Here is a 115343-nt window from a genome sequence, read left to right as displayed (position 1 = left end):
CGTTCAAGGCGAGGCTGTCTTCTTCCATCAACGCCATCACATAACCTGAGGTGGTCGTGACACGAGGAACAGCAATCAGCCCGTCGACCACGGAGAAGCCGGCACTAACAGCGCTGAGTGAACACGTGGGGCGGCGGGCTGATCGCCTGTTCAAGTTGATCGCCGCCGCCGCCGGCTCGACGATCGTGGTCGCCATCCTGTTGATCGCGGTATTCCTGTTGCTGCGCGCCGTCCCGTCGTTGCGGGTCAACCACGCGAACTTCTTTACCAGCGCCAAGTTCAGCACCAGCGACCCGAACAAGCTAGCGTTCGGTATCCGCGACCTGCTCATGGTCACGGTGCTCAGCTCGCTCAGCGCGCTGGTGCTGGCCGTCCCGATCGCGGTCGGTATCGCCGTGTTCCTCACCCAGTACGCGCCGAAGCGGCTGGCGCGCCCCTTCGGCGCGGTGGTGGATCTGCTGGCCGCGGTGCCGTCGATCATCTTCGGGCTGTGGGGAATCTTCGTGCTCGCACCCCAGCTCGAGCCGGTGGCCACGTTCCTCAACCGCCACCTGGGCTGGCTGTTCCTGTTCAAGCAGGGCAACGTCTCGCTGGCCGGCGGTGGCACCATCTTCACCGCCGCCGTCGTGCTCTCGGTGATGATCCTGCCCATCGTCACGTCCGTGTCGCGGGAAGTGTTTCGGCAGACCCCGCACATCCAGATGGAGGCGGCGCAGGCGCTGGGCGCCACCAAATGGGAGGTGGTGCGGATGACCGTGCTGCCGTTCGGCCGCAGCGGCGTCATCGCGGCCTCGATGCTGGGATTGGGCCGGGCGCTGGGCGAGACCGTGGCAGTGCTGATCATCTTGCGCTCGGCCGCCCGCCCGGGTAACTGGTCGCTGTTCGACGGCGGCTACACGTTCGCCTCGAAGATCGCGTCGGCCGCCGCGGAGTTCAGCTCGCCGCTGCCGACGGGGGCGTACATCTCGGCGGGATTCGCGCTGTTCGTCCTGACGTTCATCGTCAACGCGCTCGCCCGCGCGATCGCCGGCGGGAAGGTCAACGGATGACCGTTGAAGCACTGGACCGGCCGGTCAAGGTCGAGGTGTTCCGGCCGCTGAGCTTCCGGCGCCGGATCACCAACAACGCCGCGACGGTTTTCTTCCTCAGCTCGTTCTGCGTCGCGCTGGTGCCGCTGATCTGGGTGTTGTGGATCGTCGTCGAACGCGGCTGGTACGCCGTCACGCGGTCGGGCTGGTGGACCCACTCGCTGCACGGCGTGCTGCCGGAACAGTTCGCCGGCGGCGTCTACCATGCGCTCTACGGCACGCTGGTGCAGGCCGGGGTGGCCGCCGTCCTGGCCGTGCCGCTGGGCTTGATGACCGCGGTCTTCCTGGTGGAATACGGATCCGGGCGCCTGGTGCGGCTGACGACGTTCATGGTCGACGTGCTCGCGGGCGTGCCCTCGATCGTGGCGGCGCTGTTCATCTTCAGCCTCTGGATCGCCACCCTGGGTTTCCAGCAGAGTTCGTTCGCGGTGTCGCTGGCCCTGGTCCTGCTGATGCTGCCGGTGGTGGTGCGCTCCGCCGAGGAGATGCTGCGCCTGGTGCCCGACGACCTGCGCGAGGCCAGCTACGCGCTAGGCGTGTCCAAATGGAAGACCATCGTGCGGATCGTCTTCCCGATCGCGATGCCCGGCATCGTGTCCGGAATCCTGTTGGCCATCGCGCGCGTCATCGGCGAAACCGCGCCGGTGCTGGTGCTGGTCGGCTACAGCCGCTCGATCAACGTCGACATCTTCCACGGCAACATGGCGTCGCTGCCGTTGCTGATCTACACCGAGCTCACCAACCCCGAACACGCCGGCTTCCTGCGGATCTGGGGTGCGGCGCTGACCCTGATCATCATGGTCGCCGTGATCAACATCGTCGCGGCGCTGACCCGCTTCCTGGCCACCCGCAAACGCTGAGCCGACGGCGGATCAGGACTTCGACGACGCCTTCGAGGCCGCCTTCTTGGCCGGAGCCTTCTTGGCGGCCGTCTTCTTCGCGGGGGCCTTCTTCGCCGCGGCCTTCTTCGCCGGTGCCTTGCCGTTACCGGAACGCGCCTTCACACTGGCCTCCAGCTTGGCGAGCAGATCCGAGACGTCCTCGGTCTCGTCCAGCTCCTTAGGCTGCTCCTCGGTGGTAAACGCTTCTCCGCCTTCGAGTTTGGCCTGGACCAGTTCGTGCAGCTGCTCCTGATAATCGTCGTGATAGCGGTCGGGGTTGAACTCCTCGGCCATCGAGTCCACCACCTGACCGGCCATCTTGAGTTCGGCCGGCTTGACCTCGACCTTCTTGTCCAGGATTGGGAAATCCGGATCGCGGATCTCATCGGGCCACAACAAGGTGTGGATCACCATCACGTCGCGCTTGCCGAAGTCCTTGACGCGCAAGGCCGCCAGGCGGGTCTTGTTGCGCAGCGTGAAGTGGACGATCGCCATCCGATCCGTCTCGGCGAGCGTCTTGGCAAGCAGCACATAGGATTTCGATGACTTAGAGTCGGGTTCCAGGAAGTAGCTGCGGTCGAACAGCATCGGGTCCACCTCGCTGGCGGGCACGAACTCCAGCACTTCGATCTCGCGGCTGCGTTCCTCAGGCAGCGTGGCGATGTCGTCGTCGGTGATGATGACCATCTGACCGTCGTCGGATTCGTAGGCCCGGGCGATGTCACGGTACTCGACGGCCTCGCCGTCCACCTCGCAAACGCGTTGGTAACGGATGCGGCCGTTGTCCTTAGCGTGCACCTGGTGAAACTTGATGTCGTGGTCCTGGGTGGCGCTGTACACCTTGACCGGGACGTTCACCAGCCCGAACGCAATGGAACCCTTCCAGATGGAGCGCATGCAAGTCAGTATGCCCGTAGGGCCGGTGGCAAAACAGCACGGCAGGGCTACGACCTGGGATGGTCCGCCCGACTGCGGATTATCGGGGCATGCGCCTACTGACGCGAAGCCGCGTCCAGCGCGGCCCGATCCGGCAGGTCAGCTCCGGCGCGCGCGACGGTCAGCGCCGCCGACAGGCTCGCCTCCTCCAGCGCCGCCGTCAGCGTGTCAACGTCGATGCCGCGCAACTCGGCGCGATTGTCGCCTCCCAGCGATCCCGATTCCCACAGCGCGTCCAGCAGACCGGCCATGAACGAGTCACCGGCGCCGACGGTGTCGACCACGTGCACCGCGCGCGTCGGCACCCGGGCGGCGCCCGCCGCGCAGAAGGCCACCGCGCCCCGGTCGGCCATCGTCACCGCCACGATGGCCGGACCCAGCCGCAGCCACGTTTGCGCGATCTGCTCGGGCGGGTGATCGGGGTCGATCCAGCGCAGGTCTTCCTCGCTGACCTTCACGATGTCGCTGCGCTCGATGAGGTGCTCGATGCGTTCGACGGCCAGGTCCCGGTCGGCGATCAGCGACGGCCGAACGTTGGGATCGAAGGTGACGGTGGCCGAGACTCGATACGTGTCGATCAGCGCCGCGACCGCCAGACAGCCCGGATCCTGCACGGCGGCAATCGATCCGGTGTGGACGAAAAGCGGCGGGGCGACGGGCGGCGTTCCGGAGAGCCGCCAGTCCAGATCGAACACGTATTCGGCCGACCCGTCTTGCGCGATGGTTGACCGCGCGGTCGGCGTGCGCTGCGCGGTGCGGCTTTCCGAAACCAGTTGCACCCCTGCGGCTTCGACGTATTCGGCGATGCGCCGCCCACACGCGTCGTCGGCGATCGAGGTCAGGAAGTCGACCTGGCGGCCCAGCCGGCCGAGTCCGACGGCGACGTTGAGCGGACTGCCGCCGACATGCTCATCGCTGCCGACGATATCGATCAGCGACTCGCCGATCACCAGCCCGCGAGTCATCGCACCAAGGCATCCAGCGTCGCGCGAGCTCCCTTGCTGTGCAAGGAATCCAGCGCCCAGAGGTACGCCTCGACGAAGCGTGGCTGATGGGCCAGATCGCAGAACACCGCGGTGATCTCGATGAACACGGTGGGATTCTCGTGCTGCGACCTGGCGATCGGGACGAGCGAGTCCGCCAGCTGGTCCAACACCTCGTACGGGTTGCCCCACTCGTCGACACCCTCGGCGTATCGGGCCCAGCTCGCCACCACCGCTGCCGCCAGCCGGACCGGCCCACCGTGGGCCAGGTTGTCGCAAATGACGGGATACAGCCATTTCGGGATGCGATCCGACGAGTAGGCGCACAGCCGCGCGACGGTGTCGCGCACGGCCGGGTTGGCAAATCGCTCGACCAGCGTGCGGCCGTACTCATGCAGGTCGATTCCCGGCACCTGCGGGAGCGTCGGAATGGCCTCGGATTCGAAGTAGGCAAGCAGGAATTCGGCGAACAACGGATCGCTTGCGGCCTCGTGGACGAACTTGAAGCCGCAGAGGTGAGCGAAGTAGGCCAGGCACTGGTGTCCCGCGTTGAGCAGTCGCAGCTTCATCAGCTCGTACGGGCGCACATCGTCGACCAGCAGCACGCCCGCTTGCTCCAGCGGCGGCCGGCCGTCGGCGAAGTCGTCCTCGATCACCCAGGCGGTGAACGGCTCGGCCACCACCGGCCACCGGTCGTTGACGCCGAAGTCGCGTCGCACTTCCGCGGCCATCTCCAAAGTCGTTGCCGGGGTGATCCGGTCGACCATCGAACTCGGGAACCGGGCATGCTCCGCCACCCACTCGGCCAACTCGGGATCCACGTGTTCGGCGCTCGCGAGCACGGTGCGCCTGGCGACCTCACCATTGTTCTCGATGTTGTCGCAGGAGACGATCGTCGGCGCGGCGATCCCGCGTTGGCGCCGGCGGGCGAGCGCCTCGGTGATCAACGCGAACGCCGGCCCATCGGGGTCGCGGTACCCACCTTCGGTGATGGTCAGTGAAATGATCCGGGTGGACGGGGCGGCCAGCACCTCCAATGCCGAATCCGGATCGTCCGGGGCGTAGCGGTAGTCGATGATCGAGCCGATCACCTGGGCATCCCGGCTACCGTTGGGGTTTTCCAGGATCAACGTGTACAGCCCGTCCTGGCCATTGAGGACGTCGCGCATGGTCCAGTCGGCGGGCATCACACCCACCCCGCAAATGCCCCACTCGTGCGCCAACCCTTGCTGCAGCAGCAGATTGATGTACGCGGCCTGATGCGCCCGGTGGAAGTGACCGGCGCCGATGTGCGCTATCCCGACGTTGACAGTGCCGCGGTCGTACTTCGGCGCGTCGATCGGCAGCTCGGAGAGCGACGCATTGTTCAGATCGATCGCACTGTTCAGATTGGTCGCGCTGGCCATCGTTGGCCACCTCCTCCCCGGGTCGCAGCCCGGATCGCTACGGCGAGGTCGACGTCCTATGTGAGCGGGGACCGTCCGGCCGGCACGGCCGACGACAACAGGGCATCAGCAAGAGCACGCCACGAATCGGTTATCGCGACTGCGCCGGCATCGATCAACTCTGCACGGCGGGATTCCCGTTCGTCGGGCAACACGAACATCAGGTTGCCGACGGTGGCATAACCGGCCGCAACCGCCGACTTCACGCCGGCCACCGAATCTTCAATAGCCAGCCCCTGTTCGGGTGCGACGCCCAGTACCTGGCCGCAATGCAGATATACCGCAGGATCGGGCTTGCTCGTCGGCACCGGAAGAGAATCCTCCGCGCTGAAGGTCACCCGCTCCGAGATCAGCGAGTCGAGGCCGGTGGCGGCGAAGCAGGCAAGCAGACGCTTGGTGGCGCTGGAGCTCACGGCCGCGAGGGCGTAGCGCGCCGCGAGGTCGCGCAACGGTTCGAGCACCTGCGGATCCGGGGTCAGGGTGACGGCCAGGTGAGCGGTTACCCGTTCACGCTCGTCGCGCACCCACTGCTCGAGTTCGTCGGCGCACAACGCGTTGCCGCTCGCCACATCGCCGGCTGACGCGATCACCGCGGCGGGGCGGCCCTGGGCCAACGTCTTATCGAGCGGCACCTCGCACTGCACCGCCAGGTCGAGAGCCGTGGTACGGAAGTTCTTCCCGACCGCGCGCTTACGCAACTCCTCGGAGCTGAGCGGGGCGGTCACACCGAACCTGGCCAGGAAACGATTCGTCACCTCGCACGAGGCGTCGAACGCCGGCCTCTCCGACCCGAACAGGTTGTCATCGGCGTCGCAGAGCAACGTGGTGATCGGCGCCGGATCGAATTCGCGCACGAAGGTCAGGCCCGCGGTCATCGTGCCACCAACTCCCACTGCTCGTGGCGCAACGCGTCGCGCAGCGTGGGCAACACACCGCGCGCGTCGATGTCGGCGATCATGTCGCCCAGGCGCTCCGCAAAACCGGGGACCGCGCGCACCTCGGCGAACATTTCGTGCCCCAGCAGCGGATCGGGATTGCTGCTTGCCATATTGGCCAACCTAGCCACCGGTATCGCCTGCGAGTCTTCGAGGCGGAGCCTTCGCCCCTGGAGGTCGTGGCCGCGCATGTAACGGGCCCATCCGGCGACCGCCAACATCAACAGGGTGTGCGGCCTGCCCTGCGCGATTGCCTCCTGCAGGGAGGGCAGCACGAACGTCGCGATCTTGCTGGTCCCCCGGCGGGCCAGCCGAGACAGCTGGTCGCTCATTCGGGGATTGCCGAGCCGATCGAGCAAGGTGCGCCGGTACTCGGGTGTGTTCATCCCGGGGACCGGGGGCAGGAGCGGCTGAATCTCGTCGCGCAGCAGCTTCTCGACGAAATCGAAGATGATGCCGTCGCGCATCGCTTCGTCGGTGCGCTGGTAACCGGCCAGGATGGCCAGGCACGCGAGCGCGATATGGGTTCCGTTGAGGAGCCGGGTCTTGATCAGCTTGTGGTCGCTGACGTCGGCAACGAACTCGGCACCGACCTCGTGCAGCGGCGGCCGCCCGTTGCTGAAGGAATCCTCGATCACCCACTGGCAATACGGCTCGGTCACGACGGGCCATTTGTCGGCGACGCCGAACGTCTCCTCGACGAATTTGCGCTCCGACTTCGAGGTTTGCGGGGTGATGCGATCGACCATGGTCGATGGGAACGCGACGTGCGTGTCGATCCAGCGGGCAAGCCCGGGATCCTTCAGAGCGGCGAACGACACCAGCGCGGTCCTCGCCGGCTGGCTGTCGCCGGGGATGTTGTCGCAGCAGAGCACGGTGAACGGCGCGATGCCGGCGTGGCGACGCCGGTCCAGGGCTTCGGCCAGGTACCCCCACGCGGTGGCATAGGTGCCGGAAGCGACGAGGTCGGCGCGCACGTCGGGGTCGTCGGCGTCGAACTCGTCGGTGACGGGATTCAGGAAGTATCCGTTGCCGGTGATGGTCAGGCTGACGATGCGGGTTTCAGGATCTGCGAGGGCGGCGCGCACGGCCGCCCCATCGTTCGGGGCGTAGTGCACGGAGCCGATGGAGCCGACGACGCGGGCGATTTGGCGATCGTGTCCTTGCTGTACCACGGTGTACAGCCCGTCTTGTGCCGACAGCAAGTCCTTGACGTCCGGGGAGTGCAGGCTGACGCCGGTAACCCCCCAACGGTCTGAGATGCCCGCACGGGCGAGATCGTCGAAGTAGACGGCCTGGTGGGCCCGGTGGAAGTTGCCCGCACCGATGTGGACGACTCCGCGGCCAAGAGATGACCGGTCGTAGGTTGGAACGTCGATTCTCCGGGAATGCAGTCGTAGGGTCGCGTCGCTGAGTGGGACGCCGCTGTTTCGACGCCACGGGGAGGGGATTACGTCAAACATTCAGTGTCTGTGCCCGGGCTCAGTCGCCAATCAACACTTTCGTGGGTCATGTCACAAAATAAGTTGGGGTTTGGACGATTAACGGTGGTCAAAGCGGTTAACACGCGCGAAACGCGTAGTTTGACAACATGGCACCGCGGCTGAAACTGACCAATGCCGAGAAGGTGCTGTACCCCGCCACCGGCACCACCAAGAGCGACATCTTCGACTACTACACGCGCATCGCCGAGGTGATGATCCCGCACATCGCCGGGCGGGCGGCCACGCGCAAGCGCTGGCCCAACGGCGTCGAGCAGGATTCGTTTTTCGAGAAGCAACTGGCCTCGTCGGCCCCCGACTGGTTGCCGCGCGCCAGCGTGACGCATCGATCCGGAACGACGACATATCCGATCATCGACAGCGTCGACGGGCTGGCCTGGATCGCCCAACAGGCCGCGCTGGAGGTCCACGTACCGCAGTGGCGCTTCGTCGCGGAGTGGACCCGTAGCCGGGCCGAGGAACTGAAACCCGGGCCGGCGACCCGTCTCGTGTTCGACCTCGACCCGGGTGAAGGCGTCACGATGGCCCAACTGGCCGAGGTGGCGCGCGCCGTGCGCGAACTGATCACCGCAATCGGGCTGACCACCTACCCGCTCACCAGCGGCAGCAAGGGCCTGCACCTTTACACGCCGCTGCAGGAGCCGGTGAGCAGTAAGGGCGCGACGGTGTTGGCCAAACGCGTTGCGCAACAACTGGAAAAGGCGATGCCCACACTGGTGACGTCGACCATGACCAAGAGCCTGCGGGCCGGAAAGATCTTTCTGGACTGGAGTCAGAACAACGGCGCCAAGACGACCATCGCGCCGTACTCGCTGCGCGGACGTGAACACCCCACCGTTGCGGCGCCGCGCAGCTGGGAGGAACTTGACGACCCGTCGCTGCGCCAGCTGCGTTATGACGAAGTTCTGGACCGGGTGGCCCGCGACGGCGATCTGCTGGCACCGCTGGACGAGGATGCACCGGTCCCCGATCGTCTGAGTAAATACCGCAGCATGCGCGACGCGTCGAAAACCCCAGAGCCGGTCCCTGTTACGAAACCAGCTCTGGGACAAGGCAATAGCTTTGTCATCCAAGAACACCACGCGCGCCGGCTGCACTACGACTTCCGGCTGGAACGGGACGGCGTGCTGGTGTCCTGGGCGGTGCCGAAAAACCTGCCCGAAACGACCTCGGTGAACCACCTGGCGGTCCACACCGAGGACCATCCGCTGGAATACGGCGGGTTCGAGGGCATCATTCCCAAGGGCGAGTATGGCGCCGGGAAGGTGATCATCTGGGACGCCGGAACTTATGAGGCCGAAAAGTTCAATGACTCCGCCGAAAAAGGGGAGGTCATCGTCAATCTGCACGGCAGCAAGATTTCCGGACGCTATGCGCTGATTCAGACCAACGGTGACCAGTGGCTGGCGCACCGGATGAAGGATCAGAAGGTCTTCGACTTCGACACCATCGTCCCCATGCTGGCCACCCATGGTTCGGTGACGGCGCTGAAGGCGGGCCAGTGGGCGTTCGAAGGCAAATGGGATGGCTACCGGCTGCTGATCGAGGCCGACCACGGCGCCATCCGGATACGGTCCCGGCGCGGCCGCGAAGTCACCGGCGAATATCCCGAACTGCGTTCGCTTGCAGAAGATCTCGCGGAACACCACGTGATCCTCGACGGTGAGGCCGTCGTCCTGGACTCCTCGGGTGTGCCCAACTTCCATGAGATGCAGAACCGCGGCCGGGGCTCGCGCGTGGAATTCTGGGCGTTCGACGTGCTGTACCTCGACGGCCGCTCGCTGCTGCGGGCCAGGTACTCCGACCGGCGTAAGGTGCTGGAAATGCTCGGCGCCGGCAGCGATCTCATTGTTCCCGAGTTGCTGCCCGGCGACGGCGCGCAGGCGCTGGAGCACTCCGGCAAGCGCGGCTGGGAAGGGGTGATCGCCAAGCGGCGCGACTCCACCTACCAGCCCGGCCGGCGCTCGTCGTCCTGGATCAAGGACAAGCATTGGAACACCCAGGAAGTCGTCATCGGCGGCTGGAAGGCCGGGGAAGGCGGGCGCAGCAGCGGCATCGGCTCGCTGCTGATGGGCATCCCGACCGTGGATGGCCTGCACTTCGCTGGCCGCGTCGGCACCGGGTTCACCGAACGCGACCTGACCAACCTGAAGAAGACGCTGGCGCCACTGCACACCGACGAATCCCCCTTCCACCCACCGCTGCCCCGCAGCGAAGCCCGCGGCGTGACGTACGTCGAGCCGGTTCTGGTCGGGGAGGTGCGCTACAGCGAGTGGACCCCGGATGACCGGCTACGCCAATCGAGTTGGCGGGGGCTACGGCCGGACAAGGAAGCGAGTGAGGTGGTACGCGAGTGAAATGGGTTACCTACCAAGGTGATGACGGTGAGCGCGTCGGGGTCCTCTCCGGCGACACCATCCATGCGCTGCCGGCGGGAGTGACGCTGCTCGACCTGATCGCGCGAGGCCCTGACGGACTGCGGCAGGCGGGGGAAGAGGCGCAGCGCTCCCCGACGGGGACGGTAGCGCTCGCCGACGTACGCCTGCTCGCGCCCATCCCGCGCCCGCCGTCCATCCGGGATTCCCTGTGCTTCCTCGACCACATGCGCAACTGCCAAGCCGCGCTGGGTGCCGGGCGGCTGCTCGCCGACAGCTGGTACCGCATCCCCGCGTTCTACTTCGCCTGTCCGGCAACCGTTTTAGGGCCCTACGACGACGCGCCGACGGCGCCCGGAAGTGCTTGGCAGGACTTCGAATTGGAGATCGCCGCGGTGATCGGCACCGGCGGAAAGGATCTCACCGTCGAACAGGCCGAGCAGGCGATCATCGGCTACACCATCTTCAACGACTGGTCCGCTCGCGATCTGCAGCAGATGGAGGGCCAATTGGGTATCGGACAGGGCAAGGGCAAGGACAGCGGCGTCACGCTGGGTCCCTACCTGGTGACCCCCGACGAACTCGAGCCGTACCGCCATCCCTCTCATCCGGGCAAGCTGGACCTGCGGGTCACCGCCCTGGTCAACGATGCCGTTATCGGTACGGGGTCGACGGCCCAGATGGACTGGACCTTTGGCGAAGTCATCTCCTACGCCTCGCGCGGCGTGACCCTCAACCCCGGCGATGTCATCGGCTCCGGGACGGTGCCCACCTGCACATTGGTCGAGCACCTCAATCCCGGTGCGCTGGAATCGTTTCCCGGTTGGCTACACGACGGCGACATCGTCACGCTGCAAGTCCAGGGCTTGGGGGAGACCCGGCAGACCGTCCGCGCGAGCAGCGCGCCACACGCGTTGGCCGCACGGCACAACCCGGACGCTGCGCCCGCAGCGCCGCGGGTCAACCGGGCACCGACCCGGGTGCCCTACACCCGCGGGCTGCATCAGGTGGCCGACCGGGTGTGGGCATGGACGCTGCCGGACGGGGGCTATGGGTGGAGCAACGCCGGGCTGATCGCCGGCGAGGGCGCGTCCCTGTTGGTGGACACCCTGTTCGACCTGGCGCTGACCCGCGAGATGCTCACCGCGATGCGGCCCATCACCGGGTCCGCACCCATCACCGACGCGTTGATCACCCACTCCAACGGCGACCACACCCACGGCAACCAACTGCTCGACAATTCGGTTCGCATCATCGCCGCGCGCGGCACCGCCGAGGAGATCGAGCACGGGATGGCGCCCGAGATGCTGGCCATGGCGCAAACCGCCAACCTCGGGCCGGTGGCGACCCCGTACACGCGAGAACGCTTCGGGCACTTCGACTTCAGCAACATCACGCTGCGCAACGCCGACCAGACCTTCGAGCGCAACCTGTCCGTCGAGGTCGGCGGGCGGCGGATCGACATGCTGAATCTGGGTCCCGCGCACACCGCCGCCGACTCGGTGGTGCACGTGCCCGACGCGGGGGTACTGTTCGGCGGCGACCTGCTGTTCATCGGCTGCACGCCCATCGTGTGGGCCGGCCCGATCGCCAACTGGGTCGCGGCGTGCGACACGATGATCGCGCTGGACGCGCCGACGGTGGTGCCCGGCCACGGCCCCATCACCGATCCGGACGGAATCCGCGCGGTGCGTGGCTATCTCGTGCACGTCGCCGAACAGGCCGAGGCCGCCTACCGCCGGGGCTTGTCGTGGGCCGAGGCCGCCGACACCATCGACCTCGGCGAGTACGCCACCTGGTTGGACGCCGAGCGCGTCGTCGTCAACGTCTATCAGCGCTACCGCGAACTCGACCCGCAGACACCGCAATTGGAGGTCATGGCCCTGCTGGTGATGCAGGCCGAGTGGCTGGCCAAGCGGTCCGCGTGACCACTTGCGCCGGCTAGGGCCGCACCGCCCTGACGAAGCTGATCGTGGCGGCGGGAACCTGATGCTCGACGGGCCCCAATTGTGGTAGGCCCGCGGCGGTAAACAGGTCGGCGAGCCGAAATGTGGTGGTATCCCACCCGTTTGCCGCCAGGTACGCGGCGACGTCGGTGTGCTCACCCGGGTAGGCCAAACCGGCGATGTCCAGATCGAGCCCGTGTCGTCGCCACCCCTCGGTCGAGAGCCGGGACTGTTCCCGCCCCTCCGGCGTCGCCGGGGCGACGGTCCCGAAGTCGGCGGCGAACCGGCTGCCCTCGCTGGACAACGGAATGATGGCGTCCAGCAACCGAACTTCGGCCTCGGGCGGAAGGAACCCGATCAGCACTCCCTCGGCGAGCCATGCCGTCGCCTGCGCCGGGTCGAAGCCCGCCGCCTGCAAAGCCGCCGGCCAGTCCTCGCGCAAATCGATACCGACCGTGCGGAGTTCGGCGGTCGGGGCCGCGCCGATCTCGGCCAGGGTCGCGCTCTTGAACGCGATCACCTCCGGCTGGTCGATCTCGTACACCGTTGTGCCGGCCGGCCAATGAAGCCGGTAAGCCCGCGAATCCAGACCCGATGCCACGATCACCACCTGGCGCAGGCCGGCCTGGCCGGCCGCGGCGAAATAGTCGTCGTAAAACCGGGCCCGGGCGGCGAATGTGTCCACCATCCGCGAAAATTTGACGCCGTTCTCGAGTTCATCTGAATCGAGTTCGCCGGTCGCCAGCTTGATGAACACGTCCAGCCCGACGGCGCGCACCAGCGGCTCGGCGAACTCGTCCGTGATCACCGGTTGTGGGCGTCTGGTGGCGGCCGCCCGGGCCGCTGCCACCATGGTGGCGGTGGCGCCGACGCTGTTGGCCAGGTCCCAGGTGTCACCTTCGGTTCGTGCCATGGCTGCTCCTTCGATGTGGTGGCAAAACCACCGTATGCCTCCTCGGCGAAGAGCGACGTCGCCTACGGTTCCCCTATGCCTGCAGTGACACTGGAACGTCTCGAAGACAACATCGCCTGCATCACCCTGAACCGGCCGGAACGCCTCAACGCCATCGATGGGTCGTTGATCGACGGCGTCCACGAGGCGCTGGACGCGCTGGACAACGGTGAGTACCGGGTGGCGATCCTGACCGGTGCCGGACGCGGATTCTGCGCCGGCGCCGACCTGAGCGGCACCGGTCAGCCTTGGACGCAGAACAAGCCGACCACCCCGGCGTTCAAGGTCAACTACGACGCCCAGGTCCGGCTGGCCAACCTGTACATCCGGATCTACGAGATGGACATTCCGGTGATCGGCGCGGTGAACGGGGTCGCGGTCGGGGGTGGGTTGGCGTTCTCGTTGGTCTGCGATATCCGCGTCGCCTCCGAGCAGGCCCGGTTCGGTTCGGTGTTCATCAAGGCGGGGTTCTCGTCGATGGACATGGGCACCAGCTACCTGCTGCCCAAGATCGTCGGAGCCGGGGTGGCGCGCGAACTCATGCTCACCGGTCGCATCATCGACGCGGCCGAGGCCTACCGCATCAAGCTGGTGCACGAGGTCGTCGCTCCCGATGAGCTGATGCCGGCCGCGCTCAAGCTGGCCCGTTCGATCGCCGAGAACAACGCATACGGCGTGTGGCAGACCAAGATTGGCCTCAACGCCGCACTGGACGCGCCCAGCCTGCGCCATGCCATCGAGATCGAGAACCGCACCCAGATCCTCAGCGGCTTCACGAACAACCCGGTCGAGGCCGCGATGGCGCACCGGGAAAAGCGCGCCCCGAAATGGGATGTGCTGTAACGCTTTACCGCTTGCCTGATGGGCGGCCCGCTGCGCCCGGCTTGGACTATGCGGCGACCCGCTGCGCCCGGCTGCGCGCTTGCGATCGCCGCGGCCGCGCTTGCGACCGCCGCTAGAGCTTCGCGATCACGTTCTCGGCGAACATCTCCAGGTTGCGGATCTTGCTGTCCAGCGGCTCGGTGTCCTTGCCCTTGATGTAGGGAATGCGGAAGCCGACGATGACGTCGGTGACACCCTTGTCCTCGAGCCGTTTGATGCCGTCGGCGGTGTAGGCGTCGGCCGAGATCACGTGGATCTCGAACGGCCCGGTCTTGCCGGCTTCTTCACGGAACTTCTTGAGCTTGGCCAGCAGGTGGTCGAGTTCCTCGGGGTCGCCGCCGCCGTGCATCCAGCCGTCCAGGCGCGCCGCGCGCCGCAGCGCCGCGTCGGCGTGACCGCCGATCAGGATCGGGACGGGCTTGGTGGGCGCCGGGGTCATCTTGGTCTTGGGGATGTCGTAGAACTCGCCGTGGAATTCGAAGTAGTCCCCGGTGGTGAGGCCCTGGATGATCTCGATACATTCGTCCATCCGCTTGCCGCGCCTGGCGAACGGGACACCCAACAACTCGTAGTCTTCGGGCCACGGGCTGGTGCCGACGCCGAAGCCCACCCGGTTATCCGTCATCGCGGCCAGCGACCCGATCTGCTTGGCCACCAACGCCGGTGGCCGGATCGGCAGCTTGAGCACGAAGAAGTTGAACCGCAGCTTCGTGGTCACCGCGCCCAATGCCGAAGTGAGCACGAAGGTTTCGATGAACTCCTTGCCGTCCAGGAATTCGCGGTTGCCGTCCGGGGTGTAGGGGTATTTCGAGTCGGACTCGAAGGGGTAGGCGATGCTGTCGGCGATCGTCATGGCGTCGTAGCCGGCCGCCTCGGCTGCCTTGGCCAGCGGGATGTAGTACCTAAAGTCCGTCATCGCCTCTGCGTAGGTAAACCGCACGTCATCTGCCTTCCTGAAGGGGTCGTCAGTCGACATTAGAACGTGTTCTAGTTTCAGCACAACCGGCAGATCGGCGCGGCCACACCCGGGCCGCCGACCGGGGGAGGTTCTGGGCTACAGCTGGTTCTCGGGACCGATGACCGCCCACACGGTCTTCCCGGACGAGGTGGGCGTGCTGCCCCACGCTCGGGACAACGCGTCGACGATCGCCAGCCCGGACACGTCGATGCCCTTCTTCGGCGACGGCAGTCGCACCGCGGGCGTGTTGCTCGCATCCGACACCGCGATGGTCGCCGTGGTGCCCTGCGCCTCGATGCGCACCGCCGGAACGCTGGCGGTGTGTTCCAGCACGTTCTCCACGAACACGTTGACCACCACCAGCGCCACCGGAATCAGCTTGGACTGCGACCAGGTGGTGAGCCATTCGCGGACCAGGCGCCGTGACTCGCGCAGGCTGGTCAGGTCCGCGGGCAGCTGCACATCGGCCCGCCGCACAGGGCGGCGGCTGCTCTGGCCGAGCGCCTTCAGCGCGGCTTTCTCGCTCGCATAGACCGGCATGAAGTGGGTGACATCGCTATTGGTGATCGCGTCGCGGGTCGCCCGGTTGGTGCAGACCAGCACGATCGGAATGGGAGGGGCGCTGCCGACCTGCCAGTACGCGCCCATGAAGGCAGCCCATGCCGATTCGGTGTGCACCTTGAGGCCGGAGACGTCGACGATCACGGCGGCGGCATCGTCCAGCGCGGCCTTGAGGATGCGTTCGCGAAGTGCGGTCGAGTTGGCGGCATCAAGCTCGCCGTCGACGGTCAGAACGGCGACCGAGTCATCGGTCCGCATCGCAACGGCCACCGGGCTCATCCCAGCTCGGTCCTGGCGTCCGGTTCCATTTCCCGCTCCTCGCATCATGCCGGGCCGACTGCTTGAGTATCCGCTCTCAGCGGCAAAAGTGTACTTCGGGAACCAGCGGCCTCGATACAGCAGGAAACTGCAGGCTGCGATTGGGATCCCGGTAAATCCATTCCGCAAGCCCGCAACGAAAGCACCATGCGCCCCCCTCCCAAACCCGTCGGAGAGTTGACGAACCCACGCCGACGCGCCATGGAGTCAAATGCCCAGCACGCGCTTCCCTCGTGGTTACCACGCGGTGACCGCCGCCAAACTTTTCGGTATGTCCCGAAAAACAGGGGGTTAACCAGCGCAAAAGCCTCAGCCTGTGCGCCGCGCGTCAGCCGACGCGGCGGTGCACATATCGGCTCAGTGATTGCTCAACGCGTAGGGGGGAGCGCCCACTCCGGCGACCGAGTGCGTTCCCCACGGTGTCTGTTCGACGATGCGTGCCGGCGCGCTGCGCTCCCCGACCGTCAGCGTGCCCGTCCGTGACTGCTTGAGGACGTGGTCGGCCAAGGGTCCCGACGGAGAACCAAACACCGTTCCCTGCCAGTGGTAGCGGCCGTCGATCGGGTCCAGATGACCGGTCAGCCGGACCCGCACCGCGTGGTGCGCGCCCGCGATTTCCAGCGTGGCGGCGCCGTCGTACGTGTCTTCACCGGCGGGCACGCTGGCCGAGAGATCGAAGGCGGACGCCACCGAGGGCGGCTCGGCCGGCCGCAGCTGGGCGCGCTCGTTGAACACCCGCTGGCTGCTGGCGCGCACCTCGATGCGGCCACTGGCCGTGCGCCCCATGACTTTCAGGCACTCGGCGACGTAGCGCGCCTGCGCGTCCGGATCGGGACCGGTGACGAAAAAGTAATTGGGGAACCCGCGAATCGCCACCCCGCAGAACGGCTCCATGCCGTCGTGCCAGGCCTGCCGGATGGTCAGCCCGGCCGAGCCGACCAGGGTCTGGTCGGCGACGTTTTCGGGGATGAAGTAGCCGGTGCCGTAGATGATGGCGTCGACGCGGTGCACGGTGCCGTCGACGGTGTGCACGCCCGATGCGCTCACCGCCTCCATCGCGGACCCGGCGATGGCGACCCGGAGCCGCGAGGCCGGCGTGCGGCGCCGCAGCCAGCGTGTGGCGCGGGTGGACCACGAAGGGATGTCGGCCACGACGCGACGCGGTGCGTGGGCGAACACGGTGACCGATGCCGCCATCTGGGCCAGCCGCCCGAGGTGGTGGGCTGCCGCGGCGTCGGTGCCTATTACCGCGATCTGCTTGCCGGACGGATCGAATCCGGGGTCCCACGCCGCGGCGTGAAACGCCGCTCCGCCGAACTCGTCGCGTCCGGGGATGCCGGGCAGCCAGGGCCGCTGGAGCGGATGGTCGGCGGCGACGACGACATCGGCCCGGATTTGGTCGCCCTCCGCCCCGGTCAAGAGCCAGGTATCGGAGTCGTCGTCAAAGCGCGCGTCCCGGGTGGGCCCGTCCAGCATCACCAGGTCGGTGAAACCGGCTGCCAGCAAGGCGGTTTGGGCGCTCTTGGCGCGGACGCCCGCCCCGACGACGACGATGTGGCAGCGGCGCTCGGGGTGGTCCGGCGGCTGCGTCACAGAAATCTGCTGCGCTTCCAGCCGCGGCGCGCGATCGAGCCCATCAGGCCGACCTCGGTCAAAAACGCCGCCAGTGGGGCGAATCCGGCAACCTGTACGTCGCGGCGATGCGGGCTGGTGCGCGCGACCTTGCGGGCCCGCTTGGGGTCGAGACCCGCTCGTGCATACGGGACGGGGTTGCTGAACAGGTAGTTGAAGAAGTAACCGCCCAGCCCGTTGATGTTGGCCATGAACCAGCGGTTGAACCGGGGCATCTCGACCACGCGCTTGCGGGCACCGTCGCGCGCGAACTGGATGTGGCGCGCCTCTTCGGTGACGTGAATCCGCATGAGCCGCTGGATGATTGGTTGCAGTTCCGGATCGTCCATCATCTGTCGCTGCAACGAGTCGAAGATCTCCTCACCGATCAGGGCGGCCACCCAGAGCATCGAGCCGCGCTGAAACGCCAGCGGCAGGCAGTTGATGATCATCCGATGAAACAGCTTGGGGCGCACCGGTTTGGCACCGACACGTTCGATCGCCTTGCCGAACATCACCATGTGGCGGGTCTCGTCGCCCAGTTCGGTCAGCTTGTAATGCGTCGACCGGCTGGTCGGGTCCTCGTGCAGGATCGTGCGCAGCAGCGCCTGGTTGAGCATGTTCTCGAACCAGATCCCGGCCGAGAGCGTGTTGACCAATTCCTGCCGGGACAACTCGATCTGTTGCTCGCGGGTCATCTCGTCCCACATCGGCGTGCCGTAGAGCGACACCAGCCGGGCCGGCAGATAGAACTTGTCCGGGTCCAGCGGGGCGTCCCAGTCGATGTCGACGACGGGTTCGTAGGATTTTTTGACCGAGCCCTTCAGCAATCGGTCCGAGAAGTCTTCCCGACTCGGCCCACCTGGCTTCACCGGAGTGGTCATCGTGGCGTCCCTCCATTGGGTGCTTCAGACGGTACCCATGGTACTGGGTACTTGCGGTCCCGGCTAGATGCTGGAGGTTGCGATTCGGCAATCTGACGGGCAACGAGCATCAGGAGGCGGCGTAGTGGGCCGGCACATTCACGTCATCGGCATCGGTGCCGGCGACCCCGATTACGTGACGGTGCAGGCGATCGAGGCGCTCAACGACACCCAGGTGTTCTTCGCGATGGACAAGGGCGAGCAGAAGAGCGACCTGGTGGCGCTGCGGCGCGAGATCTGCGGCCGGTTCATCCGTGAGCCGGGCTACCGCTTCGTCGAGCTGCCCGACCCCAAGCGGGCCGATGACGCCGAATACCGGGACGCGGTTGCGGATTGGCACGCCGCCCGCGCGCAGATCTGGGCCGACGCCATCACCGCCGAGCTGGGCCCGCACGGCGTCGGCGGGTTTCTCGCCTGGGGCGACCCGTCGCTCTACGACAGCACGCTGCGCATCCTCGACGCGGTGGCCGAACGGGTCGACTTCACGTTCGACGTCATCCCGGGCATCACCGCCGTGCAGGCGCTGACCGCCCGGCACCGCATCCCCCTCAACGAGGTCGGCGAACCCGTTCTGATCACCACCGGGCGCCAGCTGCGCACCCACGGGCCGAGCCCGGGATCCGCCGTCGTGATGCTCGACGCCGACTGCTCGTTTCAGGTCTGCCCGCCCGACGCGCGAATCTGGTGGGGCGCCTACCTGGGTACCGACGACGAACTGCTCATCGCGGGCACCGTCGGCGAGGTCGGCCCCCGCATCGTTTCGCTACGAGCCGAAGCCCGCGCCCGGCACGGGTGGATAATGGACACCTATTTGCTGCGACCGGCACACTGAAACCGTGCCCGAACTACCCGAGATCGAAGCGCTGGTCGACCATCTGCGGCGCCACGCCGTCGGCCTGACGATCGGGCGGGTCGACATCGCCGCCCTGTCCGTGCTGAAGACCTTCGACCCGCCGGTCAGCGCGCTGCACGGCCAGGCCGTGACCGGGGCCGAGCGGTGGGGCAAGTACCTGGGGCTGCGCACCGACAACCTTTTCCTGATCGCTCACCTGTCGCGTGCGGGCTGGTTGCGCTGGTCGGACAAGCTGGCCGCGGCGCCGCTTCGGCCGGGCAAGGGCCCGATCGCGCTGCGGGTGCACCTGGGCACCCCCGGTGAGGCGCCGGGCTTCGATCTCACCGAGGCGGGCACGCAGAAGCGGCTGGCGGTCTGGCTGGTCGACGATCCGGCCCAGGTGCCCGGGATCGCCGCGCTCGGCCCGGACGCGCTGGACCTGGACCTCGACGCGCTGGCCAACGTGTTGGCAGGCAACACCGGCCGGATCAAGACGGTCATCACCGACCAGAAGGTGATCGCCGGGATCGGCAACGCCTACAGCGACGAGATCCTGCACGTCGCGCGCATCTCGCCGTTCGCCACCGCCGGCAAGCTGTCCGACGCGCAGCTCGCTACGCTGCACGACGCGATGGTCTCGGTGCTCACCGACGCGGTGAGCCGGTCCGTCGGGCAGGGGGCGGCCACGCTCAAGGGGGAGAAGCGCTCCGGATTGCGGGTGCACGCCCGCACCGGGCTGCCCTGCCCGGTATGCGGGGACACCGTGCGCGAAGTGTCGTTCGCGGACAAGTCTTTCCAGTACTGCCCCACGTGTCAGACCGGCGGGAAGATCCTGGCCGACCGGCGCATGTCGCGTTTGCTGAAGTAGTCACCCGACCCGGACTTGACACCTGTCGATATGCTGCCCCGATGACTCGCCAGAAGATCCTGATCACCGGTGCCAGCTCGGGCCTGGGCGCCGGCATGGCGCGCGCCTTCGCCGCCAAGGGCCGCGACCTTGCGCTGTGTGCGCGCCGCACCGACCGGCTCGATGAGCTGAAAGTCGAGCTCTCGCAGAAGTATCCGGGCATTCGGATCGCGGTCGCCGCGCTGGACGTCAACGACCACGAGGCCGTCCCCAAGGTGTTCGCCGAACTCAGCGACGAGCTGGGCGGCATCGACCGCATCGTCGTCAACGCCGGCATCGGCAAGGGCGCGAAACTGGGCTCCGGCAAGCTGTGGGCCAACAAGGCCACCATCGAGACCAACCTTGTCTCGGCGCTGGTGCAGATCGAGACCGCGCTGGAGATGTTCAACAAGAACGGTTCGGGCCACCTGGTGCTGATCTCGTCGGTGCTCGGCAACAAGGGCGTGCCCGGCGTCAAGGCGGCCTATGCGGCGAGCAAGGCCGGTGTGAGCTCACTGGGTGAATCGCTGCGCGCCGAATACGCCAAGGGACCCGTCAAGGTTTCCGTCATCGAGCCCGGCTACATCGAGTCGGAGATGACGGCCAAGTCCAACAGCACAATGTTGATGGTGGACAACGAAACTGGCGTGAACGCCCTCGTCGCCGCCATGGAGCGGGAGCCCGGCCGCGCCGCGGTGCCGTGGTGGCCGTGGGCCCCGCTGGTGCAGTTGATGCGGGTGCTGCCGCCCCAGCTGACCAAGATGTTCGCCTGAGTCAGCTGGTTCGTCCGCGTTCGCTGCGATAGCGGCGCACCAGGGCGTCGGTGGAGCTGTCCGACTGCGGCGCCGGTGAACCGTCCGCGGTGATCACCGGAAGCAGCGCCTTGGCCTGGGTTTTGCCCAGCTCCACACCCCATTGGTCGAACGAGTCGATTCCCCAGATCACGCCCTCGGTGAAGACCTGATGCTCGTACAGCGCGATCAGCTGTCCCATGACCGACGGGGTGAGCCGGTTGGCCAGGATCGAGGTCGACGGCCGGTTACCGGGCATCACCTTGTGCGGCACGATGTCCGCGGGCGTGCCTTCGGCGGCGATCTCTTCGGCGGTCTTGCCGAAGGCCAGCACCTGGGTCTGGGCGAAGAAGTTGCTCATCAACAAGTCGTGCATGCTGCCGTCGCCCTCGGCGGTGGGCAGATCGTCGATGGGCTGGCTGAAGCCGATGAAGTCGGCGGGCACCAACCGGGTGCCCTGATGCAGCAACTGGTAGAACGCGTGCTGCCCGTTGGTTCCCGGTTCGCCCCAAAAGATTTCACCGGTGTCCGTGGTGACCGGGCTGCCGTCTGCGCGGGTGGACTTGCCGTTGGACTCCATGGTCAGCTGTTGCAGGTAGGCGGCAAAGCGCGCCAGGTCGTTGGAGTACGGCAGCACCGCGCGCGACTGTGCACCCATGAAGTTGGAGTACCACAGACCGATAAGCCCAAGCAGGACAGGCGCATTGGATTCCAGCGGCGCGGTCTTGAAATGCCGGTCGACGATGTGGAAGCCGGAAAGGAAGTCCGCGAAGGCTTCTCGGCCGATCGCGGCCATCACCGACAGGCCGATCGCCGAGTCCACCGAGTAGCGGCCGCCGACCCAATCCCAGAAACCGAACATGTTGTCGGTGTTGATGCCGAAGTCGTCGACCAGACGTTTGTTGGTGGAGACGGCGACGAAGTGCTGCGACACCGCGGCGTCACCAAGGGCATCGGTGATCCAGCGGCGCGCCGCCGTGGCATTGGTCAGGGTTTCCAGCGTCGAGAACGTCTTCGACGCGACGATGAAAAGTGTTGTGGCCGGGTCCAAGTCGGCCAGGGTGGCGATCAAATCCGCCGGGTCGACGTTGGAGACGAACCGCGCCGAGATACCCGCGTCGGCGTAGTGGCGCAGCGCCTGATAGACCATCACCGGGCCGAGGTCCGATCCGCCGATGCCGATGTTGACCACCGTGCTGATGCGTTTCCCGCTGGCCCCCGTCCATTCACCGCTGCGCAGCCGATCGGTGAATTCGCCCATGGCGTCGAGCACCTCGTGCACGTCTTGGACAACGTTTTCGCCGTCGACCACCAGCTCGGCGTCCCGGGGCAGTCGCAGCGCGGTGTGCAGCACCGCGCGATCCTCCGAGGTGTTGATGTGCACGCCGGCGAACATCTGGTCGCGACGCTCTTCGAGGTTGGCCGTGCGCGCCAGATCGACCAAGAGCCGCAGCGTTTCTCGCGTGACGCGGTGCTTGCTGTAATCGATGTAGAGGTCGCCGACGGAGACGGTCAGCTCGCGGCCGCGATCGGGATCGTCGTCGAAGAACTGCCGCAGATGGGTGCCGCCGATTTGTTCATGATGCCTGCGCAGGGCGTCCCACGCCGGAGTGGCGGTGATGTCGGGGAGGGTGTGCACGGAGGTCATGCTTCGACCCTATGGGCTGTGACGTGACGGAGCCAGGTGTAGCGGGGAGCTCTGCGCCCGACGAAGGAACCGCCGAGGTCAGTGGCCGAGTCGGCCCCTGCCCAACCGCAGCAGCAGTATCGCCAGGTCTTTGCCTTCGGGGCCGAGCTCGCTGTAGCGCTCGATGACCTTCATTTCGCGGCTATGGACAAGTCGCGTGCCGCCGGACGCCATCCGGGCCTTGCCGATCGCCTGTGACACCTCGGTACGCCGCTGCACCGCTGCGAGAATCGCGGCATCGAGCCGGTCGATTTCCTGGCGCAACTCGTCTATGTCGGTGACCTCTTGGGTCGCCACCGTGTCGATGTCCATCTCTGCTGACTCCGCGTCGTCGTCGTTATGTGGGGTTTCTGGTCTCATGCAGTTTCGGGCCTCACAAAAGACGAGCCCCGAGTGCCGGAAGCGGACCACGGGGCTCTGCGGAAGCAGTTACGCCACGGGCACCGCGAACCGGTACCCGTAGGGAAATCGGCGGCGCCACTCCTGAGTCGAGGAGCGCCGCCGGCACTGCACGTTGAGCACGAATCGAGTGTGCCACTAGAAACGGCAACCGCGCAAAGAAAACGCGTTTAAGCTGCGCTTTTTGACTCGGGTGCAATTATTCCGCCGGACGGAATCTTGGTTCGGAACCGCATTCCGACACGCCGGATTCTCGGTAGCCCGCTTGCCGCAGTCCCGGCCGCCCGGGCCACTAGCCTGGTCTGATGCCAGGACGCTATGCGTCAGTGGGCGGCGGTAAGTTTGGACTGACATGAGTGTGCACGCAACAGATGCCAAGCCGGCCTCCGAAGCAGATCAACTGCTCGAGGGCCTCAATCCGCAACAGCGCCAAGCGGTGGTCCATGAGGGTTCCCCACTGCTGATCGTCGCTGGCGCGGGTTCGGGCAAGACCGCGGTGTTGACCCGCCGCATCGCCTACCTCATCGCGGAACGCGGGGTCGGGGTCGGCCAGGTGCTGGCCATCACCTTCACCAACAAGGCCGCCGCCGAGATGCGCGAACGGGTGGTGCGGCTGGTGGGCAACCGGGCCCGCGCCATGTGGGTCTCCACCTTCCACTCGACCTGCGTGCGCATCCTGCGCAACCAGGCGTCCCTGATCGAGGGCCTCAACTCCAACTTCTCCATCTACGACGCCGACGACTCACGGCGCCTGTTGCAGATGATCGGCCGCGACATGGGGCTCGACATCAAGCGCTACTCGCCCCGACTGCTGGCCAACGCCATCTCCAACCTGAAGAACGAGCTGATCGACCCCGCGCAGGCGGTGGGCAACCTGACCGACGATTCCGACGAGTTGTCCCGCACGGTTGCCAGTGTCTACGGCGAATACCAGCGGCGGCTGCGGGCGGCCAACGCGCTGGACTTCGACGACCTGATCGGTGAGACCGTCGCGGTGCTGCGGGCCTTCCCGCAGATCGCCCAGCACTACCGGCGGCGGTTCCGGCACGTCCTCGTCGACGAGTACCAGGACACCAACCACGCGCAGTACGTGCTGGTGCGCGAACTGGCCGGCCGCGGCAGTGACGAGGTATCCGACGAGGTGCCGCCCGCGGAACTGTGCGTCGTCGGCGACGCCGACCAGTCGATCTATGCGTTCCGGGGCGCCACGATCCGCAACATCGAGGACTTCGAGCGCGACTACCCCGACGCGACAACCATTCTGCTGGAACAGAATTACCGCTCGACGCAGAACATCCTGTCCGCGGCCAACTCGGTGATCGCCCGCAACTCCGGTCGCCGGGACAAGCGGCTGTGGACGGCCGAGGGTGCCGGCGAGCTGATCGTCGGGTACGTCGCCGACAACGAGCACGACGAGGCCCGTTTCGTCGCCGAGGAGATCGACGCGCTCGCCGAGAAGGGCGAGATCACCTATAACGACGTCGCCGTCTTCTACCGCACCAACAACTCGTCGCGGTCGTTCGAAGAGGTGTTCATCCGCGCCGGAATACCCTACAAAGTCGTTGGGGGAGTGCGCTTTTACGAGCGCAAGGAGATTCGCGACATCGTCGCCTATCTTCGGGTGCTGGACAACCCCGGCGACGCGGTGAGCATGCGGCGCATCCTCAACACCCCGCGCCGGGGCATCGGCGATCGCGCCGAGGCGTGCGTGGCGGTGTACGCCGAGAACACCGGCGCCAGTTTCGCCGACGCGCTCGTGGCCGCGGCCGAAGGCAAAGTGCCGATGCTGAATTCGCGTGCCGAGAAGGCGATCGCCGGTTTCGTCGAGTTGCTCGACGAACTGCGCGGCCGCTTGGACGACGATCTCGGAGATCTGGTCGAGTCGGTGCTCGAACGCACCGGATATCGCCGGGAACTCGAATCCTCCACCGATCCCCAGGAACTCGCGCGCCTGGACAACCTCAACGAACTCGTCAGCGTGGCACACGAATTCAGCACCGACCGGGCCAACGCCGCGGCGCTGGGCGAGTCGCTGCAGACCCCCGAGGACGAAGACGTGCCGGACACCGGTGTGCTGGCCGAGTTCTTGGAGCGGGTCTCGCTGGTCTCCGACAGCGACGAGATCCCCGAGGACGGCGCCGGCATGGTCACCCTGATGACGCTGCACACCGCCAAGGGCCTGGAGTTTCCGGTGGTGTTCGTGACCGGGTGGGAGGACGGAATGTTCCCCCACATGCGCTCGCTGGACGATCCGGTCGAACTCTCCGAGGAGCGGCGGCTGGCCTACGTCGGGATCACTCGGGCGCGGCAACGGCTCTACGTGAGCAGGGCCATCGTCCGGTCGTCCTGGGGGCAGCCCATGCTCAACCCGGAATCGCGCTTCCTGCAAGAGATTCCGCAGGAGCTCATCGACTGGCGGCGCACGGCGCCGGCCCCGTCGTTCAGCGCGCCGGTGAGCGGCGCCGGCCGGTTCGGCGCGCCGCGGGCGGCCCCGACCCGCTCGGGGATGAGCAAGCGGCCGCTACTGGTGCTCGCGGCCGGCGACCGGGTGACGCACGACAAGTACGGGCTGGGCCGGGTCGAGGAGGTCTCCGGCGTCGGCGAATCGGCGATGTCGCTGATCGACTTCGGCAGCTCCGGGCGGGTGAAGCTGATGCACAACCACGCCCCGATCAGCAAGCTCTAGCCGGCCGCGGCGATCGACCGCGTCGAGCGTGCACTCAGGGCGAGAAATCGGCGAAATCATCACCGTGAGTGCACGTTCGGCGAAGGTCAGGCGTCCAGCCAGCGTTTGGTCTGCGGCAGCAGCACCAGCACGACCGTGGCGATCGGCAATATCGGCAGCAGGTGGACGACCCACGCGACGCGGGCGCCGGCGATGAAGACGCCGATGTAGGTGAGGAAGGCGACCAGCGCGCCGGCCATCAGGAGGTAGCGGCTGATCGATCGGCGCTGCAGCAACAGGATCACGCCCGACACCGTGGTACCAGCGAAAACCAGGGCCAGAAAGGCCACCGCGATGCAGAACAGGCGATCGGTTCGCCACCAACCGGCGATCAGGTCGGTGGCCACCACCGAGGTGGCCCAGCCGCTGACGATGCTCACCGCGCACGCGGCGACGGCCGTCCTATCGCTGGGCTCAAGGGCCGGCACTCCGGCATAGCCGGTGCGACCCGCACGAGAACCTGCCCTGTAGGCCGCCGATTGCGTCGCCAAGTGGGTGGTCGGGGTGTCAGGCGTGGTCGGGATGGGCCCGGTCGGCGCACGCCGGATGATCCGGGTCCGTGACTCGGAGGGCGAATCGTGCTCGGGCGTGGGCTCGGCTGGACGCGGACCGGAAGTTTCGTCGTTCGGCGCGGTCACCTCAACCAGCGTAGTTGCCGACCATAAGACCACGCTTAGCGAGCCACGGCACGGGGTCGATCCGTTCGCTGCCGCCTTGCAGCACCTCGAAATGCAGGTGCGGGCCGGTGGAATTGCCCCGGTTGCCCATGGTGGCGATCTGGTCGCCGGCCATCACGCGCTCACCGACGCTGACCAGCGTGGTATTGACATGGCCGTAGAGCGTGACCGTGCCGTCGGCGTGACGCAGCTTGACCAGCATGCCGTAGCCGCCGGCCGGGCCGGAGTCGATGACGACGCCGTCGGACACCGCGTAGATCGGCGTCCCGATCGAGTTGGCCAGGTCGATGCCGGCGTGCAGCACGCCCCAGCGGTAGCCGAAGTTGGAGGTGAAGATGCCCTTGGTCGGCATCACGTAGAGCGGCTGCGACAACCGCGCCTCGCGCTGAGCGCGATCGTTGGCGAAGGCGACGCCCTTGGCGAGCTCCTGGTTGTGCAGAGCGGCGGTGGCCGCCGGCGCCGCGGCGATCACCTGGGGGCCGCGGACGGTGCTGCTGCCTGCACCGCCGGTGAGCGCGGACGCGTTGGCGGTCAGCACGGCGTCGTCGGTTTTGGGGGTGTCGGCATGGCTGGTGGCCGTGTGGGCGGCCGCCGCGGCGGCACCGGCGGCCATCGCCGAGATCAACAGCCGGCCGCGTGCCGCGCTGGTCGGTTCCTTGCGGTGCTGCCCGCCGCGGCGTGCGACGCCGACGACGTCGGTGGTGTGCGAGCGCTCGAGACGCCGCTCGGAGCGCGGCTCGACGATCACCCGCGGCAGCACCTCGGTGACGGGCGCGGCCAGCCATACCGGGCGGACGTCGTCGGCCTCGTTCAGGTCGTCGAGCTCGGGCGCCAGCAGCACCTGCGCTTCGTTGTCGAACGGTGAGTCGTTGCTGAAGTCCAAGTCGCCGAGATCACCGGCGTCGTCGCTGAACTCGAAGTCGTCGAAATCAAACCCGTCGAGCGGAAGGATCTCGGTGACTTCGGTGCGATGCGGTGCGTCGGCCCACCGGGCGCCTGCGGCGCGACCTACCCTCACGACGCCTTCAGTTACGGCAGAAGACCGGGCAAAAAGGTGCTGGGACAACCTGAAATGTCCTCGTATCGTGACCATAACGTTATCTGGACCCTAGGAAGGTATCCGCTAACGCGCGGGGCTGGCAACCTCGTTGGAAAATCCGGGCGGAATTGTGATTTGGATCACGCGGGCGGTTAACCCCTAGCCGGTGAGCTGTGCCACATCGTCGGACGCGGCGGTAAATGGCGTTTGAAGGGTGGATACAGTTCGTCCGTGCGAGTTGCCGAGTGCGGCACCGCCCACCAAGAGGCCTAGTAGTTGAGTCGAGCGAAGACAGAGAGTCCATGGACCTTTTCGAGTATCAAGCAAAAGAATTGTTCGCCAAGCACAACGTACCGACTACGCCGGGACGCGTGACCGACACCGCCGAGGGCGCTCGCGAGATCGCCACCGAGATCGGTCGTCCGGTGATGGTCAAAGCGCAGGTGAAGGTCGGCGGACGTGGCAAGGCTGGTGGCGTCAAGTACGCGGCGACGCCCGACGATGCCTACGAGCACGCCAAGAACATCCTCGGTCTCGACATCAAGGGACACGTCGTGAAGAAGCTGCTGGTCGCGGAGGCCAGCGACATCGCCGAGGAGTACTACATCTCCTTCCTGCTCGACCGCGCCAACCGCACCTACCTGGCCATGTGCTCGGTTGAGGGCGGCATGGAGATCGAAGAGGTGGCCGCCACCAAGCCGGAGCGGCTGGCCAAGGTTCCGGTGGACGCCGTCAAGGGTGTCGACCTGGCGACCGCGCGTTCCATCGCCGAGCAGGGCCACCTGCCCGCCGAGGTGCTCGACGCCGCCGCGATCACCATCAACAAACTGTGGGAGGTCTTCGTCGCCGAGGACGCCACCCTGGTTGAGGTCAACCCTTTGGTGCGCGACCCGAAGGACCAGATCCTGGCGCTGGACGGCAAGGTCACGCTAGACGCCAACGCCGACTTCCGTCAGCCCGGCCACGCCGAATTCGAGGACCGCGACGCCACCGACCCCCTGGAGCTCAAGGCCAAGGAGCACGACCTCAACTACGTCAAGCTGGACGGGGCGGTCGGCATCATCGGTAACGGTGCGGGCCTGGTGATGTCGACGCTCGACGTCGTCGCCTACGCCGGCGAGAAGCACGGCGGGGTCAAGCCGGCCAACTTCCTCGACATCGGCGGCGGCGCGTCCGCCGAGGTGATGGCCGCGGGTCTTGACGTCATCCTGAACGACAAGCAGGTCAAGAGCGTGTTCGTGAACGTGTTCGGCGGCATCACCTCCTGCGACGCGGTCGCCAACGGCATCGTGACCGCGCTGAACATGCTCGGCGACGAGGCCAACAAGCCGCTCGTGGTCCGGCTCGACGGCAACAACGTCGACGAGGGCCGCAAGATCCTGGCCGACGCCAACCACCCGCTGGTGATCCAGGCCGAGACCATGGACGCCGGTGCCGACAAAGCCGCCGAGCTGGCGAACAAGTAAGGGACACAAGAGATGTCGATCTTCCTGAACAAAGACTCCAAGGTAATCGTCCAGGGCATCACCGGTGGTGAGGGCACCAAGCACACCGCGCTCATGCTGAAGGCCGGCACCCAGGTGGTGGGTGGCGTGAACGCCCGCAAGGCCGGCACGACCGTGTCGCACGTGGACCCCGTCGGTAAGGACGTCGAGCTCCCGGTCTTCGGCAGCGTCGCGGAGGCGATGAAGGAGACCGGCGCCAACGTGTCGGTCGTCTTCGTGCCGCCGAAGTTCGCCAAGGACGCGATCATCGAGGCCATCGACGCCGAGATCCCGCTGCTGGTCGTCATCACCGAGGGAATTCCGGTGCAGGACAGCGCCTATGCGTGGGCCTACAACGTCGACAAGGGCCAGAAGACGCGCATCATCGGGCCGAACTGCCCCGGCATCATCACCCCGGGCGAGGCGCTGGCCGGCATCACCCCGGCGAACATCAGCGGCCCCGGCCCGGTCGGCTTGGTCTCCAAGTCGGGCACCCTGACCTACCAGATGATGTACGAGCTGCGCGATTTCGGCTTCTCCACCTCGATCGGCATCGGCGGCGACCCGGTGATCGGCACCACCCACATTGACGCCATTGAGGCCTTCGAGAAGGACCCCGACACCAAGGTCATCGTGATGATCGGTGAGATCGGCGGTGATGCCGAGGAGCGTGCGGCCGACTACATCAAGGCCAACGTGTCCAAGCCGGTCGTCGGCTACGTCGCGGGATTCACCGCGCCGGAGGGCAAGACGATGGGTCACGCGGGTGCCATCGTGTCCGGCTCGTCGGGCACCGCGGCCGCCAAGAAGGAAGCGCTGGAGGCGGCCGGCGTCAAGGTGGGCAAGACCCCGTCGGAGACCGCCGCGCTGGCCCGGGAGATTCTGCAGAGCCTGTAGCGCGGAAGGCTGCGCGGGCCCCGGATTTGGCCGGGGCCCGGCCCTCAGTAGATAGTGGGTCTATGAATCTCGACCCGAACACCCCCGTCATCGTCGGGGTAGGGCAGTTCACCGAGCGCATCGAGGACTCCGGCTACCGCGGAATGTCGTCGGTGGAACTCGCGACGGCCGCGGCGCAGGCCGCTCTGCATGACGCTGGGGCCGACGCCAGCGCGGTCGCCGCGGCCATCGACACCGTCGCCGCGATCCGGCAGTTCGAGCTCTCCGGGCGCACGCCCGCGCCGATGGGCAAGTCCAACAACTACCCGCGGTCGGTGGCCAAGCGCATCGGCGCCGCACCGGCCCGCGCGATTCTCGAGCCGATCGGCGGCCAGGGCCCCCAGCATCTGGTCACCGAGTTCGCCGGCGTCATCGCCTCGGGTGAGGCCGAGGTCGTGATGATCTTCGGCTCCGAAAACACCTCCAGCATCCGGTATTTCGCCGACCGGGATAAGCCGGACCACTCCGACACGGTCGAGGGTTCCCTCGAGGACCGGGGCTTCGGCTACGACGGACTGTTCGACGACTACACCGTCGCGCACGGCCTGATCGGAGCGCCCGCCCAGTACGGGCTGCTGGAGAACGCGCGCCGCGCCCGGCTGGGCTTGAGCGTCGCCGACTACCGCCGCCAGATGGGCGAGCTGTTCGCCCCGTTCACCAAGGTTGCGGCGAAGAACCCGTTCGCGTCCTCCCCGGTGGAGCGCAGCGTCGACGAGCTGATCACCGTCACCGCGTCCAACCGGATGATCTGCGATCCGTACCCGAGGCTGCTGGTGGCCCGCGACCAGGTCAACCAGGGAGCGGCCGCGCTGCTGATGTCGGTGGGCGCCGCCCGCCGGCTCGGGGTGCCCGAGGAACGCTGGGTGTTCCTGCACGGCCACGCCGACATGGTGGACCAGCCGCTGCTCGACCGCCTTGACCTGACGCACAACTCGGCTTCGGTGCTGGCGGTCCGGGAAGCATTGGCCGGGGCCGGCATCGGCATCGACGACGTCTCGACCTTCGACCTCTACAGCTGCTTCCCGGTGCCGGTGTTCAACTTCTGCGACGGGATGGGTCTGGCCACCGACGATTCTCGCGGGCTGACGCTCACCGGCGGCCTGCCGTACTTCGGCGGACCAGGCAACAACTACTCACTGCACGGCATCGCCGAGACGGTCAGCGAAATGCGCGATCTCCCAGGGCAATTCGGCCTGGTCGCCGCCAACGGCGGGATCATGAGCAAGTACTCCGTCGGCGTGTACTCCACCACGCCGGTGAACTGGAAGCCCGACAACAGCGCCACGCTGCGCGCCGAGGTCGCCGCCCGTCCCAAGATGCCGGTGAGCATCAAGGCCGACGGCCCGGCCACGATCGAGACCTACACCGTGCGCTACGACTGGCCGGTGCGCACCGGCCTCATTGTCGGGCGGCTCGACGGCGACGGCAGTCGCTTCCTGGCCCTGAGCGAGGAGCCCGATCTGGTCGGCCTGCTCAGCGACGGCGAGCCGCTCGGGGCTTCGATCGTGGTCCGGCCGACGGAGAAGGACAACCGGGCCACGCTGGCCTGAAGCCGCGGTCCTTGCGCGACACATAAACCACGCAGACGACACGCCGCCGGCGGTCGCCGTGGTTTATGTCTCGCGACTATGAATCGTTGTCAGACCAGCGCGGCGAGCTTGCCGGCCAGCCGCTCCACGTAGGCGGCGACCTCGTCCTCGGACTTGTCCGGCAGCCCGAACAGCACCTCGGTCACCCCGAGGTCGGCCCACTTGGCGAGCTTCTCGGGCACCGGCTTGAAGTCCAGCGCCACGATCTGCGGGGCGCCGTCGCGGCCCGCCGCCGCCCAGGTGTCCTGCAGCAGCTTCACCGGCTCGTCGATGTTGAAGTCGCGCGGAGTGGTGATCCAGCCGTCGGCGCTGCGGGCGATCCACTTGAAGTTCTTCTCGGTGCCCGCGGCGCCCACCAGCACCGGGATGTGCGACTGCACCGGCTTGGGCCAGGCCCAGCTGGGACCGAACTTCACGAACTCGCCGTCGTACTGGGCTTCCTCTTCGGTCCACAGCGCCCGCATCGCCTCGAGGTATTCGCGCAGCATGGTGCGGCGCCGACCCGGTGGCACGTTGTGGTCGGCGAGTTCGTCGGTGTTCCAGCCGAATCCGACGCCCAGGCTGACCCGTCCGCCCGACAGGTGGTCAAGGGTGGCAATACTTTTCGCCAGGGTGATCGGGTCGTGCTCGACCGGCAGGGCCACCGCGGTGGACAGCCGCACCCGCGAGGTGACCGCGCACGCAGCACCGAGACTTACCCATGGGTCTAGTGTCCGCATGTAGCGATCGTCGGGCAGCGATTCGTCCCCCGTCGTGGGGTGAGCCGCCTCGCGCTTCACCGGAATGTGCGTGTGTTCTGGCACGTAGAAGGTCTGAAAGCCGTGGTCGTCGGCGAGCTTCGCGGCCTTCGCCGGGGAGATGCCACGATCGCTGGTAAAAAGCACTAGGCCGTAATCCATGCAGAGAATTAGAACGTGTTCTACCTCTGCTGGGCAAGCCGTTGTGACACGGACCGTCTCGCGAGGGGCTCGCGGCGCCGCCGGCGTGGGTCGCACCGTCCAAGCCAGTGGCGGCGGCACAGGTTGCCGCACGTGCGCTAGCGTGGGTGATCGACCGCGTCGCTAACACAGCGAGGCGCCTGGAAGCACAGCGTTGCACTGCAACCGTGGCGACCGCTAGGCAGTTCAAGGCACTGGAAGCAACAGGAGGAGCCATGACCTACTCTCCCGGAAGCCCGGGCTACCCGCCGGCGCAACCCGGCGGCGGCTATGCGGGCGCCACACCGTCCTTCGCCAAGGACGACGACGGAACGAGCAAGCTGCCGTTCTTCCTGAACATCGCGGTGGTCGTGCTGGGTCTGGCGGCCTACCTCCTGAACTTCGGTCCAACCTTCACCATCGGCGCCGACCTCGGCCCGGGCATCGGTGGGCGCGCGGGCGACGCCGGCACCGCGGTGGTGGTCGCCGTACTGGCCGCGCTGCTGGCCGGGCTCGGCCTGCTGCCGAAGACCAAGAACTACCCGGGAATCGTCGCCGTGATCGCGGTCCTGGCTGCATTGCTGGCCATCACCGAGACGATCAACCTGCCCGCCGGATTCGCGATCGGCTGGGCGATGTGGCCACTGGTGGCGGCCGTCGTGCTGCAGGCGATCGCCGCGGTCGTCGTGGTCCTGCTGGAGTCCGGCGTGATCACCGCACCGGCGCCGCGGCCCAAGTACGACCCCTACGCGCAGTACAACCAGTACGGGCAATACGGCCAGTACGGCCAGCAGCCCTACTACGGACAGCAGGCGGGCGGCCAGCACGGGGGCCAACAGCAGTCGCCGCAGGGATACGGGTCGCAGTACGGCGGCTATTCGCCCAGCGCGGCTCCCACCCAGAGCGGCGTTCCGACCGGCGGTTTCGGCGCTCAGCCGTCGCCGCAGTCCGGTCCCCAACACTCCGCGCAGCAGCACGGCCCGTCCACGCCGCCCACCGGCTTCCCCAGCTTCAGCCCGCCGCCGAACACCGGCGGATCGGATGCCGGTTCGGCGACGACGAACTTCTCCGAGCAGGGTGGGGGCCAGCAGTTCGGCCAGGAGCAGCAGTCGGGATCGTCACCGTCTGGGCCAGCGCCCTCCTAACCGTGCGCTGTCGCGCCTAGTCGGGGACGTGCCCCAGAGTGACACGGGTGGAGGACAACCGGGCAGCGGGCGCTCGCCAGGCGCGTGACCTAGTCAGGGTCGCGTTCGCGCCGGCAGTGGTGGCGTTGGTCATCATCGCCGCGGTCACGCTGATCCAGTTGTTGATCGCCAACAGCGACATGACCGGCGCGCTGGGCGCCATCGCCAGCATGTGGCTGGGCGTGCACCAGGTCCCGGTCTCGATCGGTGGCCGCGAACTCGGTGTGATGCCGCTGCTGCCGGTCCTGCTGATGATCTGGGCGACCGCGCGCAGCACGGCGCGCGCGACCACGCCCCACTCGTCGTGGCTGGTCGTTCGCTGGGTCGTCGCCTCGGCGCTGGGCGGTCCGCTGCTGATGGCGGCGATCGCCCTGGCGATCATCCACGACGCGTCCTCGGTAATCACCGAGCTGCAAACACCTAGCGCGCTGCGCGCGTTCCTCAGCGTGCTCGTGGTTCATGCCGCCGGCGCCGGGATCGGCGTGTGGTCCCGGGTGGGGCCCCGCGCGCTGGCGGCGGCGTCGCTGCCGTTCTGGCTCGGCGACTCCGTGCGCGCCGCATCCGCCGGTCTGCTGGCGTTGCTGGGGCTCTCCGGCCTGGTGGCGGCCGGGTCGCTGGTCGTGCACTGGTCGACCATGCAGGACCTCTACGGCATCACCGATTCGATCTTCGGCGAATTCAGCCTCACGCTGCTGTCAATGCTGTACGCGCCCAACGTGATTGTGGGCACCGCGGCGATGGCCGTCGGGTCCAGCGCGCATATCGGGTTCGCGACCTTCAGTTCGTTCACCGTGTTCGGTGGCGATATCCCGGCCCTGCCGGTGCTGGCCGCGGTCCCCAGGCCACCGTTGGGGCCGGTCTGGGTGGCGCTGCTGATCATCGGCGCGTCCTCCGGCGTGGCGGTCGGCCAGCAATGCGCCCGGCGTGCGCTGCCGCTGCTGCCGGCGGCGGCCAAGCTGTTGGTCGCCGCGGTCGGCGGGATGCTGGTGATGTCGTTGCTCGCGTACGCCGGCAGCGGCCAGCTGGGCAACTTCGGCCACGTCGGCGTGGACCAGGGTGCGTTGCTCATCGGCGTCTTCTTCTGGTTCGCGGTCGTCGGCGGCATCACCGTGGTGATGAGCGGCGGGATCATGCGTCGGCCCCGAAGGATCAAGCCCAGGCCCGGACCCGTCCCGGCTGTCGAGGAACCCGCGGACTTCGCGGGCGTTTTCGACGACGATCGGCTGCCCGAGGACGCCGAGGGGGAGGGCGCGATCCCAGCGGATCCGGCCGATGTGCCTCCGGACGACGCGCCTCCGGAGGATGTGGCCGCCCCTCGCGATGCCGCCGCTGCCGATGCCACCGAACCCGACGCGCCGGCCGGTGACGACGAGCCACCCCCCGCCGAACCCGGCCGGGCCGAGCCCGAGCGAGATTCCGGGGATTAGGGCTTTTGCCAGCCTCGTAGCGACAACCGCGGTAAGCGCGGTGCGCCCCGGGTGATTGTCGCTCAGAGGCGGGCAATTTCCCTGCGGCCAGCCTGATCGTCGCGGCGATGACGTCGCCAGTAGGCTCGCCGATGTGGTCGAACCGCTCCATGTGCCCCCGAACGCACCGGCACGGGTAGTGGTGCTGGCGTCGGGCACCGGGTCGCTGCTGAATGCACTGCTGACGTCTGCCGTCGCGGACTATCCGGCCCGAGTCGTCGCCGTCGGCGCCGACCGCGACTGCCTGGCCACCGACATCGCCGCGGCCGCGTCCGTACCCGCGTTCACCGTCCGGCTCGGCGATCACCCGGATCGCGATGCCTGGGACGCGGCCATCACCGAGGCCACCGCCGCGCACTCGCCCGACCTGGTGGTCTCCGCCGGATTCATGAAAATCCTTGGGCCGCAGTTTCTTTCGCGGTTCTACGGCCGCGTCATCAACACCCATCCCGCGCTGCTGCCGGCGTTCGCGGGCGCGCACGGAGTGGCCGACGCGTTGGCCTACGGTGTGAAGGTCACAGGCTGTACGGTGCACCTGGTAGACGCCGGGACGGACACCGGGCCGATTCTGGCGCAGGAATCCGTTCCGGTGCTCGACGGCGACACCGAAGAGACTCTGCATGAACGCATCAAAGTCACCGAACGCAAGCTCCTGGTGGACGTGGTGGCCGCGATCGCGACCGGCGGCCTGACCCTGGTCGGGAGAACAGCGACGATCGGACGAAAGGCTACGAACCGATGAGCACCGACGACTGGCGCGAAGACGCCAAACGGCCGATCCGGCGCGCCTTGATCAGCGTGTACGACAAGACCGGGCTGGTCGACCTCGCCCAGGGCCTTGCGGGTGCGGGCGTGGAGATCGTCTCGACCGGGTCCACCGCGAAGGTCATTGCCGACAAAGGCATTCCGGTGACCCGGGTCGAGGAGCTGACCGGTTTTCCCGAAGTCCTCGACGGCCGCGTCAAGACCCTGCACCCGCGCGTGCACGCGGGTCTGCTGGCCGACCTGCGCAAGCCCGAGCACGCCGCCGCACTCGAGGAACTCGGGATTGCGGGCTTCGAGCTCGTCGTCGTCAACCTGTATCCCTTCACCGAGACCGTCGACTCCGGGGCGAGCATCGACGAATGCGTCGAACAGATCGACATCGGCGGCCCGTCGATGGTGCGGGCCGCCGCGAAAAACCACCCCAGCGTGGCGGTGATCACCGATCCGCAGGGTTACGACGGAGTGCTCGCCGCGGTGCGCGAGGGCGGCTTTACCCTCGCCGAGCGCAAAAAGCTGGCCTCGCTGGCGTTTCAGCACACCGCCGAGTACGACATCGCGGTCGCGAGCTGGATGGAGTCGACGCTGGCTCCCGAACACCCGCCGACGACCTTCCCGAAGTGGCTGGGCCGCAGCTGGCGCCGCTCGGCGATGCTGCGCTACGGCGAGAACCCGCACCAGCAGGCGGCGCTGTACGGCGACCCGGGCGCGTGGCCCGGGCTGGCGCAGGCCGAGCAGCTGCACGGAAAAGAGATGTCCTACAACAACTTCACCGATGCGGACGCGGCGTGGCGGGCCGCCTTCGACCATGAGCAGACCTGCGTGGCAATCATCAAGCACGCCAACCCATGTGGCATCGCCATCTCGTCGGCCTCGGTCGCCGACGCACACCGCAAGGCGCACGAGTGCGATCCGCTGAGCGCCTTCGGTGGGGTCATCGCAGCCAACACCGAAGTCAGCCTAGAGATGGCCGAGTACGTCAGCACCATCTTCACCGAGGTCATCGTCGCGCCCGCCTACGAGCCGGCCGCCCTGGAGGTGCTGACCCGCAAGAAGAACATCCGGGTGCTGGTGGGTTCGGAGCCGCTGACCGGTGGCACCGAGCTGCGGCCGATCAGCGGCGGCCTGCTGGTGCAGCAGCGCGACGAACTCGACGCGCACGGCGACAACCCGGCCAACTGGACGCTGGCCACCGGCTCACCCGCCGATCCGGCGACGCTGGCCGACCTGGTGTTCGCCTGGCGCGTCTGTCGCGCCGTGAAATCGAACGCGATCGTGATCGCCGGCGGCGGCGCCACCATCGGCGTCGGCATGGGTCAGGTGAACCGGGTCGATGCCGCGCGGCTGGCCGTCGAACGCGGCGGCGACCGGGTGCGCGGCGCGGTCGCGGCCTCGGACGCATTCTTCCCGTTCCCCGACGGACTCGAGACGCTGACCGGCGCCGGGGTTAAGGCGATCGTGCACCCCGGCGGATCGGTGCGCGACGACGAGGTGACCGCGGCGGCCGCCAACGCCGGCATTTCGCTCTATCTCACCGGGGCGCGTCACTTCGCGCACTAGCCACGGTGTGCGACGCGGGTGTCAATAAGCGTGTATTGAACGCCCTTGGCATGACTCGTCTGAGCGCGCGTCGTAGCGTGGAGTGGTGACGTCACCGAGCAACCTGCCCCGCACAGTCGGCGAACTGCGTGCCGCCGGTCATCGTGAACGGGGAGTCAAGCAGGAAATACGCGAAAATCTGCTCACCGCACTGGCCGAGGGCGATGACATCTGGCCGGGCATTCTGGGATTCGACGACACCGTCTTGCCCCAGCTGGAGCGCGCGCTGATCGCGGGCCACGACTTCGTTCTGCTCGGTGAACGCGGCCAGGGCAAGACCAGGCTGCTGCGCGCGCTGACCGGATTGCTCGACGAGTGGACGCCGGTGATCGCCGGGGCCGAACTGGGTGAGCACCCCTTCTCGCCGATCACGCCGGAGTCCATCCGCAAGGCCGCCACCCTGGGCGACGACCTGCCGATCGAATGGAAGCACCGCAGCGAGCGCTACACCGAGAAGCTCGCCACCCCGGACACCAGCGTCGCCGACCTGGTCGGCGACATCGACCCGATCAAGGTCGCCGAGGGCCGAAGCCTGGGAGACCCGGAGACCATCGCCTACGGCCTGATCCCGCGCGCGCACCGCGGCATCGTCGCGGTCAACGAACTGCCCGACCTTGCCGAGCGCATCCAGGTGTCGATGCTCAACGTGATGGAGGAACGCGATATTCAGGTCCGCGGTTACACGCTGCGCCTGCCGCTGGACGTGTTGGTGGTCGCCAGCGCCAACCCCGAGGACTACACCAACAGGGGCCGCATCATCACCCCGATCAAAGACCGTTTCGGCGCGGAGATCCGGACCCACTACCCGCTGGAGCTCGACGCGGAAGTCGGCGTGATCGCGCAGGAAGCGCACCTGTCGGCCCAGGTTCCCGATTACCTGATGCAGGTCATCGCGCGGTTCGCCCGCTACCTGCGGGAGTCCAACTCCGTCGATCAACGCTCCGGGGTGTCGGCACGGTTCGCGATCGCAGCCGCCGAGACCGTCGCCGCCGCCGCGCGGCATCGCGGTGCGGTGCTGGGGGAGACCGATCCGGTGGCCCGGGTGGTCGACCTGGGCACGGTGATCGACGTCCTGCGCGGCAAGCTGGAATTCGAGTCCGGCGAGGAGGGCCGCGAGCAGGCCGTGCTCGAACACCTGCTGCGCCGCGCGACCGCCGACACCGCGTCGCGGGTGCTGGGCGGCATCGACGTCGGTTCGCTGGTGAGCGCGGTCGAGGGCGGTTCGGCCGTGACGACGGGGGAGCGGGTGTCGGCCAAGGACGTGCTGGCCGCGGTCCCGAACCTGCCCGTGGTGGACAAGATCGCGGCCAAGGTCGGGGCGCAGTCGGAAGGCGAACGCGCCGCGGCCCTGGAACTGGCGCTCGAGGCTCTGTATCTGGCCAAGCGCATCGACAAGGTATCCGGGGAGGGTCAAACCGTCTATGGCTAAAGGGCATTCCTCGCGCTACTCGGCGTACACCGGCGGGCCCGACCCGCTGGCCCCGCCGGTGGATCTGCGCGAGGCGCTCGAACAGATCGGCCAGGATGTCATGGCCGGCACGTCGCCGCGCCGTGCGCTGTCCGAGCTGCTGCGCCGCGGCACCAAGAACATGCCCGGTGCCGACCGGCTGGCCGCCGAAGCCAATCGGCGGCGACGGGATTTGTTGCGGCGCAACAACTTAGACGGAACCCTGCAGGAGATCAAGAAACTCCTGGACGAGGCCGTGCTCGCCGAACGCAAGGAGCTGGCGCGCGCGCTCGACGACGACGCCCGGTTCGGCGAACTGCAACTGGACGCGTTGCCGTCGTCACCGGCCAAGGCCGTCCAGGAGCTCTCCGACTACAACTGGCGCAGCGGCGAGGCGCGCCAAAAGTACGACCAGATCAAGGATCTGCTCGGCCGCGAGATGCTCGACCAACGCTTCGCCGGCATGAAGCAGGCGCTGGAAGGCGCGACCGACGAGGATCGCCAGCGGGTCAACGACATGGTCAACGACCTCAACGACCTGCTGGACAAGCACGCTCGCGGCGAGGACACCCAGCAAGACTTCGAAGACTTCATGGACAAGCACGGCGAGTTCTTCCCGGAGAACCCGCAAAACGTCGATGAGTTGCTGGACTCCCTGGCCAAGCGCGCCGCCGCCGCGCAGCGTTTCCGCAACAGCCTGAGCGCCGAGCAGCGCGCGGAGCTGGATGCCTTGGCGCAGCAGGCTTTTGGCTCGCCGTCGCTGATGCAGGCGCTGAACCGCCTCGACGCGCACCTGCAGGCGGCGCGGCCGGGGGAGGACTGGAGCGGCTCCGAGCAGTTCTCCGGTGACAACCCGTTCGGGATGGGGGAGGGCACCCAGGCGCTGTCCGACATCGCCGAGCTGGAGCAACTGGCCGAGCAGCTCTCGCAGAGCTATCCGGGCGCCACGATGGACGACGTCGACCTGGACGCGCTGGCGCGCCAGCTCGGTGACGAGGCCGCCGTCGACGCCCGCACGCTCGCCGAATTGGAACGCGCGCTGGTCAATCAGGGGTTCTTGGATCGCGGCTCCGACGGCCAGTGGCGGCTGTCGCCGAAGGCCATGCGCCGACTCGGCGAGACGGCGCTACGCGATGTGGCACAACAACTTTCCGGTCGCCGCGGTGAGCGCGACCATCGGCGTGCGGGGGCGGCCGGCGAACTCACCGGTGCCACCCGGCCCTGGCAGTTCGGCGACACCGAGCCGTGGAACATCTCCCGCACGTTGACCAATGCCGTTCTGCGGCAATCGGGAACCGCCACCCTGGACGGCCCCGACGGGCGGTTGAAGATCACCGTCGACGACGTCGAGGTCTCCGAGACCGAGACGCGTACGCAGGCCGCGGTCGCGCTGCTGGTCGATACCTCGTTCTCCATGGTGATGGAGAATCGTTGGCTGCCGATGAAGCAGACGGCGCTGGCGCTGAACCACCTGGTGTGCACGCGCTTTCGTTCGGATGCCTTGCAGATCATCGCCTTTGGCCGGTACGCCCGGACGGTGACCGCCGCCGAGCTCACCGGCCTCGAGGGCGTCTACGAGCAGGGCACCAACCTGCATCACGCGCTCGCACTGGCCGGTCGCCATCTGCGCCGGCATCCCAACGCACAGCCTGTGGTGCTGGTGGTGACCGACGGTGAGCCGACCGCGCACCTGGAGGACTTCGACGGCGACGGCACGACCGTGTTCTTCGACTATCCGCCGCATCCGCGGACCGTCGCCCACACCGTGCGCGGCTTCGACGAGATGGCGCGGCTGGGTGCCCAGATCACGATTTTCCGGCTGGGCAGCGACCCGGGCCTGGCCCGGTTCATCGACCAGGTCGCCCGGCGGGTCGAGGGACGGGTCGTGGTGCCCGATCTCGACGGATTGGGAGCGGCCGTGGTGGGCGACTACCTGCGGTCTCGCCGTCGCTGACCGCCGGCTTGGCAGACCCCGGTCTCGGGATAGGTGTGCCTTGGACTGGGTACAGGCACTTGGAGAAGGAGGAGACGTATGAGCCAGGTTCCAACGATCAAACTCAATGACGGGGTCAGCATTCCGCAGCTGGGTTTCGGGGTGTTCCAGATCAAGCCCGACGAGACCGCGGCGGCGGTGAAGACGGCGCTCGAGATCGGATACCGCCACATCGACACGGCCGAAATGTATGGCAATGAAAAGGAAGTCGCGCAAGGCATTCGCGACGCGGGTCTGGACCGCGGCGATGTCTTCGTCACCAGCAAGCTCAACAACGGATTTCACAAGCCTGACGATGCGCGTCGCGCCTTCGACGAGACGCTGAAGAAGCTGGATTCCGACTACGTCGATTTGTTCCTCATCCACTGGCCGCTGCCCACCCTCTACAACGGCGACTTCGTCTCGACGTGGAAAGTGTTCGAGGAGTTCGCGCGCGACGGACGCGCCCGCAGCATTGGTGTGTCGAATTTCCAAGTCGCACATCTGGATCGGCTCGCCAACGAGACCGACACCGTCCCGTCGGTCAACCAGATCGAGGTGCATCCCTATTTTGGCAACGACGAAGTCCGGGCCTATGGGCGCGAGCACGGCATCGCCACCGAGGCGTGGGCGCCCATCGCGCAGGGCAAGGTGCTCGACGACCCGGTGATCAACCGCGTCGCCGAGGGCCGCGGTAAAACCGCCGCGCAGGCGGTGTTGCGGTGGCACATTCAGCGCGGCGACATCGTCTTCCCGAAATCAGTGACGCCGGAACGGGTCAAAGAAAATTTCGAGCTGTTCGACTTCGAGTTGGACGACTCCGACATGGACACGATCTCCGGGCTGAACAAGGGTGAGTCGGGACGCAACGGCCCCAACCCCGACACGTTCGATTACGTGCCTGACTAAAACGTTCTGCTAGCCGCGTGGCCGACGGGCCTTGCGGATGATGCCGACCCCGCCCCACAGTGAGAAGCCGCGAATGTGGACGGTCGGCGCCCCGGGCGTGCCCTTCCCGAGGACTGCGCGGTCGAAGTTGCCCATCACGCCGCGGCCGTGCACCTCGACGTTGACCTCGGGCGGCAGCAAAATATTTTGCACACCCATAATCGACATCGCATGAATGTCGACCTCGGTCGAGGTGAAGTCGGCGTAGCGCAGATCGACCACGCCGCTGCCCCACAGGGTGAAGGTGGTGAGCTTCTTCGGGACGTTCCATCGGCCGCGGCGCTCGAAGCCGCTCATCAATGCCAGCAGTAGCGTCGACGGCGCCGGATTGGGCTTGCCGCCACGGCGCGGACTGATCGGCGTCCCCGGCAGATCGGCCCGCAGCTGATCCAGTTCCTCGTACGTCGTCGCCGCATAAGCCTTGGTCAGGCGGTCCTCGTAATCGTTGAGCTGCAGGCGGCCCTGCTCGGCCGCATAGGCGAGCAACTGCGCAATCTGGATGCGATCAGTGTCAGCCGCGCGCGACGGCTCGCCGCGCTTATCCTCCGCATCCCGTTGCGTTGAATTGCTCATCACCCACGAGCCTACGACGTCCAGGTTTTGCTGCAAGAGGATTGGCTAAACTGCAACCTTGCGCCGGCCCGCGCCGCGCCGCCGGACATCCGGCCGGGCCCTTTGTTTGACATCTGGCTAACTTCTCGGCTGGCTAACTCATCCAGTTGGGCGGCCGCTTCTCCAGGAACGCCAGCATGCCTTCGCGCGCTTCGTCGGACACGAACAGCCGGGCCGACTCCTCGGCGAGCCGCTCGGCGTCGCGGTCGAACCCGTCCAGCACCGCGGCCGTGGTCAGTGCCTTGGAGGCCGCGAGGCCCTGCGGCGAACCACGGCCGATGTCGGAGACCTGTTTGTCGACCGTGGCGTCGACGTCCTCGGCGGCCTCGGTGATCAATCCGATCTCGGCCGCCCGGGCCGCGTCGAACGTCTCGCCGGACAGGTAGTAACGCGCCGCCGCCCGCGCCGACAGTTTCGGCAGCAGCGTCAACGAGATGATCGCCGGGGCGACGCCGATCCGTGCCTCGGTCAGCGCGAAGGTGCTGCGCGGGCCGGCGATCGCGATATCGCAGGCACCCACCAGACCGAATCCTCCGGCACGGACGTGTCCATTGATCGCGGCGATCACCGGCAGCGGCGAGGAGACGATGGCCCGCATCAAGGCGGCCATCTCGCGGGCCCGCTCGAGGGCCATGTCGTATGCGGACGGTGGCGACCCGCTTCGGCCGCCCCCGCCTGACTCGCTCAAATCCGCACCGGCGCAGAAGGTGCCGCCGGTGTGGCCGAGCACCACCACCCGCACGGCCGGGTCCGCCGAGGCGTCGCGCAGGCCCTGGTGCAACTGGTTGACCAGCGTGGTGGACAGGGCGTTGCGGTTGTGCGGTGAGTTCAGTGTCAGCCGCGCGTACGGGCCGCCCGTGTCGGCGGGTCCGGCGTATTCGACGAGCCTTGTCATGAGAAAGACCCAGTCATCAGTAGCTTCGGGGCAGGCCCAGCGATGTCTGCGCGACGAAGTTCAGCACCATCTCGCGGCTGACCGGGGCGATGCGGCCCAGCCGGGCCGAGGTGAGCATCGCGGCCACGCCGTACTCCTTGGTCAGCCCGTTGCCGCCCATCGACTGCACCGCCTGGTCCACCGACCGCGTGGCCGCCTCGGCCGCAGCGTATTTCGCCATGTTCGCGGCCTCGGCCGCGCCCATGTCGTTGCCCGAGTCGTACAGGGTGGCGGCCTTCTGCAGCATCAGCTTGGCCAGCTCGACCTCGATGTGGCACTGCGCCAACGGATGTGACAGGCCCTGGTGCGCGCCGATCGGCGTGCCCCACACCTGGCGGGTCTTGACGTAGTCGGCGGCCTTGTTGAGGGCGAACCGTCCCATCCCAACGGAGCTCGCCGCGCCCATGATGCGTTCGGGGTTGAGCCCGGCGAAAAGCTGTGCGATGGCGGCGTCTTCGGCGCCGACCAGCGCGTCGCTGGGCAGCCGAACGTCGTCGAGGAAGACCTGGAACTGGCGTTCGGGGCTGATCAGTTCCATTTCGATTGGCGTGTAGGTGAATCCGGGCGCGTCGGTGGGCACCACGAACAGGGCGGGGCGCAGCTTGCCGGTCTTGGCCTCTTCGGTGCGGGCCACCACGAGCACCGCCTGCGCCTGGTCGATGCCGGAGATGTAGACCTTCTGGCCCTTGAGGATCCAGTCGCTGCCGTCGCGGCGGGCGGTGGTGGTGATCTTGTGCGAGTTGGAGCCGGCGTCGGGCTCGGTGATGGCGAACGCCATCGTCAGCGTGCCGTCGGCGATGCCCGGGATCCAGCGCTTCTTCTGCTCCTCGGTGCCGAACTTGCTGATGATGGTGCCGTTGATGGCGGGCGAGACCACCATCAGTAGTAGCGCGCTACCCGCGGCCGCCATCTCCTCCATGACCAGCGAGAGCTCGTACATTCCGGCGCCGCCACCGCCGTACTCCTCGGGCAGGTTGACCCCGAGGAAGCCGAGTTTGCCTGCCTCGGACCACAGTTCGTCGGTGTGCTCGTGGGCACGGGCCTTGCGCAGGTAGTACTCGCTGCCGTAGTTGGCTGCCCACGCTGCCACCGATTTGCGTAGGGCCTGACGCTCCTCGCTCTCGATGAAGCTGGTGTCGGTCATGCTTGATCCCCTTCTGATTGCGGCGCTTCCACTCTTGCCAGCACGGCGCCGACTTCGACTTGCTGACCGGTCTTGACGTTGAGTTCGGCGAGTACCCCGTCAACCGGGGCGGCGATGGTGTGTTCCATCTTCATGGCTTCCAACCAGATCAGTGGCTGGCCGGCGGTGACGGTGTCGCCGATCGCGGCACCGAGCCGGATGACGCTGCCGGGCATGGGTGCCACCAGCGAGCCCTTTTCGACGGTCGAGCCGGGCTCGGGAAAACGCGGCAGCGCAATCAGGTGCACGGGTCCGCGTGCGGAATCGACGTAGACGTCGGAATCGCCCGTACGGTAGCGCCGCACCGAGAAGCTGTGGTCGACGCCGTGGGCCCGCAGCACGACGTCATCGGCGGTGGCCGACACCAGGTGCACCGAGGGGTCATCCGGGAGTGCCAATCCGGTTCTGCTGAACCGGTATTGAACCCGATGCTCGTCACCCTGGTCGTCGCGATAGTCCTTGACCTGGTGACCCGACGCCAGATTGCGCCAGCCGCTGGGAACGGCACCCAACACCGGGGCGACGGCGCGGTTGTGTGCGGCGTCGGCGAGCGCGGCCGCGATGGCGGACAGGCGCACCACCGCGGCGTCGCCGAGCGGCGCCGCCAGCCGCGCCAGGTCGTGGGAATCGAAAAACGCGGTGTCGGTGGCACCGTCGAGGAACGCCGGATGCCGCAGCACGTTCACCAGCAGATCGCGGTTGGTGCGCACCCCGTGCACGCGGGCGCGGGCCAGCGCGTCGGCGAGGACCAGCGCCGCCTGCCGGCGCGTCGGGGCGTAGGAGATGACCTTGGCCAGCATCGGGTCGTAGTGGATCGACACGGCAAACCCGTCGACGATGCCGGAATCCAGCCGGATCCCGGTCCGGTGCCCCAGCGAGCTGAACTCGGTCCGGACCGACGGCACACCGAACGCGTGCACCAGGCCGGCCTGCGGCTGCCAGTTCTTGGCCGGGTCCTCGGCGTACAGCCGCGCCTCGATCGAATGTCCTTGGGCGGCGGGCGGTTGCCCGTCGAGACGCTCGCCGTCGGCGACGGCGAGCTGCAGTTCGACGAGGTCGAGCCCAGTGGTCTCCTCGGTAACGGGGTGTTCGACCTGCAGCCGGGTGTTCATCTCCAGGAAGTAGAACTCGCCGTCGTCGTCGGCCAGGAACTCCACCGTCCCGGCTCCGGTGTACCCGATGGCTTCCGCGGCCAGCCTTGCCGCGTCGAACAGCTTGGCGCGCATGCCGGGTGTGCGCTCCACCAGCGGCGAGGGGGCCTCCTCGATGATCTTCTGGTGGCGGCGCTGAATCGAGCATTCGCGTTCACCGACCGCCCACACGGTGCCGTGGGTGTCGGCCATGACCTGAACCTCGATGTGGTGCCCGGTGGGCAGATAGCGTTCGCAGAACACGGTCGGGTCACCGAAGGCGGACTGCGCCTCGCGGCTCGCCGCGGCGACTTCGTCTGCTAGAGCTGACAATTCGCGGACCACCCGCATGCCGCGGCCACCGCCGCCGGCGGAGGCCTTGACCAGCACCGGCAGCTGCGCCTCGGTGACGGTATCGGGGTCGAGCTCATCGAGCACGGGCACGCCGGCCGCGGCCATCATCTTCTTGGACTCGATCTTGGAGCCCATCGCGCGCACCGCATCCACCGGCGGGCCAACCCACGTCAGCCCCGCGTCCTGGACGGCGGCGGCGAATTCGGCGTTCTCCGAGAGGAATCCGTAGCCCGGGTGTATCGCGTCGGCGCCCGCGGCGCGGGCGGCCGCGATGATGGCCGCGGCGTTGAGGTAGTCGTTGGTCTTGTCCAGCCGCACCCGGGCATCAGCCTCGGCGACGTGCGGCGCGCCGGAGTCGGGATCGGTGTAGACGGCGACGGTGCCCAGGCCGAGCCGGCGGCAGGTGGCGAACACCCGCCGGGCGATCTCGCCCCGGTTGGCGACCAGAACTCGAGTAATCATGGGGCTCACATCCGGAAGACGCCGAAGTTCGACGTCCCCTTGATCGGGCCATTCGCGATGGCGGACAGACACATTCCCAATACCGTGCGGGTATCGCGTGGGTCGATCACCCCGTCGTCGTAGAGCATCCCGGACAACACCAGCGGCAGCGACTCGGCTTCGATCTGGCCCTCGACCGCGGCCCGCATCGCCGCGTCGGCCTCCTCGTCGACCTGCTGGCCGCGCGCCTCGGCGGCCGCGCGGGCGACGATCGACAACACGCCCGACAGCTGGGCGCCACCCATTACCGCGGACTTCGAGGTCGGCCACGCGAAGAGGAACCGCGGATCGTAGGCGCGGCCGCACATGCCGTAGTGGCCCGCGCCGTAGGACGCGCCGATCAGCAGGGAGATGTGCGGGACGGTCGAATTGGACACGGCATTGATCATCATCGAGCCGTGCTTGATCATCCCGCCCTCTTCGTAATCCTTGCCCACCATGTAGCCGGTGGTGTTGTGCAAGAACAACAGTGGCGTGTTGGAGCGGTTGGCCAGCTGGATGAACTGGGTGGCCTTCTGGGACTCCTCGCTGAACAGCACGCCGCGCGCGTTGGCCAGGATGCCGATCGGATAGCCGTGTAACTGGGCCCAGCCCGTCACCAACGAGGACCCGTACAGCGGCTTGAATTCGTCGAATTCGGAGCCGTCGACGATCCGGGCGATCACTTCCCGCGGATCGAACGGGATGCGCAGATCCGCGGGCACGATGCCGATGAGTTCCTCGGTGTCGAACAGCGGCGCGGTGACCGGTTTGGGCTTCGGCCCCTGCTTGACCCAGTTCAGCCGGGCGACGACGCGGCGGCCGATCCGGATCGCGTCGAGTTCGTCGACGGCGAAGTAGTCGGCCAAACCCGAGACCCGGGCGTGCATTTCGGCGCCGCCGAGCGATTCGTCGTCGGATTCCTCACCGGTGGCCATCTTCACCAGTGGGGGACCCGCGAGGAAGACCTTGGAACGTTCCTTGATCATCACCACGTGGTCGGACATGCCCGGGACGTAGGCACCGCCCGCGGTGGAGTTGCCGAATACCAGTGCGATGGTGGGGATCCCGGCCGCCGACAGCCGGGTCAGGTCGCGGAACATCCGCCCGCCCGGAATGAAGATCTCCTTCTGCGTGGGCAGGTCGGCGCCGCCGGATTCCACCAGGGAGATGACCGGTAGCCGGTTCTCGAACGCGATCTGGTTGGCCCGCAGGATCTTCTTCAGGGTCCACGGGTTGCTGGTGCCGCCTTTGACCGTCGGGTCGTTGGCGACGATCATGCATTCCACGCCTTCGACCACGCCGATGCCGGTGACCGTGCTGGCGCCGACCTTGAAGGCGCTGCCCCAGGCGGCCAACGGACTGAGCTCCAGGAACGGCGAGTCCTGGTCGACGAGCAGTTCGATGCGTTCGCGCGCCGTCAGCTTGCCGCGGTCATGATGGCGCTCAACGTATTTGGCCCCGCCGCCGGCCAGCGCATTGGCCAGCTCGGTGTCGATCTCCTCGAGTTTCGTGATCGCCGCCGCCGCCGCGTCGGTGAAGACGGGGGCCTCAGAGTCGAGGGTGGACTGCAGCACGGTCATGATTGGAATCCCAGCAGTTTGGCGGACAGCGCGGTGAGGATCTCGGTGGTTCCCCCGCCGATGCCCAGGATCCTCATGTCCCGGTATTGGCGTTCCACCTCGGATTCGGCCATATAGCCCATGCCGCCGAACAGCTGGACGGCTTGGTTGGCCACCCATTCGCCGGCCTCGACGGCGGTGTTCTTGGCGAAACACACCTGCGGAATCAGGTTGGTCTCGCCGGCGAGCTGGCGCTCCACCACGCTGCGCGAGTAGACCCGGGCGACGTCGATGCGACGGGCCATCTCGGCCAACGTGTTCTGCACCGACTGCCGCGATATCAATGGGCGGCCAAACGTTTCGCGGTCGCGACACCACTGCACCGTCAGGTCCAGGCACCGCTGGGCGCTCGAATACGCCTGTGCGGCAAGGCCGATGCGTTCGGAGACGAAGGCCTGCGCGATCTGGGCGAAGCCACTGTTTTCGGCGCCGACCAGGTTGGTCACCGGCACGCGGACGTCGGTATAGGACAACTCGGCGGTATCCGAGGACCGCCAGCCCATCTTGTCCAGCTTGCGGGTCACCTCGAAGCCCGGCGTGCCCTTCTCGACCACCAGCAGCGAAACCCCGCCCGCGCCGGCACCCCCGGTGCGCACCGCGGTGACCACGTAGTCGGCGCGGACCCCGGAGGTGATGTACGTCTTGGCGCCGTTGACGACGTAGTGGTCACCGTCGCGCTCAGCCGAGGTCCTCAGATGCCCGACGTCGGAACCGCCGCCGGGTTCGGTGATGGCCAGCGAGCCGATCATCTCGCCGGCCAGTGTCGGGCGGACGAACTCCTCGATCAGCCGCTGATCGCCCGAAGCGATCATGTGCGGCACCGCGATGCCGCAGGTGAACAGCGACGCGAACACGCCGCCCGGCGCTCCGGCCTGATGCATCTCCTCGCAGATGATCACCGCGTCGGCGCCGTCGCCGCCACCGCCGCCGACCGATTCGGGGAAGCCCGCTCCCAGCAGCCCGGCGGCCCCGGCGCTGCGGTGCAATTCGCGCGGCAGGTCACCGGTGCGCTCCCACTCGTCGACGTGGGGCAGGATCTCGCGTTCTGCGAACGAGCGCACCGTCTTTCGCAGCTGTTCGCGTTCGGGCGTGTTCCAGATACTCATAACAGACTCTCCGGGATGTCGAGGTAGCGGCCGCGAAGCCATTCGCCAAGCCCCTTGGCCTGGGGATCGAATCGAGCCTGGTAGGCGACGCCCTGGCCGAGGATGCCGTCGATGACGAAGTTGACCGCCCGCAGATTCGGCAGCAGGTGGCGGGTGACGTCGAAGTCCGCCGCCTCGGGCAGCAGCTCCTCGAGCAGCTCGACGGTCAAAGTGTTGGCCAGCCATCGCCATTGCTCGTCGGTGCGCACCCACACCCCGACGTTCGCCGAGCCGCCCTTGTCGCCGCTGCGCGCCCCGGCGATGCTGCCCAGCGGCACCCGCCGGGTCGGGCCGGCCGGCAGCGGCTCCGGCAGCGGCGGCGTGGCGGCCGGGGATAGCTCCAAAGTCTCTGTGGCGCAGGGAATGTCGACGCGGGATCCGTCGGCGTGTACCGCGACGTGCGGCACCTGATCGGCCGCGACATATCCCGGGGTGAACACCCCGTACACCTGGCCGTCGCCCGGCGGCGCCGTCACGTGAAATCCCGGATAGCTGGCCAACGCCAATTCGACGGCGGCGGAGGAAAATTGGCGCCCGACATTGGCAGGATCGGGGTCGCGCACGACGCAGTGCAGCAGGGCGCTGGCGGCCTCTTCGGTGTCGGCGTCGGGGTGGTCGGTGCGGGCCAGCGACCACTGCAGCTCGGCGGGCTTGACGGTGAGCGCGGCGTCGAGTTGCCGGCGCACCAGGTCGGCCTTGGCCTCGATGTCCAGCCCGGTCAACACGAAGGTCATCGAATTGCGGAACCCGCCGATGCTGTTCATCGACACCTTGTAGGTGGGTGGCGGGGCTTCGCCGCGTACCCCGCTGATGCGCACCCGGTCGGGCCCGTCGGACGACAGCTCGACGCTGTCCATCCGGGCGGTGACGTCGGGATTGGCGTAGCGCGCCCCGGTGATCTCGTAGAGCAGTTGCGCGGTGACGGTATCGACGCTGACCAGGCCGCCGGTGCCCGGGTGTTTGGTGATCACCGAGGATCCGTCGGCGCTGACCTCGGCCAGCGGGAAACCGGCGTGGGTGAGATCGCCGACCTCGGTGAAGAACGAGTAGTTGCCGCCGGTGGCCTGCACCCCGCACTCGATGACGTGGCCGGCGACCACGGCGCCGGCGAGCCGGTCGTAGTCGATGCGTTCCCACCCGAAGTGCGCGGCGGCGGCCCCGACGATCACCGACGCGTCGGTGACGCGGCCGGTGACCACCACGTCGGCGCCGTCCTCGAGGCAGTCGACGATGCCCCAGGCCCCCAGGTACGCGTTCGCGGTCAGCGGGCTGCCCAGGCCGAGTTCGGCCGCACGCGACAACAGGTCGTCGCCCTCCACGTGGGCGATCCGGGCGTCGATGCCTAGCCGCTCGGCCAGCGCGCGTATCGCGTCGGCCAGCCCGGCCGGGTTGAGGCCGCCGGCGTTGGCGACGATGCGGACCCCACGGTCGCGGGCCTCGCCCAGGCAGTCCTCGAGCTGGGCCAGAAACGTCTTGGCATAGCCGCGCTCGGGGTGTTTCATCCGGTCGCGGCCCAGGATCAGCATGGTGAGTTCGGCCAGGTAGTCGCCGGTGAGGTAGTCGACGTCGCCGCCGGTGAGCATCTCGCGCATGGCCGACAGCCGGTCGCCATAGAACCCCGAACAGTTCGCGATCCGGACGGCGCCGGAACTGCCCAAGGCGCCGGAAGCGCCGGAAGCAGGGGCCATGCCTGTCCTCCATTCGGGGATTCACCGGTTCGGACCAACCAACCAACCGGTAGGTTAGCGGGTACCGGCGGTGTCACGTCAAGGATCCCACTTCGGAACGGGGTGGCCGCGGCGCGCCCGGCGGGCAGGGGATCGGCGCGCGGGCGTCCATTTTGGCCATAGGCGGACCAGCGACTATCCTGATGTGCGATCGTCGCCCGTTCGGCCCACCGGCCACGCCGCGCGACATGCCGGAACTGCAAGTCCCACATTGAGGAGTTAGGCCCGACCATGGCCGTACCCAAGCGCAGAATGTCGCGCGCGAACACCCGTAGCCGGCGCGCGCAGTGGAAGGCCGAGAAGACCGAACTCGTCGGTGTGACGGTCGCAGGTCAGCGGCACAAGGTGCCCCGGCGGCTGCTCAAGGCGGCCCGCCTCGGTCTGATCGACCTCGACCGCCGCTAGGCCTGATGGCGGCGGCCCGCTGCGCCCGGCTTCGCCGCGCTTGCGCCCGCCGCTAGGCCCCTCCCGGCGCGCCTCTCAGGTCAGTCTCAGGCGGTGGGACGAAACTAGGGTCCGTGCGAATACTGGTCGTTGACGACGATCGCGCCGTGCGCGAGTCGCTGCGTAGGTCGTTGTCCTTCAACGGCTACTCCGTTGAGTTGGCCCATGACGGGGTCGAAGCCCTCGAAATGATCGCGAACGAGCGGCCCGATGCCCTCGTCCTGGATGTGATGATGCCGCGCCTGGACGGCCTCGAGGTGTGCCGTCAGCTCCGCAGCACCGGTGACGACCTGCCCATCCTGGTGCTCACCGCGCGCGATTCGGTGTCGGAGCGGGTCGCCGGCCTGGACGCCGGCGCCGACGACTACCTGCCGAAGCCGTTCGCCCTGGAAGAGCTGTTGGCCCGGATGCGCGCGCTGCTGCGTCGCACCAAGCCGGAGGACGAGGACGCCGATTCGGTGGCGATGACGTTCTCCGACCTGACGCTGGACCCGGTCACCCGCGAGGTCACCCGCGGACAGCGCCGGATCAGCCTGACCCGCACCGAATTCGCGCTGCTGGAGATGCTGATCGCCAATCCGCGCCGGGTGCTCACCCGCAGCCGCATCCTCGAGGAGGTCTGGGGATTCGACTTCCCCACCTCGGGCAACGCGCTCGAGGTCTACGTGGGCTATCTGCGGCGCAAGACCGAAGCCGATGGTGAGCCGCGGCTGATCCACACCGTGCGCGGTGTGGGTTACGTCCTTCGGGAGACGCCCCCGTGACGATGCGGGTCCCGCGATGATCCGGTTCCCCCGGCCTCAACGTCCACCGATGCGCCCACCGTTGCGCGCAACGCCATCCCTGTCGTTGCGGTGGCGGGTGATGCTGCTGGCCATGTCGATGGTGGCCATGGTCGTCGTGTTGATGGCCTTCGCCGTCTACGCGGTGATCTCGGCCGCGCTGTACAGCGACATCGACAATCAGTTACAGAGCCGGGCGCAACTGCTGATCGCCAGCGGTTCACTGGCCGCCGACCCGGGCAAGGCGATCGAGGGCACCGCGTATTCCGACGTCAACGCGATGCTGGTGAACCCGGGCCACGCGATCTATACCGCCCAGCAGCCGGGTCAGACCCTGCCGGTCGGCTCGCCGGAAAAAGCGGTCATCCACGGTGACTTGTTCATGTCGCGGCGCACCGCCGGCGATCAGCGAATCCTCGCGGTGCACCTGCAGAACGGCACCTCGTTGCTGATCTCCAAGAGCCTCAAGCCCACCGAGGCGGTGATGAACCGGCTGCGCTGGGTGCTGCTGATCGTCGGCGGTGTGGGTGTGGCGGTCGCCGCGGTCGCGGGCGGCATGGTCACCCGGGCCGGGCTGCGCCCGGTGGCGCGGCTGACCGAGGCGGCCGAGCGGGTGGCGCGCACCGACGACCTGAGACCCATTCCCGTGTTCGGTAGCGACGAATTGGCGAGGCTCACCGAGTCGTTCAACCTGATGCTGCGCGCGCTCGCCGAGTCCCGGGAGCGGCAGGCGCGGCTGGTCACCGACGCCGGGCACGAACTGCGCACGCCGCTGACGTCGCTGCGGACCAATGTCGAGCTGCTGATGGCCGCGATGGAGCCGGGGGCGCCGCGCCTGCCCGAGCAGGAGATGGTCGACCTACGCACCGATGTCATCGCGCAGATCGAGGAATTGTCAACGCTGGTAGGCGATTTGGTGGACCTCACCCGCGATGACGCCGGCCAGGTGGTGCACGAACAAGTCGACATGTCCGAGGTCATCGATCGCAGCCTGGAGCGAGTCAGGCGGCGGCGCAACGACATTCAGTTCGACGTCGATGTGACGCCGTGGCAGATGTACGGCGACGCCGCCGGGTTGTCGCGCGCGGTCCTGAACCTGCTCGACAACGCCGCCAAGTGGAGCCCGCCCGGCGGGCACGTCGGCGTCACGATGCGCCAGCTCGACCCGTCGCACGCGGAACTGGTGATAGCCGACCACGGCCCCGGCATCCCGCCCCAGGAGCGCCGCCTGGTGTTCGAGCGGTTCTACCGCTCGATGACCGCACGCGCGATGCCGGGTTCCGGACTTGGGCTGGCGATCGTCAAAAAGGTCGTGCTCAACCACGGGGGGATGCTGCGCGTCGAGGACACCGTTCCGGGCGGCCAGCCCCCGGGGACGTCCTTCTATGTGCTGCTGCCCGGCCGGCCCTTGCCCGCCTCGACGTATTCCACTGCGGCCGGCGAGCCGCAAACCGACCAGGTAGACGCGGCGACTGACCACGCTAAAGCGGCGGCGGCCGACGAGGCGAACTCTCGGGAATCGGCGAACGTTATCTCAGTGGACTCTCAGTCCGCGCGGGCAAGGTAGGTCTGCGGCTACTGTTGAACCCAGCCGTCGACTTGCCGAAACACTGAGATAGAGGAAGAGCGACTTAGCGACATGACGAATGACCCGAGGTATTCGCCACCGCCGCAGCAGCCGGGATACCCCCCCGCGCCGAATCAGCCTGCGCACGTCCCGAGCCATGCGGGGTCCTCCGGCTACGCCCCGGGACAACAGCAGCCGTACAACCAGCAATATGACTGGCGCTATCGGTCGCAGCCCTCGTCAACGCCGACCACGCAGTTCCGTCCGCCCTACGAGCCCTTCAGCAACACCGGGCCGGGTCGGATCCCCGGCGGAACCGGCGCGGGCCCGATCCCGGGAGGCACCGGCACGGGTCCGATGCCCGGCATGCTGCCCGGAATGCCTGTCCCACCGGAACCCCAAAAACGTTCTCGCACAGGCCTGTTGGTCGTCGGCGCAGTAGCCATCGCGGTGGTGTCGGCCGGTATCGGCGGTGCCGCGGCGACGGCGGTCGAGCTCGGCACGCACGCGACCGGGAACGGCGGCGGGCGGGTCATCGGCGCGGCGCCCAGCGTCCCGGCCGCGAACATGCCGCCTGGCAGCGTCGAGGGGGTCGCCTCGAAGGTGGTGCCCAGCGTCGTGATGCTCGAGACGGACATCGGGCGTCAGTCCGAAGAGGGCTCCGGCATCGTCCTGTCCACCGACGGGCTCATCCTGACGAACAACCACGTGGTCGCCGCCGCGGCGGGACCGCCCAAGGGGCCCGGCGGCGCTCCGGGCGCTCCGCCCTCGGCTCCCGCGCCTCCCGGCATCCCGGGTGGTCCGGGCGGCGCCGGTGCCGGCGCCCCGACGGCCAAGACGACGGTGACCTTCTCTGACGGTCGCACCTCACCGTTCACGGTGGTCGGCGCGGACCCCACCAGCGATATCGCGGTGATTCGGGTGCAGGGCATGTCCGGGCTCACGCCCATCTCGCTGGGTTCCTCGTCGGACCTTCGCGTCGGCCAGCCGGTCGTCGCGATCGGGTCGCCGTTGGGTCTGTCGGGCACGGTGACCACCGGCATCGTCAGCGCGCTGAACCGGCCGGTGTCGACCACCGGTGAGTCGGGCAACCAGAACACGGTGCTGGACGCGATTCAGACCGACGCAGCGATCAACCCCGGTAACTCCGGTGGCGCGCTGGTCAACATGAACGGCCAGCTGGTGGGCGTCAACTCGGCCATCGCCACGCTGGGCGCCGACTCGCCGGATGCCCAGAGCGGTTCGATCGGCCTGGGCTTCGCGATTCCGGTCGATCAGGCCAAGCGCATCGCCGATGAGCTGATCGCCACCGGCAAGGCGTCTCACGCCTCGCTCGGCGTGCAGGTGACCAACGACAAGGGCACCCCCGGCGCCAAGGTCGTCGATGTCGTCGCGGGCGGCGCGGCGGCATCCGCGGGCGTACCCAAGAACGTGGTCGTCACCAAGGTCGACGACCGGCCGATCAACAGCGCCGACGCGCTGGTCGCGGCGGTGCGATCCAAGGCGCCCGGCGACAAGATCTCGCTGACGTTCCAGGATCCCGCTGGTGGCGGCAGCCGGACATTGCCAGTCACCCTCGGGAAGGCGGATCAGTAGTGAAGGTGGACGAACCCTCGGCGACGGGATTGTCTGAGCTCGGATATACGGTTGCCCCCATGGAAACGGGTGCGGAATTGGTAGTTGGCCGGGCTTTGGTTGTGGTGGTCGACGATCGCACCGCTCACGGGGACGAGGACCACAGCGGTCCGCTGGTGACCGAGCTGCTGACCGAGGCGGGATTCGTCGTCGACGGTGTGGTCGCGGTCGCCGCTGACGAGATCGAGATCCGCAACGCGCTGAACACCGCGGTGATCGGCGGGGTGGACCTGGTCGTCTCGGTCGGCGGGACGGGCGTCACGCCGCGCGACGTCACTCCGGAGGCCACCCGCGAGATCCTGGATCGCGAAATCCTCGGTATCGCAGAGGCTATCCGCGGTTCGGGCCTGTCGGCGGGCATCATCGATGCGGGATTGTCACGCGGTCTGGCCGGGGTGTCCGGCAGCACGCTGGTGGTCAACCTGGCCGGTTCCCGCTACGCCGTGCGCGACGGGATGGCGACGCTGAATCCGTTGGCGGCCCAGATCATCGGGCAGCTGTCGAGCCTGGAGATTTAAGCTCCGCCGCTAGCCCAGCCGGTGACGTCGGCGAGGGTTATTTCGATTCGGCTTCCGCGCGGGGACCGTGCTCCGGCGGCGGCGTGGTGCTCACGCCACCGTGCCTGCCCGACGAGTCGCCGTTGGTCTGGGCGAGCAGGTCGCGGATCTCCTTGAGCAAGACGACCTGCGCGTCGTCGGCCGGCTCGACTTCACCGCGCTTGCGCAGTGTGGTGTACGGCAGCACGACCAGGAAGTACACCACCGCGGCGATAATCACGAAGTTGATGGCGGCCGACAGAACGTTGTTGAGATCGATGGCTTGACCGCCCCCGATACCGATCCGCAGGATGCCGAAATTGGACTGCTGATTGACGCCGACGCGGTTGATCAGCGGTTTGATGATGTTGTCGGTGAACTGCGTGACCAGGGCGGTGAAAGCGGTACCGATGACCACCGCGGTGGACAGGTCGATGATGTTGCCCCGCGAGAGAAACTCCTTGAACCCTTTGAGCATTGGGGATGGCCTTTCTGGGACTGGACAGAGTTAGCTGTCGACTCGCAGACCAACAACAGCCAGGCACTCAGTGCAGGGTGAGCGTCACGGTCTGGCCCAGCGCCGACCCTGCCACCGTGTTCGCCACACGAGCCGGCAGCGCAACCAACACTACGCGGTCGCCGTCGGCGGCCTGCATCTTTTCTTTGGCCGACACCAGCACTACGACGGCGTCGGTGGCCAGCACCTTGGGCGCCGCGTGGGAGTTGTCCGGCGCACCGCTGGCCGGCGCGGCCAGCACGTCGACCACGTCACCGACCCGGACGAGGTCGATCAGGGCGGCGTCGGCCAAATGCAGCGGCACGATGCGGGCGCCCGGCCCGGCCGTCGACTCCGCCAACCGGCTGCTCAGTAACCGGACGTCGGTGAGCACCTCACCACGCCGGGTCGGGCCGGCCAGCGTCGAACCCACCACCGCGCCCAGGTCGGCTCGTGCCCCGTCGGGAATGGTTGCCGCCAAACGCTTTTCGAGCCGTACATCGGCGGGAGTCAACGCGGCGCCGGGATGCAGGTCATGGTCGGCTACCACGACTTGCGCATAGTCACCGGAGGGGTTGGACCGCAGCGTCGCGATCCCGGCCAGCACCACCAGCCCGCCCGCGGCGACGCGGCGCGCCAGCACGGTGCGAGTCCAGTCCGGGCGCAACCACAGCGATACCCGGCTCAATAGGCTTGGGTTCAGCGATGATTCGCCCACGCGGCAACGTTAGGCGTTACCCGGCGCTCGGGCTCACGCCCGGCAAGGCCGGTGTGGATAACCGTCAGTTGGTCGCGGCGGCGGTGGATGCGGTGGTGCTGCTCGACTTGTCGCTCGAGCTGCTGCTCGACTTGTCGCTGGGGCTCGAGCCGTTGGACCCCGAGTCGCTCGACGAGGAGCCGTTGCTCGAACTCGACGACTTCTTCCCGGAGTCGCGGCTGTCGGTGCGGTAGAAGCCGCTGCCCTTGAACACGACGCCGACGGAGTTAAAGCGCTTGCGCAGCCGGCCGGCGCAGTGTTTGCACGTGGTCAGCGCGTCGTCGGTGAAGGCCTGCACGATGTCGAAGCGATCGTCGCACTCGGTGCACTGATAGCTGTAAGTCGGCACAAAAACCTCCGGATGATTGCAATCTGGTTAGCACTCTAGCGTCTCAAGTGCTAGAACCGCCACGTGACATGACTCATTCCCATCAGCGCCCATCGAGATCGATCAATCCCTGTCGCGGCGTGAGCGCATGGGTCATCGGAATGTCGTGCGGATCGGCCGGTACTTCGTCGAGCACTTCGGCGTCGCGGACGACCGCGATCAGCCGCGCGGCCGGGTCGCGGCCGCCCAGCGAGCGGTCGTAGAAACCCCGGCCCCGGCCCAACCGCGCGCCGCGGCGGTCGACGGCCAGGGCCGGCACCAGCACCACGCCGGCTTGCGCCAGGGCGGATGACGGCAGCCACGGCTGCGGTGGTTCGAGCAGCCCCCACCGCCCGGTGGTCAGCGTGCCGGGCCGGTATTCGCCCCAGGACAGCGGCAGCGGCGTGTTGTCGGCCGCAGTGCGCGCAACCGGCAGAAGCACTCGCTCGGTGCGCCGCAGCAACATGTCGAGCATCTCGATGGACCCCGGCTCGGTGCCCACCGGCACGTAGGCGCAGATCGTGCTGTCGCTGGTCACAATGCTTTCCAGGGCCTCCAGCCGCTCGCACAGCTGCCGCGCCTCGGTGGCGCGTACGTCGTCGGCAACGTGGCGCCGGGCGGCACGCAGCTGTTCGCGCAACGCGGCTTTGCTGGTGGTCGCCATCCGTTAACCATGACAGCCCGGTCTTTGCCCGCGCCACATCGACTCGGCGAGGCGGATGCGGGTTATCGTGTGAACAATGTCAAGCCCAAACGTGGTGGTGCCACGCACAGCAGTCGTGCCCGCCGCGGGTCTCGGTACCCGCTTCTTGCCGGCGACCAAAACGGTCCCCAAGGAGCTGTTGCCGGTTGTCGATACGCCGGGCATAGAGCTGGTGGCCGCCGAGGCGGCCGAGGCCGGTGCCGAGCGCCTGGTGATCATCACCTCGGAGGGCAAGGACGGCGTCGTCGCGCACTTCGTCGAAGACCTGGTGCTGGAAAGCACGCTAGAGGAGCGCGGTAAGACGGCGATGCTGGACAAGGTCCGCCGCGCGCCGCAGCTGATCAAGGTCGAATCCGTCGTGCAGAGCGAGCCGCTGGGCCTGGGGCACGCGATCGGCTGCGTGGAGTCGCGGCTGGCCGACGACGAGGACGCCATCGCGGTGTTGCTGCCCGACGACCTGGTGCTGCCGACCGGCGTGCTGGGCACGATGTCGAAGGTGCGCGCGCACTACGGCGGCACGGTGCTGTGCGCCATCGAGGTGACGCCCGCAGAGGTCAGCGCCTACGGCGTTTTCGACGTCGAACCGATTCCCGACGACGACAATCCCGACGTGCTCAAGGTCAACGGCATGGTCGAGAAGCCTCGGGCCGAGGACGCGCCGTCGCCGTTCGCCGCGGCCGGCCGTTACGTGCTCGACCGCGCCATCTTCGATGCGCTGCGCCGCATCGAGCGTGGGGCCGGCGGCGAAGTACAGCTCACCGACGGCATCGCGTTGCTGATCGCGGAGGGCCACCCGGTGCATGTGGTCGTGCATCGCGGATCTCGACACGACTTGGGAAATCCTGGCGGCTACCTCAAGGCTGCGGTTGACTTTGCATTGGATCGTGACGACTACGGCCCGGATTTGCGGCAGTGGTTGGTGGCGCGATTAGGTCTGGCCGAGCAGTAGCCGGGCGCTGACCCGGCCGGCGGACGACGGCGGCCCGGCGGAACGCGTAGCGGTCCCGGGCGGGGATGCCCCGCCTGCGCAGTGAGCGGGTCGCCCCATGCGCGGCCCGAAGGCAGAGAGGCGCGCTGTGCGTTCGGTGGAAGAGCAGCAGGCCCGGATCACCGCCGCCGCGGTGGCCCCGCGGCCCATACGTGTGGCGATCGCCGAGGCGCAGGGATTGCTGTGCGCCGAAGAAGTGGTGACCGAGCGCCCGATGCCCGGCTTCGACCAGGCCGCGATCGATGGCTATGCGGTGCGCAGCGTCGACGTCCTCGGTGTCGGCGAGGTGGGCAGCGAGGGTCTGCCAGGGCCGTTCGAGGAATCGGGCGAGGGCGACGGGCGCGAGGGCCTGGTGCTGCCGGTGATGGGGATGGTCGAGGCGGGGTCGCGCACCCCGAGCCGGTTGCAGCCGCGACAGGCCGTGCGCGTGCAGACCGGGGCGCCGCTGCCGACCCTGGCCGACGCGGTCCTGCCGTTGCGCTGGACCGACGGTGGGACGCAGCGGGTGCGGATTCTGCGCGGCGCCCCGTCGGGCGCCTATGTGCGCCGCGCCGGCGACGACGTCCAGCCCGGCGACGTCGCGGTGCGGTCCGGGACGGTGATCGGTGCGGCGCAGGTCGGGCTGCTGGCCGCGGTCGGCCGCGAGCGGGTGCTGGTGCACCCGCGGCCCCGGGTGACGATCATGGCGCTGGGCGGCGAACTGGTCGACATCTCGCGCACCCCGGGCAACGGGCAGGTCTACGACGTCAACTCCTATGCGCTGGCCGCGGCGGCCCGCGATGCCGGCGCGGAGGTCAACCGCGTCGGGATCGTCAGCGGCGGGCCCCGCGAGCTCCGCGAGATCGTCGAGGGCCAGATCAATCGCGCCGAGGTGATCGTGATCGCCGGCGCGGTCGGGGGCGCCGCGGCAGAGGCGGTGCGCCAGGTGCTCGCCGAGCTCGGCGAGATAGAGGTGGTGCGCGTCGGCATGCACCCGGGATCCATCCAGGGTTTCGGGCAGCTGGGCCGCGAGGGCGTGCCGACCTTCCTGCTGCCGGCCAACCCGGTGAGCGCACTGGTGGTCTTCGAGGTGATGGTCCGGCCGTTGATCCGGTTGTCGCTGGGCAAGCGTCAGCCGATGCGTCGCATCGTGCAGGCGCGCACGCTGTCGCCCATCACGTCGGTGGCCGGACGCAAGGGCTTCCTGCGCGGCCAGCTGATGCGCGACCAGGAGAGCGGGGAGTATCTGGTCCAGGCGCTCGGCGGCGGCCCGGGCGCCTCGTCGCACCTGCTGGCCACCCTCGCCGAGGCGAACTGTCTGGTCGTGGTGCCCAGCGGCGCCGAGCAGATCCGCACCGGCGAGATCGTCGACGTCGCCTTCCTGGCTCAGCGCGGCTGAGCGAAAAGACTGCACACACGGTGAACCTGTTGCGCGCCAATTCCCGTCATCCAGGGTGGCCCATGAGCGTTGGGCCACTGCGGGTTCCGGGCGGCGTCGTGCGCTTGCGGGCGGTGCGGCTGCGCGATGGCGCGCAGTGGAGTCGGATCCGGCTGACCGATCGTGCGCATCTCGAACCGTGGGAGCCCAGCTCCGAGGGCGATTGGACGACCCGTCATGCGGTGGCGGCCTGGCCTGCGCTGTGTTCCGGTCTGCGCGCCGAGGCGCGACAGGGGCGGATGCTGCCCTACGTCATCGAGCTCGACGGCCACTTCTGCGGCCAGCTGACCATCGGCAATGTCACCCACGGCGCGTTGCGGTCGGCGTGGATCGGTTACTGGGTGCCGCGATCGGCCACCGGCGGCGGCGTGGCCACCGCGGCGCTGGCGCTGGGGCTGGATCACTGTTTCGGCCCGGTGATGTTGCACCGGGTCGAGGCCACCGTGCGCCCGGAGAATGCCGCGAGCCGGGCCGTGCTGGCCAAAGTCGGCTTCCGCCAGGAGGGCCTACTGCAGCGCTACCTGGAAGTCGACAGGGCGTGGCGCGACCACCTGCTGATGGCCATCACCGTGGAAGAGGTGGACGGATCGGTGGCATCGGCCCTGGTCCGCGCCGGTAACGCCAGCTGGGTGTGACGGCTTTTCGCAAGAGGCGGGGATTTCGCCGTCCCGTGCGGGAGTCTCCGACGGCTCGCGGGGGAGTCCGAATCGTTGCCATTCTGGGACTGGCGCGACACGAGTGACTCGTGGTGCTTGTGAGAGGCAAATTACAGGTGTGTAATTGTCCTGGTCAGTACGACCCGGCCGCGTTGGCCACCAATGGGCTTCGCGGGGGATGGACACCGAAGAGAGCAGGTCATCATGCCAAGCATCCCGCAGTCTTTGTTGTGGATATCGCTCGTGGTGCTGTGGCTGTTCGTCTTGGTGCCGATGCTCGTCAGCAAGCGCGATGCGGTGCGGCGCACCAGCGACGTGGCTTTGGCGACCCGGGTGCTCAACGGTGGTGGCAACTCCCGGCTGATCAAGCGCAGCGGTCCGGCCGCCGGGCATCGCAGCGATCCCAACTGGACACCGCCGGAAGAGCCTGCCGACACCGACCTCGACGAGGAGCGCGACTTCTCCGAGGATGAAGACCGCGACCACGAGGCGGACGACGACGCCGACACCGACGAGCTGAGCCGCCGGCGCCCGGTCGTGATGAGGATGGCCGTCGCCGAGCCCGCCGAGCCCGACTACCTCGACGTCGATGTGGTCGAGGATTCCCACGTACTTCCGGTGGGGGCCAACGCGTCTGCGGCCGAGCCGGAGACGGCCGACATCGAGCCGATCGAACAGGACGAGGCCGACACCGAGGCCGTCGCTAAACGCGACGAGACCGAGGACGAAGACAGCTACGAGTACGTCGAGGACTCGTCCGGTCTGGAGCCCGCCGCCGAGGCCGACGACGTCGACGAGGAGGCGCCGGCGCCGATGCCGCGCAACGCCTCGAGGCGGCGCAGGTTCGACAACAAGACCGCCGCCGCGGTCAGCGCCCGCAAGTACGCCTTCCGCAAGAAGGTCCTGATGGTGATGGCGGTCGTCCTGATCGGCTCGGCCACCGCGGCCTTCAAGATCTCGCCGACCGCCTGGTGGGTGTGCGGCACGGCCACCGCGATCACCCTGATGTACCTGGGTTACCTGCGGCGCCAGACGCGCATCGAGGAGAAGGTGCGCAACCGCCGGATGAAGCGGATGGCGCGGGCGCGGATGGGCGTCGAGAACGCCTACGACCGCGACTACGACGTGGTCCCGTCGCGGCTGCGACGCCCCGGCGCGGTGGTCCTGGAGATCGACGACGAGGACCCCGTCTTCGAGCACCTGGACTACGCGATGGCCATGCGGACCTTCGGCTGGCCGCGGGACTTGCCCCGCGCCGTCGGCGAATAGTCCCGGCAGTTCGGTAGTTGGTGCCGCGGCTGGTAGCCTGCTAGCGGTCAGGGGCTATGGCGCAGTTGGTAGCGCGACTCGTTCGCATCGAGTAGGTCAGGGGTTCGATTCCCCTTAGCTCCACCACGTTTGAGCAGTTCAGGGTGCATGTGCGAATTTGGCGCAGCGAATGCACGCCAGCGGAGAACCGGCCGGCTCAATCGCTGGCGCTGTGGGCGTCAGTAGGGCGATGTTGTACCGCGCCTTGGCAGAAGCTGGTTCTTCGTAAGCCATTCGTCGATGTGACTCATGGTTATAGGCAGGCAATTCCCGGAGAAGATCATGTGGTCGGATTTCGGTATGTGGACGACGTCAGCGTGCTGATACTGAGCCCCTGTCTGACGCAAGACTCCTGCGGGCACGATCAAGTCGCACTCGCCTCCTATCACTAGTACCGGCGTGTTCACTGAAGTGGCGTTTACATAGGTTGCCCTGGAAAGCTTGAGGACCGCGAGGAGCATCTCGCATTGCGCTCGCCCGGATTCGCAGACCAGGCCGTCATATATCTCGCGTGCGGTCACTTCCGATTGCGTGTTGGCCACCCATTGCCGGAATCGCTCGAACGAGGGAGGAGGCACCGGCTTTGCCCACGGCCGTAATCGTAAGAACCAGGGCATCGACATGCGCCTATTCGCAGGAGTCGAACCGGCGATGCCCGCCGCCGGAGCGGGACATGCGGCTATTAACCCGGTGTGGCGTGTGCGCGCAGCGACCAGTTGCGCAAGTAGGCCGCCCATCGAGTGGCCGACTAATAGCGGTGGTGCTTCGAGCGAACCGACGAATTCCACCAGGTCGTCAACGTAGTCCCGCAGGCTTAAGGACGCGATCTTGGCGGCGCCCTGGTGGATCGGCAATTCGTGATGGCGCAGCGTCGGAGTGTGCGCCGTATAGCCGCGTTCGTTGAAGGCAGCGCGGACCGCGGCTAGCTGTTCTCCGCGCGACCAGTTGCCGTGAATGAGGACAACATGCGGGTCATCAGGCATGCCCAAAGAATGGCACTAGCTGACAACGCATTGTCGCGATTTCTGCTCATGTCGGGGTGGGGCTGGCCCGCGGCGCCTCGAACGGCCCAGCGCCACTTCTCTCCGTCCTCCCGTCGGCAGTGCGTCCGCAGCAGCTCCAGCAGTCGTCCGCTGAACCATCCGCTCGCCCGTCGATGCGTCGAACGCATCGAGGCTCTGGTGGTCGGCCGCCTCAGCACATAAAGTTGCTGTGCTCGAAGCAACCCATCGCGCGCCGTCCCCATTGGGGGTAATAGATGGCTGCCAGCACCCTGCCACCCGGTCCTCGACTACCAACGGCGGTGCAAACCGCCGAGTGGATAGCGCGGCCGTGGGAATTCATGGAGCGCGCCGCCGCCCGATACGGCGACACGTTCACCATGAAGTTGGTGCGTGAAGGACCGATCGTGATGGTCTCGCACCCAGATGCGGTGCGGCAGATTTTCACCACGCCTCCGGAACTGGCGCTCGCCGGGGAAGCGAACCGCATCCTGCTGCCCGTGGTGGGCCAGAACTCGGTCCTGCTGCTCGACCGCGACGCGCACAAAGAACAGCGCCGCCTCCTCATGCCCGCCTTTCGCGGCAGCCACTTGCAGAACTATATGTCCACGATGACCGCCATCGTGGAGGCCGAGATGGCCGGCTGGCCGCGTGGTGTGCCGGTGCGGCTGCACCCTCGGATGCAAGCGTTGACGCTCGAAGTCATCTTGCATCTCGTGTTCGGCCTTGAGCGCGGGCAGAGCATGGACCGGCTGCGCCACGCGCTGCAGCGGATGCTCGCTCTCACCACTCATGCCGTCGCGCAGATGTTTCTCTTGGTCGCCGGTCCCCAAAAGCTGAGGACCGCGCTCACCAACAAGTTGCTGGCCGAAGTGGATCGGCTGCTCCACGACGAGATCGTCACTCGCCGACGGCAAGAGGATCTTGGTAGCCGCACAGATGTCCTGTCGATGCTGTTGAAGGCCAAGCACGAAGACGGTAACCCGATGAGTGACAAAGAGATTCGCGATGAACTCGTCACGTTGCTATTGGCAGGCCACGAAACAACGGCATCGGGACTGGCGTGGGCAGTCGAGCGGATCATCCGTCATCCGGATGTGCATTCGCGGCTTGTCGAAGAGACGCAATCCGGCGACGGCCAGAGGTACGTCGATGCCGTGGTGAAGGAGACACTCCGGCTGCGGCCAGTGCTCGCCCTGGTCAGCAGACGGCTCACAGAACCGATGGAGGTCGACGGGTTCTCATTGCCCGCCGGGGCAAAGGTCGCACCATCGATCTATCTCATGCACAGACGTCCCGACGTCTACCCCAACCCGAAGCAGTTTCGTCCCGAGCGGTTTCTCGACAACCGGGCGGGAACGTACACGTGGATTCCGTTCGGAGGGGGCGTGCGCCGTTGCCTTGGCGCGACTTTCGCCGAATGCGAGATGCGGATTGTGCTTAGCGCACTGTTCAGCACCGCACGGGTGCGACCTGTCGACTTCAAATCCGAGCCGATAAACCGCCGGTCGATCACCCACGTGCCGGGTCGGGGGACCACGGTAGTCCTGGATTAAGGGCGCCTCAGCGTCCCGCGCGTCCGACTCCCCGGGCGATCAGGGCGACGGTGCCTCCGACGATGAGAGCGAGCAGCGCAACCTTGAGGACCAGTAACAACAGCGCCATGAGTCGGCCCGTCAGGTGTCGAATTCAATGGGCAGGCTCGCCGGCCCGCTCAGGCCCACGACCGGCTTCCAGGGTGACGGTCCGTTCTTGCGGGGGTTCGCGATTCGGCGGGTGACGGTTTTCAGCGCTTCGGCGATTTCGCGCCGCGCCAGGTTCGCGCCGAGGCAGTAGTGCACGCCGGCGCCGAAATTGAGCACGGGCGGCAATCCCTCGCGGGTGATGTCGAATCGGTTGGGATCGTCGTAGATCGCTGGATCACGGTTGGCCGCAGCGGTATTCGCGAACACCAGCGTTCCCTGGGGGAAGTGGACCCCGGCGAGTTCGACGTCCTCGGCCACGACACGCAATAAGGTGGTGGCGATCGGGGAGTGCCGCATGGTCTCTTCGACGGCGGTCATCGCCAGCTCGGGTGTGTTGCGCAAGAGCTCCCACTGGTCGGGGTGCTCGCAGAGCACCCCGATGGAGGCGGCCACCTGGTTGCGTGTGGTGTCGGTGCCCGCGAGCAGCAGCGCGGCGGCGAGCATGCGCAGCTCTCCGGCGTCGAGCCGGTCCCCGTCGTGTTCGGCGCGGATGAGGTCGGAAAGCAGGTCGTCGGTCAGGGTGTGGCGACGCCGGGCGATCATGTCGTCGACGTAGTCGTCGAGTTCGCCCCACGCGCGCATCACGCCGGGCTCGTCATCGGCGGTGAAGGTGAAGTTGAAAGCCCTGAAGATGTCGTCGGCCCACAGCGAAAACCGTTGCCAGTCTTCGCGGGGCGCGCCGAGCAGCGCGCAGATGATGGGCACCGGGTAGGGCCGCGCGATGTCGGTGACGACGTCGCAGTGACCAAGGCGGCTGATCGGTTCGACGAGTTCGTCGATGACCTCGGTGATCGTGGCGTGCAGGCGTTCGACGGCGCGCGGGGTGAACGCCTTGGACACGACACTGCGGACGCGCTGGTGTTTGGCGCCCTCCATGCCCAACAGCGAGTTGACGACCTTGTCCCAGAGGGGGCCGGAGGTGATGCCCTGGATGGCGAGGATGTACCCGGGTGGGATCTGAAACCGATTGTCCCGCAACATTGTTCGGGCGAGTGCGTAGGAGAGCACCTCGGGTCCATAGGGCCCCAGCGCGATCGGTGCTTGTCGCTGCGCCGCCAACAGCTGCGGATAGACCTGCTCGGGTGTGGCGGTGGCGACGTCGTACTCGATGGTCGGCAAGCCCGCATCGAACACGCTCGGGCTGGAGATGCTGACGGGCATTGCCCCCTCCGTATCAGCTTTAGGCCGGCATAACCGGCAGTTGGCTGTCACTTCGTCCGATCTTAAGCCATCGCTGCAGCGGCCATCCCGGACGGAGCCAGAGCCGGTCTCGAGTCGGTGACGCTACGGCGTGTCGCGATTTCACCGCCCGTCGGTTCTGAGACCGTTGGACATACTCGCGATGGAACGCAAGGAGGCGGCGTGAGCCCGACTCAGATTTTCTTCGTGTCAGCTGTCGTCGTCATGCTGGTAGTCGGGATCGCGGCAATCATGTTCTCCGGAAAGGCGTTTCGCCCTGAAGCGACCCTGGCGACCGTGTTGACGGTGATTACCGTGGCGGGCTGGGTCTGGCGGATGCCACGTGGGTGGTACACGATTTCGCAAATCGCGTGGCGCTACCGCTTGCAGACTTGTCAGGTCCGGGAGGTCGCGGACAAGCTCGGTATGAGGGCCTTCAACCGTGGTGCGCTGGTCCCTCCCTCACAGCGGAAGAAGATGCATCCCGAACTGATGCGCCTGAAGAAGCGTAAGGCGGTGCGCGAGCCGAGGGCGGTGAAGGACGCCCGATCGGTCTACGAATCCTCGGCCTCGCAGTCTGATTTCCTGACCGAGGCCGATCGCTTGCAGTTCTCCGGTGAGGAGCTACTGCGACATCTGCGTCCAAGCATTAACCATTTTGCGGCGGACGTCGAGGACGAGGCAGTCTGACGAAATCAGCTGGGGCCCTCGACACCCCTGAGCCCCACTGAGGGCGGTGCTCTAAATTCTCTGAGTGATTCGCGGCGATGGCGCCGCGGTTCACGGGTAGGTAGTCAGGCTCACCGCTCGACGGCGGCGTGCGCGCGCACCGACGGCGCGATCCAGTCCTCCAGGAACCGTCGCAGCTCCCGTCCGGTGCGCGGTGGACGGCCCGGGTCCACGATCAGTGACTGCACGGTGCGCAGCATGATCTCGACCAGCTCGTCGAGCCTGCCCCCGGCGAATCCCGCTGCGGCCCAATCGACGTCGAATCGCTGCAGGATCGACCGGCCGAACGAAATGGCCATGTCGGACGTGACGCCCGCGGTGAACGCGCTGGCCTTGCCGGGCTGGAACACCAGGCTGAGGTACTTGTCGTGCGCGAGTTGCTCGAACGTGTAGGCGATGCCCTCGACCACCGCCTCGGTGGGATCGGTGATCGAACCCAGGTGCGCCGCAAGCCGATCCAGGAACCCGTCGACCGCGGACAGTGCGGTCGCGCCGAGCAGCGCCTCGTGGGTGGGGAAATACCGGTAGATCGTCTGACGCGTCACGCCGAGCGTCGACGCGACCTCGGAGACGCTCACGGTTCCTCGCGCGTCGATGGCGCTGCGGGTCGCGCCCAGGATGCGTGCGACCGCCTCATCGTCATCGGCCGGGATGTCACCCGACCAGCCGTGCCGGCGCATGGCGTGATCGTCGCACACACCGGCCGCCGGTCTTGACAATACAAACGATAATGATTGTATGGTCCGAAGCATCGAGGCGAAGGAGCCCAGGGTGACGACGATCGACAAGCCGGTGAGCGGCACCGACGAGACGCTGACGCGGCGGGGCCTGCGTCACGCCCTGGACAAGACGACCGACCTGGCCGAACGCGAACTGCGGGTGCCGCTGCACTACTACCGCGACCCCAAGATCACCGAGATCGAGGAATCGCAGATCCTGCGCCGGGTGCCGCTGGCCATCGTCCCGTCGGCGCAGGTGCCGAACAAGAATGACTACGTGGTGCGCTCGGTGCTGGGCGACTCGCTGCTGGTCACCCGCGACCGCACCGGCGCCAGCCACGTCTTGCTCAACTACTGCCGGCACCGCGGCGCGATGCCGGCCTGCGGCTCGGGCAACGCCTCGCGGTTCGTCTGCCCGTATCACGCCTGGACGTACCGCAACACCGGCGAGTTGTTCACCGTCCCGGGCAAGGCCGGCTTCGATTCGATGGACACCAAGGACTACGGCCTGGTGGAGCTGCCGTCCGAGGAGCGGCACGGCTTCATCTGGGCGGTGCTGACCGCCGGCGCGACCATTGATCTCGACGACCATCTCGGTGACTTCGGCACCGAACTGGCGCTGTGGAACTACGAGTCGTACGGCTATCACACGCAGCGCGAATTCACGTCCGAGGTGTCCTGGAAGGGCGCCCTGGAAGCGTTCGCCGAGGGATATCACTTCCCGTACGTGCACGGCGAGAGCCTCATCGGGCAGAACACCCTCGCCAACACGATGGTCTACGACGAATTCGGTAAGCATCACCGCATCGGCTTTCCGTTCACCTGGATCACCAACGCGGACACCGACCCCACGGCGTCGCTGGACCCCTCGACGAACATGGGAGTGATCTATTGGGTGTATCCGAACCTCATCCTGGCCAACAGCCCGGTGGGCGTGGAGATCATCGACATGCTGCCCGCCGGTGAACCGACCCGCTGCACCGTCCGGCACAGCTGGATGGGACGCATCCCGGCCACCAACGACGAGATGAGAGCGGCCTACGACACGGTCTTCGAAGGGGTGCACGCGGCCGTGCGCGACGAGGACTTCGCCATGCTGCCCCAGTGCGGCGAGGGCGTCCGGCACGGCCAGCACGACCACATGATCATCGGACGCAACGAAATCGCCGTCCAGCACATGATCAAGGTGTTCGCGCAGGAACTCGGCGTCGCGCTGGCCTGAACAGCGTTGTTGCTTCCGGTCGGGTAGCCGCGGACCGCCGTGGGTACTGATCCTTTGAACCCGAAGCGGAGAGGATCCGATGGCGCACCGCGATCGTGACTACACCGACGAGCTATTGCAAGAACTGTTGTGGACCTACGGGCCGTGTGGGCAGGAGGACGAGGTACGCGCGGTCATCGCCCGCGAGCTGGAACCCCTCGTCGACGACATGTGGACCGACGACGCCGGCAACCTGATCGGCTACGTTGCCGCCAATCCTTCGGCCGGCGATGCCGGGGCGCCCAACCACCGCCACCGCACTGAGGCCATTCCCGGCACCGCCACCCGGGTGATGGCGCACATGGACGAGCTGTCCATGATCGTCAAGCGCGTAGAACCCGATGGCACACTGCATCTGACGCAGCTGGGCACGATGTACCCGGGAAATTTCGGGCTGGGCCCGGTCGCCGTGCTCGGCGACAACGAAACCCTCACCGCCGTACTGACTCTCGGTTCCGAGCACACCACCCAGGAAAGCGCGCGGATCTGGGAGACCAAGCCCGATCAGGGTGACCGTTCGCTGGACTGGCATCACGTGTACGTGTTCACCGGCCGCAGCACCGACGAGCTGACCGCAGCGGGAGTGCACGCCGGCACCCGCGTCTGCATGGAACGCAGCAAGCGATCGGTCGTCGAGATCGGGGACTACGTCGGCGCCTACTTCATGGACGACCGCGCCGCGGTGACTGCCCTGCTGCACGCCGCACGCCAGCTCCGCGAGCGCGGGCAACGCCCCGCCGACGATGCGTACCTGGTATTCACCACCAACGAAGAGATCGGCGGGGTCGGGGGTACCTACGCCAGTGCCACCCTGCCCGGCGACCTCACCCTGGCCCTGGAAGTCGGCCCCACCGAACGCGAGTACAACACCACCGTCACCGGCGGCCCGATCATCGGCTACAGCGACGCGCTATGTGTCTACGACAAAGGCGTCGCCGACCGGCTGCTGAAAATCGCCACCGACCGCAAGCTGTCCCCACAGCCGGCCGCGCTGGGCGCCTTCGAATCCGACGCGTCGCACTCCAAGGCCAGCGGGCTGACCGCCCGCGCCGGCCTGCTGTGCCTGCCCACGCTGAGCACCCACGGCTACGAGGTGATCGCGCGCCAGGCGATCGACGACATGGCCGCGGTCGTCGTCGATTTCGTGCTGGAGCCGAGTCAAAAGATCACCTGAAAACCCGGCGAACGCGCTGGTCAGCCTGTTAGGCTGGCGGCGCTTCAGGACGCCAAACGATGGGATAGCACGTGGCGGGTGTGGTCTCTGCCAAATCGCTGCCGGTACAAAGCGAATCCCCTTGACACGCCCACGAATTCGCGCCCGAGCGCCGCTGCGGATCTCGTTCGCCGGAGGCGGCACCGACGTCCCGCCGTTCCCGACGACCGAAGGTGGCTGCGTCCTGTCGGCCACCATCGATCGCTACGCCCAGGGATCGCTCGCGCCGCGCACCGATCGCCGGGTCAGCATCGAGTCGGTGGACTTCAAGACCACGCACGAAATGACGCTGGACAGCGAGATCCTCTACGACGGCAGCCTCGACCTGATCAAGGCCGCCGTGCGCAGGTTCGGCCGCGACGGCACGGACGGCTACGACCTGGTGCTGCGGTCCAGCGCTCCACCCGGGTCGGGGCTGGGCTCGTCGTCGACGATGATGGTCGCGCTCACCGGCCTGCTCGCCGAGCACTATCGGGTGCCGATGGGCGAGTATGAGACCGCCCAGCTGGCGTGCGCCATCGAACGCGACGACCTGGGCATCGCGGGCGGCCTGCAGGACATGTACGCCGCGACGTTCGGCGGATTCAACTTCATCGAGTTCACCGACCGGGTGATCGTCAACCCCTTGCGGATCCGCGACGAGACGGCCTTCGAGCTGGAGCTCAGCCTGCTGCTGTGCTACACGGGCATCACCCGGGACTCCGCGCGCGTGATCGAGGACCAAACCCGGCGTGCCACAACGGGTTCCGACGACACCCTGGCGGGGCTGCGGGCGCAGAAGGATCTGGCGGTCGCGATGAAGGCGGCGCTGCTGACCGGAAAGCTGAACGACTTCGGCGCGCTGCTCGGTGAGGCCTGGAATCAGAAGAAACGCATGTCGCCCTACATCACCAACGAGCGCATCGACGACCTTTATGACCTCGCCCGGAAAAACGGCGCATTGGGCGGCAAGCTTACCGGCGCGGGTGGTGGGGGATACATCCTGCTGTTCTGCGACTTCGCCAAAAAGCACCGACTCATTGAAGCCCTCGAGGGCGCCGGCGCCATGATCACCGAATTCGCGTTCGAGAGCAAGGGATTGACCACATGGCAGGCCTGACCGAGTCCGATGTCGTCCCGCCGAGTGTGGAGCTGGTGCAGCAGCGGCTTGCCGAAACCATCGCGGTCAAGCAACAAATGCAGCAGGGCGATCTCGCCGCGCAGACCGTCGAGGTGGCCCGCGTGATCATCGGCGCGTTGCGCGCCGGCGGCAAGGTGATCTTCTTCGGCAACGGCGGGTCCGCGCAAGACGCCGGCCACCTGGCCGCCGAACTGATGGGCCGCTTCGCTTTTGACCGGCCCGGCCTGGCGGCGATCAGCTTGCCCGACGCCACCGCGGCGATCACGGCGATCGGCAACGACTATTCCTACGACGAGGTGTTCGCTCGTCAGGTTCTCGCCGCGGGGCGGCCCGGCGACGTGGTGGTCGGGTTGACCACATCGGGCAACTCTCCCAACGTCGTTCGCGCGCTCGAGGCGGCCGGCCAGGCGGGGATGACGACCGTGACGCTCACCGGCGCGCGCGGCGGCAAGGTGGCCGACGTCGCCGAAATCTGCATCCGGGTGCCCAGCCACGACACCGGGCGGATCCAGGAGGCATGCCTGCACCTGGGCCACACCATCTGCGAAATGGTCGAAGCGGCACTGTTTCCCAGGCCGGCCTGACGTCGACGATGGCCGCACCCGACCTGCGCACCGTGCGCACCGTGCTTTTGGACCGGGACGGCACGATAAACGTCAAGGCCGCCGAGGGCGAATACATCCGAACACCCGCTGAGCTGGTGCTGTTGCCCGGCGCGGCCAAGGCGCTGGCCACGCTGAACGCCGCGGGCCTGCGGACCGTGCTGGTGACCAACCAGCGCTGGCTATCGGAAAAGACCGCCGACCCAGCAGCTTTCGCCGCCACCCAGCGGCGCCTGGCCGAAATGCTGGCGCGCGAAGGCGCCCGGCTCGATGCCGCCTACCACTGTCCGCACGCGGCGAACAGCTGCGACTGTCGCAAGCCGCTGGCCGGCATGTTGGTGCGCGCGGCGCGAGAGCACCGTTTCGACCTGGCCGAGTCCGTCATGATCGGCGACGCCGACATCGACATGATGGCGGGCAGGGCGGCCGGAACGGCGACCATCCTGCTCCACCGGGGCGGCGACGAAGCCGTCGACGCCGACTTCGTGGTCGACGACCTTGCCGCCGCCGTCGAACTCATCGTGAATGCCCAGGTGGCGCGCTGAGGCCACTTGCCGCAGCCGCAACGGTGCTCATAACCTGGCAACATCCGACCGCATCCGGGGGGTTCGGCCCGGGCGGTAGACGACGGCAAGCAGGCGGGCAGGTCATGGCATCACCGCGACGCGCAGAGCGCTGTCGCGATGCTGCGGGCGGCGGTCCATAGCGGTGGCCGGACTGACCGGCGCCCGGGTGGACGAGCTGGCGACGATGGACATCTTCAAGGGCGCTCCCGCTGAAGACCTCGCCCCGCTGGCGGGCCGCCTGCAGCCACTGCACGCCGCGGCCGGCCAGGTGCTGATGCGGCAGGGGGAGCAGGCCGTTTCGTTTCTGCTGATCTCCTCGGGCACCGCCGAGATCACCCATGTGGGTGACGACGGCGTGGTGATCGTCGAGCATGCGTCCCCGGGCATGATCGTCGGCGAGATTGCCCTGTTGCGTGACATTCCCCGGACCGCGACGGTGACCACCGCCGAACCGCTGACCGGTTGGATCGGTGACACCAGGGCCTTCGCCAGCTTGGTGCACATCCCCGGCATCACGCCGCGGCTGCTGCGCACCGTGCGCCAGCGTCTCGCCGCGTTCATCACGCCGATCCCGATCCGCGTGCGCGACGGCACGCTGCTGTTGCTGCGCCCCGTGCTGCCCGGCGACAGCGAGCGCACGGTGCACGGACACGTGTACTTCTCCAGCGACACCTTGTATCGGCGCTTCATGACCCCGCGGCTTCCCACCCCGGCGCTGATGCACTACCTGTCGGAGGTCGACTACGTCGATCACTTCGTGTGGGTGGTCACCGACGGCAGCGACCCGGTGGCCGACGCGCGCTTCGTGCGCGACGCGAACGACCCGACGGTCGCCGAGATCGCCTTCACCGTCGCCGACGCCTATCAGGGTCGCGGCATCGGCACCTTCCTGATCAGCGCGCTGTCCATCGCCGCCGAGGTCGACGGCGTCGAAAGGTTTTCCGCGCGAATGCTTTCCGACAACGGGCCGATGCGCGCGATCATGGACCGCTACGGCGCCGTCTGGCAGCGCGAAGACATCGGCGTCATCACCACCGTGATCGACGTGCCCCATCCACGCCACCTGCGGCGTGAGGAGGCCGAGCAGATCAAGCGCGTCGCCCGGCAGGTGATCGCGGCGGTCGGCTGAGTCGGCGCGGGCGGCGGCCAGTCTCCGCACCATGAGGTGACTTCGGAATCCGCTGGCGCATCCGCTAGCACGTTTGGGAATCGCCTGGTCCTTTCCGACCGGTACCCGTGTGACGGATGCGGTTCCGAACGTATGACCCGATCTTGTGTTATCAACTCCTCATGCGGCCGTTCTGGATTGGCCCGTCGCTGGCCGCCGTGCTCACGGCGGTCATCGCCGCGTGCGGTCACTCACCGGCACACGCGCCGTCGGCCAAACCCACGAAACCCGCTCCGCCCAGTGCCGTTGCCGTCAACCCCGCCAACATCAAGCGGGTCGTTCGGGACCTGCCGCCCGGTTACGAGGTGACCACCGGAATCCCCAGCGCGGCCTCGCCGAGGGTGATCTGGAGCCTGGGGGACGACCTGCAGGCCAAGCCGGCCAAGTGCGGGACGTTGGCCGATCCCGGGAATGGGCGCGACCAGTCGGCGCAGGGCGTGTCGGGATCGGGGAGCGGCGGCATCGTCGACGCGGTGGTGGTGGCTTTGCCTGAGCCGGTGGATTTCCCGGACGACCTGCTCACCTCGTGTTCCCAGTGGTCGGAGTCCGCCGGGCGCACCGTAGTGCACGTCCACCTCACCGACCCGCCGCACGTCGATGGCGTCGACACCGTCGGCATGGTGGCCGACGTGAAGTCCTCCGTCGAATCGGGCACCGAAATAGATTCGCGCACCTACACATTCACCGCTTACCTGGGGAACTACTACGCGTTCACCACGCTGACCACCGACCCGGGTTCCGCGCTTCCGGTGCTGCCGCCGCAATTCGCCGCGGATCTGCTCGCCAAAACAGTGTCCACGTTGCGCAGCTGAGCTACCCGCTTGGGTAGATTGGCCACGATGTCCAAGATGTTGCTCGCGGTCGCGGCCGTCTGCGTCCTGGCCGGCTGCTCTTCGGCCACTCATTCGGCAAGGGTCGACATCAGCAAGGTCGTCGACGTGAAGTCCAGCTTCGGACCCGAGTTCAAGGTCAGCGACATCAGCGAACGGGGAATCGATCCCAAGCTGCTGGCGGGCCGAAAACTGCCCGACGGGTTGACGTTCGACCCGGCGAACTGCGCGAAAGTGGCGGCCGGGCCGGACATGCCGGCTGACCTGCAGGGCAACATGTCCGCGGTCACCGCCGAGGGTCGCGGCAACCGGTTCGTGGTGATCGCGCTGGAGACCTCAAAAGCGTTGCCGTTCAACGACCCCGGGAAGGACTGCAACAAGGTGACCTTCACCGGGCCGCAGATGCGGGGCGGTGTCCAGGTGGTCGAGGTGCCGCAGATCGAGAGCACCCGCACGCTGGGCGTGCATCGCGTCATGCAGGCGCTGACACCGGGCGGTCCACGCACCGGTGAGCTGTACGACTATTCGGCGGCATTCGGCGACTACCAGGTGATCGTCATCGCCAACCCGTTGGTGCTTCCCAATCAGCCCGTCGCCCCGGTCGACACCCAGCGGGCGCGCGACCTGCTCGTCAAAGCCGTGTCCGCGGTGCGCACCTGACGTTTTACCGCACGCCGCGCGGCCGGAACTGGATGCTCACCCGGGGGCCGACGGATGCCGTCGTCTTGGGCACCGCGTGCTCCCAGGTGCGTTGGCACGATCCGCCCATCACCAGCAGGTCGCCGTGCGCCTGCGGCAGCCGCAGCGACGGGCCGCCGCCGCGGCGGCGCATCGCGAACGAGCGGGTGGCGCCCAGGCTGACGATCGCCACCATGGTGTCCTCGGAACTGCTGCGGCCGATGGTGTCGCCGTGCCAGGCCACGCTGTCCGAGCCGTCGCGATAGCAACACAACCCGACCGTGGTGAACGGTTCACCGAGCTCGCCGGCGTAGATGTCGTTGAGCCGGCGCCGCAGCCGGGCCAGCTCCGGATGCGGCGGCTCGTCCACCGTGAGGTCGTGAAAGCTCACCAGCCGTGGCACGTCGACTACCCGGTCGTACATCTGCCGGCGCTCCTCGCGCCACGGAACCGTCGACAGTAGGGCGTCCAGCAGGTCATCGGCGTCGGTGAGCCAGCCGGCACGGATCTCGATGAACGCGCCGTCACCGAGTTGCCTGCGCTCGGTGTGCTGGAACAGGGAGCCTTGAACCGCGATCTCCACGCGACCGAGTTTATCGCACATCCGTTCGATCGCGTGGGGCGCGCGACGGGCGTGTGGCGGGACCCCGCGGCTCGGCGCCGCTACGGTTGAGCTGTGGGTGTTGTTGAGCTGGGCACCAATTCCGAGGTCGGCGCGCTGCGCGTGGTCATCCTGCACCGCCCCGGCGCCGAGCTGCTCCGCCTCCATCCGCGCAACGTCGACCAGCTGCTGTTCGACGGCCTGCCGTGGGTCGCGCGCGCGCAGGACGAGCATGACCAGTTCTCCGCGCTGCTGCGGTCCCGCGGCATCGAGGTGCTGCTGTTGTCGGACCTGCTCGCCGAGGCGCTGACGCACAGCGGAGCCGCCCGGATGCAGGGCGTCGCGGCCGCCGTGGACGCACGACGGCTCGGAGTGCCGTTGGCGCAAGAACTTTCGGGCTATCTGCGGGGGCTCGAGCCGGCCCGGCTGGCCCAGGTGCTGATGGCCGGGATGACGTTCAACGAGTTACCCCCCGACACCCGGACCGACGTGTCGCTGGTGCTGCGCATGCACCACGGCGGCGATTTCGTCATCGAACCGCTACCCAACCTCGTCTTCACCCGCGACTCGTCCATCTGGATCGGCCAGCGGGTGGTGATCCCGACGCTGGCGTTGCGCGCCCGCATCCGCGAGGCGTCGCTGACCGACCTCATCTACGCGCATCACCCGCGGTTCACCGGCGTGCGGCGTGCCTACGAGTCGCGCACCGCCCCCGTGGAGGGCGGTGACGTGCTGCTGCTGGCGCCCGGCGTGGTCGCCGTCGGGGTCGGCGAGCGGACCACGCCCGCCGGCGCGGAAGCGTTGGCCCGCAGCCTGTTTGACGACGACCTGGCCAACACGGTGCTTGCGGTGCCGATCGCTCAGCGGCGCGCCCAGATGCACCTGGACACGGTGTGCACGATGGTCGACACCGACACGGTGGTGATGTACGCCAACATCGTCGACACGTTGTCGGCGTTCACCATTGCGCGCACGCCGGAGGGAGTCGCGATCAGCGACGAGGCCCCGTTCCTGGAGGCCGCGGCCAAGGCGATGGAGATCGATCAGCTGCGGGTCATCGATACGGGGCTCGATCCCGTCGTCGCCGAGCGCGAGCAGTGGGACGACGGCAACAACACGCTGGCGCTGGCCCCCGGCGTGGTGGTCGCCTATGAGCGCAACGTGCAGACCAACATTCGCCTGCAGGACGCCGGCATCGAGGTGCTGACCATCGCCGGATCCGAATTGGGCACCGGCCGCGGCGGGCCCCGGTGCATGTCCTGTCCCGTCGCCCGCGACCTGCTGCCCTGAGAGATAACGCCGAGATTGCCGTCATGGTCGTGATCGGGGGCCGAAGCACCCCCTCACGGCAATCTCGGCGACGAACGGCGCGTCAGCGCCTCGCGGACGCGTTGCACGATGAGATTGGGCCGGTCCTCGTTGATTACCCTGATCACGTTCCAGCCGAGTCTGCTCACCATCTCGGCTCGCCGGATGTCTTTCACGTACTGGCTTCGGTCGGTGCGATGTGGTTCGCCGTCGTACTCGACTGCCACCATCGGCTGTTCCCAGCCCATATCCAGATAAGCCACGGAGCGGCCGTCGGTGACTCGGATCTGCGTGGCAAGGCGAGGTAAGCCCGCATCCATGAGGACGAGTCGCAGCCAGCTTTCTTTGGGCGATTGCGCACCGCGGTCCATCAGCAAGAAGGCCGTTCGGCACTGACGCACGCCTCTCGCTCCTTTATGGGCCGCGATCAAAGGAGTTGCGTCGGCGGCGGTGACACCGGTCGCGCGGACAACGCGTCGAGTTGGGGACTGCTAGTCCCCGCGGTAGGTGCCGAGCCAGATCAAATGCAGTCCGCGCCAGATTGGTGACGAGTGCCAAGAGCGCGAGGACGCAACTGGGATACGCTCGAGGATTTGATGACAGGGAGTTCAAATTGTCCGACGACACACGCACGGCCAGTTGGAAGCAGGCGGTCGCACGATTCCCTGAACACATGCGGTTCGACATCGACGCAATGTGGAACCACGGAGGCATGCTGCACGCAGAGACCGTGCAACGTCTTGTCCGCAACGAGAACGAAATCGGTAGGCTCATGATAAACCTGTTGCCGGTAGCTCAGCAGTACGCGGTGGCCTCAATATCAGACTATAAGGTCGGGGCCGTCGCGGCAGGAATGCCGACAGCAAACACCCGCTGGTGCAATCTGTATTTGGGCGCCAACATTGAGTTCAGCGGTATGGCACCGAGCTTCACCATTCACGCCGAGCAGGCAGCCACCAACAATGCATGGCTCAGTGATGAGTCAGGGATCCAATCGCTGGCGATCAGCGCCCCTCCGTGCGGATACTGCCGCCAATTTTTATACGAGCTGGTCACGGCCAGGCAGTTGCAGATCCTCTCACCCACCAATCAATTCAGCCCGTCGTCCTATGAATCCACTCCCCTAACAGAATTCCTCCCGGCCCCATTCGGGCCCTCAGACCTCGGGCTTCGTGGCGGCTTAATGGACCCCGCACTAGGCGAGCACACCCTGACGCTAGAAACTGGAAACCCAAACGATAAACTCATCGCGCAAGCACTGGCAGCAGCCCAGCAAAGTTACAACCCCTACCTCGACAACAGTGGCTATGCGGGAGTCGCAGTACAGCTGAAGGACGGCACAACTTATCCCGGGCGAGTCGCTGAAAACGCCGCCTACAATCCCAGCCTCTCCCCACTCGGCTCCGCCTTAGCATTTATGAACATGCGCCGGCCTCCTGGCAGTGCGCAGGCGATTGAGCGCTGCGTCCTTGTCGAAGTGCCCACGCGAGCAGGCCAATTGAGCGCCACCCAAGCAGTCCTAGCGAGCTACGCACCCAGGACCAATGTCGAGTATTACACCGCCTCCGTCGCCACCGGACCCCAAAATTAGCCGGCCCAACTCTCTGAGTGCTCGAAGCTCCTGCTCCCTACACAAAGAAAAGGGACGACGGCGGAGCTGCGCCCCTTAGCGAGTTCGCAAGCGAAATCAACTGGGCGTCTGTCCCCGAAGCCACGTAATCCACCACTCCCCGAGCCCGGTCTGCGTCTGTCTTTGCCTTCGTCAATTCTGCCAGCGCGGGGGGCAGCTTCAACTCCGTGGCCTCATCTGAACACCACTCAAACAATTTGTTCAAGGTTTCCTCCATCAGACGCCCCTGGCCTAATTGCGTTATCGCTAGCTCAGACTTGTCGCGGATGAACTTTCGGGTCAGCCACTTCAACACCTGAATCTCATACCAGTGGTCATCGCTGAGCTTGGCGACGGCAGGCCCTGTGTCCGGTATGTAGATGTCCCGGATGTAGGCGTCAATGCGCGTCGCAAAAGCCGTTCGGATCAGCGCGAACGCGCCCCTGGACCCATCGAAATACCGATACATGCCATACCGAACGAGTATCCGCACTCGGTCCACAGCCTGGTCAAAGAGCTCCCGCTTGAACTGTGATTCCCTCGCGTACTCATCAAGTTCCAAGTATTGGTTGGTCACCGGGACCTCAGAATCCTGATCTCCCAAATCGAACTGTCGTGAGTAGTCGTCCAAAACGGCGACGACGTGATTGCGGGGAAAAAGCCCCCCCGTATAGAAATCCTCGAGATCATGCAGCGCGTAGGTGATGTCATCAGCAATATCCATGATGGACGCCTCGAGTGTCTGCTCCTCGTTCGTCAACCCGACGGCCTTCCGCGAATCCTTAAGCGTTTTAAGGTCATCAGCATAGGCATTGAACTTCTTATATTTCTTTGAATCCCGATTCTTGCTACGGGTGTCCCGCGCCCACGGATATTTGATTATTGCCGACTTAGTCGCATTGGTGAGGTTCATGCCGTGCGTGTTAGAAAACCGGGCTTCCTGGCGCGTTACGACCCGCAGCGATTGGGCGTTACCTTCAAAACCGTCCGGAAGTTTGTGATTCCTTGCCCATTGGTCGAGCACCTTCTCCCCAGCATGACCAAACGGCGGGTGCCCGATGTCGTGGGCGAGGCCCGCTGCTTCAACAACATCCGGGTCAAGCCCGCCCCCCTGCGCGATCTGATCCTCGTCAATTTTTCGTTGAATCAATTCATCAGCGATCCGCCGGCCCACTTGCCCGACTTTTAGCGAATGGGTAAGTCTGCTATGCATCAAGTGACCGGACTGGTCGGGCGTCACGATCTGAGTCACGCCCTCCAACCGGCGAAATGCATACGACTGCAAGATCCTGTCTCGGTCAATTCGCCCCTCAGTTCGTCGCACACCACTTGCCTGCTCCTCGGGGTGATGTCTTTCATCCCTCAGGCGCTGCAACTTGGAGCGGTCATCTTGAGATTTAGTGCTTCCCGTCTGTTGTGGCTTGCCGATGCGCCCATCCGGGGTGAGCTCGACTTGACCCCATTGGATCAAGTCCCAAAGCTCTTCGGCAGCGGCTTGCAGACTATTGGGCGCTTTCTTCGCAGCTCGCTTGAGCAGATCATCGATAGGGCGAGGTTCGGCACTGTGAGTAACGTCGTCACGCAGCAGATCTCGCAGTTGGGGCGCCGGTGTCTCCACGGAGAATTCTCCTTCGAATTCGGCCGCACAGCCCGCTGCGCGGCATCGCCGATAGTCGTCTAAAACATCGTCGTTTGTCACCGACTGGCGCGGGCCAGATGGCAACAGACCTGTCAGAGTCGCTGGCCGCGCAAGGCTTGTCCGGTGGACTAGGCCCCCTACCAACGTTCTGACGAGTGGCACATAAAGGACACCGCTTTCAGCGTCCACACTGACCTTGCCCGGCCAACCGAAACTGCATCTGGGGCACCGACTACGCCGGCTCCAGTCTGTGCACTGATTATGGACCCATTTCGGGCCGCCAATAACTAATATGACCATTTTCAGGTAGCGCCCGCAGATCGATCGGGTCAGCGACGCGCGTCGGGCATTCGTCGGCGCGGGTCGTCGTTCCTGCCAGCTTGCGGCCGCGCAGGCAACGTATGAGTCATCCCAAAGTTAAGCGAAACGCCCCGGAAAGCGACGGGGAAGCGTCCAAGGGGGTTGTACCGAATGGTATCTGCTGCGTCGTCGCCCAATTTCGACCACGGGTTCCCGGCTCCAGGACCCCAAGAGCCCACCGCTCAAAAAGTAATGGACCACGTATTTTTCCTCTCCAAGGAAGGCTGGAAACGCGCCAGAGAGCGCGAGCGATACGACTACGTGGTAGTCGGCAGCGGACCGTGCGCCCTGGCGTTCATCGACCGCGCATTGCACCATGATTCACGCGCGCGAATATTGGTCATCGAGCGTGGTCCCTATTTCCTCCCCGCACACTTTCAGAACCTACCGTTGCCCTACCGGTACACCCTCGGGGGTTTGACCGAGACGTTCCCCTGGACACTCTCAGCGGCCACCGCACGTCAACCGGCCGGCCGAATCTCCTGGCAACATGGCATCGTTCCTTTCTTCGGTGGCCGAAGCATCATGTGGAGTTCCTGGTGTCCCCGACCCACGTCCGAAGAGATGGTCGATTGGCCGCCAGCAGTCATTGACGCGGCACGACGCAACTTTGACGACGCCGAACGCCTCCTCAACGTCGTGCCGGCCGATCGGATCGATGACAACCTAGACGAATCGACGATGTCGATTGTCGCCGGCCAACGGCCCGTCTATGGCGTCATGCAACGAAAACTCGGACAGATGCTGCAATCCAAGCTCAACCAAGTACCCACCGCGACACGAGTCATGGCCGCGCCGATCGCGGTCGGGGCCGGAATCCAAGAAGGGCTAGATTTCGCTAAATTCTCCACACCCGGGCCGCTCTTGGACCTCTGGTCTCGCCAAGGCCGCCTCGCCCTCGCAGGCAAGGGTTCGCCGTTAGACATAGTATGCGAGTGCGTTGTTCAACGAATCCTTCAGCAAGGTGGGTGTGCAACCGCATTGGCCACCAGCCGCGGAGTAGTCAACCTCGGATCAGCCAAGCTCATACTCGCCATGAGCGCTCTGCCACCCACTACCTTGCTGCTGAATTCGTTTCCGAAGTTACGCAACGTCGGAGCGAGATTCACGGCCCACTTCATCACGGCCATCACCGCACGAATACCAAGGTCCCACTTCGAATTTGATGCACAGTTGGCATCGATGGAGTTGGCCGCCATATACCTTGCTGGGGTCGATCCACACTCACAAAAGCAATACCACGTCCAGCTTTCAGTCCTTGCCGATTCTGAACCCGAGGTGAACGCGCGACGAGCCGCGCGCTACATGCCCGACGTCGTGGCAACCGCCTCACCACAACAGCTGCAAACGTCGAAGGATTACCTGGTTTTCGTCTGCGCCGTACTTGGTGAGTTGGACCACCACAACGCCAACAATTGGATGCGCAAAAATCACGACGACCACGACCCGACGACGAACGCAACCCTACAAGTTTTGGCGAATGAGACCGACGCCGCTACCTGGGACACCATGGATCAAGCGACATTCGAGATGTTAAAAGCGCTGTCTCCTAACGGCGCCGGGGCGATCCAATACTGGCACGGCAGCGCCGAAGCCGGAGACTGGAATTCCACCGAGCCCTCAGTCGAAGAACGGAGAGTCTCAGGACTCGTCCACGAAGGCTCGACGCTATGGATCGACTCCAACCCACAAAACGGTGTCGTCGGCGAGGATTACCGTCCACATGGCGTCGACAACGTCTACCTGACCGGCAGCGGGTTGTGGCCGCGAAGCGGTTCGTGGAACCCGACACTGACGATGGTGGCGCTGGCCCAAGACCTCGCAGACCAGCTCGCGAGACCCAAGAGCGGCAACACCAACGACGCCGCGACCTAACCTGGCGCGCAACACGGCGTCACGATCAACGACCGCCGCAAAGGCTGCGGTACACCGTCTCAACCCACGTACAGGCCACGAGGGTCAACGCTGAGCTAGTCCTGACCGCGGCGACTCTGCGGTGCTACACCGGACTTGATCGCGCGCACAGATCGCCGGTCAGCCAATCGACGTTGGTCCGCCGAAACATCGGCACAGAGGTCACCGATATGCCAGCCTGGGGGGCAACAAAAGGCTCAATGGCGTTACCACCGGAGGATCGATGGCAAAAACGCGGGCACATACACGCCCGACAAGTTGGACGGCTGTGGTCGCAGTGCTTTCGGCGGCCATAGCCGGTTCGGCATGCGGCGCTCATGGCACGAGCGCCACGGCCCCACGATCCTCATCGCACGCACCAAGTCCCGGACTAGGGTTAGACGACCTCATGTCGGCCCCGGTGCCGAGCCTGTGCAGGCACAACGCCGGCACGTTGGTCAACGGTACGTTGCCACTGCAAGATCCTTCGACCGGTTTCGTGACCATCGCGAACAAGTCCGCCAACGACCAGACGCCGTTAGTCGCGTTCGGGGATGTCACTGGCGACGGAGTCGGCGACGGCGCCCTGGTGACTGCCTGTACTGCTGGCGGTGTGTCGTGGCCGGCGACCGTCCAGGTCTACGCGCCGGGCCCGACCCGGCTCGGCGGCGTCGACCTCGGTGATGTCACCAAAGGCGGCCGAGAGTATGTGACGGATCTGTCGATTTCCGGTGGGCTGGTTCACGTTTCGTGGGTCACCACTGGTCCGGGAGAGCCGGCGTGCTGTGGCACCGTCAAAATGACCGGTGACATACGGGTAACCGGCGCCGTGGTCGCCATCGAGAACGTGCGCAAACTTGGTTAGCGATGCGACTCAGTAACGAGAATCACCGGGACCAAGCTTCCCAGTGTTTACGAACATAGCTCGGGGCGCCGCAGACTCGTGCCAGCATTGGCTTCCCATTCGGCGTCGGTCATGTCGGTGCCGGCGATCGCGCACAACGCGCCCCTCCAGTCGATGACGTGTGGCCGGAATATCTCGACCGGGCCGGGCACAATACGGCCATCGTTCGTCGTGATCGCTGTCGTGACGGCAAGAAGGCTGCCATCTGTGCTCCACGCTTGGCGGTAGGGCTCGGTCTGGTCCAAGGAGTTCCATGGGGGCCCCTCGGGCTGCATGGTCTCGGGATTAATGAACACGATCTGGCGCGCTCGGGGCAAGCTGACCGCAACCTCATGTCCATCCGGGCGCCATGCCACATTCTGGATGTCGGTCTTCAAATCGAAGGTCTCGCCGATCTGCTTGCCGTCGAGTGTGTAAACGGCGAGGTCTTGTCCATGAGTCATCGCGGCGAATCGTTGGCCGTCAGGGGCGAGCACTGTGCGGCCCCCAATCGGAATGGCACGGCTTGCGTTGTTGTGTGCGAGGTCGATGAGGACTTGATGGCTGTCTTCTTGGCGTTGTGCGCTGACCTGGACTAGCAAAACCGAGCCGTCGGCGCTCGATGACATTGTCGTGGCGGCGGTTTCATCGAAATTTTCCGGCGGGCGCACGCGGATGGTCGCCACGCGTTGCCAATCGGTAGTCGACCAGATCCCGACCTCGCCCAACCGCAGGTTCAGCGCAGCGATGCGATTGAGCGCTGGTGCGATGGCTACGAAGGTGACGAGATCATATCCCGTGCGGTCACCGGATGCCGAAAAGTCAATCTCTCGAACGAGATTGGTGCTCTCCCGGTCCCACACCCAAATCTTTCCCGTTTTGTTGGTATTGGTGTTTCCAGAGGCGACGATAACTCGGTCACTCGCCACGGCGTCGTTCACATACGGTGCGGTGCCGTTGGACTGAGGAAGCGCGTACTGCTTGTAGGCCGGGTCAGTCGTGCCGGTTGAATTTGGAGTTGGTGGCGACACAGACGATACGTGCAGACTGGAGATCCGTTGAGGACCATCGGAGGACGTAGTGAGCAGAATATTGCTTCCGGCGAAGCTCACCACGTTCGATTTAGGCCGGTCTTCCAGCCCGAGCCGACGATTCAGTGGGTCCAGGACGACGACGCGGCCATCGCTGCGACCTTCGACCAACTGGGACTTTTCCGCCCGGGCGACCGACTTAACGATCCCGGTGGCTGTGCTGGCGCCGGTGGTGTTGTTCAATGCAGTCACCCCATAGCGATTCAGCAGCTTCAGACCGCTCGGCGTGACCACGGTCGTACCGCCACCCCAACTGGGCAGCATCTGGATCGCCTGCTCGGCCAGGCCTGCATACGGAAACGACACCGTCATCGACCTGTTTGGATCCCACTGCTGAATCCCATGTTCGGTTCCGATCAAGATCGCAGCCGAATCACCGTTTGTGGCCAGGTCACCGTAGGCGACCGAGACGATGGGGGCCCGCACTTCGCCGGTTGGCACGACGGTTTCGACTTGCGGGGATGGCGGCGACTGATCGGACTGGGATTCGCCGTCTGCGAACGTCAGCCGCAGCAGCTGTTGTTGGCCCGTCGCTACCAGCACCGAGCAGTGCCGTGCATCCCCTCCCCCCGAGACGTGGCGAAACCCCCCGGCAGCCACGACGCCGCCCGAGGTTGGCAGTGAAAAGGGAATGCCGGCATTGCTTTTGGGCGACCAGTACAGACCATCGCCGGCACCATCGATGAGGACGATCGCGCCGGTCTCGTCGTCGTAGAAGGGTCCGATCAGTGCAGTGCGGGTGTTGTGTGACGACGCGGGAGTGGGCAGTGACTTGACCAACGTGGGAACTCGTCCCTTGGCGCCCTGATAGATGCCGAGGGTAGTCGACGTGGCGATCGCGAACTCGTCGCCATACGGCGCGGCGACGACGCCCGACGGCGCCATGTCCAGCTGGATCTGCCCCAACGGTTTCATGGTTGACAACGTCCAGACTTTCACCGTGGGTGACCGGTCGGCGGTCAACAGCACGTCGCTGGCCGCGGCCACCGCGGTCACCGGTCCGCCCTGAGCCGCAGGCGCGGAAGCCACGATGGCTTGGTTATTTTGGATCGCGTTGGTCATTGCGTTGCGGCTGGCTGGCGTGGAATTGAGTCGATCGGCAGCCAACGCAAGCAATGCAGACATACGCGAATCCCGGTTGAGGAGCTCGCCGGATTTGGTGGCCAAGGACGCCGCGACGGTGGCCCGCTCGCCGCGAAGGCTCGATTGATACCACAGGTATCCGCCGGCGCCGCACACCAGGGCGATGACAAGGACACTGGCCGCCACCGCATACAAGGCAGGGTTGATCGCGGTGCGGGTAAGTTTGATCGCCTCGCTGAGGGTCTTCGCACCGAGTATGCGCTCCGCTGGGTATCCCGCCGGACGTTGCGTGAGCGCGGTGGGCACGGCATCAGCGGCGACGACGACTCGAAGCGAATGCTGCTGAGCGGCGGTGAACTTTTCGCCGTAGTGGGTCACCGGCGTTAGCTCGCGGCCCGACAGTCCCGCTGTCGCGGTGCAGTCGTTGGCGAGCTTGCGCGGACGCAGCCGGCGCAGCCGAACCCAGCGCGGCGCCAGGTCATCGAGGGCAATGGCGCAGGCAGCTCCCATTGACGACCCGGTGATGATCCGCGCCGGATTTGCCCGTTCGACGGTCACCGACCATACGACGCAGGCATCGCTCTCTCGCAGGTCTGAGCTCTCCCATGCGTTGAGCAAGCTGGCGACGACTGCTGGATCGACACGCAGAAACGCCATGTTGGCCGGGTCGGGGTGCAGTCCGCTTGGGCCCTCTCGCAACAGTTCTAGCCGCAGAATGCCAGCTTTGCCGATGCGACCCTCGGCATCTTGGCTGGCGAACAACACTGGGATCCTTGCCGAGCGCAGCATTTTCGGCCTCTGTGCAGCCAATTCCAGCGCCATCAGAATCCCAAATCCGCGGCCCTCGTGGCCACCCTGGCCGACGAGATGCAACACCAATTCCCGAAGATGAGGTTGACTGCCGGCTAGGAACGAGGAAGCGGCTGGCAGCAGTTGCGTTCCGACCGAATGAAGCCACGCATCGTCGGTGACCGTAAGAAGCGCGGCACAAGCCGGGCCCGGCTCTAAACCGCCAGTCAGGCCCTTAGCGATATCGGCCAGCGCCTGGCCGGCCGCCAGTTCGGGGCTTGGCACATGTTGATCGCGAGTACCGCCGCTTGCATTGGGTTCTTTGTGTTCGCCGCCCGGAACGGCCATATGGGATTGGGCCAGCGCCCGGTACTCGTCACTGCCCGGCGCCAACAGCGTGCCTGTACGCCCCGCACCGTCTTTCACCGCATTGCGGCACTGCTCGATCCAAAGCTGCTGAGCGCCAGTTAATTCACCTCGAAGCCGCATCAAACGGAGCAGATCTGACTTCGATGACGGCGCACGATCGTCGGAGTGCGGGTCCTTCGTCCGCGTCATTGCAGCATTGTCTCTACTGCGGCTCGGATGCGGTGGTCGCCAGGCAGTTTGCCCACTAGTTGCCGCCACGCGTTTCGGCCGGTGACCGACGACAGCCGCACGGAGTCGCTGACGGCCCCCGCCAGCTGGGTGGGTATGTCCGCCACGGTCAAGACAGCCAGCGGCTCGATGGCGGTTAAGACATGGTTGCCGGGAACAACGACATCACCGACCACGAAGCCGGAATCGTCGCGCAGCAACGGAACTAGGATGTCTCGGTACCGTCGCCGTCGTTCATCGCGAAACCGGACGTAAACGACGTCGCCGACTCCGGCTGCCCCCCCGGGCTCAGCCTCAAGCGCGAACAGCGTTTCATCGCGCTCAGTGAGAACACGGGTCAATACCAGCCCCAGATCCTCGACCGGCGTTACATGCGGTTGCCACAACTCTTCATCGGCAGCGGCAAGCGTGGCCTCGCCTTGAGGTATGGACTCCGCGGACCGCCGACGCGCCGCGAAGGCACCAAAGTCGATGACTTCCCCGCCAAACGGCGCCTGCTCCGGAACCACCTTGTCGCCCAATGACTCGAGGTTGCTGAACTCAGCCTCATCACTGGCAGTAGCCACGGGCGGACCCACCGCCGCCATGGCGGGCTGCACCGAAAAAAGGCCGTTAACCACGCGGCTCACCATCGACTGCTGCCGGTGCTCTTGCGCGCCGACTCCGGCAGCCAACGAGGCCGTCGGTTGCATGCTGAACACGCCGGTCGCTACGCGACGCCATAGCGCATCAGTGGTCATCAGCACCCCCCGGCGCTTCGAAGGCCGCTCGATCAACCAGCCCGCCACCGTCAGTCGAAACCATGTCAGCTCTGGCCGCAGTCCCCCCTCCGAGCTGTGCCTGCCCAACACTGCCGAGCTGCCCTATTAATGTCGGCGCCGCATAGCCGACCGCCACCGCCGCAACCACTCCCGTTATCTGTCCGCTGGCTCCGAAAACCGCTGCCCCGCCAGCGCCCAACAGCGCTCGGATTACGCAAATCCAGGCATGCGCCGGCACATCAAGGAAACGCCTTAGCGGCGGGGGATTGCGACGAACTCGCCCCAACGGCGTTCGCCGCGCAGTTTGCCACTGGATCATCCCCTGGAAGACAACCAACACCTCCACTAGGACCCCACCAGCTGCACCGAGAAGTGAAAAGTCCCACCACTGCACAGTCAAGGCCCTTCCTGCTGCACCCACCCCATAGGCTCAGCTGCTGAACGTACCGCAGTTAAGCGTTTGCGATTTGCTTTCGACAGGATCGGTACAGCTCAAGCAATCTGGGCATCAAGAGTGCCGGGGGCCCGGTGTGCGATGCACGAAGACATCCGCAACCGCGGGCAACAACGGCCGGCTTTCCCGAAACCGACCAAAGAGCCCACGACGTTATGAGGCGGCTTGGCTCCGGCGCGTACTAGGACGCTCACAGATCGAGATGCGCAAACGCCGCACCGACGTCGCAACCACCCCAGAAAGCGAATGCTCGATAGGTCAGCGCCTGGCATATCAAGAGGATCCACCCCCAGGCAGCTGACCAGCAACGCGTAATCATCGGTAACGGCGGCGCCGCAGCTCGAGGGACAAACCAGACGCCTCGTCCTAAATCAGACGAAACACATCAGCGGATGCCCCAGCCGGCGTTGAATCAGCGCATGACTGAAACATCCACAAGCGAGCTCTGGAATATGCTCGACGAAGTACTGCGGGAGATTAGCCGCCGCCAGAACGACCTCGTGGCTGTCGTCGTGCACCTCAATGACACGTACTTGATTGAAGATCGCCCCGAGCGCAATCTGCCGGGTTTCGCCAGAATCATCGCCACCGTGAATCGACTGCGGACGCACATTGAAGAGGTCACACGAAAAAACCTGCTCCTGGTCGTTCATAGCGGTGATTTCCTTAGTCCGTCCCTTCTCGGTCGGAAGGACCATGGCGAAGCGGTGGTCAAGCTCCTCAACAAGGTAGGAGTCGACTACTGCGTACTAGGAAACCACGAGTTCGACGATGGCGCAGAGGTGCTCGCGACTCGCCTCAAGGAGGCGAAGTTCAAGGTGCTTCTGGCGAATTCATCTGACCCGACCGGCCTCATCGCCCAAGACGGCGACAGAGTACGCACACGTGTGATCTGGCCACACGACGACCGCAATCCTCCCGCTCGCGTCGCGCTCACGGGTGTCGTTTCAGCCGACGTCCATGAAAGCTTCGAGAGTCCAGACCCGGACCCTGACCCGATCGTTTCAGCCTGGCATGGGACGTTCGACCCCGACCGGAAGGCTAAGTGGCGCTTCACTCCGCCGAACGAAGCGGTGATCGAGTGGCTGAAAACGGTGAAATCCCTCGAACGGGAATACAACACCAACGTCCCGTTTCGCATCGTGCTCACCCACGCCACGCAGAACGAGGATCGACAGTTGCGACGGCAGATCCCCGACATGCCACGCACTTACATCCTCGGTGGCCACGACCACGACATCGAATGGATCGAGGACGACAAAGACGTCTATGTCATGAAGAACCTCGCCAATGCGGAAACCGTGCGAGTCATGCTGCTGCTGGCCGGCGGGGAGTCGGTTGTCAACGAAGTCTGGCGAGCTTACGGACACTTGCAGCAAAGAGAGTCCAGAACACTTCAGTACCCGCAGGACCTAGAGGCTGTCCTGCTGCCTGCCTCCGACTGGGACCGCAAAGTGTTGCGAGATCGCATCAAGCATGCCAAGCCCGACACCGGGTTCGCCGATCTCTACCGAGCACTCACGCAAACACACTTCGTTCCCGAGGGGCTCGGCATTCCCGACATGATCGCCTACACACTGCGATACGGGGACCACGAGCAGGCTGCACCGCAGGACGAGGCTGATGTCACAACGGCGCTTGCGGCTGTGGCGCAAGCCGATGACAAGGTGCCCGTCCTCGATTTCCGGCGATACACAGCCAAACTGGAAGCCCGCGACGGCCATATCCGGCGACGCCCCACAAATTTCGGGCTCTTTGTCGCCGAGTGCGTGCGGCTGGAGGCGAAGGCCGACGTTGCCATCATCAATTCGGGTACATTCCGCTGCGACAGCGAGCTCGACGCGCAGTTGTCCGTGCGCGACCTGCGCGAGACATTCCTCTACGACAACCCAAACGCGGTCACGGTCCTTGACGTCGACTCCAAGGTCGTCGATGCGCTCATCGAACATGGCCTGCAGCCAGCAAAGGGCGGAACGGGAGCCTACCCCCAGATCGCAGATAAACGAGGCGGCAGAACCGGCAAGGTGCGTAAAACCTGCAGGAGGGCGCGCAAAACCAACAAGGTACGCCTCGCGATCCCCTCGTTCCTCCTAACCCGACGCAATAACGACGGCTACGACACGGTCCTGCAGAAAGCCTGGAATTTGCCGACCATTGAAAAGACGCACGAAGCCGCAGAGGACGCGTCAGTACACAAGTTCAGCATTGTCGCATCAATAAAAACCCAGGCGGACAAGGTGAATTACTCGCAGCCTCAAGTGGATACCGGAGACCGCGCTCGGATACTCATCGAACTGCTCAACGACTACGCCACAACCTTTTACGCGGAAATGAGTCACGTAGACACCGACATATGGACTAAAAGCTTCCGAAGATGGCTCGGCACGGATCAACCTCCCGCACAGGGCGAACTGGCGATACCTCCCACAGTGGACGAGGCGCGCAAAAAAATACGTGCATTCCTCCGGGAACTCCCAGCAGTTGAGGCATACGCACGTGAAATTGAAAACAGAAAGAAGGGGGCCCCAGCCAAGAAAGGGGACTCCATCTGGGACGAGCCCTTGAAAGCTGCAAAAGAAGAGCTCCAAACTCTGCAGAGAACTTTAGTAGGCCACGACCTCGTGTTCCGCTACCGCCACGACTTCGCCAAATGGTTCGACATGGCCGCACGTGGCATACCAGGATGGTTTCCCAACTATCCCGACTGATCCAACAACGCCTTCTTCGAGGCAGAACTAACAACCAGGTCTCCCCCGACACCCCTTCGGAGGGAACGCAATTGGGGCGACCTGTGCGCACGGCTCGATCGCCACGCTTCGTCAACAGTAACGTCATCGCGATCGACGGCGACTCAGGCCTGGTACTTGTCAATGGACGCCGCCGTCAGCCGGGCCAGCGGTTCGCTCCTCATCACCACCACACTTGACGCTGGCCCGCGCACCAACGCCCGGGGTTCCCCGGTGCCGTATCGGCTCGCTGCGGAAGGAATCGGCAACCTGCTGCTCGCCCCTCCGCCCACAGCACTCCCGCTAAAACACTGTGAATCAAACGGTTGCCCATAATCGAACGGTGACGTTGTCCGAAGCCTGTGCCGCTGCGCAACCCGCGATCGCGCGCACAGGCCCTTTCGGCCCGGACCGCGCGCCCGCTCCGGCGCCGATCACACCGCGCCAGTCTGCGACAAGCCCACAGCAGACCGGTGAGACGTCACGCAGATGTGCGGGCTCACCGAGGCGGTACCCGACGCCCACCGGGGCGTCGCTAGGCGCGCGGCGGCCATCCAGATGGTGTGGATTGGCTTCACAGGTGAATAGCCGATATCTTCGGCCAGTAGCCGCAGGATCTGCTGCCGCACCACGCTCGCCGCCGGTAACCCTCGGTGCTCGGCGACTTTGTTGAGCGCGGCCAGCTCATCGGGATTAAGGCGGACCTTCAGTATTTGGCTGCCGATCAGATCTTTCGGCGTCTCCCCAACGGGGTCGCATCGTGTCAACCCCGTCTGCACAGCCCATCGGTAGAAACTGCCAGCGAGGTGCGCAAGTCGCAACGATAGTGAAACGACCACTGCTGCCGGTCAGCCATCATTACTATCGCATCCCACGTCAGCTGATCAGGCCGAACAGTGCGGGAGAGGCCGGCCACCGTCCGCAGGTGGACACGGCGCAATTTGATAGTCGCGCCGCTCTTGCCGGCGTCGCGCAGCCACGCCACCCAACTCGCAATAGCGGCATCCCAAGCCGGGGAAGGTGAGGCGCAGAATTACCCACGAGTAGCTAGCCGTACCGGGATCGCTGTGGCGCAACGGTTTCGGTAGCCCGTCCAGGTCAACGAATTCTTCGGCACTGATTCGTTCACGGCGAACGACTATTCCGGGTGGCGGATGGTTGAACGGCCCGATGATCTCTACGGGTGTGGACTCGTCGATCCATTTGGCCCCATGCAGCGCGGAGGCGGCGCGGCCAGCGACGATTCCCCGACGGCCAGACCATAGCCACGCTCCGTTGACGTTGTCCCGCAGCGACCTCGAGCCGCATTTCGGAAGGTAGACGTTTCGGTGGATTCGCCGGTAGTTCCAACGCAATTGGCCGCGGGTCAGCCCGCCACACGCTATCGCCTCGCTACCGAGAAAGACCTTCGCCACGCGCTTATGATGCGTACCCACACTGACACAGCGCCGAGATTGCCGTCATGGTCGTGCTCGGGGGCCGAAGCACAGCCATCATGGCGATCTCGGCGCAGGAAGTTCAGCGCCAGCTGGGCAGCCAGATCTCCATGTTCCACGTCTGCTGCGAAATCGGCAGACCGGTCAGTATCGGGAACAGCCACGCGAAGTTGGTCACCACCACGGCCGCGTAGCAGGACACGGCGATCAGCCCCAGCGTGCGCCGCTCCGAGTTCGCGCGCAGCCGCAGCCGCCGGGGCGGGGCGCCCGGGGTGTAGAGGATGTCGCCGCAAATCAGCGCGATGGCCATCACCAGGAATGGGGCCATGGTCGCCGCGTAGAAGAAGTACATCTGCCGATCGATGTCGGCGAACCAGGGCAGCCAGCCGGCGCAGTAGCCGACCAGCACCGCGGCGTAACGCCAGTCGCGGCGGACCAGCGTGCGCCACAACGCGAAAACCAGGACCGGCACGGCCAGCCACCACATCGCCGGGGTGCCCACCAGCATCTCGGCCTTCACGCACGATTGCGCGCCGCATCCGGCGACGTTCTGCTCATCGATGGCGTAGAGCACCGGCCGCAGCGACATCGGCCAGCTCCACGGTTTCGATTCCCACGGGTGGTAGTTGCCGGCGGAATTGGTCAGGCCCGCATGGAATTGGAACGCCTTGGCGGTGTAATGCCACAGCGATCGGATGGCATCGGGCAGCGGCACCAGCGAATGGGGGCCGATCGTCTGGCCCACCTCGTGCCGGTCGATGGCGGTCTCGGAGGCGAACCACGGTGCGTAGCTGGCCAGGTAAACCAACACCGGCATTACGGCCAGCGCGTACAAGGTCGGGAGCAGGTCGCGTCGCAGCGTTCCCAGCCAGGGCCGGGTGACCTGGTACTGGCGCCGCGCGGCCACGTCGAATGCCAGCGACATGGCCCCGAAGAACAGCACGAAGTACAGGCCGGACCACTTTGTGCCGCAAGCCAATCCGAGCAGGATCCCGGCGCCGAAGCGCCACCACCGCACGCCCAGCCGCGGTCCCCACACCGTGTCGGCGTTGCGGCCATCCAGCAGCGCGATGTGCATCCGTTGCCGTACCTGGTCGCGGTCGACGATCAGCGCCCCGAACGCCGCGACGACGAAGAACGTCAGGATGCCGTCGAGCAGGGCGGTCCGCGAGGCGACGAAGCTGACGCCGTCGCAGATCACCAAAACCCCGGCGACGGCACCGACCAGCGTCGAGCGGCTGATCCGCCGGACGATCCGCATCACCAGCGCCACCATGATCATGCCGAGCAGTGCGCCGGTGAACCGCCAGCCGATGCCGCTGTAGCCGAAGATCGCCTCGCCGAGGGCGATCAGCTGCTTGCCGACCGGCGGGTGGACGACCAGGCCGAACCCGGGATTGTCTTCCACGCCGTGGTTGTGCAGCACCTGCCAGGCCTGCGGCGCGTAATGCTTCTCGTCGAAGACGGGGGTGCCGCCGTCGGTGGGTGAGCCCAGGTTCAGGAACCGGGTGACCGCCGCCACCAGCGTGATCACGCCGGTCACCACCCAGCCGCGGATTTGATCGGTCGGGCCGAAATCGGCCACCGGCACCAGCGGTCCGGGGCTGACGACGGGCACCACGCGCTCCTGGTCGGCACCCTCCGTGGTCAAGGGGGATTCGCGGGGCGGGGCGGTCATCACGTCGATCGTAGGCTGTCGGTCATGACCACCGGCCGCCTGTTGCTGGGCGCGACCCCACTGGGCCAGCCGTCGGATGCCTCCCCCCGCCTGCTCGACGCCCTGGCCCGAGCCGATGTGGTGGCCGCCGAGGACACCCGACGGGTGCGCACCCTGGCCAAGGCCCTCGAGGTGCGGATCGCCGGTCGGGTGATCAGCATGTTCGACCAGGTCGAGAACGCCCGGGTGGAGTCGGTGATCGAGGCGATCCGCGCGGGCGCGATGGTGCTGGTGGTCAGCGACGCCGGGATGCCGCTGATCAGCGACCCCGGCTACCGGCTGGTGACGGCGTGTGTGGAGGCCGGCCTGCCGGTGGGATGCCTGCCGGGGCCGTCGGCGGTGACGACCGCGCTGGCCCTGTCGGGTCTGCCGGCCGAGAAGTTCTGCTTCGAGGGATTCGCGCCGCGCAAGAAGGCGGCGCGACGGACCTGGCTGGACTCACTGGCCGACGAGCGGCGCACCTGCGTGTTCTTCGAATCGCCGCGCCGGTTGTCCGCCTGCCTGCAGGACGCCGTCGAGCGGCTCGGCGGCGCGCGCCGCGCGGCGGTCTGCCGGGAGCTGACCAAGGTGCACGAGGAGGTGGTGCGCGGGTCGCTTGCCGAGCTGGCGGCGTGGGCGGACGACGGCGTGCTCGGTGAGATCACCGTGGTGCTGGCCGGCGCCACCCCGAGCGCCGACCTGCCGTCGCTGGTCGTCGAGGTCGAGGAGCTGGTCGCGGGCGGCACCCGCATCAAGGACGCCTGCGGGGAGGTGGCCGCCGCCCATCCGGGGGTGCGTTCGCGCCAGCTCTACGACGCGGTGTTGCAGTCCCGGCGCGGCTGAGCCGCGGTCAGCCGGCCGGGGACGCGGCGGCGATGGACGGCAGCCCGACGATCGGGGACGCCTTGTGCAGGCATTCGGCCCACTCGGCGTCCGGGTCGGAGTCGGCGGTGATCCCGCCGCCGACGCCCAGCACGGCGGCGCCCGCGGCATCGAATTCGACGGTGCGGATTGCGACGTTCAGCTCGCAGCCCGCCACGGGCGAGGCCAATCCTATTGTGCCGCAGTATATTCCACGACGATTCGGCTCCCACTGCGAGAGTAGTTGTCGCGCACGGTGTTTGGGCGTCCCGGTGACCGAGGCCGGCGGGAAGGTGGCGTCCAGCAGCGCCGACGTCGGCAAATCGGTGGGGACCTGCGCGGACACCGTCGACACCAGGTGCCACACGCCCGGGGCGCGCCGCACCACCAGCAGCTCGGGCACGGTCACCGTGCCGGTGACCGCCACCCGGCCGAGGTCGTTGCGGACCAGGTCGACGATCATGATGTTCTCGGCGACCTCTTTGGCCGACGCGCGCAGCGCGGCCGGCCAGGCATCCAGCGGCAAGGTGCCCTTGATCGGGCTGGACGTGACGACGGTGCCGCGCCTTTGCAGGAAGAGCTCGGGGGACAACGACGCCACCGCGCCCCAGGTGCCGGCGACGTAGGCCGCCCGGGCCGGGGAGGTGCGCGCGACGCCGTCGGTGAAGAAGTCGAGCGGTGCGCCGGTCACCGTCCCGGTGAACTGCGTGCACACGCAGGCCTGATAGACCTCGCCGGCGCGGATGGCCTCCAGGCAGGCCAGCACCCCGTCGCGGTGCGCCGCCCGGTCGGCGATGCCCCAATCGATGTGGCATTCGCCCGGCGCGGCCGCCGGTGCGGCCAGCGCGGTGTCGAGCCACCCCGGCATCGGCGCGCCGGAGAGGCTCTCGTACCACCAGTGCCCGTCGCGGTCGCGGCGCAGCACGCAGTCTGTCCAGCCGCCGGCGGCCTCGGGAATGCGGTTGGGGTGGGCGTCGGCGCCGGGGTCGGGGTAGGACAGATAACCGATCCAGCCGCCGCCCACCGCGTGCGGCTCCGGCGTCCGCGACGCCTGGACCGCGAACACGTCGTCGGCGTGCACCGGACGCACCGACAGGCTCGGCGCGATCACCGCCAGGGAACCGAACCACTCGCCGGTCAGCGCGGCCGGCGGCGGCAGACCGAGCCGGTGGGTGGCGTCACCCACGGCGCGCAGCACCTGGGGTGCGGCGCCAAGATCACCGAGCCGGTCGATTCGCACAGCCCTAGCTTGACAGAGCGGCGGCGTTTCGCACCCGCGGCGCCCAGCCGCTGGTCGGATGGTGGCGACCCGCTGCACCCGGCTACGCCGCGTTTGCGATCGCCACGCTCAGCCGCGGCTGATGTCGCGCGCGGTGGCCAGGGCGGCCAATTTCTGCGGGTTGCGCATCACGTAGAAGTTGGTGATCTTGCCCGCGGCGATCTCCAGCGTGATCACGCCCTCGAGCTGTTCGCCGAGGTAGAGCAACACCGCCGGGGCGCTGTTGCAGGTCACTATGTCCACCCGCAGCGTGGCCATGGCCGCGGCCCGGCGCATCAAGCCGGCGATCGCGCGGGCCACCTTCTCGGCGCCGACCACCGGCCGGCGGGCGGCGCTCACCACGCCGCCGCTGTCGGCCGTCCAGGTGGCGTCCGGGGCGAGCATCGTCATCAGCGCTTCCACGTCGCCGCCGGCCGCGGTGGCCAGGAACTGCGCGGTGATCTCGGCGTTGCGTTCGGGGTCCACCGAGTCGAAGCGCTTGCGCCGGGCCCGCACGTGTTCACGGGCCCGGTGCGCGACCTGCCGCACGGTGGGCGCCGGCCTGCCCACCGCCTCGGCGATCTCGCCGTAGTCGAACCCGAACACCTCGCGCAGCACGAACACCGCCCGCTCGTCGGGAGTCAACGTCTCCAGCAACACCAGCATCGCCATCGAAATCGACTCCGCCAGAACGACGTCGGCCGAGGGGTCCTGCTCGTCCAGCAGCAGCGGCTCGGGCAGCCACGGCCCCACGTAATCCTCGCGCCGGCGAGCACCGGCCCGCAGCGAGTTCAGCGCCTGGCGGGTGACCAGCTGGGCCAGATACGACTTGGTGTCGCGCACCGTCGCCAAGTCGACCGCCGCCCACCGCAGATAGCTGTCCTGCAAGACGTCGTCAGCCTCGGTCGCCGAGCCCAGCATCTCGTAGGCGATGGTGAACAGCAGTGGCCGCAGCAGGGTGAACCGTTCGGCGTGCTCGCTGCCGGCCGGTGCTCGCGTCATCGCGCAAGGACCTCCGCGTCGGCCGGGGACTGTGCGGGCCGCTTGCCGCCCTTGATCCAGCGATACGAACCGGGCTTGGCCGCCTCCCGGCGGATCGACCACACCGTGCCCTTGCAGATCGCTTCCTTGAGCGAAGCGGCCGCCCGACCCCCGAGGAACATGTTCACCGGGGTGTCGTCCGTGCGCGCCATCTGGAACGTGGCGTGCGAGCGGCCCAGGCTGACGCACTGCCCGACGAACGCCTGGCTCAGCGCCGCGGGGGTGTCGCCGGCGATGCGAGCGAGCACGGTGTTGGCGGCCTGGGCGCCCATCGGGCCGGCGGCCTGGCAGCTCATCCGCAACGGCTGGCCGGATGGCGCGGCGGCGTCACCCGCGGCGACGACGCGCTCGTCGTCGATGCTGGTGAGCGTCTCGTCGGTGAGCAGCCGACCGATCGGGTCGGTGTGCAGCCCGCTGCGCGCGGCCAGGTCCGGCACGGCGAATCCGGCCGTCCAGATGGTCGCCGCGCTGGGCAGCACCACGCCGTCGGTCAGCACCACCTCATCCCAGCGCACCTCGGCCACCGCCACGGACTCCAGCACGTTGACACCCAGGCGCCGCAGCCGCTTGGCCACCGAGCGCCGGCCCCGCTTGCTCAGCGACGGACCGAGCACCGGGCCGCAGACCAGGGTTACCGGGCGCCCGCCCTCGGCGAGCTCGGCGGCCGTCTCGATCCCGGTCAACCCGCCACCGACCACGGTGATGGCTGCGGGCAGCGGCAGATCGGTGAGCGCGTAGTGCAGCCGCTGCGCGCTTTCCAGGTCGGCGACCGAATGCGCGTATTCGGCGTAGCCGGGCACCGTCGACGCGGCGCCGGTGCTGCCCACGGCGTAGATGAGGTAGTCGTAGGGCAGTTCGGCGCCGGAGGCCAGCGCGACCCGGCGGCCGGCGGTGTCGATGTGATCGACCGAGTCGACGATCAGCTGGATCCCCTCGCCGAGCAGCGTCGCGTAGTCGGCGGTCGCCGTGCCGGTGTCGGCAACCAGCTGGTGCAAGCGGATTCGCTCGACGAAGACCGGTCGCGGGTTAACCACGGTGATGTCGATGTCCGGGCGCTGGCGCAGATGGTTGGCCGCCAGCGTTCCGGCGTATCCGGCGCCGACAACGACGACATGGGTTCTTTGCGGGGCCTTCATGGCTGTCTCCTTTTCGCGAGGACCTGTGCCCTTGAGACACCGCAGACCCGCCGAGCGTGACAGGCTCGCCCGCAATTGTGACCCGTCTCACTGCGCGGCACCGGCGCTGAGGGCGATTTACCGCGTGCACCCCCGCTGAGCTGCGGCGAAGCCATGCCGAAACGCGCGTGATACGCTGCGCTACGCCATTCGTGGCCTGCCCCGGGCCGCCTGCACGCACCACTGGAACGCGCGAAATATGGGGCCAGTTCTGGGCGCATCGGTGTGTATCGGGAGAAGCAACCTTGACGACGATGACAGCTCTGACCGGGCCGGGCGCCGCGCCGGCGTCGGCGCGGTCGCGGAGCCCGCGCGGGCCGCTGTCGTCGGGCGCGATCTGACGTCACATGGTGTGCTCATTGAGGAAACGTGCGCTGGCCGCTGTCGTGTGCGCGGCGGTGGTGCTCAGCGGCTGCGGTGACAAAAGCGACCCCGGGCCGCTGTCGGCGATGGTCAGCCCGGCCATCCCGCCCACCGCGCAGGAGATACCCAACCCGCTGCGCGGCCAATACGAGGAGATGCTGAATCCGCTTTTCCCGCAAGGAAATCCGGCGCAGCAGCGATACTCCGCCTGGCCCGCGTCGTACGACGCCAGCCTGCGCGTCTCGTGGCGGCAGTTGCAGCCCGTCGACCCGCGCACGCTGCCCCCCGACGCACCTGACGACCGCAAGTTCGATTTCAGCGCCATCGACGACGCGCTGGCCAAGCTCGGCAGCCGAAACATGCGCCTCACCCTGGGCGTGTACGTCTACAAGTCTTGCTGCAACGACTCCTACGCCGACAACACCAACATCGCGATTCCGGACTGGCTGCGCCCGTCGGCCGCGAGCTATCCGGCGCCGGCGAACGGTTCCGCCCCGGGCGTGACCCAGGTGGTGCCGAACTTCAACGACCCCGACTACCTCAACGGCGTCACCCAGCTGCTGGCCGCGCTCGGCCGCCGCTACGACGGTGACGAGCGCCTGTCCGTGTTCGAGTTCTCCGGATACGGGGACTCCGGCCAGAACCAGCTCGCCTACCTGCGTGATTCGCTGAGCGCGCCGGGCCCCACCCCAGACGACAGCGCGGTGAAGCTGGGCTATTACAGCCAGTTCCGCGACCAGAGCATCACCAAGGCCTCCATCGCGCAGCTGGTCGCGGCCAACACCAACGCCTTCCCGCACACCCAGCTGGTGGTGGCCCCGCAGAATCCGGAGATCGTCCGCCAGCTGTTCGCCGACGACGTCACCAAGAAGTTGGCGGCACCGGTCGGCGTCCGCGCCGACTGCCTCGGCGTGCAGGCCCCCCTGCCGGAATGGGCCGAGGCCAACGACTCGCACTACGTGCGGTCCAACGACCCGGTGGTCAGCGCGATCAAGCAGCGGCTGATGACCGCGCTGGTGATCAGCCAATGGTGCCGACTGCCGAGCGGAGCCGATGCCCGGTCGTATTACGAAAAGGGCCTGCACGACGTCATCCGGTATCACGTGTCGATGACGTCGAGCGCCGATTTCCCGGACCGCGATGCGACGTCGGCGATGGACCCCAAGCTGTTTCAGTTGTGGAGCCAGGCCAATACCTCCGCCGGCTACCGGTATTCGGTCGAGGCGAAGCCGGGATCGCAGTCGATCCAGGGCAAGGTGGCGACGATTTCGGTCGACTGGACCAACTACGGCTCGGCGGCGGCCACCGAGCGCTGGGTGCCCGGCTACAAGCTGGTGGACTTCTCGGGCGCGGTGGTTCGCAGCCTGCCGGCGACGGTCAACCTCAAGAGGCTGGTCCACGACGAATCCAGCCAGTCGCGTGAGGAGCCGGTTGCGGAGTCGGCCAGCGAGTCGGTGCAGGTGGACGTCGCCGGCCTGGCGCCCGGTCACTACACGCTGCGCGCCTCGGTCGAATGGCAACAGCACATTCCGGGCGCCTCGCACGTGGTGAACTACGCCCCGATGGCCTTGGCGCGGGACGGCCGCGACGGCTCCGGGCTGTACCCGATTGCCACACTTGACATTCCGAGCGACGCGGCTTCAGCAAACGGTCAGTGATCCGTCGCGCCGCGGCGCCCGCAGGCACCTTTTCGTAAGTCCCGATCGACCGGGCCGTGCGTGATACCGTTTCCAGACGAATTTCGGCCTCGTCGCCGCGCGGTTCGAAGTTCGACCAGCAAACAACCGAGCGAACTATCGGACCCCTTCGATGGGTATTCGGACGGGTTGCCGAGTGTGCCCGTATCGGAGGACCTGTGCCACGCAGCCTGGACCTGGTGGTCACCTCCGTTGCCACCCAGTTGATGGAGGCCACGGCGTCCACCGCGACTCAGGTCAGCGAAAAGGTTCTCGCGCAGCTCGTCGAGCAGTTCGATGTGGACGCCAGCTTCCTGCGTCACCACGCCCAGGACGCCCCGGCCTCGGTGTCGGTGGCCGAGTGGCCACGGCGCACCGAGGCCGCCGATCCGGATCCGGTGGCCGATCTTGAGTTGGACGGCACCGAGTCGGTGCTCGCCCAGTGCGAGCGCACCCGCAAGCCGGTGGTGACCCGGCCGGATCAGCCCAACGGCTGGATTCGCCGCTCGCTGAACCAGGGCAAGGCACCGGTGTCGCCGTCGCTGGCCGTCGCGCCGCTGGTGTCCGGCGACGCGACCACCGGTGTGCTCGGCTTCGTCAAGTTCGGCGCCCGCAAGTGGAAACACGAGGAGATCAATACGCTCGAGGCGGTCGCCGCGCTGTTCGCTCAGCTGCAGGCCCGCATCGCCGCCGAGGAACGGCTCCGCCATCTCGCCGAACACGACGACCTCACCGGCGTCTACAACCGACGCGCGTTGGTCGCGCACCTGACCGAGCGGCTCGCGGCCGGCGGCCCCGGACCCGTCGCGGTGTTCTACCTCGACCTCGACCGGCTCAAGCCGATCAACGATTACCTCGGCCACTCCGCGGGCGACTGGTTCATCAGGATGTTCGCGCAACGCATCGAGGAGTGCGCGGGAAGCCAGAGCATGATCGCCCGGCTGGGCGGCGACGAGTTCGTGGTGATCCCGCACCAGCCGATGTCCTCGGAGGAGGCCGAGGCCTTCGCGCGTCGCCTGTCGGCGATGTTGTGCGACCGCCTCACCATCGGCGGCCACGTGATCAGCCGGACCGTCAGCATCGGGCTGGCGGTGGGCACGCCCGGGACCGATGACTGCGCCGACCTGCTCCGGCGAGCCGACGAGGCCGTGCTGACGGCCAAGCGCGCGGGCGGCAACCAGACCGCGGTGTCCACCGACGACATGTCGCTGAAACGGGCCTTCCGCAACGACGTCGAGTTGCACCTGCAAGGCGACATCGAAAGCGAAGGCCTGCTCCTGCACTACCTGCCCGAGGTCGACCTGTGGACCGGCGCCATCGTCGGCGCCGAGGCGCTGGTGCGGTGGCGTCATCCGGTGCGGGGACTGCTGTTGCCCGACTCGTTCATCGGTGTGGCCGAATCGACCAACCTGGCCGCGGAATTGGGCCGGTGGGTGATGCGCAGCGCCTGCGCCGAGTTCAGCGGGTGGCGGGCCAACGGTGTCGGGCAGGGCGCCATGCTGCGCATCAACGTGTCGCCCATTCAGCTGATCAGCCGCGGTTTCGTGGAAGGTGTCGCCGAGACCATCGGCGAGTTCGGCATCGATGCCGAGTCGGTGTGCCTGGAGATCACCGAGCGCGCGGTGGTGCACGACATCGACACCACGCGAAAGACCTTGGCGGAGCTCAAGGAAGTGGGCGTGCAGATCGCCATCGACGACTTCGGCACCGGTTATGCCGTTCTGTCCCACCTGAAGTCCCTTCCGGTGGACATGCTCAAGATCGATGCCGGGTTCGTGCGTGACGTGGGCAGCAACGCCGGTGACCTGGCCATCGTCCGCGCGATCATCGGGCTGGCCGAGGCGTTCGGCCTGGAAGTGGTCGCCGAAGGCGTCGAGACACCCGCTGCCGCACTGACTTTGATGCAACACGGCTGCCACCGGGCGCAGGGCTTCCTGTTGTCGCGCCCGATCCCCGGCGATGCGATGCAAGCGTTACTGTCGGCGCGCTGGATGCCGATGCCGTTTCTGGCCGATCGCGAGTCATCGTCGATGGGGTCGACCTAGCGGCCGCTCAGACATTCTCTGGCAAGAAGACGAAATTGTTGACGTAGACGCCGCGGCCCGTCCAACCGTCGTCCTGACTGCCGACATTGGCCGGATCCTGATGCCGGACAGGGTCGAAGTCTGCAATCGGCCGCCGAACGCCACCGAGGTCGAAGTAACCCGCGTAGCCGAGGCCGTGCAGGAGCCCGCTGATCTCGGCGACGGAATTGGGGTGATGGCGTTCCTCGGCCTCCACCACAATCGCGGGGCGGTGGTGTGTGAGTGTCTCTGTGGCGCCGTGCAACACGGCGAGTTCATGGCCCTCAACGTCGATCTTGATCAGGCCGACGTCCCCTAAACGCAAATCGTCGAGGCGCCTGACCGGAACGCCGATGCTCTCAATTTTGCCGTCACTCACGTCGCCCAGGGTGTTGCCGGCCTCGATCGTGCTGCGGCCCGGCTCGGATGCGACCACCCGCATGGTCATCACGCCGGGCTCATTCGACAAAGCCACCGCCTCCACTTGCACGGCGGCGCCGACCGCGTCGAACATCGACGCCAGATCGCGGGCCTGGGCCGGCCGCGGTTCGAATGCGATCACCGATCGTGACGACGCCAGCATCGCGATCGTGAACTCGCCGAGATCGGCTCCGATATCCAGGGAGATCCGGTGTGGATCGCACAGCGACGCCACCAGTTGTATGTCCGGGCGGGATTGCCCCAGGCGTTGCAGGATGCGGAATTTTCGCCGCCAGAACCTGCGCGGTGCGAGTTGCTTGACCGCAGGCGCGAGCCGACGTTTGACCGAGCCTGCGACAGCCATCTTCGATGATCTCCTGCCCGATTTGCGAGCCATCAGCTTAGTCGACGCGCAGGCGAGACGTGTGCGATGTAAGAAGCGCTCCTGTAAAACGACGTGCCTCGGGAAAGGCACCCGGATTTGCCGGTGCGGCCCGGGTGTGGGCTATAGCCTGTTGTAACCCTTGACATCCCGCACCACCACGAGACGTCGGTCAACGGGGCGACGACGGCAGGAAACGCGAACCGCCAGAGAGGTAGCAGTCGATGCGTTTGATCCAGACGGTGCATTCCGGCCGGTGCATGCCGATGTCGTTCCTCGCCTACCGCGAGCCGTTGTCGCCCAACGTGGTTTAGCGAAAGACATCATGGTCCGGACAAATCGAAAACGGGACATCCTTATCGTTGGCGTGTGCCTGGCGCTGGTGCTGAGCGGATGCGGTCGTGGCAGTGACCCTTCGCCGCTGACCACGATTGGCAGTCCGGCCATACCGCTGTCGGTACAGGACGTATCGAATCCGCTGCGCGGTCAGTATGAAGATCTCTTGCAACCGCTGTTCCCGCAAGGCAATCGCGCGCAGCATGGCTATCCGGCGTGGCCGGGGTCGTTTGACGCCAGCCTGCGCGTGCCGTGGCGACAGTTGCAGCCCACCGACCCGAGCACCCTGCCACCGGACGCTCCTGACGATCGCAGGTTCGACTTCAGCGTGATCGATGACGCCCTGGCCAAGCTGGCCAGTCGCAACATGCGGCTGACCCTGCGTGTTGTCGCCTACAACTCCTGTTGCGACAACACCTATGCGAACAACACCAACATCGCCATGCCTGACTGGATGCGCCCGGCGGCTACCAATTACACCGGTCCGCAACGCTATTGGTGGACCGCCGGAGTGACACAGGTCGTTCCGAACTGGAATGATCCGAACTACCTGAATGCTTTCGGTCAGCTCTTGAGCGCGCTGGGCCGCCGCTACGACGGCGACGAGCGGCTGAGCGTTTTTGAGTTCTCCGGTTACGGCGACTTCAGCGAGAATCACATCTCGTATCTGCGCGACACGCTGGGTGCGCCGGGACCCGCACCCGACGAGAGCGTCGCCAAACTCGGGTATTACAGCCAGTTTCGCGACCAGAGCATCACTGCCGAATCGATCCGGCAGCTGGTCGCGGCGACTGTAAACGCCTTCCCGCATACACAGTTGGTGACGACGGCGCTGAACCCGGAGATTGTCCGTCAACTGATCGCCGACGATGTCACGAAGAAACTGTCTGCACCAGTGGGCATCCGCGCGGATTGCCTCGGGGTCCAGGCACCGCTTCCCGCATGGGCGGAGAAGGACGGCTCGCACTATGTGCAGTCGAAGGATCCACTGGTCAGCGCGTTGAGAAGCCGGATGGCCTCGGCCCTGGTGATCACCGAATGGTGCCAGCTGCCCGACGGCACCGATCCGCGGACCTATTACGAAAAGGGCCTGGACGACGTGGTCAAGTACCACGTGTCGATGACATCGAGTTACAACTTCCCGGCCGTGGATGCCACCACGCCGATGGACCGCGCGTTATACCTGCTGTGGGCCCACGCCAACGTCGTCGCCGGATACCGGTATTCGGTCGAGGCGGGGCAGGGGTCGCAATCGGTGAGCGACGGCAAGGCGACGCTGACGGTCACCTGGACGAATTTCGGCGCCGCCGCGGCAACGGAGAACTGGGTCCCGGGCTACCGGTTGGTCGATTTCTCGGGGGCGGTGGTCCGTTCGCTTCCGGCGACGGTGACGCTGAAGTCGTTAATCCAAGGACAACTCGGAGACGGCTCCCGTAAGGACCCCGTCCCGACCGCATCCACCGAGTCCGTTCACGTCGACTTGGCGGGCTTGGCGCCGGGGCACTACACGCTGTGCGCCGCGGTGGAATGGCAACAGCACAAGCCGGGCGCGTCGCATGTGGTGAACTATCCGCCCATGCGGCTGGCCCGCGGCGGTCGCGACGGCTCTGGATGCTACCCATTGGCGACGCTCGACCTGCCGCGCGATGCGCCGACTGCACCCTGATACTCCACAGCGGGAATGCCACTTCGCTTGCCGGTCCTGGCTTACCGCTGAAAACCTGCCCGCACCGCAGCACTGCGATTTCGGCAATGCCCGGGTGATGATGCTGCATAATCTGCAGTGGATATGCGTGGCCGGTGCTGGGAAATCTGTATGACGCTATTCGCGTCATGAGCTTTTAGAAAGGTTATTAGCCGATGGATTTCCGTACCTTCGTCCGGATACTCGGCGCGCACTGGAAGCTCGCGATCACCGCGCTGCTGGCCTGCACGATCGGCGCCGCGTTCGTTACGGCGTTGCAGACGAAGCATTACCAGTCTTCGGCCACGGTCCTCATCTCGTTCTCGGGTGCGACCGATTTGAATGAGCTATACAGCGGCACGGAGGCTGCACAAGAACGGTTGTCGTCGTATGCCCAAATCGCGGGCGGACACATCGTGGCCGAGCGCGCAATACGCCAGCTCCAGCTTCCGACCAGCGCCGACGATCTGCTGAGTCAAACCCAAGTGAAATACACTCCGAAATCCGTGCTCTTCACGATCAGCGTCAAAGACACCGATCCGGCGCGCGCCGCCGCGCTGGCGGGTGCGATGGCCAATCAGTTCAGCGCGATCCTTCCCACGCTCAGTCCGGCTGCGGGTGCGACCGGTGCCGGCCAAGCGGTGACCGCTGGACCGCGGACCGAGGGTGTTGAGACAGCCCCGCCGTCGGGACAGCCCCCGGACGTGCCGGTCTCTGCGCAGTCCACGGGCAAGCCGATACCGGCGGCCCGGGCGACAGTGGTCGAGCCGCCCCGCGTACCGAGAGTTCCGGTTTCGCCGGTGCCGATGCGAAACATGGCGATCGGGTTCATCGCCGGGTTGCTCCTTGCTATCGCGGTCGCGCTGACCCGCGAGGCCGGTGATCGCACCATCCGCACCCGCGAGAAGCTCGAAGGCGTCTCGGGGCTGCCGACTTTAGCGGAGCTGCCCGGAAAGCGGGGCAGCGTTCCGCGGTTCGGCACCGACACCGCATCCGACGATGCCGTGCGCGGCCTGCGCACCCGGTTGCTCAGGGCGATAGGGCCGGACGGCCGCCGGGTGCTGGTGACCGGGCCGTTCGGCGGCGAAGGCGCGACAACGACAGCGATGAACCTTGCGCTCGCCCTCGCCGAAATGGGTGAAGACACACTGCTTGTCGAAGGCGACAGCCGCCGACATGTGCTCGCCGGATTGCTGAGGGTCGAATCAGGCGAGGGGCTGGGCAACGCGTTGGCCAATCCCGACATCGCCAGCGAAGCCGTGAAGCCGACGCCGATCTCAAGGCTGTTCATTCTGGCGTCCAGGTCCGCGCGCCGCGAAAGTTTGCCTGCCAGCGCCTATTTGCCGGAAGTGATCGACCGAGTCTTCCAAGAGCTGTCGTCACGCTTTGATCGGATCGTCGTCGACGGCCCGCCGGTCCTCGCCACGGCTGATGCCGGCCTGTTGGCCGGCGCCGTCAATGCGACGGTGGTAGTGGTGCGGGCGCGGCGTACCACCGCCGACGAACTCAAGGACGCGCTGACCGCCCTGCGCTCGGCGGGGGCGCACGTTGTCGGCACCGTACTCATCGACGCGCGGCAGTCGTTGCACATCAGGGCGGCCGACCGCGCCTACCGGTCAAAGGCCAGCGGGTCGGCGTGAACCTGTACCTGCGGGCTCGTCATCGCCTGGCAGTGGACGGAACTCTGCTCGCGATCTTCGTCTTCGGGTGCTTCGTGTTCGGCGTGCTCTCGGTGCGCCGAACCACCGAGGGGGTGCTGCTGACTGCCGCGTTGTTCTGCGTGGTCGTGTACTGGGTGAAGCCCGAAGGGATGGTGGCGGTCACGCTGTTCGGGGCCTTCGCGGCGCTGCCAGAGGGATTGCACGTCGGAAAAGTCTTTGGCCCCGTGACGATCTACGCGTATCACGTGGCTGCGTTGCTTGCCATCTGCTATCTGATCCCATCCGTGCGACCGCGACCGTACGATTTCGTGTTGCCGGGGCTTTTGGTGCTCACGGTGGCGTGGTCGACCATCACCGGATTCGAAACGGGACACGCTGCCCTCGTGGTGATGCGTGAATCGTCCACCATGATCGAGATGGCCATCGGTTTCGTGTTGGCACTACTTGTCGTCTACGGCGGCCACGTCAAATTCTCGATCCGGGTGATGATCGCGATCCTGTGGTTTTCGGCGGGTATGGCGATTGTCAGCTCGCTGTTTGCCATCCGGCTGGCCGGCCGGTCGGAAAGTCTGGAAGGGACCACGGGCGCCGGCCAGGCCGTTCGAATCATCCTGTCCACGCAGACGCCGGCCACCGCCATTTTGTCCGCGCTGGTCGCCGCCCCGATCGTCGGGCGCGTCAGGCCCGCAATGTATCTCGCGTTGGGCCCACCGGCGCTGAGCATTTCGCTGTTGTCCTTCTCCCGCAACACGCTGATCTCGATGGGGGTGGCGGCCGGCGTAGCTCTAGTCGGGAGCTTGAGCTGGGTAGCGGTGCGGCGCACGGTCGCGGCGGCCGCGGTCGGCGTGGCCGTGATCGCCGCGACGGTGCCGGGATCGCTGTTTTTGTTGCAACGCTCGAAGACCGGGGCATGGCTCAGCGATCAGTACGCCGCCTTCAATCAGCGCGTGCTGGGCGGGGTGACGTCAAGCGCACTGGCGGTGGATGATTCGGCGCTGGAACGACTGCGCGAAATCAACCTGCTCAAGGAGACCATCGCTGCCGCCCCGGTGTTCGGCCACGGGCTCGGCTACGTGTATCAACCGCCTACCGGGGACGACGAGTTCCATCTCTACCTGTATCCCGCCTATTCCCACAACTTCTACCTCTGGTGGTTGGCCAAGGCCGGGGCCTTGGGCATGGCGGTGTTCGCGCTATTCGCGCTCACGCCGGTCATATTGGCGCTGCGATGTGCGCCGGGACCGGCGAAAATCAGCGCGGCGGTCGCCGCCGGTCTCCTGGCGATATCTGCCGTGTGGCCGTTGCCGGAGATGCCGATGGACGCACTGGGATTGGGCCTGGCGTTGGGTGCCGCAATGGGTTTCGCCGGCCTGCGGCGCAGGAGCGGTGATCAGAGCCCGGCCGTCGTCGACCCCGCGTCGACTCCTACGCCCGGGCCGACCGCTCATGCCGATGCCGGCACCGCTACGTCCAGCTGATCGCGCTCGTGCTGACCGTCTTCTTGCCCACGCCCATCTGGAACTTGCGGGTGTGCGACTTCGCAGCGGATCGAACATGATCGCGGTAACACACGTGGGGCCCGACATGTACAGCGTCGGCGGGACTCAGTCCGTGATCCGGACCATCCGCGACAACGGGATTGGCGCCGACGATATCCGCGTCCTTTCGACATGGGCAGGCCCGCACCAGCACCTGAAGAGCCTTATTCTCACGGCGCGCGCGGGCCTTGTTCTGGCGGGGCGCGCTCGCACGAGCATCGCTCACTTCCATATGTCCAATGGCGGAGCGTGGTTGCGGGAAGGTTCGTTGATCCGGCTGGCCAGAGCGCGCGGCCTCCGAGTGATCGTCACCCTGCACGGCTCCGACTTTCCCGAGTTCGCCCGAGCGCATCCCCGCTTTGTGGTTTCCACGTTGAAGCACGCGGACCACGTGGTCGTCCTGTCAGAGGAAGCGCGTGTGGTCGTTGCCGAAGTGGCGCCCACGGTGGCGGTGACCGTCGTGGCCAACCCGATCGCGATCGATCGAGATGCTCCCGGCGCCGGCTCGACGCCGCCGGTGGCGCTTTTCGCGGGCACCATCGGTCGGCGCAAAGGTGTCGACCGGCTCGTTGCGGCCTGGCAATTACTTCTCGCCGAGGGCATCGAAGGGCGTTGTCGCATAGTCGGTCCCATCGACGACTACGTTCCGCCCCGCATAGAACGGCTGACCGTCGAAGACCCGGTACATCCCGATAACGTGCGCGAGCTGCTCCGGTCGGTACGCGTGGTTGTGCTCCCGTCCTTTGCCGAGGGCATGCCGATGATCCTGACCGAGGCCCTCGCCGGTGCGCGACCGTTTGTGGCGACTCCTGTCGGCGGCACCGCCCAGATTGCACCCGACCCGAGCATGCTCGTTCCGGTCGGCGACGTGCCCGCATTGGCGGCAGCGATCGGGCGGTACCTGCGCGACCCCGAGCTGGCTGAGCGTGACGGGCGGCGCGGGCAGGAGCACGTCGCCGCCACCCGGAGCCCCGGGGTCATCGATGCGCAACTGCGCCAGATCTACGAGGGCTGTGGCATTGCGGCGAGTTGAGCTCCAGGGACCGCAATTGACGGTCAGTGCAATCGGTTTCGGATGCGGCTCCTTGATGCAGTCGCCCTCCCGGAAAGAGCGGATGGCCGTGCTGGCCGCCGCATTGGCCGGTGGCATCACCCATTTCGACACCGCGCGGATGTACGGCCTGGGTAGGGCAGAGGCAGAGTTGGGGGTGTTCCTGCGCTCGGTCGAGCGTGAGACCGTGACGATCGCTACCAAGTTCGGCCTCGATGTGGGCGGCGCGGCGCGCCGCCTGGCTCGATTCCAAGGCCCGGCACGAGCTTTGCTCCGGAAAACGCCCACGCTCCGCCGCACCGTGAAGCGGCGCCACGCACCGTCGCTGACCGCCCGCTGGTACGACGCGGCCATCGCGGCGCGCAGCCTCGACCAGAGCCTCGCGGCGCTCGGTGTCGACTATGTCGACATCTTGTTCGTCCACGCCCCGCGGCCCGGCGACATGGTGGCCTTCGACGAACTCCGCGAATTCTTCGAACGCGCCCGCCGGCAGGGCAAGATTCGCGCCTGGGGCGTCTCGCAGGATGAGGGGCTCGACGTGGATTTTGCTCGGACCTTCGCGCCCCAAGGGGTAAGTCAGCTTCGCAGCGATCTCCTCAATCCGGCACCGCGGTCCGCCGACCTGGCCTTCGGCGTACTGAGCGGGCCGTACCGAAAACTTGCGGGAGCGCTGCAGACCGACCGGGCTTTGGCCGGACGCTGGCGCGAGGCCCTGCAGACCGATCCGCTTGCTCCCGGCGCGCTTTCCACGCTGATCCTCGGATCATCCGCCGCCGCAACGGGTTGCCCAGCGATCCTTTACAGCAGCACCAGGCCGCAACGGGTCACCGCGGCGGCGTCGGCCGTCTCGTCGCCGCCGGACGCGGAGACCGTCTCCCGGTTCCTCGCTCTTGTCAAGGAGTTTCGAGAGGGAGCTGCCGCGTGATCCGCGGCGTGGCGGACTTCGCGCCCGACATGACGATCGAGACCGACGTGGCGATCGTCGGGGCCGGCCCGATCGGCATCGCGACAGCGCTCGAGCTGGCGGCGACGGGCGTGCAGGTGGCGCTGATCGAAAGTGGTCTTGAGCGCGTGGACAGGGCGGCGCAGGAGTTGTCGACGTTCGATTCTCGCCAGGATGACTATTTCCACTCCCGCAGTGAGCTCACCGTCCGCCGGCAGGTCGGAGGAACCTCGGCACTCTGGGGCGGGCGCTGTGTCAAGTTCGATCCCATCGATTTCGAGGCTCGACCCATCACCGCGCAGGCGCCGTGGCCCATCGGGCATGACGACGTCGAGCCGTATCTCCAACGGGCCTGCGACTGGGCGGCCTGCGGCCGGGCGGCATTCAACGCGCGCGATATCCCCGAAATCGCGCACCGAGACATGATCGGTGGACTGCCCGACGAGAAGGTGCGCACCACCGACCTGGAGCGTTGGGCCCTGCCAACGCGTTTCGGTCGCGAATACCGCACGGCATTGCGGGACACTTCCGGTCTCACGCTGTGGACCGGTCTCACCTGCACCGAAATCGTGACGGCGCAGGCCGGTGACTGCGTCGATCACCTCGTGGTCAAGACGCTTGACGGCCGGCGGGGGAGAGTCGTCGCGGCGGACTACATCATCGCAACCGGTGGTTTGGAGGCCACCCGGCTGCTGCTGGCGTCGGACCGCCATCATCCCGGAGGGCTGGGAAATGCGGGCGGGCACCTGGGTCGGTGGTACATGGCTCACGTCGAGAGTCGGGTGGCGCGCGTGCAATTCACCACCGACGAAGTCCGCTACGCGTACGAACGGGACAACGACGGTGTGTACGTTCGCCGGCGTTTCACCTTCGATCCGCAGCTGCTGCGCGAATGCGGAATGCCGAACGCCGCAGTCTGGTTGGTGAATCCGCCGATCAGCGACCCGAGCCACGGGAGCGGGATTCTGTCTGGCGTCTTTCTGACCCTCATCTCGCCAGTAGGCCGATTCCTACTCGCCGGGGCCATTCGTGAGGCGCACACCAAGACGGACGGGTCGCCGCGAATCGTCGCGCACCTGCGCAACATTGTGCTAGACCTGATCCCCTCGATCGGGTTCGCGATTGCGTTCTGCTACGCCCGGTTTCTTCGCAAGGGCAGGAAGGCGCCGGGATTTTTCATCAAGAGCGCCGACAACCGCTACCTGCTCCAGTACCACGGTGAGCATCTTCCGCACTGGGAAAGTCGCGTCGAGCTGACTGACGAGCGGGATGCTCTGGGCATGAGGCGGATTCGCACCCACATGCACTTCTCCGAGGCCGATTACCAGAGCGTGCGCAAGGCCATCGTCGCGATCGACGAGCACCTGCGTCGCCACGGTGTGGGCTACGTGGAGTGGCTGACCGACGACGTCGAGGCCTCGGTGCGTGCGTTCATGGCGCAACGGACCGGCTTCCATCAGGCGGGAACCACCAGGATGTCGACCTCGCCGCGGGACGGCGTCGTGGATCCGCAGCTGCAGGTGCACGGGGTCCGCGGGCTGCACGTCGCGAGCACGTCGGTGCTACCGACGTCTAGTCAGGCCAACCCGACGCTCGTCGGGATCGCGTTAGGGGTACGGCTTGCCCGGCGCCTTGCGAACGCTCGAAAGGCAAGTGGCCCTCCCGAATTCGGGACCCACGCGAACAGGCACTGACCGGGCATGGCGCACGCCTGGCGCAGGAATCACGTCGCCGTTTGCCACAAGTCGTCGATGAGGGACTTCGTCTGCTGGATGTTGGCGCGGCTGGACGCGCCGAACACGATCGACTGGATCTGCGGTTGGCGGCAGACGTACTCGATCGCCTCGCGCGGCGGGATCGCGCCCGAGGCGAGGACGGACATCGCGATCAGTCGGCACTGGCGTTCGCGGATGGTTTTCTCGTAAAGCTCGACGCCCCCGCACATCCGGAAGCCGATCTTATTGAAATTGGCGCAGACGATCGGGTTTTCGATGCCTTGCCTATCGAGCGCATCGAGGAGCCTGGGCAGGTTCATCGTGATGAAGCCCGGCTCGGCGGTGTATTTGAGCCTGACGTGGTCGGAGAACAGCCGGAAGGCCTCGTCCATGCCGAGCCCGAGCAGCAGGTCGGTGACCACGTTCTGGATGAAGATGATGGGCGTCGACATTCCGGTGAACATCTTCATCTCGGCATCGACCAACAGCTGCATCAAGGGCTCGACGTCCTTGCTTGCGATCGCGACGCCGCCCTTGACCATCGATTTGACGGCCCCGTTGTCGGGCAAGAACTTTCGGAGCGCCTCGACGATTCCGAACTCGGTCACGGCATTGGCGTATTTGTGCGCGTACGGCATGCACGGGTAGAAGACGTAGTCGGGGTATTCGGTACGGTTGGCGCGGAAGTGATCACAGATTTCACCAACGCGGTCATGGGTGGTGCAGACGAACGTGCGGATGCCTTCCCGATAGGCGTCGTCCAGCGTCGCGAGCACAGCGGGGAGATGCTGGAAGCGTATCGCCTGTGCCCGTGCCTTGTCCTCGGACATGTGATTGACGCCGAAGAACTGGTTGTCACCGAAAAGCACACGGTCCATGGTCACGACGCCTTCGAGGTTGCGAGTCTTTTGATGCGCGCGAGGATCTCACGCCGGAATGCGCCGCGCGGGGATCCGTTCACCGCCCCCTGCGGCGGAACGGAGACCGTGCTGCCCGTGCCGCCGGTGATCATGTCGACCACTCGATCGACGTCGAGCGCAGAGCGAAACGTGTTCTCGCCGTCCATCCGGTTTTGCTTCACGCTGTCCGCGAAGTAGTCGATCTGCGCCGAATACTCCTCGCCGCGAAGGTAATACCAAACCCCCTCGGTCAGGTCGGTCGTGTATCGGATGGTCCAGCCCTTGGCGAGCTCGGGGAGCTGGGGGTGTGCCTCACGAAGGTAGATCTGGCACTCCTGGCGGTCGGCGGTGATGCGGCCGTTGGTTCCCCACACCGAAACCTTCGTCGACATCTTGCGGAAGCTTTCGTCGCTCCAGTTCACGCACAGCTGTCCGGTCGCGCCGTCGGAATAACGCATGGTGCAGTAGACCTCGTCGTCGACGTCGCGCGAGAAAACGCTGTGGCGCACGACCCCGTCGACCGAATGCGGCACGCCGGCCACGAAGTTCATCAGATCGATGGCGTGGCAAGCGTAGTCGTAAAGGGCGCCGCCACCCTCGGCCTTCACGCCGCGCCAGGTGCTTCCCTTCTCCCGGAGCACCACCGGGCCGTACGCTTCGGCGCGCACGTGGTGGATGCGCCCCAGTGCGCCGGAAGCAACGATCCGCGCCGCCTCCTGGAAAGAACCGATGAAGCGGCAGTGATAGCCGACCTGGGTAACGAGCCGACGCCTCTCCGCCAGGGCCACCAGGCGCTCGCCGTCCTTCACATCGAGCACGAACGGCTTCTCGCAGAAGACGTGTGCCCCAGCCGTCAGCGCCTTCTCGACAATCGGTGCATGCAGCCTCGACGGGACGGCGACCACAACCGCGTCGGCGTTGGTGGCCGCCAGCATCCGATCGAAGTCGTCGTAGCAGTTCAGGCCGGTGTATTTGGACAGGACATCGCGCACATAGCCGGCCGAATCACAGATACCCACCACGTCGAGGTCCGGGTGCGTCCGCAGGATCGCAAGATGCGACAGGCCCATTTTTCCGAGGCCGACCAGGGCCGTTCGAATCATTGTGTGCGCCTTTCACGCTTCGTTCGAGTCCCGCGGCGACGTGTGCGGCGAACGTGTCGAGCCACAGGGGCAGGAGGGATTCGGAGTTGCTGAGATGTCGGCGCCCGGTGCGCGGACGCAGCACGGCCGCCGCGCAGTCGATTGCTGCGCCGACGCCTATCAAGACATACGGGCATCCCTGTCCTCGTACGCAGTGAGATCGCCTGCATTAGGGGCGCTCAACGCAACGGTGATGACGTTAGCATCGGTGGGTTGTTGATTTCGGCGATCTCGTCGATCTCGTTGCCGTCGCCCTGGGGGCGGCAAGTTTCGTTGGTATCTGCCAGAACGCAATTGAGGCGAGGCCGGGTTCATTACCATTGAGCTGCCGCCGCGCCCCGCGCTCCGAGGGCGGGAGCGAAAGCTGTTGTCGTGCGGCCGAGTTTGGTCGCGAGCGCCTGAGATGAGGGAGGACATGGGCCGCCTGCTCCTCATTGCGTCCTCCGGCGGGCATATCTACGAAATGTTTTGCCTGCGGGAGTTCTGGCAGGACAAGGATCGGTTTTGGGTGAGTTTTCCAACCGCCGACGCCCGGTACCTGCTGCGCGACGAGAAGGAGATTCACTGGGCGGCGCACCCCACCGTGCGTAATGTCCCCAACCTACTGCGCAATCTGGTGCTGGCGCTGCGGCTGCTGATCCGCCACCGGCCCGCGATGATACTGACCACCGGATCGGGTGTGGCCGCCCCCTTCCTCTGGCTGGCCTGGCTGCTGCGGATTCCCACCGTCTTCGTGGAGTCGATCACCCGCATCACCGAGCTGTCCCTCACCGCCCGGATGGTAAAGCCTTTCGCCTCCCGGTTTCTGGTGCAATGGCCCGAATTGGTCGACCGCATTCCCCGCACGGAATATCACGGGAGGATCGTGTGATCTTCGTGATCATGGGGATGGAGGTGCATCCGTTCGACCGGCTGGCGC

General features: G+C 66.6%; 97 protein-coding genes, 1 tRNA gene and 1 pseudogene (2 of these 99 cut by a window edge). 57 read left to right on the top strand and 42 right to left on the bottom strand.

Features of this window, described 5'->3' with window-relative positions:
• The 3 genes in view from pstS to pstA are tightly spaced (at most 30 nt apart) and all read left to right on the top strand, a layout consistent with a single transcriptional unit that may run on beyond the window.
• Nucleotides 1-44, top strand: partial view of a phosphate ABC transporter substrate-binding protein PstS gene (pstS, locus tag A5732_RS20145; protein ID WP_076051284.1) — the 3' end only. The gene continues 1069 nt to the left of window position 1, outside the view; 44 of the gene's 1113 nt are visible here — the last part of the coding sequence; the start codon falls outside the window, past its left edge; the stop codon is at nt 42-44.
• Nucleotides 45-74: 30 nt separating this feature from the next.
• Nucleotides 75-1049, top strand: coding sequence for a phosphate ABC transporter permease subunit PstC (gene pstC, locus A5732_RS20140; protein ID WP_142248540.1), 975 nt, complete (start codon nt 75-77; stop codon nt 1047-1049).
• Nucleotides 1046-1948: a phosphate ABC transporter permease PstA gene (gene pstA, locus A5732_RS20135; RefSeq protein WP_065053026.1), complete on the top strand. Its 903-nt coding sequence runs from the start codon at nt 1046-1048 to the stop codon at nt 1946-1948. Before pstC ends, pstA begins: the two co-directional genes overlap by 4 nt.
• Before the next feature lie 12 nt (nt 1949-1960).
• Here pstA and A5732_RS20130 read toward each other — a convergent pair whose 3' ends face one another.
• From A5732_RS20130 to A5732_RS20110, 5 genes are all read right to left on the bottom strand, one after another.
• Nucleotides 1961-2866, bottom strand: coding sequence for a Ku protein (locus A5732_RS20130; RefSeq protein ID WP_064953260.1), 906 nt, complete (start codon nt 2864-2866; stop codon nt 1961-1963).
• Between the two features lie 95 nt (nt 2867-2961).
• Nucleotides 2962-3870 (bottom strand): carbohydrate kinase family protein, encoded by a 909-nt coding sequence (locus tag A5732_RS20125; protein WP_076103110.1) that lies wholly within the window; start codon nt 3868-3870, stop codon nt 2962-2964.
• A complete protein-coding gene (locus tag A5732_RS20120) occupies nt 3867-5294 on the bottom strand; it encodes a mannitol dehydrogenase family protein (RefSeq protein ID WP_076103109.1) in 1428 nt (475 codons plus the stop codon). The genes A5732_RS20125 and A5732_RS20120 overlap by 4 nt, the downstream gene beginning before the upstream one ends.
• Nucleotides 5295-5350: 56 nt before the next feature.
• A complete protein-coding gene (locus tag A5732_RS20115) occupies nt 5351-6208 on the bottom strand; it encodes an HAD family hydrolase (RefSeq protein ID WP_076051279.1) in 858 nt (285 codons plus the stop codon).
• Nucleotides 6205-7731 (bottom strand): mannitol dehydrogenase family protein, encoded by a 1527-nt coding sequence (locus A5732_RS20110; RefSeq protein WP_076103108.1) that lies wholly within the window; start codon nt 7729-7731, stop codon nt 6205-6207. The genes A5732_RS20115 and A5732_RS20110 overlap by 4 nt, the downstream gene beginning before the upstream one ends.
• A 128-nt stretch (nt 7732-7859) precedes the next feature.
• Between A5732_RS20110 and A5732_RS20105 the strand changes: the two genes are divergently transcribed.
• Both A5732_RS20105 and A5732_RS20100 read left to right on the top strand, forming a co-directional pair.
• Nucleotides 7860-10127, top strand: coding sequence for an ATP-dependent DNA ligase (locus A5732_RS20105; RefSeq protein WP_076103107.1), 2268 nt, complete (start codon nt 7860-7862; stop codon nt 10125-10127).
• On the top strand, nt 10124-12073 hold the full coding sequence (locus A5732_RS20100; RefSeq protein WP_076103106.1) for a fumarylacetoacetate hydrolase family protein: 1950 nt from the start codon (nt 10124-10126) through the stop codon (nt 12071-12073). Before A5732_RS20105 ends, A5732_RS20100 begins: the two co-directional genes overlap by 4 nt.
• 13 nt (nt 12074-12086) lie before the next feature.
• Here the strand turns inward: A5732_RS20100 and A5732_RS20095 are convergent, their stop codons facing one another.
• Nucleotides 12087-13004: a class I SAM-dependent methyltransferase gene (locus tag A5732_RS20095; protein ID WP_076103105.1), complete on the bottom strand. Its 918-nt coding sequence runs from the start codon at nt 13002-13004 to the stop codon at nt 12087-12089.
• A gap of 75 nt (nt 13005-13079) precedes the next feature.
• Here A5732_RS20095 and A5732_RS20090 point away from each other — a divergent pair, with 75 nt between their 5' ends.
• Nucleotides 13080-13886 (top strand): enoyl-CoA hydratase/isomerase family protein, encoded by an 807-nt coding sequence (locus tag A5732_RS20090; protein WP_076051274.1) that lies wholly within the window; start codon nt 13080-13082, stop codon nt 13884-13886.
• Nucleotides 13887-13998: 112 nt separating this feature from the next.
• Here the strand turns inward: A5732_RS20090 and A5732_RS20085 are convergent, their stop codons facing one another.
• The 4 genes from A5732_RS20085 to A5732_RS20070 form a co-directional block, all read right to left on the bottom strand.
• The gene (locus A5732_RS20085; RefSeq protein WP_076051273.1) at nt 13999-14865 is read right to left on the bottom strand and encodes an LLM class flavin-dependent oxidoreductase; all 867 of its coding nucleotides are present in this window, start codon (nt 14863-14865) and stop codon (nt 13999-14001) included.
• Nucleotides 14866-14979: 114 nt separating this feature from the next.
• On the bottom strand, nt 14980-15723 hold the full coding sequence (locus tag A5732_RS20080; RefSeq protein WP_076051272.1) for an STAS domain-containing protein: 744 nt from the start codon (nt 15721-15723) through the stop codon (nt 14980-14982).
• Nucleotides 15724-16119: 396 nt separating this feature from the next.
• Nucleotides 16120-17355, bottom strand: coding sequence for a DUF4873 domain-containing protein (locus A5732_RS20075; RefSeq protein WP_076103104.1), 1236 nt, complete (start codon nt 17353-17355; stop codon nt 16120-16122).
• A complete protein-coding gene (locus A5732_RS20070; protein ID WP_065073954.1) occupies nt 17352-18257 on the bottom strand; it encodes an AurF N-oxygenase family protein in 906 nt (301 codons plus the stop codon). Before A5732_RS20070 ends, A5732_RS20075 begins: the two co-directional genes overlap by 4 nt.
• Nucleotides 18258-18381: 124 nt before the next feature.
• Between A5732_RS20070 and cobF the strand changes: the two genes are divergently transcribed.
• From cobF to A5732_RS20055, 4 genes and pseudogenes are all read left to right on the top strand, one after another.
• A complete protein-coding gene (cobF, locus tag A5732_RS20065; RefSeq protein WP_076051270.1) occupies nt 18382-19128 on the top strand; it encodes a precorrin-6A synthase (deacetylating) in 747 nt (248 codons plus the stop codon).
• Nucleotides 19129-19132: 4 nt separating this feature from the next.
• Nucleotides 19133-19375, top strand: a pseudogene (locus A5732_RS27665) (DNA-formamidopyrimidine glycosylase family protein); the annotation flags it as partial.
• A gap of 153 nt (nt 19376-19528) precedes the next feature.
• Nucleotides 19529-19996, top strand: a complete 468-nt coding sequence (locus A5732_RS27660; protein ID WP_231120969.1) for a zinc finger domain-containing protein — start codon at nt 19529-19531, stop codon at nt 19994-19996.
• 41 nt (nt 19997-20037) lie between these two features.
• Nucleotides 20038-20787, top strand: a complete 750-nt coding sequence (locus A5732_RS20055; RefSeq protein WP_076051268.1) for an SDR family oxidoreductase — start codon at nt 20038-20040, stop codon at nt 20785-20787.
• Nucleotide 20788: 1 nt separating this feature from the next.
• On the opposite strand, the gene pgi is transcribed toward A5732_RS20055, so the two are convergent.
• Together pgi and A5732_RS20045 are read right to left on the bottom strand one after the other, a co-directional pair.
• Nucleotides 20789-22453 carry a glucose-6-phosphate isomerase gene (gene pgi, locus A5732_RS20050; RefSeq protein WP_076051267.1) on the bottom strand — a complete coding sequence of 555 codons (1665 nt, stop codon included), beginning with the start codon at nt 22451-22453 and terminating at the stop codon, nt 20789-20791.
• A 78-nt stretch (nt 22454-22531) separates the two neighbouring features.
• Nucleotides 22532-22852 (bottom strand): chorismate mutase, encoded by a 321-nt coding sequence (locus A5732_RS20045; protein WP_076051337.1) that lies wholly within the window; start codon nt 22850-22852, stop codon nt 22532-22534.
• A 391-nt stretch (nt 22853-23243) separates the two neighbouring features.
• Between A5732_RS20045 and pcrA the strand changes: the two genes are divergently transcribed.
• Nucleotides 23244-25577, top strand: a complete 2334-nt coding sequence (pcrA, locus tag A5732_RS20040) for a DNA helicase PcrA (protein WP_065056420.1) — start codon at nt 23244-23246, stop codon at nt 25575-25577.
• 86 nt (nt 25578-25663) lie between these two features.
• On the opposite strand, the gene A5732_RS27380 is transcribed toward pcrA, so the two are convergent.
• Together A5732_RS27380 and A5732_RS20030 are read right to left on the bottom strand one after the other, a co-directional pair.
• A complete protein-coding gene (locus A5732_RS27380; RefSeq protein ID WP_171975057.1) occupies nt 25664-26254 on the bottom strand; it encodes a hypothetical protein in 591 nt (196 codons plus the stop codon).
• 1 nt (nt 26255) lies between these two features.
• Complete coding sequence (locus A5732_RS20030; protein ID WP_081389459.1) at nt 26256-27311, bottom strand: M23 family metallopeptidase; 1056 nt, start codon at nt 27309-27311, stop codon at nt 26256-26258.
• Between the two features lie 323 nt (nt 27312-27634).
• Between A5732_RS20030 and sucC the strand changes: the two genes are divergently transcribed.
• From sucC to A5732_RS20015, 3 genes are all read left to right on the top strand, one after another.
• A complete protein-coding gene (gene sucC, locus A5732_RS20025) occupies nt 27635-28798 on the top strand; it encodes an ADP-forming succinate--CoA ligase subunit beta (protein WP_065055788.1) in 1164 nt (387 codons plus the stop codon).
• Between the two features lie 12 nt (nt 28799-28810).
• Nucleotides 28811-29713 carry a succinate--CoA ligase subunit alpha gene (sucD, locus tag A5732_RS20020; RefSeq protein ID WP_065074409.1) on the top strand — a complete coding sequence of 301 codons (903 nt, stop codon included), beginning with the start codon at nt 28811-28813 and terminating at the stop codon, nt 29711-29713.
• Between the two features lie 62 nt (nt 29714-29775).
• Entirely contained in the window at nt 29776-31302 is a 1527-nt protein-coding gene (locus A5732_RS20015; RefSeq protein ID WP_076103102.1) for an acetyl-CoA acetyltransferase, read from the top strand.
• A gap of 89 nt (nt 31303-31391) precedes the next feature.
• Here the strand turns inward: A5732_RS20015 and A5732_RS20010 are convergent, their stop codons facing one another.
• The gene (locus tag A5732_RS20010; RefSeq protein ID WP_076051265.1) at nt 31392-32240 is read right to left on the bottom strand and encodes an LLM class F420-dependent oxidoreductase; all 849 of its coding nucleotides are present in this window, start codon (nt 32238-32240) and stop codon (nt 31392-31394) included.
• A 254-nt stretch (nt 32241-32494) separates the two neighbouring features.
• On the opposite strand from A5732_RS20010, the gene A5732_RS20005 reads away from it, so the two are divergent.
• The 7 genes from A5732_RS20005 to A5732_RS19975 all read left to right on the top strand — a co-directional run bounded on the left by A5732_RS20005 (nt 32495) and on the right by A5732_RS19975 (nt 41597).
• Nucleotides 32495-33403: a DUF5336 domain-containing protein gene (locus tag A5732_RS20005; protein ID WP_065074407.1), complete on the top strand. Its 909-nt coding sequence runs from the start codon at nt 32495-32497 to the stop codon at nt 33401-33403.
• A gap of 47 nt (nt 33404-33450) precedes the next feature.
• The gene (locus tag A5732_RS20000; RefSeq protein ID WP_076103101.1) at nt 33451-34869 is read left to right on the top strand and encodes a cell division protein PerM; all 1419 of its coding nucleotides are present in this window, start codon (nt 33451-33453) and stop codon (nt 34867-34869) included.
• A gap of 133 nt (nt 34870-35002) precedes the next feature.
• Nucleotides 35003-35650 carry a phosphoribosylglycinamide formyltransferase gene (gene purN, locus A5732_RS19995; RefSeq protein WP_076103100.1) on the top strand — a complete coding sequence of 216 codons (648 nt, stop codon included), beginning with the start codon at nt 35003-35005 and terminating at the stop codon, nt 35648-35650.
• Entirely contained in the window at nt 35647-37230 is a 1584-nt protein-coding gene (purH, locus tag A5732_RS19990; protein WP_076051261.1) for a bifunctional phosphoribosylaminoimidazolecarboxamide formyltransferase/IMP cyclohydrolase, read from the top strand. Before purN ends, purH begins: the two co-directional genes overlap by 4 nt.
• Before the next feature lie 82 nt (nt 37231-37312).
• The gene (locus A5732_RS19985) at nt 37313-38698 is read left to right on the top strand and encodes an ATP-binding protein (RefSeq protein ID WP_076103099.1); all 1386 of its coding nucleotides are present in this window, start codon (nt 37313-37315) and stop codon (nt 38696-38698) included.
• Nucleotides 38691-40670, top strand: a complete 1980-nt coding sequence (locus tag A5732_RS19980) for a vWA domain-containing protein (protein ID WP_076103098.1) — start codon at nt 38691-38693, stop codon at nt 40668-40670. The genes A5732_RS19985 and A5732_RS19980 overlap by 8 nt, the downstream gene beginning before the upstream one ends.
• 78 nt (nt 40671-40748) lie before the next feature.
• Complete coding sequence (locus tag A5732_RS19975) at nt 40749-41597, top strand: aldo/keto reductase (protein WP_076103097.1); 849 nt, start codon at nt 40749-40751, stop codon at nt 41595-41597.
• A gap of 9 nt (nt 41598-41606) precedes the next feature.
• Here the strand turns inward: A5732_RS19975 and A5732_RS19970 are convergent, their stop codons facing one another.
• From A5732_RS19970 to A5732_RS19940, 7 genes are all read right to left on the bottom strand, one after another.
• Nucleotides 41607-42209 carry a DUF1707 SHOCT-like domain-containing protein gene (locus A5732_RS19970; RefSeq protein WP_064953229.1) on the bottom strand — a complete coding sequence of 201 codons (603 nt, stop codon included), beginning with the start codon at nt 42207-42209 and terminating at the stop codon, nt 41607-41609.
• Between the two features lie 133 nt (nt 42210-42342).
• A complete protein-coding gene (locus A5732_RS19965; RefSeq protein WP_076051257.1) occupies nt 42343-43143 on the bottom strand; it encodes an enoyl-CoA hydratase family protein in 801 nt (266 codons plus the stop codon).
• A 16-nt stretch (nt 43144-43159) separates the two neighbouring features.
• Nucleotides 43160-44326 (bottom strand): acyl-CoA dehydrogenase family protein, encoded by a 1167-nt coding sequence (locus A5732_RS19960; protein ID WP_064953227.1) that lies wholly within the window; start codon nt 44324-44326, stop codon nt 43160-43162.
• Entirely contained in the window at nt 44323-46311 is a 1989-nt protein-coding gene (locus A5732_RS19955; RefSeq protein WP_076051256.1) for an acetyl/propionyl/methylcrotonyl-CoA carboxylase subunit alpha, read from the bottom strand. Before A5732_RS19955 ends, A5732_RS19960 begins: the two co-directional genes overlap by 4 nt.
• Nucleotides 46312-46316: 5 nt before the next feature.
• Nucleotides 46317-47906, bottom strand: coding sequence for an acyl-CoA carboxylase subunit beta (locus A5732_RS19950; RefSeq protein WP_142248542.1), 1590 nt, complete (start codon nt 47904-47906; stop codon nt 46317-46319).
• A gap of 2 nt (nt 47907-47908) precedes the next feature.
• On the bottom strand, nt 47909-49057 hold the full coding sequence (locus A5732_RS19945; RefSeq protein WP_076051254.1) for an acyl-CoA dehydrogenase family protein: 1149 nt from the start codon (nt 49055-49057) through the stop codon (nt 47909-47911).
• Nucleotides 49054-50784, bottom strand: a complete 1731-nt coding sequence (locus A5732_RS19940; protein WP_076103095.1) for an acyclic terpene utilization AtuA family protein — start codon at nt 50782-50784, stop codon at nt 49054-49056. The genes A5732_RS19945 and A5732_RS19940 overlap by 4 nt, the downstream gene beginning before the upstream one ends.
• A 270-nt stretch (nt 50785-51054) precedes the next feature.
• On the opposite strand from A5732_RS19940, the gene rpmF reads away from it, so the two are divergent.
• The 5 genes from rpmF (at nt 51055) to A5732_RS19910 (ending at nt 55769) form a co-directional block, all read left to right on the top strand.
• A complete protein-coding gene (rpmF, locus tag A5732_RS19935) occupies nt 51055-51228 on the top strand; it encodes a 50S ribosomal protein L32 (RefSeq protein WP_003872812.1) in 174 nt (57 codons plus the stop codon).
• A 113-nt stretch (nt 51229-51341) separates the two neighbouring features.
• On the top strand, nt 51342-52031 hold the full coding sequence (gene mprA / locus A5732_RS19930; protein ID WP_064953222.1) for a two-component system response regulator MprA: 690 nt from the start codon (nt 51342-51344) through the stop codon (nt 52029-52031).
• 16 nt (nt 52032-52047) lie between these two features.
• Nucleotides 52048-53616 carry a HAMP domain-containing sensor histidine kinase gene (locus tag A5732_RS19925; protein WP_076051252.1) on the top strand — a complete coding sequence of 523 codons (1569 nt, stop codon included), beginning with the start codon at nt 52048-52050 and terminating at the stop codon, nt 53614-53616.
• A 72-nt stretch (nt 53617-53688) separates the two neighbouring features.
• Nucleotides 53689-55212 (top strand): S1C family serine protease, encoded by a 1524-nt coding sequence (locus A5732_RS19915; protein WP_076051251.1) that lies wholly within the window; start codon nt 53689-53691, stop codon nt 55210-55212.
• A gap of 59 nt (nt 55213-55271) precedes the next feature.
• Complete coding sequence (locus tag A5732_RS19910; RefSeq protein WP_044487196.1) at nt 55272-55769, top strand: MogA/MoaB family molybdenum cofactor biosynthesis protein; 498 nt, start codon at nt 55272-55274, stop codon at nt 55767-55769.
• 37 nt (nt 55770-55806) lie between these two features.
• On the opposite strand, the gene mscL is transcribed toward A5732_RS19910, so the two are convergent.
• From mscL to A5732_RS19890, 4 genes are all read right to left on the bottom strand, one after another.
• On the bottom strand, nt 55807-56265 hold the full coding sequence (gene mscL, locus A5732_RS19905; RefSeq protein ID WP_076051250.1) for a large-conductance mechanosensitive channel protein MscL: 459 nt from the start codon (nt 56263-56265) through the stop codon (nt 55807-55809).
• A gap of 67 nt (nt 56266-56332) precedes the next feature.
• Nucleotides 56333-57001 carry an SAF domain-containing protein gene (locus A5732_RS19900; RefSeq protein ID WP_076051249.1) on the bottom strand — a complete coding sequence of 223 codons (669 nt, stop codon included), beginning with the start codon at nt 56999-57001 and terminating at the stop codon, nt 56333-56335.
• A 64-nt stretch (nt 57002-57065) separates the two neighbouring features.
• Nucleotides 57066-57389 carry an FmdB family zinc ribbon protein gene (locus tag A5732_RS19895; protein ID WP_076051248.1) on the bottom strand — a complete coding sequence of 108 codons (324 nt, stop codon included), beginning with the start codon at nt 57387-57389 and terminating at the stop codon, nt 57066-57068.
• 82 nt (nt 57390-57471) lie between these two features.
• Nucleotides 57472-58071, bottom strand: coding sequence for a 5-formyltetrahydrofolate cyclo-ligase (locus tag A5732_RS19890; RefSeq protein WP_076103094.1), 600 nt, complete (start codon nt 58069-58071; stop codon nt 57472-57474).
• 76 nt (nt 58072-58147) lie between these two features.
• Between A5732_RS19890 and A5732_RS19885 the strand changes: the two genes are divergently transcribed.
• From A5732_RS19885 to A5732_RS19865, 5 genes are all read left to right on the top strand, one after another.
• Nucleotides 58148-59059, top strand: a complete 912-nt coding sequence (locus A5732_RS19885; RefSeq protein ID WP_076051246.1) for a UTP--glucose-1-phosphate uridylyltransferase — start codon at nt 58148-58150, stop codon at nt 59057-59059.
• A 127-nt stretch (nt 59060-59186) separates the two neighbouring features.
• A complete protein-coding gene (glp, locus tag A5732_RS19880; RefSeq protein WP_076051245.1) occupies nt 59187-60476 on the top strand; it encodes a molybdotransferase-like divisome protein Glp in 1290 nt (429 codons plus the stop codon).
• A gap of 20 nt (nt 60477-60496) precedes the next feature.
• Complete coding sequence (locus A5732_RS19875) at nt 60497-61150, top strand: GNAT family N-acetyltransferase (protein ID WP_178413064.1); 654 nt, start codon at nt 60497-60499, stop codon at nt 61148-61150.
• A 225-nt stretch (nt 61151-61375) separates the two neighbouring features.
• On the top strand, nt 61376-62440 hold the full coding sequence (gene sepX / locus A5732_RS19870; RefSeq protein WP_076103120.1) for a divisome protein SepX/GlpR: 1065 nt from the start codon (nt 61376-61378) through the stop codon (nt 62438-62440).
• Nucleotides 62441-62490: 50 nt separating this feature from the next.
• A tRNA-Ala gene (locus A5732_RS19865) sits at nt 62491-62566 on the top strand.
• Between the two features lie 92 nt (nt 62567-62658).
• Here A5732_RS19865 and A5732_RS19855 read toward each other — a convergent pair.
• The gene (locus tag A5732_RS19855; RefSeq protein WP_076103093.1) at nt 62659-63462 is read right to left on the bottom strand and encodes an alpha/beta hydrolase; all 804 of its coding nucleotides are present in this window, start codon (nt 63460-63462) and stop codon (nt 62659-62661) included.
• 275 nt (nt 63463-63737) lie between these two features.
• Between A5732_RS19855 and A5732_RS19850 the strand changes: the two genes are divergently transcribed.
• Nucleotides 63738-65036, top strand: a complete 1299-nt coding sequence (locus tag A5732_RS19850; RefSeq protein ID WP_076103092.1) for a cytochrome P450 — start codon at nt 63738-63740, stop codon at nt 65034-65036.
• 120 nt (nt 65037-65156) lie between these two features.
• Here the strand turns inward: A5732_RS19850 and A5732_RS19845 are convergent, their stop codons facing one another.
• Nucleotides 65157-66386 (bottom strand): cytochrome P450, encoded by a 1230-nt coding sequence (locus A5732_RS19845; protein ID WP_076103091.1) that lies wholly within the window; start codon nt 66384-66386, stop codon nt 65157-65159.
• A gap of 201 nt (nt 66387-66587) precedes the next feature.
• Here A5732_RS19845 and A5732_RS19840 point away from each other — a divergent pair, with 201 nt between their 5' ends.
• Nucleotides 66588-67094, top strand: coding sequence for a formate dehydrogenase (locus tag A5732_RS19840; RefSeq protein WP_249266679.1), 507 nt, complete (start codon nt 66588-66590; stop codon nt 67092-67094).
• Between the two features lie 110 nt (nt 67095-67204).
• Here the strand turns inward: A5732_RS19840 and A5732_RS19835 are convergent, their stop codons facing one another.
• On the bottom strand, nt 67205-67813 hold the full coding sequence (locus A5732_RS19835) for a TetR/AcrR family transcriptional regulator (protein ID WP_076051331.1): 609 nt from the start codon (nt 67811-67813) through the stop codon (nt 67205-67207).
• A gap of 58 nt (nt 67814-67871) precedes the next feature.
• Here A5732_RS19835 and A5732_RS19830 point away from each other — a divergent pair, with 58 nt between their 5' ends.
• The 8 genes from A5732_RS19830 to A5732_RS19795 all read left to right on the top strand — a co-directional run bounded on the left by A5732_RS19830 (nt 67872) and on the right by A5732_RS19795 (nt 75272).
• Nucleotides 67872-69074, top strand: coding sequence for an aromatic ring-hydroxylating oxygenase subunit alpha (locus A5732_RS19830; RefSeq protein ID WP_076051240.1), 1203 nt, complete (start codon nt 67872-67874; stop codon nt 69072-69074).
• A gap of 79 nt (nt 69075-69153) precedes the next feature.
• On the top strand, nt 69154-70287 hold the full coding sequence (locus A5732_RS19825) for a M42 family metallopeptidase (RefSeq protein WP_076051239.1): 1134 nt from the start codon (nt 69154-69156) through the stop codon (nt 70285-70287).
• Between the two features lie 121 nt (nt 70288-70408).
• Nucleotides 70409-71425: a GHMP family kinase ATP-binding protein gene (locus A5732_RS19820; RefSeq protein ID WP_076051238.1), complete on the top strand. Its 1017-nt coding sequence runs from the start codon at nt 70409-70411 to the stop codon at nt 71423-71425.
• Nucleotides 71413-72030: a D-sedoheptulose-7-phosphate isomerase gene (locus A5732_RS19815; protein ID WP_076103090.1), complete on the top strand. Its 618-nt coding sequence runs from the start codon at nt 71413-71415 to the stop codon at nt 72028-72030. Before A5732_RS19820 ends, A5732_RS19815 begins: the two co-directional genes overlap by 13 nt.
• An 8-nt stretch (nt 72031-72038) precedes the next feature.
• Entirely contained in the window at nt 72039-72593 is a 555-nt protein-coding gene (locus tag A5732_RS19810; RefSeq protein WP_076051236.1) for a D-glycero-alpha-D-manno-heptose-1,7-bisphosphate 7-phosphatase, read from the top strand.
• A gap of 205 nt (nt 72594-72798) precedes the next feature.
• Complete coding sequence (locus tag A5732_RS19805; protein WP_139334531.1) at nt 72799-73743, top strand: GNAT family N-acetyltransferase; 945 nt, start codon at nt 72799-72801, stop codon at nt 73741-73743.
• A 161-nt stretch (nt 73744-73904) separates the two neighbouring features.
• Nucleotides 73905-74594, top strand: coding sequence for a DUF5642 family protein (locus A5732_RS19800; protein WP_076051330.1), 690 nt, complete (start codon nt 73905-73907; stop codon nt 74592-74594).
• 27 nt (nt 74595-74621) lie between these two features.
• The gene (locus A5732_RS19795; protein WP_076051234.1) at nt 74622-75272 is read left to right on the top strand and encodes a DUF5642 family protein; all 651 of its coding nucleotides are present in this window, start codon (nt 74622-74624) and stop codon (nt 75270-75272) included.
• Between the two features lie 4 nt (nt 75273-75276).
• Here the strand turns inward: A5732_RS19795 and A5732_RS19790 are convergent, their stop codons facing one another.
• Nucleotides 75277-75873: an alpha-ketoglutarate-dependent dioxygenase AlkB gene (locus tag A5732_RS19790; RefSeq protein ID WP_178413063.1), complete on the bottom strand. Its 597-nt coding sequence runs from the start codon at nt 75871-75873 to the stop codon at nt 75277-75279.
• Nucleotides 75874-75966: 93 nt separating this feature from the next.
• Here A5732_RS19790 and arcA point away from each other — a divergent pair, with 93 nt between their 5' ends.
• Nucleotides 75967-77181 (top strand): arginine deiminase, encoded by a 1215-nt coding sequence (gene arcA / locus A5732_RS19785; protein WP_076051232.1) that lies wholly within the window; start codon nt 75967-75969, stop codon nt 77179-77181.
• 53 nt (nt 77182-77234) lie between these two features.
• Here the strand turns inward: arcA and A5732_RS27650 are convergent, their stop codons facing one another.
• A complete protein-coding gene (locus A5732_RS27650; RefSeq protein WP_249266678.1) occupies nt 77235-77600 on the bottom strand; it encodes a DUF559 domain-containing protein in 366 nt (121 codons plus the stop codon).
• Between the two features lie 143 nt (nt 77601-77743).
• Here A5732_RS27650 and cdd point away from each other — a divergent pair, with 143 nt between their 5' ends.
• On the top strand, nt 77744-78790 hold the full coding sequence (cdd, locus tag A5732_RS19775) for a cytidine deaminase (RefSeq protein WP_283160247.1): 1047 nt from the start codon (nt 77744-77746) through the stop codon (nt 78788-78790).
• A 37-nt stretch (nt 78791-78827) separates the two neighbouring features.
• On the opposite strand, the gene A5732_RS19770 is transcribed toward cdd, so the two are convergent.
• The gene (locus A5732_RS19770; RefSeq protein ID WP_170879932.1) at nt 78828-80426 is read right to left on the bottom strand and encodes a deoxyguanosinetriphosphate triphosphohydrolase family protein; all 1599 of its coding nucleotides are present in this window, start codon (nt 80424-80426) and stop codon (nt 78828-78830) included.
• Between the two features lie 573 nt (nt 80427-80999).
• Here A5732_RS19770 and A5732_RS19760 point away from each other — a divergent pair.
• Together A5732_RS19760 and A5732_RS19755 are read left to right on the top strand one after the other, a co-directional pair.
• The gene (locus A5732_RS19760) at nt 81000-82682 is read left to right on the top strand and encodes a GMC oxidoreductase (RefSeq protein WP_212568068.1); all 1683 of its coding nucleotides are present in this window, start codon (nt 81000-81002) and stop codon (nt 82680-82682) included.
• 427 nt (nt 82683-83109) lie between these two features.
• Nucleotides 83110-83565, top strand: a complete 456-nt coding sequence (locus A5732_RS19755; RefSeq protein ID WP_139334522.1) for a hypothetical protein — start codon at nt 83110-83112, stop codon at nt 83563-83565.
• Between the two features lie 47 nt (nt 83566-83612).
• On the opposite strand, the gene A5732_RS19750 is transcribed toward A5732_RS19755, so the two are convergent.
• Together A5732_RS19750 and A5732_RS19745 are read right to left on the bottom strand one after the other, a co-directional pair.
• Nucleotides 83613-87104 (bottom strand): WD40 repeat domain-containing protein, encoded by a 3492-nt coding sequence (locus A5732_RS19750; RefSeq protein ID WP_139334521.1) that lies wholly within the window; start codon nt 87102-87104, stop codon nt 83613-83615.
• A complete protein-coding gene (locus tag A5732_RS19745) occupies nt 87101-87883 on the bottom strand; it encodes a hypothetical protein (protein WP_139334520.1) in 783 nt (260 codons plus the stop codon). The genes A5732_RS19750 and A5732_RS19745 overlap by 4 nt, the downstream gene beginning before the upstream one ends.
• Nucleotides 87884-88777: 894 nt before the next feature.
• Here A5732_RS19745 and A5732_RS19740 point away from each other — a divergent pair.
• On the top strand, nt 88778-91066 hold the full coding sequence (locus A5732_RS19740; protein WP_171975056.1) for a metallophosphoesterase: 2289 nt from the start codon (nt 88778-88780) through the stop codon (nt 91064-91066).
• A 452-nt stretch (nt 91067-91518) separates the two neighbouring features.
• On the opposite strand, the gene A5732_RS19735 is transcribed toward A5732_RS19740, so the two are convergent.
• Both A5732_RS19735 and A5732_RS19730 read right to left on the bottom strand, forming a co-directional pair.
• On the bottom strand, nt 91519-91863 hold the full coding sequence (locus A5732_RS19735) for a CopG family transcriptional regulator (RefSeq protein ID WP_076051223.1): 345 nt from the start codon (nt 91861-91863) through the stop codon (nt 91519-91521).
• A 739-nt stretch (nt 91864-92602) separates the two neighbouring features.
• The gene (locus A5732_RS19730; protein WP_171975058.1) at nt 92603-94141 is read right to left on the bottom strand and encodes a dolichyl-phosphate-mannose--protein mannosyltransferase; all 1539 of its coding nucleotides are present in this window, start codon (nt 94139-94141) and stop codon (nt 92603-92605) included.
• An 81-nt stretch (nt 94142-94222) separates the two neighbouring features.
• Here A5732_RS19730 and rsmI point away from each other — a divergent pair, with 81 nt between their 5' ends.
• Nucleotides 94223-95059, top strand: coding sequence for a 16S rRNA (cytidine(1402)-2'-O)-methyltransferase (gene rsmI / locus A5732_RS19725; protein ID WP_076103084.1), 837 nt, complete (start codon nt 94223-94225; stop codon nt 95057-95059).
• Between the two features lie 7 nt (nt 95060-95066).
• On the opposite strand, the gene A5732_RS19720 is transcribed toward rsmI, so the two are convergent.
• The 3 genes from A5732_RS19720 to A5732_RS19710 all read right to left on the bottom strand — a co-directional run bounded on the left by A5732_RS19720 (nt 95067) and on the right by A5732_RS19710 (nt 98512).
• Nucleotides 95067-96317: an aminodeoxychorismate synthase component I gene (locus tag A5732_RS19720; protein WP_076103083.1), complete on the bottom strand. Its 1251-nt coding sequence runs from the start codon at nt 96315-96317 to the stop codon at nt 95067-95069.
• A 108-nt stretch (nt 96318-96425) separates the two neighbouring features.
• Nucleotides 96426-97337, bottom strand: a complete 912-nt coding sequence (locus A5732_RS19715) for an RNA polymerase sigma-70 factor (RefSeq protein ID WP_076103082.1) — start codon at nt 97335-97337, stop codon at nt 96426-96428.
• Entirely contained in the window at nt 97334-98512 is a 1179-nt protein-coding gene (locus A5732_RS19710; RefSeq protein ID WP_076103081.1) for an NAD(P)/FAD-dependent oxidoreductase, read from the bottom strand. Before A5732_RS19710 ends, A5732_RS19715 begins: the two co-directional genes overlap by 4 nt.
• Nucleotides 98513-98898: 386 nt before the next feature.
• Between A5732_RS19710 and A5732_RS19705 the strand changes: the two genes are divergently transcribed.
• Complete coding sequence (locus tag A5732_RS19705; RefSeq protein ID WP_076051217.1) at nt 98899-100572, top strand: hypothetical protein; 1674 nt, start codon at nt 98899-98901, stop codon at nt 100570-100572.
• 197 nt (nt 100573-100769) lie between these two features.
• Nucleotides 100770-102635, top strand: coding sequence for a putative bifunctional diguanylate cyclase/phosphodiesterase (locus A5732_RS19700; RefSeq protein ID WP_076103080.1), 1866 nt, complete (start codon nt 100770-100772; stop codon nt 102633-102635).
• Between the two features lie 7 nt (nt 102636-102642).
• Here the strand turns inward: A5732_RS19700 and A5732_RS19695 are convergent, their stop codons facing one another.
• Nucleotides 102643-103437: an FkbM family methyltransferase gene (locus tag A5732_RS19695; RefSeq protein WP_076051215.1), complete on the bottom strand. Its 795-nt coding sequence runs from the start codon at nt 103435-103437 to the stop codon at nt 102643-102645.
• A gap of 343 nt (nt 103438-103780) precedes the next feature.
• Here A5732_RS19695 and A5732_RS19690 point away from each other — a divergent pair, with 343 nt between their 5' ends.
• From A5732_RS19690 to A5732_RS19665, 6 genes are all read left to right on the top strand, one after another.
• Entirely contained in the window at nt 103781-105457 is a 1677-nt protein-coding gene (locus A5732_RS19690) for a hypothetical protein (protein WP_253189090.1), read from the top strand.
• Between the two features lie 194 nt (nt 105458-105651).
• Nucleotides 105652-107115 carry a polysaccharide biosynthesis tyrosine autokinase gene (locus A5732_RS19685; RefSeq protein WP_076103078.1) on the top strand — a complete coding sequence of 488 codons (1464 nt, stop codon included), beginning with the start codon at nt 105652-105654 and terminating at the stop codon, nt 107113-107115.
• Nucleotides 107112-108614 carry an O-antigen ligase family protein gene (locus tag A5732_RS19680; RefSeq protein WP_076051212.1) on the top strand — a complete coding sequence of 501 codons (1503 nt, stop codon included), beginning with the start codon at nt 107112-107114 and terminating at the stop codon, nt 108612-108614. Before A5732_RS19685 ends, A5732_RS19680 begins: the two co-directional genes overlap by 4 nt.
• A 76-nt stretch (nt 108615-108690) precedes the next feature.
• On the top strand, nt 108691-109707 hold the full coding sequence (locus A5732_RS19675) for a glycosyltransferase family 4 protein (protein WP_076051211.1): 1017 nt from the start codon (nt 108691-108693) through the stop codon (nt 109705-109707).
• Between the two features lie 16 nt (nt 109708-109723).
• Nucleotides 109724-110650, top strand: coding sequence for an aldo/keto reductase (locus A5732_RS19670; RefSeq protein WP_076051329.1), 927 nt, complete (start codon nt 109724-109726; stop codon nt 110648-110650).
• On the top strand, nt 110647-112362 hold the full coding sequence (locus A5732_RS19665) for a GMC oxidoreductase (RefSeq protein ID WP_076103077.1): 1716 nt from the start codon (nt 110647-110649) through the stop codon (nt 112360-112362). The genes A5732_RS19670 and A5732_RS19665 overlap by 4 nt, the downstream gene beginning before the upstream one ends.
• A gap of 29 nt (nt 112363-112391) precedes the next feature.
• Here the strand turns inward: A5732_RS19665 and A5732_RS19660 are convergent, their stop codons facing one another.
• Nucleotides 112392-113267, bottom strand: coding sequence for a hypothetical protein (locus A5732_RS19660; RefSeq protein ID WP_076051209.1), 876 nt, complete (start codon nt 113265-113267; stop codon nt 112392-112394).
• Nucleotides 113264-114385, bottom strand: a complete 1122-nt coding sequence (locus A5732_RS19655; protein WP_076051208.1) for a Gfo/Idh/MocA family protein — start codon at nt 114383-114385, stop codon at nt 113264-113266. Before A5732_RS19655 ends, A5732_RS19660 begins: the two co-directional genes overlap by 4 nt.
• A 454-nt stretch (nt 114386-114839) precedes the next feature.
• On the opposite strand from A5732_RS19655, the gene A5732_RS19650 reads away from it, so the two are divergent.
• Both A5732_RS19650 and A5732_RS19645 read left to right on the top strand, forming a co-directional pair.
• Nucleotides 114840-115295, top strand: coding sequence for a polysaccharide biosynthesis protein (locus A5732_RS19650; RefSeq protein WP_064953270.1), 456 nt, complete (start codon nt 114840-114842; stop codon nt 115293-115295).
• Nucleotides 115292-115343 carry the 5' end (the start) of a glycosyltransferase gene (locus tag A5732_RS19645; RefSeq protein ID WP_076051207.1) on the top strand. The gene runs 434 nt beyond the window's last position, so 52 of the gene's 486 nt are visible here — the first part of the coding sequence; it begins with the start codon at nt 115292-115294; its stop codon lies off the right edge, out of view. The genes A5732_RS19650 and A5732_RS19645 overlap by 4 nt, the downstream gene beginning before the upstream one ends.

The organism is Mycobacterium colombiense (assembly GCF_001953985.1).
In the GTDB taxonomy this organism is placed as follows: Bacteria; Actinomycetota; Actinomycetes; order Mycobacteriales; family Mycobacteriaceae; genus Mycobacterium; species Mycobacterium colombiense_B.
Note: the sequence above shows the minus strand (reverse complement) of the source record. Positions and strands in the feature narration are given on the sequence as shown.

Bases quoted from the DNA above. Each gene is read 5' to 3' on its own strand.
- A5732_RS19970 (WP_064953229.1), bottom strand. From the start codon at position 42,209: ATGAGCAATTCAACGCAACGGGATGCGGAGGATAAGCGCGGCGAGCCG.
- A5732_RS19760 (WP_212568068.1), top strand. From the start codon at position 81,000: ATGGACCACGTATTTTTCCTCTCCAAGGAAGGCTGGAAACGCGCCAGA.
- A5732_RS19940 (WP_076103095.1), bottom strand. From the start codon at position 50,784: ATGGCCCCTGCTTCCGGCGCTTCCGGCGCCTTGGGCAGTTCCGGCGCC.
- A5732_RS19885 (WP_076051246.1), top strand. From the start codon at position 58,148: ATGTCAAGCCCAAACGTGGTGGTGCCACGCACAGCAGTCGTGCCCGCC.
- A5732_RS19825 (WP_076051239.1), top strand. From the start codon at position 69,154: ATGGCGCACCGCGATCGTGACTACACCGACGAGCTATTGCAAGAACTG.
- A5732_RS19800 (WP_076051330.1), top strand. From the start codon at position 73,905: ATGCGGCCGTTCTGGATTGGCCCGTCGCTGGCCGCCGTGCTCACGGCG.
- A5732_RS19960 (WP_064953227.1), bottom strand. From the start codon at position 44,326: ATGACCGACACCAGCTTCATCGAGAGCGAGGAGCGTCAGGCCCTACGC.
- A5732_RS19795 (WP_076051234.1), top strand. From the start codon at position 74,622: ATGTCCAAGATGTTGCTCGCGGTCGCGGCCGTCTGCGTCCTGGCCGGC.
- A5732_RS19695 (WP_076051215.1), bottom strand. From the start codon at position 103,437: ATGGCTGTCGCAGGCTCGGTCAAACGTCGGCTCGCGCCTGCGGTCAAG.
- A5732_RS20095 (WP_076103105.1), bottom strand. From the start codon at position 13,004: ATGGCACGAACCGAAGGTGACACCTGGGACCTGGCCAACAGCGTCGGC.
- pstA (WP_065053026.1), top strand. From the start codon at position 1,046: ATGACCGTTGAAGCACTGGACCGGCCGGTCAAGGTCGAGGTGTTCCGG.
- A5732_RS19750 (WP_139334521.1), bottom strand. From the start codon at position 87,104: ATGACGCGGACGAAGGACCCGCACTCCGACGATCGTGCGCCGTCATCG.
- A5732_RS20110 (WP_076103108.1), bottom strand. From the start codon at position 7,731: ATGTTTGACGTAATCCCCTCCCCGTGGCGTCGAAACAGCGGCGTCCCA.
- A5732_RS19975 (WP_076103097.1), top strand. From the start codon at position 40,749: ATGAGCCAGGTTCCAACGATCAAACTCAATGACGGGGTCAGCATTCCG.
- A5732_RS19690 (WP_253189090.1), top strand. From the start codon at position 103,781: ATGGTCCGGACAAATCGAAAACGGGACATCCTTATCGTTGGCGTGTGC.
- sucC (WP_065055788.1), top strand. From the start codon at position 27,635: ATGGACCTTTTCGAGTATCAAGCAAAAGAATTGTTCGCCAAGCACAAC.
- rpmF (WP_003872812.1), top strand. From the start codon at position 51,055: ATGGCCGTACCCAAGCGCAGAATGTCGCGCGCGAACACCCGTAGCCGG.
- A5732_RS19945 (WP_076051254.1), bottom strand. From the start codon at position 49,057: ATGAGTATCTGGAACACGCCCGAACGCGAACAGCTGCGAAAGACGGTG.
- A5732_RS19705 (WP_076051217.1), top strand. From the start codon at position 98,899: ATGGTGTGCTCATTGAGGAAACGTGCGCTGGCCGCTGTCGTGTGCGCG.
- A5732_RS20005 (WP_065074407.1), top strand. From the start codon at position 32,495: ATGACCTACTCTCCCGGAAGCCCGGGCTACCCGCCGGCGCAACCCGGC.
- A5732_RS19650 (WP_064953270.1), top strand. From the start codon at position 114,840: ATGGGCCGCCTGCTCCTCATTGCGTCCTCCGGCGGGCATATCTACGAA.
- A5732_RS20115 (WP_076051279.1), bottom strand. From the start codon at position 6,208: ATGACCGCGGGCCTGACCTTCGTGCGCGAATTCGATCCGGCGCCGATC.
- A5732_RS19805 (WP_139334531.1), top strand. From the start codon at position 72,799: ATGGACATCTTCAAGGGCGCTCCCGCTGAAGACCTCGCCCCGCTGGCG.
- purH (WP_076051261.1), top strand. From the start codon at position 35,647: ATGAGCACCGACGACTGGCGCGAAGACGCCAAACGGCCGATCCGGCGC.
- A5732_RS19675 (WP_076051211.1), top strand. From the start codon at position 108,691: ATGATCGCGGTAACACACGTGGGGCCCGACATGTACAGCGTCGGCGGG.
- A5732_RS19890 (WP_076103094.1), bottom strand. From the start codon at position 58,071: ATGGCGACCACCAGCAAAGCCGCGTTGCGCGAACAGCTGCGTGCCGCC.
- A5732_RS19745 (WP_139334520.1), bottom strand. From the start codon at position 87,883: ATGACCACTGATGCGCTATGGCGTCGCGTAGCGACCGGCGTGTTCAGC.
- A5732_RS19715 (WP_076103082.1), bottom strand. From the start codon at position 97,337: ATGACGCGAGCACCGGCCGGCAGCGAGCACGCCGAACGGTTCACCCTG.
- pgi (WP_076051267.1), bottom strand. From the start codon at position 22,453: ATGACCTCCGTGCACACCCTCCCCGACATCACCGCCACTCCGGCGTGG.
- A5732_RS19810 (WP_076051236.1), top strand. From the start codon at position 72,039: ATGGCCGCACCCGACCTGCGCACCGTGCGCACCGTGCTTTTGGACCGG.
- A5732_RS19685 (WP_076103078.1), top strand. From the start codon at position 105,652: ATGGATTTCCGTACCTTCGTCCGGATACTCGGCGCGCACTGGAAGCTC.
- A5732_RS19815 (WP_076103090.1), top strand. From the start codon at position 71,413: ATGGCAGGCCTGACCGAGTCCGATGTCGTCCCGCCGAGTGTGGAGCTG.
- A5732_RS19925 (WP_076051252.1), top strand. From the start codon at position 52,048: ATGATCCGGTTCCCCCGGCCTCAACGTCCACCGATGCGCCCACCGTTG.
- A5732_RS19710 (WP_076103081.1), bottom strand. From the start codon at position 98,512: ATGAAGGCCCCGCAAAGAACCCATGTCGTCGTTGTCGGCGCCGGATAC.
- A5732_RS20090 (WP_076051274.1), top strand. From the start codon at position 13,080: ATGCCTGCAGTGACACTGGAACGTCTCGAAGACAACATCGCCTGCATC.
- A5732_RS19655 (WP_076051208.1), bottom strand. From the start codon at position 114,385: ATGATTCGAACGGCCCTGGTCGGCCTCGGAAAAATGGGCCTGTCGCAT.
- A5732_RS19755 (WP_139334522.1), top strand. From the start codon at position 83,110: ATGTCGGCCCCGGTGCCGAGCCTGTGCAGGCACAACGCCGGCACGTTG.
- rsmI (WP_076103084.1), top strand. From the start codon at position 94,223: ATGACCACCGGCCGCCTGTTGCTGGGCGCGACCCCACTGGGCCAGCCG.
- sucD (WP_065074409.1), top strand. From the start codon at position 28,811: ATGTCGATCTTCCTGAACAAAGACTCCAAGGTAATCGTCCAGGGCATC.
- A5732_RS19830 (WP_076051240.1), top strand. From the start codon at position 67,872: ATGGTCCGAAGCATCGAGGCGAAGGAGCCCAGGGTGACGACGATCGAC.
- A5732_RS19980 (WP_076103098.1), top strand. From the start codon at position 38,691: ATGGCTAAAGGGCATTCCTCGCGCTACTCGGCGTACACCGGCGGGCCC.
- A5732_RS20055 (WP_076051268.1), top strand. From the start codon at position 20,038: ATGACTCGCCAGAAGATCCTGATCACCGGTGCCAGCTCGGGCCTGGGC.
- A5732_RS20105 (WP_076103107.1), top strand. From the start codon at position 7,860: ATGGCACCGCGGCTGAAACTGACCAATGCCGAGAAGGTGCTGTACCCC.
- A5732_RS20130 (WP_064953260.1), bottom strand. From the start codon at position 2,866: ATGCGCTCCATCTGGAAGGGTTCCATTGCGTTCGGGCTGGTGAACGTC.
- A5732_RS20070 (WP_065073954.1), bottom strand. From the start codon at position 18,257: ATGACCACTCCGGTGAAGCCAGGTGGGCCGAGTCGGGAAGACTTCTCG.
- A5732_RS20080 (WP_076051272.1), bottom strand. From the start codon at position 15,723: ATGAGCCCGGTGGCCGTTGCGATGCGGACCGATGACTCGGTCGCCGTT.
- A5732_RS19910 (WP_044487196.1), top strand. From the start codon at position 55,272: ATGGAAACGGGTGCGGAATTGGTAGTTGGCCGGGCTTTGGTTGTGGTG.
- A5732_RS20015 (WP_076103102.1), top strand. From the start codon at position 29,776: ATGAATCTCGACCCGAACACCCCCGTCATCGTCGGGGTAGGGCAGTTC.
- sepX (WP_076103120.1), top strand. From the start codon at position 61,376: ATGCCAAGCATCCCGCAGTCTTTGTTGTGGATATCGCTCGTGGTGCTG.
- mscL (WP_076051250.1), bottom strand. From the start codon at position 56,265: ATGCTCAAAGGGTTCAAGGAGTTTCTCTCGCGGGGCAACATCATCGAC.
- A5732_RS20120 (WP_076103109.1), bottom strand. From the start codon at position 5,294: ATGGCCAGCGCGACCAATCTGAACAGTGCGATCGATCTGAACAATGCG.
- A5732_RS19965 (WP_076051257.1), bottom strand. From the start codon at position 43,143: ATGACAAGGCTCGTCGAATACGCCGGACCCGCCGACACGGGCGGCCCG.
- A5732_RS19845 (WP_076103091.1), bottom strand. From the start codon at position 66,386: ATGCCCGTCAGCATCTCCAGCCCGAGCGTGTTCGATGCGGGCTTGCCG.
- A5732_RS19955 (WP_076051256.1), bottom strand. From the start codon at position 46,311: ATGATTACTCGAGTTCTGGTCGCCAACCGGGGCGAGATCGCCCGGCGG.
- A5732_RS19740 (WP_171975056.1), top strand. From the start codon at position 88,778: ATGACTGAAACATCCACAAGCGAGCTCTGGAATATGCTCGACGAAGTA.
- A5732_RS20010 (WP_076051265.1), bottom strand. From the start codon at position 32,240: ATGGATTACGGCCTAGTGCTTTTTACCAGCGATCGTGGCATCTCCCCG.
- A5732_RS20125 (WP_076103110.1), bottom strand. From the start codon at position 3,870: ATGACTCGCGGGCTGGTGATCGGCGAGTCGCTGATCGATATCGTCGGC.
- A5732_RS19835 (WP_076051331.1), bottom strand. From the start codon at position 67,813: ATGCGCCGGCACGGCTGGTCGGGTGACATCCCGGCCGATGACGATGAG.
- A5732_RS20045 (WP_076051337.1), bottom strand. From the start codon at position 22,852: ATGAGACCAGAAACCCCACATAACGACGACGACGCGGAGTCAGCAGAG.
- A5732_RS19855 (WP_076103093.1), bottom strand. From the start codon at position 63,462: ATGCCTGATGACCCGCATGTTGTCCTCATTCACGGCAACTGGTCGCGC.
- A5732_RS19850 (WP_076103092.1), top strand. From the start codon at position 63,738: ATGGCTGCCAGCACCCTGCCACCCGGTCCTCGACTACCAACGGCGGTG.
- A5732_RS19915 (WP_076051251.1), top strand. From the start codon at position 53,689: ATGACGAATGACCCGAGGTATTCGCCACCGCCGCAGCAGCCGGGATAC.
- pcrA (WP_065056420.1), top strand. From the start codon at position 23,244: ATGAGTGTGCACGCAACAGATGCCAAGCCGGCCTCCGAAGCAGATCAA.